This is a genomic window from Microbulbifer sp. THAF38, from assembly GCF_009363535.1.
In the GTDB taxonomy this organism is placed as follows: domain Bacteria; phylum Pseudomonadota; class Gammaproteobacteria; order Pseudomonadales; family Cellvibrionaceae; genus Microbulbifer.
Genome location: NZ_CP045369.1, coordinates 4,455,001 through 4,570,343 on the forward strand (window position 1 = coordinate 4,455,001; position 115,343 = coordinate 4,570,343).

Below are 115,343 nucleotides of genomic sequence, written 5' to 3' on the forward strand. Positions count from 1 at the left end.
CGCTCGTAGATTCCTCTAGTGGAGCCCACAAACCACGACGATTTAAAAGAGAAAAAACCATTGCGATTACAAGCATTGAAAGTATAAGAATGATGCGTAAGCTGCTGTCCGGAAAGCCTTCCACTAAAAAGACATTGAAAGCATAAACTGCTACGAAAATTGCAAAGAGCCATTCAAAAGTTACTACCATCCACATTCGCCGCTCTTGACGACGTACCCACTTCAATATGGCAGCAGGCACTTTTGTGCTAACCCGTTGCTGCTTCCACAAAGTTTCCAGTTCAGACCACTGTTCTTCGCTGCTCGCTTTATTCATTACTCACCTCCTGACAAGCAGATGTTCAGCCGTTCTTTTGCTCTGTTCAAGCGCACAGCAATATTGCTTTCACTGATACCAAGCACTTCGGAAATTTCCGTATAGCTTAACCCCTCTAAACGCAGAGTCAGGGTTTGACGCAGGCCCAATGGTAATTTTTTAACCGCAACTAGCAGACGCTCTGATTTACGCTCTTCCGCCAGGCGCTCATCAGGACCCGCTTGACTATCTGGCAGCGTCATCAATTCCTCCTCACCAACATGTTGAGGCTTTCTTCTGGCTATTTCGGTTACACAACGGTTGTGCGCAATGCGGTAGACAAAGGTTTTTAAGCTGGCATCCCCTCGAAAGGAAGGCAGCGCTCGCCATAGCCCCAACCATATCTCCTGAAGAAGATCCTCATGCTCTGCAGTAGTGCGCACATAGCTGCGTGCTATTCGGGAGATACCCTCGGCATACTCGGTTATCGCCTGCTGAAATAATTGATCCCGTAAATCCACCGGTTACTCCACTTTTTTGTAATGGGTACTGTACCGACGACGCCAAAAACCTTACAAAAAATTTCATTAACCTCCTCAATAATTGTCGATACCTTCGTCTGACACGGATAACCCAGGTTCGCCTCAGGCTTTACACACCGACACAAGCCGAGACAACTACACTTCGTCTGCATAATTTCTGAGGACACACTTATGAAGGCTCTCTATACAGCAGTCGCCACGGCCACTGGTGGCCGTGATGGACAGGCGGCATCGTCGGATGGTGCCCTGGATGTAAAGCTCAGCATCCCCAAAGAGCTGGGCGGGGATGGCGGAAGTGGCACCAATCCCGAGCAATTATTTGCGGCAGGCTATTCAGCTTGTTTTATCGGTGCGATGAAATTTGTTGCGGACAAGGAAAAGGTCGCCACACCGAACGATACCAGCGTGCGAGCTGAAGTTGGTATAGGGCCCAGCGGAAAGGGCTTTGGCTTGGAGGTGGACCTCTATATTGAACTACCAGGGATGGATAAGGTGGTGGCAGAAAGAGTGGCATTAAAGGCACACGAAGAGGTCTGCCCCTATTCCAATGCGACTCGCAATAACATTACCGTAAAGTTGCATATTACCGTTTAACTATAAAGGGCTGCCAGTCACTGGCAGCCCTTCTTGCAAACCTCTTTCCCCTCTTACCCCTGATGCGAGGCGCGTGCGGCCTTATTGGCCATCTGAAAAGCCAGCCGTGCGGCGGTGCGCGCGCCATGATCCTCAATATCGAAATAGGGGTTAAATTCGGCCATATCCGCCAAGCAAACCTTATTTGAATCCAAAGCGGTATCCAGAAGCTCTTCGAGCAACTCCAGTGCTACCCCACGCCCAGAGGGCGCACTGACCGCGGGCATTACTGCCGCTGGCAATACATCCAAGCAAACGGTGAGATAAACAAAGTCCACCTTATCGATAAAATCCTGGATTTGCTGCTTAACCTTATCCAGGTTCCAGCTACTGATTTCTCGATCGCGAATGACTTCGGCACCCAGCTCATCGGCGCGGTTGTAGAGTGCCGGGGTGTTAGCATTATCGGCAGCACCGACACAGAGATAGTTAAAGGGACGACCATTGATCTGGCACTGTTCCGCAATTTGATAGAAAGGTGTGCCTGAAGATCCTTTAGGAGAGGGTATACGGAGATCCAGGTGAGCATCGAAGTTGATAATGCCCAACGTCTTTTCCCGGTGCAGCTCGCGCATCCAACGCGCTATACCCAGATAGCTGCCATACGCAATTTCATGTCCTCCCCCCAGAACCAGGGGAAAGTGACCATTGTCGAGCAATTCATTGATACGCGCACCGAGCAAAGCCTGTGCGGATTCCAGATCCTCGCGGTCAACGCGCACATTACCGGCATCATAAAGAGGTAAGTCAAAAGTAGCGGGCAGATTGGCCATGGCCAAGCGCAGGATTCGCGGCCCTTTCGTCGCACCGATACGCCCTTTATTGCGTCGCACCCCTTCATCTGAGGCAAAACCGAGAATGGCGATCCCGGGAGGGTTATCCAGTTGCAGCGGAGAAATACGCTGGTGCCAGCGCTCTCCGGCGCGACCGTCCTCGCTGTCGGTGCGGCCACTCCATAGGCGCATATCAGCCAGCTGTAACATCTTTACCTCCCAGGAAAATCTGTGCAGGTTTCAGCGCGCCAAACTCATAAGCCAGCTGGTCCGGGGTATCCATTGGCCAGAGCACCATATCCGCGCGCAACCCAGGGCGCAGCACACCGCGAGAACAACAGAGCCCCAAAGCGCGTGCGGCAGCGCGGGTCACGCCGGCCAACGCCTCAGCCGGGGTCAGGCCAAACAGGTTGCAGCCCATATTCATCATTAACCGCAACGAACCAATGGGACAGCTGCCGGGATTCAGGTCGGTGGACAGGGCCATGCAAACCCCCGCCTCGCGAAGCTTTTCTACCGGCGGCACCTGGGTCTCGCGCAATGTATAAAAGGCTCCGGGGAGTAATACCGCCACGGTGCCGCTTTCGGCCATGGCCAACACATCGGCATCGCTGATGTATTCAATATGATCCACGGAGAGGGCGCTGGACTTAGCTGCCATCCTCGTAGCACCGGTGCGCGCCAGCTGTTCAGCGTGCACTTTTATTGGCATATCCAGTTGCTTGGCGGCATCGATCACCCGCTGGCACTGCTCTACGGTAAAGCCAATGGTTTCGCAGAACATGTCCACTGCATCGGCCAGTTGCTCGCGCGCAACTGCCGGCAATATCTGCTCGCAAATCAGATCGATATATTCATCGGCACGACCATCGTATTCCGGCGGCAGGGCGTGCGCGGCCAGGCAGCTAGTGACGATTTCCACAGGATTGTGCTGTCCCAGTCGACGCGCTGTGCGCAGCTGTTTCAGCTCCGTATCCAAGTCCAGGCCGTATCCGGATTTAATTTCGACAGTGGTAACCCCCTCAGACATCAGGGCGCGCAGGCGCGGCTCCGACAGGCGATACAACTCCTCGGCACTGGCGGCACGAGTGGCGCGCACGGTGGAAATAATGCCACCGCCAGCACGAGCCACTTCTTCGTAGCTCTCGCCCCCCAGGCGGCGGGCAAACTCCCCGGCGCGATGACCGCCGTAGACCAGATGGGTGTGGCAGTCGATCAGGCCCGGGGTCAACCATTGGCCCTCGCCATCGATCACCTCGTCTGGAGCGCAGTCCGGCAACTCGCGGCGCGGCCCCAGCCATACAATCTTGCCACCGGTTACCGCCACAGCGGCATCCTCTACAGCACCGTAGCCCCCGACAATAGAAGGGTCCATAGTGGCGGCATTCACATTAGTAATCAGTAGGTCACAGCGTTCTGTCATAAGCTTCTAGCGGCGCGCTTTTCCTTCTTTAACCATAGATGCCCAGTCCAATACCGAGCGGGATTTAGGGCGGTCAGGATACAGACCATCGCCCCGGCTTGACAGTCATCTTTAAGACAACCATAGTAGCTATTATTATTTCTTGTATATACAACCATATACAAGCCTAAAAGGCATCTAACTCAAGCCTATGAATACTGCAAGCGAGCCACGCTACGCGGCCATCAAGCGCCATATCCGGCAACAAATCGAGAAAGGCGCCTGGCCTGTGCATTTCCAGGTACCCTCGGAAAACCAGCTGGCACAGGAATTCGGTGTCAGCCGTATGACCGCCAGACGCGCATTGAGTGAATTAACCGATGAGCGAGTACTGATGCGCGCTCAGGGACTCGGTACTTTTGTGGCCGAACCGGTGCCGGCAGGCTCCCTCTTAGAAGTGCGCAATATTGCCGATGAGATTTCCGCACGCGGTCATAGCTACAGCAACCGAATTTTGCTGGCACAGCAGTGTATGGCCAACGCCGAAGTGGCCCGTGCATTAAAAGTACCGGAGCAGGCCAAAGTTTTTCATACCATTATTGTGCACTGCGATAACGGCGTACCCATTCAGTGGGAGGAGCGCTTCACTAACCCGACCCTGGCCCCGGAATATCTACAGCAAGATTTCGCCCACACCACACCCAACGCCTATCTTTCCAGGGTCGCGCCATTGACCGAGGCCGACACCACGGTGGAGGCGATTGCCGCAGAGGCCTCTATTGCCTACGCGCTGGAGATCGCCACCGGCGACGCCTGCCTACAGGTGTGGCGGCGTACCAAGAGTAGCGCCGGCACTGTGAGCTTTGCCCGCCTGGTGCACCCGGGTAACCGCTACCGCCTGGGCGCGCAACTAAGATTCTAATTTTGAATGTATCCCCTACGCCCCAACAATATGTGATTGATAACTACAGGGCGTAAGAATTTTTACCAAATATATTGAGAGGAATTTATGTCCGCTGATAAACGTCACGATCCCAGTCGCAAAATCCGCGCGCCTCGCGGCAGTTCGCTCAATGCCAAGAGCTGGCTGACCGAAGCCCCACTGCGCATGTTGATGAACAACCTGGATGCGGAAGTGGCTGAACGCCCGGAAGACCTGGTGGTTTATGGTGGTATTGGCCGCGCCGCGCGCGACTGGGAGTGTTACGACAAAATTGTCGAGGTACTGAAACGCCTCGAGGACGACGAAACCCTGCTGGTACAGTCTGGAAAACCGGTGGGCGTATTTAAAACCCACGCCGATGCGCCTCGTGTATTAATTGCCAACTCCAACCTGGTACCGCACTGGGCCAACTGGGAACACTTCAACGAGCTGGATAAAAAAGGCTTGGCCATGTACGGCCAGATGACTGCAGGCTCCTGGATTTATATTGGCTCCCAGGGCATCGTCCAGGGCACCTATGAGACCTTTGCCGCTGTTGCTCGCAAACACTTTAATGGCGAAGCGAAAGGCAAGTGGATTCTCACCGGAGGCCTCGGCGGCATGGGCGGCGCGCAGCCACTGGCGGCTACGATGGCCGGATTCTGCATGATTGCAGTGGAATGCGATGAAACGCGCATCGATTTCCGCTTGCGCACCGGCTATGTAGACAAAAAAGCCACCAGCCTCGATGAAGCGCTGCAAATGATTGAAGAGGCCATGGAAAAAGGTGAAGCTATTTCCGTTGGCCTGCTGGGCAACGCAGCAGATATTTTCCCGGAAATTGTGCAGCGCAATATTCTGCCAGATTCCGTTACCGACCAAACCTCAGCACACGATCCTTTAAATGGTTATCTGCCTAAGGGCTGGACCATGGAATACGCCGCAGAAATGCGTAAAAAAGACGAGGCCGCAGTGGTAAAGGCAGCCAAGCAATCTATGGCGATTCAGGTCGAGGCCATGCTGGAGCTACAAAAGCGCGGTGCCGCCACTCTCGATTACGGCAACAATATTCGCCAGATGGCTCTCGAAGAAGGTGTGGAAAATGCCTTCGATTTCCCCGGTTTTGTGCCCGCCTATATTCGCCCGCTGTTCTGTGAAGGTGTCGGTCCTTTCCGCTGGGCGGCCCTTTCCGGCAACCCGGAAGATATCTATAAGACCGATGCCAAAGTTAAAGAACTGATCCCCGATAACCCGCAGCTGCACAACTGGCTCGATATGGCCCGCGAACGCATTCACTTCCAGGGACTGCCCGCACGTATCTGTTGGGTGGGATTGAAAGATCGTGCGCGCCTGGCATTGGCCTTTAATGAGATGGTTGCCAATGGTGAGTTAGAAGCACCGGTTGTGATCGGCCGCGATCACCTCGACAGCGGCTCTGTAGCCAGCCCCAACCGCGAGACCGAATCCATGATAGACGGCTCCGATGCTGTCTCCGATTGGCCACTGCTAAACGCCCTGCTAAACACTGCCTCTGGTGCGACCTGGGTATCCCTGCATCACGGCGGTGGCGTAGGCATGGGCTTCTCCCAGCACTCAGGTGTGGTGATTGTCTGCGATGGCACCGAAGCGGCACGCAAGCGCATCGAGCGCGTTCTCTGGAATGACCCAGCCACCGGCGTAATGCGCCACGCCGACGCCGGCTACGAGATCGCTAAAAAATGTGCGAAAGAGCAGGGCCTAGACCTGCCCATGCTAAAAGACTGATTTTTTACCGCAATAAAAATACCGTCGGAAAATTAATGCGCGGCCCTATATTTTTCTGCCGCGCACTGCCGACACCAAAGCTGTAAATTTTTTTGGTGAAATAATTTATGTATCAATTGGAAATCGATCCCGGCCAGCTAAGCCTTGCGCAACTGCGCCGCGTTGCCCGCGAACCAGTACAGCTATCCCTGGCAAAAAGCGCTTATCCGGCCATCGAAGCCTCCGCCCACACGGTTGCCCAGGTAATTACCGAGGGCCGCACGGTTTACGGTATCAATACCGGTTTTGGCTTATTGGCCAACACCCGTATCGAAAAGCACGATCTGGAAAACCTGCAACGCGCTATCGTGCTGAGCCACGCCGCCGGTACCGGTAACTTTATGAGTGAAGCTACCGTACGCCTGTTGATGGTGCTGAAAATCAACTCCCTCGCACGGGGTTTTTCCGGGGTGCGCCCGCAGGTTATTGAAGCTTTAATGCAGCTGGTCAATGCTGGGGTTTACCCTGCAATTCCAGAGAAAGGTTCTGTGGGCGCTTCTGGGGATTTGGCGCCGCTGGCTCATATGAGCGTAGTGCTTCTCGGTGAAGGGGAAGTCTTTATAAACGGCGAACGCAAAAGCGCTCACGAAGGCCTCAAAGCCGCGGGGCTAGAGCCAATTACCCTGGCCCCCAAGGAGGGCCTTGCCCTGCTCAACGGCACCCAGGCCTCCACCGCCTTTGCCCTGCTCGGCCTGTTCGCCAGTGAAGATTTGTTCGCCGGTGCTCTGGTTACCGGTGCCATGACATTGGAAGCCGCCAAAGGATCGCGCCGCCCCTTCGACGATCGCATCCACAACGCCCGTGGCCAACGAGCACAGCGCGACGTAGCGGCGATTTACCGGGACCTGCTCGGCGAAACCAGCCAGATCGGTGACTCCCACCAATTCTGTGAAAAAGTGCAGGACCCCTACTCGCTACGCTGCCAACCCCAAGTGATGGGTGCTTGTCTGCAGCAGATGCGTTTCGCTGCCGAAGTACTGCTGGCCGAAGCCAATGGTGTTTCCGATAACCCGCTCGTCTTTACCGACGAGGAGAATCCGGAGAATTCGGACATTATTTCCGGCGGTAACTTCCATGCGGAACCAGTAGCTATGGTCGCCGACAACCTGGCACTGGCACTGGCGGAAATCGGCTCTTTATCCGAACGACGCATGGCGCTGTTGATCGACAATAACCTATCCGGCCTGCCGCCCTTCCTGGTGGAAAACGGCGGGGTGAACTCCGGTTTTATGATCGCTCAGGTTACTTCCGCTGCATTGGCCAGTGAAAATAAATCCATAGCGCATCCCGCCAGCGTGGACTCCCTGCCCACTTCCGCCAACCAGGAAGACCATGTATCCATGGCCACCTTTGCCGGCCGCCGCTTGCGGGATATGGCCGATAACACCTGCGGCATTCTGGCCGTAGAATTGCTCGCGGCCTGTCAGGGACTGGATTTCCGCACACCATTAAAATCCACAGAAAAACTGGAAGCGGCCAAGGAAAAACTGCGCGCGCGCGTCTCCTTCTACGACAAAGACCGCTATTTTGCCCCGGATATTGAAGAGGCTAAACAGCTCCTCAGTAGCGGCACCTATCTGGAATCTATTGATCCGACCCTGCTGCCGAGCACCCATTGATTTCCAGAAATTTCTATAAATAGGTTTTTATAGAAGATCAAGTTACAAAAGACCGGGGCAGGAGTTCCCGGTCTTTTTTTATCGTTTTGGTCCGGCAACAACAGCGACCTTAAAGTAGCCAATTATCCACTGACAGAAGTTGCAACGTGGACAACTCCCATCAGTTTCCCGACACATCTATTAAAACCTACTAGAACAATTTTTTTTCTTTGTGAGGAAATTTACGCCAAAAGTGCTAGGCTGAGAATTAGACGTTTTACCCGCCAATAGGTGTGGAGGTCTAGATGAAACCGCTGTCGCTTCGGCTGCTTCGTCACTCGGGCTATGCACTGGCCATTGCCGCAGGGTTCTCCCTGTCAGCCTGCAATGGCACAGGCTACCCCTGTGGAGGTTATGACTGCTCAGCTAGCTATTACGGATATAGCCCTTATTACAGCAAGTCATATTACAACCTACGGGGCCGCTACGCCCACTGCCACCCCGATGGGGTCTGCCACAACATGCAGCACTGCAACTTTTATTGGGATGGGAATTTTTACCGCCTGAGACCGCCTGCGGTAGTGAACAGAGGCTACCAGGTTATCGATCCGCCCGACCCGCCCTATCAAGCCAGGCCCTACTAAGACCGGAATTCTGTGTGCGCCCATTTGGCACACATAAAGGGGCTTGGCCCCTGCCGGGCCTCTCCGGGGGGAAATTCCGCTTACCGGAGATTGCACTATGAATAGAGCTGTTAAGGCGGCTTTCATTGCCGTCACGGTATGCACGGCGCTAACACTGGGTGCCTGTGCAACCGATAGTTACTATAACGGTGGCTACTATGGCGGTTACTATAGAGGGGGAGGAGTGGCCTATACCTCTTCTTTTGTTTACCCCTATGCAACCCCCAACTACTACCCTTCCAGTAATATCTATGTCTCTTACCGTACGCCGGTTTACCAGTATTACCGGGTAACCCCGCGCTATGGGTACTACTATGGTGGCTATGGCGGTGCCTATTCCTATTACCGCGCACCTGGCTTCCGCGGCAATGCCCGTTACCGGGCCAGGTATTATTATCGCGGGCTTCCCTACTACAACCGCTTTAATTCTCCCGGTGCTGCCCAAATGCGCTATCGCGCCCAACACCGTGGTTATCGCGGAGGCCATCGGGGATATCGCAGCCACCGTGGTTATCATCGCATTCGCGGTGGGCACCATCACAGAAGACGTTAAGGCGTAGCTGCCATTAACTTAACCGTGAAATAGCTGAGAATTCTGATGTTTCACAGCACCCGCGAAATGCCTGTGCAAATTAATAAATGCACTGGTATTTCGCGGGTTATTCTGGCGATAACTCTGCGACCATAAAGTTTGCTCTCTCCTAGCCCATCAACTTCATTGAAAAATTTACTGAAAAAATTCAAACCTGTAATTTTGTAATTAACTGCGGATCACTGATTAATTTTTGCGGTTACGCCTACCGATAACCCGCAGAAAATGCACAGGAAAACCCTTGATCACTTATCAAAAGCGGGGGAATCTAGTTTGTTTTAGTAATCTCTGCCTTACTGTCGCCACATTTCACAAAATGACGCCTTATTCCTCATAATGACAGCTATTCCCTCTACTCTGAGATAAGACAAACGAAAAACCCAGCCAACCCGGCTCAATCTGTGAGGTAACCGCAGTGCAAAAACTCCTGCCGACGCTGCTTGCCGTAGCACTGGTAACAGGTATTGCCGGTTGCTCCACAACTGCACCACAGGGAAGTCCAAAGTCGCTATCGCTAAACGGAAAAAAATTTCACTGTGTTGAACAAGAGCTGGAAACCAAAACCCTGGTGCGCTGTGCCCGATCAGGTTAAAAATTCAAGTTGTTGTAAAAACATTAAAAACTAAATATTTTAAGTAGTCTCGGGTATGAAAAATTATTCAAAGTACACAAGTTTTAATTCACAGAATATCGTACGGGCGCTGCCCTTGCCTTTCGAGAAAAATATCTAGTTTTCAGTTTTGTCAGAAGTGATTGGCCCGGGGCGAAAGAAAATTTTATTCAACCCTGACGACCCGAAGGGTATCGGTCTGACCACCGGTATCTTGTCGATAACCCCGGGAAACCAGCACAAAGTCGCCCGCCTTCAAAAGATTGCGCTGCTTTAAATGACTGATTGCTTTATTGTCCCTCGATGGTCCATCCATACCCGCCACCGCCATCAAAACCGGATCGACTCCGCGATAGAGGGCAACCCGATTGCAAATTCTGCGGTGCCGGCAAAAGGCATAAATCGGGATCACCGCACGCACCCTGGACATCAAAAGGGCGGTATTACCAGTCTCTGTCTGGCAGATGATAGCCTTGATATCCTGACAGTGATTGGCAATGGTGATCGCGGCCATGGCGATACAAGCATCGCCGGCCGGATAATCGCCGCGCAGACTATCCGAAGGTCTCTGTGTTGCACGGTGTTTTTCCGCCCCAATGATGACCTCGGCCATATGGCGTACTGTCTCAACCGGATAGTCCCCACTGGCGGTTTCCGCCGATAGCATGACCGCATCGGTACCATCCAGCACCGCATTGGCGACATCGCACACCTCCGCCCGTGTGGGCACAGGGCTGGAAATCATCGACTCCATCATCTGGGTTGCGGTGATCACTGTGCGATTCAGGTAGCGAGCAAAGCGGATTAAATGTTTTTGCACCCCCATCAATTCCGCATCGCCAATTTCCACAGCCAGATCGCCGCGCGCCACCATGATCACATCACTCGCCAAAATCAGATCCTGCAGGTGCTCATCGGTCGAGATCGCCTCTGCCCGCTCAATCTTGGCGACAATCTGGCTGTTGCCTCCCGCCTGCTGCAGAAGCTCCCGTGCCCGGTGAATATCTTGCGCATCGCGGGGAAAAGACACCGCCAGATAATCCAACTGTAGATCGGCAACAACCTGAATATCGCGCAGATCCTTATCCGTTAGTGCGGGCGCGGTGAGGCCGCCCCCGCGCTTGTTAATTCCTTTTCGATCGGAAAGCCAGCCCCCGTCCTGTACTTCAGTGGTAACCACATGGCCGTCAATTTTCTTTATAAGCAGGCTGAGGCGCCCATCATCCAGAAGCAGCGTATCCCCCGGGCGACAATCCCCGGCCAGCTCGACATAGTCCACCGATACCCCGGCGCTGCTGCCCCGCTCCCTGGGCCAAGAGGGGTCCAAAATAAACTCAGTACCAGCGGTGAGCTGCACACCCCCATCGGTGAATTTTCCCACGCGGATTTTCGGCCCCTGCAGGTCACCCAGTATGGCGATATGGCAGCCCTGACGGGCGGCCTCTGCCCGCACCTGTTCGGCGCGGCGACGATGCTCCTCAATTTCGCCATGAGAAAAATTCAAGCGCACGATATTCACACCGGCGGCGATCAACTGATGCAGGGTGTCCCCCTTATCGGTCGAGGGGCCGAGTGTAGCGACTATTTTTGTCCGTCGGATCATGCCGCACCTAGCCTTACTTTGCGCCTGGGTAGCGCCTTCTTTCACAGGGGAAGCATAGCTTGTCATGCCTGACGTCTCTTAACAGAGGGCAGCGACTAAGCTTTGCGTAGACCGGGTTTCAGGTTATGTCGACAGGCCCGTTCGAGTTTGTAGATGCAAGGGTCAGGGAGTAACTCGCCGATGAGCAGGTTGGTGCAACTGTGGCTAATGGGAGCTCTGCTGGTCATCGGCGGATGCCTATCGAACAGTGTGGAAGAAGCCAGAGTTGTACAGAATGCGGGAACGGCAAGTTCCGTATGTAATAAGAAATGGCAGTTGGTGCGTTTGCGCATTAATGGCGGCGCCGTGTCGATCCATAAGCCCGCAGACTTTACCTTCGTGTGTAACCTCGATGGCAATGTGATGGGGCGCAGTGGCATCAACACTTACCGCGGTGAGCTGCAGGTTACCGACAATGGCCTGATGCTGTGGGACAGCTCCAGCTTCGCTTCCACCAAGATGGGTGGTCCAGAGGACCTGCTTCAACAGGAGAACACCTACCTGCGCGCCCTTGCTGGAACTCGCCAGGCATTTACTAAGTCCCGCGGGAAGCGTTTAATCCTGCGCGATGCCTCCGGCGATATTTATATCGAATATGTCAGGGCAGGATCTTGAACACCACCACAGACCACTGATAGCTTTTACGATTAAATGTCGCAAAAACAATGAGAACGACATCATGCCGCGATCTCACCTTCGCTTGCAGCTTGTAGTCCCAACCCTATTGAGCCTGTTTTTTTCCGGGTGCATGTCCTTCAATGAGCCGGCCCCCCAACCACTCAGACAGCCGGCCTGGTCCGCTTGTGAGCACGACTGGATACTGTCGAACCTGCAGGATGGCGAGAACAACTACGAGTACACGCTACTGTGGAAAAAGTTCTGGCGCGAACGTCCGTTCTTCACCTGTGATCGGTTCGGCTACGTTCGTGGCAATGGCGGCATCAATCCCTATTTGGGGCGCTTCTCCCTCGAGAACAGCGGAGAACTTTCCTGGCCCAGGTCACCGGTCATTTCCAGGGTGGGAAACGGACGCCCCAGTGATGAACTGGAAGCCGATTATCTGAGAGCCCTGCGCAAAACCCGCTTTCTCGAAGTGGTGGGTGACAAGCTGATCCTAAGCAGTAACGACAGAGCCACACGGCTCGAATTTAACCGGGTCCATGACATTATGCGCTGAGTCGCTGGTATCGCTACCACTGGAACAGCCATAAAAAAGGCGACCCAATGGGTCGCCAATATCACAATCAAGAAGAATCAAAAAGATGAGTCAGATGCGCATTCGCATTGGAAAGCCTCGGCGCGCATCATAGTTCTCACAGATGACAGAAAAATGACATAGCGGACCTCAAAAACGCCGCTGATGCCTCTCCAGATTCTCCTGACGCTTGCGTTCACTCTTGCGCAGCAATAGGTAAGTAGCCCCCATGCCGCCGTGCTGTTTCTGCGCACTGTGAAATGCCAATACTTCATGCAACTGCGGCAGCCAGTGATTAATACAGCTTTTCAAAAGGGCGGGCTGCTTGCGACCCTCACCTTTGCCGTGGGTAATTAGCGCACAGCGCACATCCGCCTCGACACAGTCGCGCACAAACTCCACAACGGCACTGCGCGCCATTTCCACCGAGTGACGATGCAGATCGAGGCGTGCATCCACCGTGTACTTGCCCAGACGCAAATTGCGATAGACCCCGTTCTGCACCCCGTCGCGCTTGAACTCGATGGGGTCCCAGGGCGCCACCAGCTCGATATATTCACCGGAGAGGGGGTTCATTTCGCGCTCGCTTAAACGCGTCGCAGCGGCGCGACGCTCACGCAAGATACCCTCGGAAGGCTCGTTTTCCTTTCGCAGGGTTACACGGCGCTCCTGCACTAGCGGTTTGACGTCTCCCAATTCACCGAGAGCGTCTTTAAATAACTTGCTGTCGCTGCTCATGAAATACCCCCCGCCAGCGTCAGTCCAAAAATAAATCCTTGGTCAGATTCCCCGCATTATCGGGGTTATGGGCATAGTCGGTAAAATCTTTTACCCCGCGTTCCACCAGAAGTTCCTCATCGATCAGCTGGCACCCGCTCAGAGCGGCCCCTTTTGTGACCAGTACTTCGTAGGCGGCATCGGCCATAATCGCCGGTTTGCGACTCTGCTCGAACATCTCGCGGTTACCCACCGCAAACTCAATGGCGGCAGTAGCCACCAGAGTGCGCGGCCACAGAGTATTGACGGCGATCCCCGCCTCGCGCAACTCCTCCGCCAATCCCAGGCTTAGGATGGTCATGCCAAATTTGGACAGCGCGTAAGGCGCGAAGGGCCCCAACCATTTGGGCTGCAGATTGAGCGGGGGGCACAGGCTGAGGATATGGGCGTTATCCGACTTTTTCAGGTAGGGAATCGCCAGGTGCGCAGTCAGATACACAGCGCGGCTATTGATGTTCAGCATCAGGTCATAGCGCTTGGGCGGGGTGGACTCCACGTTAGTCAGATTAATCGCGCCGGCGTTGTTGATCACCATGTCGATACCGCCGAACTTGTCCGCCGCCTGAGCCATCGCTTCTTCGACCCGCTGCTCATCGCGCACATCCACTTGCAGGGCCAGGGCCTTACCGCCAGCGCTCTCCACTTCCTGTGCCACAGAAAAAATGGTTCCGGGTAACTTCGGGTGGGGCTCTGCGGACTTGGCGGCGATCACAATATTAGCGCCGTCCGCCGCGCATTTGAGCGCTATGGCACGGCCGATACCGCGGCTGGCGCCGGTGATAAAGATGGTCTTGTCCTTAAGCGCCCCTGTGTTTTCTGTCAGGGTTACAAACTCTTCACTCATTGTATTCAGCCTCCGGGGCAGTCACTGCCGGACTGTAGATTTCCTTGAAGATCGCCGGCATGCGCTTCGGTCTACCACTGGAAAGCTCGATGCATACCAACCGCCACTGGGCCCGCAATACCAATGCTCCATCGGCGGCGCGAAAGACTTGAAAGTGGCGGGTCATATTCAGGCGCCCGTCCACCTCTGTGAGCCAGGTACCGAATATCAGTTCATCCCCCTCTTTCGCCGCCAGTATATAGTCATACTGCCCGTGACGAATGGCCATTCCCCGATCGAGATCCTGGTAATTTATGACATCCAGGCCCAGTGCCGCACTGTGGGCCCAGGCGGCAGCTTCGCACCAGCGCACATACTCGGCGTTATTGGCGTGGTGTAAACCATCCACATGCTCAACCCCTACCCTTACCTTGTGGGTAAACGGATTGGGTAAATCCCATTGCATAGGCAGCCCCCGGCTAAGTTTCGAAACCATCGGATTTTATTTCTACTGAGTCCCCAAGGTGCACAAATAACAGATATAAAAAAAGGCCCCTGATGGGACCTTTTTCACAAGCTGGCGGGATTATGCGTCCGCTTTAGCCTGGGCGCCTTCGGCTTGCTGCTGCGCCTGATTCAGGGCTTGAGCAAACAGGGCGTCGAAGTTGACCGGCGGCAGCATCAGTGCTGGGAAGGAACCTTTAACAACGGCATTGTCGATCACTTCGCGAGCATAGGGGAACAGAATCTGCGGGCAGGCAGTGTTCAAAGCCTGAGCCAGCTGCTGACCTTCCAGACCCTTGATGCCGAACAGGCCGGCCTGCTTCACTTCCACCAGGAAAGCGGTGTCTTCTTCCAGCTTCACGGTGATGGTGAGCGTCAGCGCCACTTCGTACAGGTCTTCATCAACCTTGGCGGTCTTGGTGTTCAGCTCCTGGTTTACCTGGGGCTTCCACTGTTTTTTGAAAACCTCGACACCCATGGGGGTCTCGAAGGAGAGGTCCTTCAGGTAGATACGCTGCATCGCGAATTGTACTTGTGGAGCCTCTGCGTTTGCCGCGCCGTTTAATTCTTCAGCCATGTTACTGCCTGTTTTTATAAAAAGTTTATTGATGCCTTCCGTGAGAAAGACTCCTTGTATGAGCCTTCAGATGGGGGCCTGCAAATACCGTTTCAAGGCCCGGACCGGATTAATAGCAAATATCCAAAGCCGCGTGAGGCACGCGGCGTCAACCTTTATCAGCCAGTCGCTTTCAGCAATTTATCGAGCTTGCCTGCACGCTCATGGGCCATCAGCTCATCACAGCCACCTACGTGGTACTCACCCACCCAGATCTGTGGCACCGTGCGACGACCGGCTTTTTCCGCCATCTGCGCACGCAGTTCAGGATCGTTATCCACCGCGATCTCGCAATATTCCACACCCTTGTTATCGAGCAGCAACTTAGCGCGAATACAAAAGGGGCAAAAGCGCGTGGTATAGATGACTACTTCCTGCATTACAAAACTCCGCCTGAGGCCGTCAATTGAAAGGTTTAGCTAGCCCTTGCCCTTTACTAGAGGCAGGTTCTGGTTGCTCCACTCACTCATACCGCCCTGCAGGCGGCGCACCTGGAAGCCCTTCTGCTTAAGCAGGCGACCCGCAGGCCCGGCGTGCTGCCCCATTTTATCGGCGACAATCACCACCTTATCTTTGAAAGGTTCCAGCTCGGCGATGCGCTCGGCCACTTCCCCGTGGGGAATATGCAAGGCATCGACGATATGCCCAGCGGTAAACTCGCTGCGGTCGCGCACATCCAATACCTTGGCCCCATCGCTGTTGATCAGCCGGGTCACTTCGTGCAGGGAAACCGGCACACCCGCCTTGTAGCGCTCGCTCAGGACCAGCGCATAAAGCAGTGCCACGAGCAGGCCGACAAGCAGCCACTGCTCACTCAAAAAGACGAAAAAATCCACTCCGCCCCCAAAATCCATAGTGGTTATCGTTACGGCGCAGCTGCGCCAAAGCTGGCGGGAGTATACACGATTGTGGCGAATTTCTAACCAGCAAAATCATACCCCGGCGGCACCCTTATAGATGCTAATGGACTCACATAGCGCTATTCGACATGGTTAAACGATGGCCGAACGGGTTAAAATCCGCGTCCGCAACCCAAACCACCCGATAGAGGAAACCCGTCGCTATGGCCGCTTCGCAAGCCCCGCACAAACGCCCCTTGGTCCTGCTGATTCTGGACGGCTTCGGCCACAGCGACAATGCCGAGTACAACGCGATTCGCGCCGCAAAGTCCCCAGTGTGGGACAACATCTGGGCTACGCGCCCCAAGACCCTGATTCAGACCTCCGGCATGGCGGTGGGCCTGCCCGAAGGGCAGATGGGCAACTCTGAGGTGGGACACATGACCCTGGGAGCCGGGCGTGTGGTTTACCAGAACTTCACCCGTATCAATAAGGCCATCAAGGACGGCGACTTCTTCCGCAATCCCGCCTACACCGCTGCGGTGGATAAGGCCATCACCAAGAACGGTGCGGTTCATATTATGGGACTGCTGTCCGAGGGCGGCGTACACAGCCACGAAGATCATATCGTCGCCATGGTGACCCTTGCGGCACAGCGCGGTGCCCGCGCCATTTACGTACACGCCTTCCTCGATGGCCGCGACACACCGCCGCGCAGCGCCGAGCCCTCTATCGCTCGCCTGATGCAAGTCTGTGATTCCGTCGGCAATGCCCATATGGCCACTTTGGCTGGCCGCTACTTCGCCATGGACCGCGACCAGCGCTGGGATCGCACTGAATCTGTCTACGATATGCTGACCCTCGGAACCGCGGAGCACAAAGCCAGTGACGCCCTGGCGGGCTTGGCTGCCGCCTACGAGCGCGGAGAAAACGATGAATTTGTCGCGCCGACCGTGATCGGCGAACCCGCTCCCATCAAAGATGGCGATGCACTGATCTTTATGAACTTCCGCCCGGATCGCGCGCGCCAGCTGACCCGCGCCTTTACCGAAGCAGACTTCAGCGGCTTCGAACGCAAGGCCCAGCCCAAGCTGGCAGACTTTGTCATGACTACCGAATACGCCGCCGATATCCACGCCAGTTGCGCCTTCCCCCCGGAAAACCTGGTGAATTCCCTCGGTGAATACCTGTCTGCCCAGGGTAAGACCCAGCTGCGCATCGCCGAAACCGAAAAATATGCCCACGTGACTTTCTTCTTCAGCGGCGGCCGCGAAGAGCCCTATCAAGGGGAAACCCGCGAGCTGATCAAATCCCCAGACGTAGCCACCTACGACCTGCAACCGGAAATGAACGCGCCGGAAGTGACCGACAAGCTGGTCGCGGCGATTGAAGGCGGCGAGTACGACGCCATTATTTGTAACTACGCCAACGGCGATATGGTCGGCCACACCGGTGTCTTCGAAGCCGCGGTAAAAGCCGTGGAAGCCCTGGACCAGTGTGTAGAGCGCGTCGTGGACGCAGCCCTGGCTGCCGGTGGCGAAGTGCTAATCACCGCCGACCACGGCAATGTGGAAGAGATGTTCGATACCAGTTCCGGCCAGGTCAGCACCCAGCACTCCACCCTGCCGGTACCTTTTGTGTACATCGGCGAGCGCAATGTGCAAATGTGTGACGGAGGCAGTCTGGCGGATGTGGCGCCAACCATGTTAGCGTTGATGGATCTGCCACAGCCGGCGGAAATGACCGGCCATAGCTTGGTAAAAATGGACTGATGAAAACTCTCGTACTCTTCCTGATCGCCCTGCTGTCACTGCCCGCCTGGAGTCAGGCGGAAGCGGACCAGCAGGCGCGCCTCACAGAAATCAAGCAACGCATTGAGTCCCTGCAACAGGAACTCAATCAGGTGCGCGGCCAGCGCGACCAGCTGCTCAAGGATCTGGAAGAGAACGAGAAAGACATCTCCGGGCTACACCGGCGCATAGACCAGATCAGACGGGATATGCGCAGCCGCACAGATAAACTGCGAGAACTGCAAGAGGAGCAGAAGCAGCTGCAAGAGGCGCGACGAAGTATGCAGCGGCGGGTCGAACAGGAGATCGCCGCCGCTTACCGACTGGGCCGACAAGAACAGATCAAGCTCCTTCTCAACCAACAAAATCCACAGAACATCGCCCGCCAACTTCGCTACCACGATTACTTCCTCCAAGAACGCAGCCGCGTTATCGACAACTACCTGCAAACCCTCGCCTCGCTGGAAACGGTTTCCACCTCTATCGAGCGCGAGCGCAACAGTCTGCAGGCGGAGCGGGCCCAACTGCAGGAGCGCCAGGACAAACTGCGCAGCGCGCAGCAGGTGCGCAAGCGCACCCTGGAGAAACTGGCAGCGCGGCTCGCCAATGGCGGCGGCGAACTCAAGCAGCTGCAGGGTGACCGCAAACGCCTGCAGACTCTGATTGACGAGGTGGGTCGGGCTATTGCCACACTGGTCAACCCGGACCAACACAAGCCCTTCGCGAAGCAGCGGGGCAGATTGCAGTGGCCAGTTCAGGGCCGCCGCGCCAATGCCTATGGGCAGCGCCGCGCCAATGGGATTACCTGGAAGGGAGTGACTATCCGCGCCAACGAGGGAGAGCCCGTGCGCGCGATACACCGCGGGCGCGTCGTTTTTTCCGATTATCTGCGCGGTCACGGCATGCTGGTGATTCTCGATCACGGCGACGGCTATATGAGCCTTTACGCCCACAACCAATCCCTCACCCGCGATATTGGCGAATGGGTGGAGAGCGGCGATACCATCGCACGGGTCGGCAACAGCGGTGGCATCGCGCACAGCGGCCTCTATTTTGAAATACGCCACCGCGGCCAAGCCCAGGACCCCACGGCCTGGTGCCGGGGCTAACCGAACCCCGCCTTTTCCAACTGCTTTTTACCGGTTTTTCTAATCTGGCGCCGTACCCGTGCGCCAGTACTCATAGCCGCTGTAAGGGAGTTCGGTTTTTCGCGACTAAGCTTCTGGCACAGTAGAATTTGGCGGCGCATTAGAATCCCTGCCAATCTCTGCGGTCTACACTTTCGCAAAGCAGCGAAGAAATAAGGCAGAGGTCACAACAATATGTCCATCTCTAAGGCGCTCACCACATTTCTCGGAGCCGCCGCCCTCACAACCCTGCCATTGATGGGTTTCAGCGAAGGTGGCCAGCAACCCGATGCCGCCACCGTAAATAGCGGGCGCCTCCCCCTCGAAGATCTGCGTAGCTTCGCCAAAGTGTTCGAGCAGATTCGCCAGGGTTACGTGGAAGAAGTGGACGACCGCACCCTGCTGGAATACGCCATCAAAGGCATGCTGCAGGGCCTCGATCCCCACTCCTCCTACCTAGACCGCCGCTCCTTCGACGACCTGCAGGCCAACACCACCGGTGAGTTTGCCGGCCTCGGGATTGAAGTGGGTATCGAAGACAACCGCATCACCGTCATCACCCCCATGGATGACACCCCAGCCTCCCGCGCGGGCCTCAAGGCGGGCGATGTGATACTGCGACTGTCGGGCAAATCAACGAAAGGGGTCGGCCTCGATGAGGCGGTGGAGTGGATGCGTGGGCCCAAGGGCAGCAGCGTCACCCTCACCATCGCCCGCAAGGGCCACAAGACCCCCTTCGACGTCACCCTCAAGCGAGACACCGTGCGCGTGCGCAGTGTGCGCAGCAAAGTGCTCGACGAAGGCTACGGCTATCTACGCATCAGCCAGTTTCAGTTGGATACCGGCGCCGATGTGGCGGAAGAGCTGATCAAACTTCAGAAGAAAGGCTCTCTCAAGGGTTTGATTATCGACCTGCGTAACAATCCCGGCGGTGTGCTGCAGTCCTCGGTGGAAGTGGCTGACGCCTTTCTTGAAGAAGGGTTGGTGGTCTACACCGAAGGCCGCAATGAGGCCGCCAATCTGAGCTATTCCGCCGAGCCCGGCGACCTGACCGAGGGCGCCCCACTGGTGGTACTAATCAATGCCGGCTCCGCCTCGGCGGCGGAAATTGTCGCCGGCGCCCTGCAGGATCACCGCCGCGCCGTGGTGATGGGGACCGACAGTTTCGGTAAGGGCTCGGTACAGACGGTCATCCCCATCAATAACGAGCGCGCCATCAAGCTCACCACCGCGCTCTACTTCACCCCCAACGGCCGCTCCATCCAGGCCCAGGGCATCACGCCGGACATCGTTGTAGAACGCGCCAAGGTCACCCGCCTGAAAGACATGCAGCGCCCCACCGAGGCAGATCTGGCCGGACATTTGAACAATGGTAACGGTGGTGCCGATCGCACCTCGGAAGACCGCGCTCGAGAACGGGAAGAGGGGGAGCGCGACAACTGGATGGATCGCGACAACCAGATCTTCGAAGCACTCAATGTACTTAAAGGGCTGAATCTCTACGCTCACAGGGACCGGGGTCTGCACGAACGCTTTGCGCGCGCAGATGAACAGTAGTAACGGCGCGCGGCGGGCTCCGGCCCGCCGCCAGCGCAGCCACTCTGGCTGCAACTACCCCGGCTAAAACACCCCGGCTAAAACACCCCACCCTTCTTCCAGCGTCAGTCCATTTCGAGCGTCAGTCCATGGGACTAGAGCCGCATCTCTATTCCCGCTTCCTGCATAAATGTCTTGGCTTCGGCGATGCTGTACTCGCCGAAGTGGAAGATACTGGCCGCCAGCACCGCATCGGCGCCCCCCTGTAAAACCCCTTCGGCCAGGTGTTGCAGGTTACCGACGCCACCGGAGGCAATCACCGGCACCGGCACCGCCTCGCTTACTGCGCGGGTCAGGGCCAGGTCAAAACCATTTTTGGTGCCATCCCGGTCCATACTGGTGAGCAGTATTTCTCCGGCTCCGTACTCCGCCATCTGTCTCGCCCAGGCTACAGCATCTATGCCGGTGGGCTGACGCCCGCCGTGGGTAAAGATTTCCCAGCGGTTCTCCCCCACCTGCTTGGCGTCAATCGCCACTACGATGCACTGGCTGCCGAAGCGCTCGGCAGCCTCGCGCACAAACTCGGGGTTTTTCACCGCTGCGGAGTTGATCGCGGTCTTGTCGGCACCGGCATTCAATAGGTTGCGAATATCCATCAGGGTGCGTACACCACCGCCCACGGTGAGAGGAATAAACACTTCGTGGGCCATCTTTTCCACGGTGTGCAGTATGGTGTCGCGCTGCTCGTGGGTGGCGGTGATATCCAGGAATGTGACTTCATCCGCACCCGCCTCGTTATAGCGGCGGGCGACTTCTACCGGGTCTCCGGCATCGCGGATATCGACAAAATTGACACCCTTCACCACGCGTCCGGCATCGACATCAAGGCAGGGAATAATACGTTTCGCCAGTGCCATTACTTGCTCCGTTGATCGCAGAGCTGCTGCGCCGCGCGCAGGTCCAGCTTGTCCTCGTAAATAGCCCGGCCGGTAATCGCACCGTAAATTTCACCGGTTTCCAGCAGCTGCTCGATATCCTCAATGCTGCTGACACCACCGGAGGCGATTATCGGCACCTGTACCGCTCGGGCTAATTCCAGGGTGGCTTCGATATTCACGCCCTGCATCATGCCGTCGCGGGCGATATCCGTATACACAATGGAGCTGACGCCGCAATCTGCAAAACGCTTGGCCAACTCGGTAGCTTTCAGCTCAGACACTTCGGCCCAGCCCTCGGTAGCGACCAGCCCATCTTTGGCGTCGAGTCCAACGATGATATGCCCCTCGAATTCGCGACAGGCCTCCTCGACCAGCTTCGGCTGCTTCACCGCGGCGGTGCCGATAATGGCCCATTGCACCCCGGCATCCAGATAGCGCTCGATGGTGTGCAAATCGCGGATGCCGCCGCCGATCTGCACCGGTAAACTGGGAAATTGTTTGGCGATGGCCGTGACCGCTTCACCGTTGACCGGGTTGCCGGCGAAGGCACCATTCAGATCTACCAGGTGCAGGCGCTTGGCCCCCTCATTCACCCAGTGCTGGGCGGTGGCCAGTGGGTCGTCGGAGAATACGGTGGCGTCGTCCATTTCGCCCTGGCGCAGGCGCACGCACTGGCCGTCTTTCAAGTCGATAGCGGGAATTACAATCATGCTCTGCCTTTCGTCGGCGGTGGTTATCGAAGTCAGGAATCGTTGGCGGGGCTCAGGCCCGGCCATTCCAACTGACAAAGTTCTTTAAAAGTTGCAGGCCGGTATCGGCGCTCTTCTCCGGGTGGAACTGGGTGGCGAAGATATTCTCCCGTGCCACCGCAGCGGCCAGAGGCACACCGTATTCGGTGCGCCCAGCCAGATCCCCGTTGTCTTCAGCCGGTACATAGTAACTGTGCACAAAGTAAAAACGGCTGCCATCGGCAATGCCGGCCCACAGCGGGTGCTCACGGGTTTGTTGTACTTGGTTCCAGCCCATATGCGGCACTTTTAAGCGCTCGCCGGTGGCTGCCAGCGGCAGGTCGTTGCCAAAAAACTTCACCGGCTGCGGAAAGATATCCAGGCAGTCGATGCCGTTGTTCTCCTCGCTGTGGCGCATCATGATCTGCATACCCACGCAAATACCCAACACCGGTGTACCCGCCGCAATAGCGTCCTTCAATAGCGGTGCAAAACCCGCCTCAACAAAGCCCGCCATACAGTCGCGAATAGCGCCCACACCCGGCACTAATAAGCGCTCGGCCCCCTGGGCCTGCTGCGGAGTTTGTGCCAGCACCACCTCGGCTTCCGGCGCCACCTTATCCAGGGCACTGGCAACCGAGTGTAAGTTGCCCATGCCGTAATCGAGAACCGCGATCCGGCCCATCACAACACCCCCTTAGTAGAGGGCATGGTGCCGGCCATACGCGGGTCCAGGGTAAGCGCCATACGCAGGGCGCGGCCGAAGGCCTTGAATACGGTCTCCACCTGATGGTGGGCGTTGTGGCCGCGCAGGCAATCTATGTGCACGGTCACCAGGGCGTGGTTGACGAAGCCCTGGAAGAATTCATAGAACAGCTCGGTATCGAAATTGCCGATGCGTTTCTGGGTAAAGGGCACATCCATCACCAGACCGGGGCGACCGGAGAAATCGATCACCACGCGGGAGAGCGCCTCGTCTAGGGGTACATAACTGTGGCCGTAACGGGTCATGCCCTTCTTGTCCCCCAGAGCCTGGGTAATGGCCTTGCCGAGGGTAATACCGATATCTTCCACCGTATGGTGGTCGTCAATATGAATATCGCCATCGCAGCGAATATCCATGTCGATCATGCCATGACGGGCAATTTGATCGAGCATATGCTCGAGAAAAGGAACGCCGGTAGCAAACTGGCCGTGCCCCTGGCCGTCCAGATTGACGCTGACTTGAATCTTGGTTTCCAGTGTGTCGCGGGTGACGCTAGCCTTGCGCATCGAAAGCGTTCCTTTTATGAGCAATAAGACAGAGGGCGCAGATTATAAGATGAATGATGCCTTCTGTGGTTCGCTAGTGTCAGATGAAACTTGATTCGTAACCACAAGCACATATCATGCGCGGTATGGTTACCTTAAAGCGCCGAAAATCCCATTACTGGGCCAGCCTGTTCCTGCTACTCGCATTAGTAGCAGCTCAGCCGCTGTGGGCGGAGCACTTCCATCTCGGTAACAGCCAGGTGGAACTGTGTGACCTGTGCTGCATGCATTCGCCTGCAGCACTCGGCAGCGAGCCACCCCTCGTTCAGGCTGAGCCCCAAAGTCACTACAACCGGCCCTCTGCGCTAGCAGCGCGCGATCGCCAGCCGGAGCGCCAGAGCGCGCGCGCCCCTCCCCTGTCCCTGTCTCTCAGCTAACCCTAAAAAAACCAACAATTTATTTTGTGGATGCCCGCGCCTGTGCGCGTAAGGCAGCATCCGCCTGTGACAGGACATACAAAACAAATGACCAAGTTCAATACCTTGGCCCTGGCCATTGCCAGCCTGGCTGCGCCCGCTATTTACGCTGCTGAAAACAACCCGGCACTGGAAGAGGTGAATGTCACCGTTTCGCCGCTGGATAAACCCGCCGATGCCGTGGCAGCACCGGTTTCTATTCTCTCCGGCGACGCACTGCGAAAATCCGCAGCCGCTACCCTGGGCCAGACTCTGCAGGACCAGCCCGGTGTGGCCAATGCCTCCTTCGGCAGTGGCGTGGGCCTGCCGGTTATCCGCGGCCAAAGTGCCAACCGGGTAAAAATCCTCAGTGACAACCTGGATGTATCCGACGCTTCCAACACCAGCGCCGATCACGCCGCCAGCATCGAACCCCTGCTGGCCGAGCGCATTGAGATACTGCGCGGCCCCGCCGCCCTGCGTTACGGCAGCGGTGCCGTGGGCGGTGTGGTGAATATTACCGACGGACGCATTCCCACCGCCGTGCCCGAGAAAGTGGAAGGCGCGGTAGAGCTGCGCCACAACAGCGCCGACAACCAGGATGCCTCGGTATTTCGCTTCACCGGCGGCGCCGGGCAGCTGGCCTGGTATGTGGACGGTGTCTACCGGGAAAATGACGATACCGAAATCCCGGGCCTCGCTATCGTTGAGCATGGCGAGCATGAAGAACACCATGAACACGAAGAGCACGCCGGCGAAGAAGGCGAGCACGAGGAGGCGTTCAACACCGATGGCTTCGTGGGCAACATTAATGCCCGCGCCCACAGCTATAGCGGTGGGGTTTCCTGGATCACCGAACGCGGCTTTATCGGCTTCTCCGTAAACCGGCTGGAAAACAATTACGGCATCCCCCTGGGCACCCATGAGCATCACCATGATGAGGAGGAGCATGCGGGTGAAGACCACGACGATCACGATGAACATGACCATGATGAACACGAAGAGCACGCCGAGGCCGGTGAGATCGATGCGATACGTATCGACCTGGTGCAAACCCGCTATGACCTGAAAGGTGAGCACCGCTTCGACGGCGATTACTGGGACAAATTGAGCCTGCGCATCGGCTACAACGATTACGAGCATGTGGAGCTGGATGCCGGCAATCCGGGCACCCGCTTCACCAACGAGGCCTGGGAGAGCCGAATCGAAATAACCCACGATGCCGGCAACGGCTGGCGCGGTGCCTATGGCCTGCAATTGACCGACAAAGACTTTGCCGCAGTGGGTGGCCACGCCTTTATCCAACCCTCGCACACCCGCAGCGCCGGCTTTTTCACCATGAAAGAGCGCGAGTGGGGCGACTGGCACCTGGACCTGGGCGCACGCCTGGAGCGAGTAGAAATAGACCCGGAAATCGACAAAGACCGCGATTTCAATCTGGTCGGCGCCAGCGCCACACTGCAGTACTTCCTTGCCGAGCACCAGCATATCAGCTTCGGCGCTACCCACTCCGAGCGTGCTCCTGTGGCCGAGGAGCTGTTTGCCGACGGAGCGCACCTGGCGGAATCCCGCTACCTCTTGGGCAACAACCAGCTGGATAAAGAGAACGGCGTTAACCTGGAACTGGGTTATCACCACCACAATGAAGCCGCCAACGGCTGGCACGCTGCGCGTATTGAGGCCAGTGTGTTCTACAACCAGATCAGTGACTATATCTACGCGCAAAACACCGACGGTGAGGAAGAGGAGCTGCCGGTCTATGCCTACGCCAACCGCGATGCGACTTTCTACGGTGCCGAGGCCTCAGTGACCTTCCCTTTACAGGGAGGCCACTATGTCACCTTGTTTGGCGATATGGTGCGCGCCAGCTTCGATGATGCCATCGCCGGCGAAAGCTCCGATGTACCGCGCATGCCGCCGCTGCGTATGGGCCTGGCCCTGGGAGCCGAGTACGACCAGTGGGGCTGGGAATGGCGCACTGTAAAGGCGGCGGACCAGGATCGCGCCGGCGCCTATGAAGAACCCACCGATGGTTACACCCGCATGGACCTGAGCGCCGAGTACAACCTCAAGATCGGCAGCAGCGACGCCGTGCTCTTCGCCAGCGCCCGCAACCTGCTCGACGAAGAAATTCGCAACTCCACCTCCCTACTGCGCGACTATGCCCCGGCCCCAGGCCGCAGTATCGAAGCCGGCGTGCGGTTTATTTTCTAAGTCACAACTGCTTCAATGGCCCCGCGGCGCGCCCAGCTCCGCGGGGCTGCATCTCCTACACTTGCCGGATAGGCTCTCGGTGACAACCTGTGGGAACATCAACCCCCACCGCGGCGTCTGAAGTATTGAAACACGCTCGACGTACCTTCTAAAAAACACAGGGACAATCCTCTCCATGGCCTGGATCAAGCGCACACTTATCGCTCTATTGGTCGTTTTCCTGCTGCTCGCCGGCGCTGTCGCCTGGCTATTGGCCGGCCTCGACATCAATCAATACAAGCCGCAACTGGAAAAACTCGCCGCCAAGCAGGGCATTTCCCTGCAACTCCAGGGCGATATCGGTTGGCAACTGTGGCCACAGGTAGGGCTGCAATTAAACGATGTCACCATGGCGCCATTACAGCTGCCCAAAGAAACCCTGGTGCGCGCCGATAAAATTGCCGTGGGTGTCGCCCTCAAGCCGCTGCTGCAACGCCGGGTGGAAGCCGAGGAAATCGTGCTGGTGGCACCGCAGATCGAACTCACGGTGGACAAAGAGGGGCGCGGCAACTGGGAATTGATCAGTGAGGCACTGGAAGCGCAGAAAAAACAGCCGCCCAAGCTGGAGATCCCCAAGGAAACAGAGACACCCGCCGAGCAACAGGTTGAGCTCAGCCTGAACAAGTTGCGCATTGAAAAGGGCTTGCTCTCCTACAGCGACGCCCGCACGGGCAAAGCCTATAAAGTGGAAAACCTGAACATCAGCGCCGACAACCTGGTGCCCGGCGGCGAACCGGGTCAGCTCAGCGCCGATGCCAGTGTGACGGGCAGCGACTTACGCTACCCACTGAAACTTAAAATGGACAGCACCCTGGCTTTGGATGAAGGCCTCAACGGCCTGCGCCTGCAACCTCTGCAGCTGGTGCTCACTTCCGATAACAACGCCAAGGCCACCATGCACCTGCGCGGCTACGTGCGCCGCGACAACGGCAACCAACCCTGGCGCGTGCAGATGAACTTGAACGCCAGCGCCGATCCCCTACGCCCCTGGCTGGAACTGACCGGCAGCGAAGTCGTGACTCGCGACAGCGCCGCACTGCAAAAGCTGAATATCGAAGCCAGCATCGAAGGCACCGAACAAAAACTCAACCTGACACCACTGCAATTAAAGCTCGACGGCACCACCTTTAACGGTAATGCCCAAGTGCGCAATGCAGAGATGCCGGGGCTCGACCTGAGCCTGCGCGGCGGCGCCTTTAACCTGGATAACTATCTGCCACCGGCAGAAGAGAAGAGCGAGAAGACTGGCGAACAAACAAGCGGGGCACCAGCAACGAAGGCCCCCTCTACCGAAGCCACCGCACAGAGTGAGGAGTCTACCCAGACCCCAACTTCCGCGGAGACCCTAAGCGCCCAGCAGACGGAAAAGAAATCCAAGCCCAAAGCCGGTGAGCAGCTACCCGCCGAACCCCTGCCTCTCAGCGACCTGCGTGGTTTTAACGCCAATATTAGCCTGGCCCTGGACCAGCTACAGGCTGCCGGCCTGCAACTGGACAGCCCGGAAATCCAACTCACCGTAGATAACGGCCTCTACCAGCTGCAAAAACTTAGTGCCGACCTCTACGGCGGCCAGCTCAATAGCAATGGTCAGTTCAACGCCCGCGCCCAAACCGCAGAGGGCCAGGTGCGCGGCGGCCTGGTCGGTGTGGATATCGGCAAGGTACAGAAAGCGTTGTTCCCCAGTGAAAAAGTGCAGATAGCCGGCGAAGCCAGCGTCAACTGGGACGGACAGACCAAAGGCAAGACCTCTACGGACCTGCAACAAAACCTGCGCGCCGCCGTCAATGTCTCTAGCAAGGAGCTATCCATAGCGCCCTTCAATCTGGAGAAGAGCATGTGCCAGCTGTTCAGTTACGCCGAGAATACTCCGCTACCGGAGAGAAACTGGCCCGCCCAGACCGATCTACAAGATGTGCGCGCCACCATCGCAGTGAAAGGCGACGAAGTAAAAGTGACCGAAATTCTCGCTGGCATCGAGAATATCGCCATGACCGGCGATGGCGAGGTGGACCTGAAGAAACAGGACTTCGACTTCGCCCTCGGCCTCGCTCTAGTGGGCGAGAGCACCTCCGCCGATGGCTGCACTGTCAAGAACAAGCGCTGGCGTAACCGCACGTTGCCGCTGCGCTGCAAAGCCGACTTCGACGATGTGGGCCCAACAACCTGTAAACCCGACAGCCGCCGCCTCGACGACCTGTTGCGCGAGGAGCTGAAATACAAAGCTAAGAAAAAATATGGCGATAAGGTAGAAGAAAAAGTCGACGAGCTGAAAGACAAACTGAAAAATCTTTTCGGCCGTTAATGTAAGCCGCACCGGGTTCCGCCCGGTGCGCAATTCCCCCCCAGTCACCCACGCTATTCAGTTGCACAATCCTTCCCCCAAGCACAAGAGCGAAAAATAACCAGGCAAAGAGAATTCGAATAAGCCACTCAAAAGGCGGTGTTATTGCGAATGACTTAATGCAGTCTTTAGCCTATGCATGGGGGTGGCCATCAAGTGTGCCGAGATCACCCAAGCTATTTTTTACATCGGTTGAGTTTTTTCTCATCGCACGACAATTTCCTTATTACCTACACTTTCTTTTCCCAAAATTCGTTCAAACTCTATGGGGTTAATTGGTCAAATAACAGGAATAACAAATGCCATTACTGGAACGGAATCGAGACAATCAATCCAAGCAGGTGATCACCAAGCTGGTGACTAGCGCTGCGAAAAACACACCTGCAGAGGAGGCCTGGGGTAACCACCACGTGAACTGCTATGCCTGGGCCGCAAACTGCGAGGAGCCCCACAGGGGCAAGCCAGACCCAGGCTCCTACTCCGGCTATGACGCGGGCTTGGACAATGACCGTCTGATTGAGGGTGCCAAGCGCGATGGTATGGCCTATGTTGCCAACGCCCCAGCAAACGATCCCCCGCCTTTCACCCAGGGTTATTACTGTGTTGCGCTGTATAAGTCCACAACCGATCACCACTGGTACCGGCGGGACCCGGAAACCGGCTACTGGACTCACAAACCCGGCGCTCACGGGGTGAAAAACTACGGGCCCGGCTTTGTAATTCTGCCCAAGCAGCTGGAGACGGCTAACCATAACTATGGTATGGCAGCCACCAATTATCGCTTTGTCGGCTATTTCTATGTCCCGGAAGAGGGCATTCAGGTCTGATCGCTAAGCGGAGATCGTCACGGTACTGCTCAGCCTGAGCTAGACCTGAGCAAGATAAGATGGGCGGCAAGGCCTGCGCTCACCGAAAAAATATGGCGATTAGGCTGAAGAAAAGGTCGACGAATTGAGAGAAACCATGAAAAATCTCTTCCGTCGCTAAGGCCCAGGCAAAGTGCACCGAGGTTAACTCGTGCACGGCCCCAAGGTTTCCATCACAAACTCCAGCCCGCAGTATCTCCATGACCCCAAAGCAGTTCCAAAACGCCGTTCTCAAATGGTTCGACAAACACGGGCGCAAGGACCTGCCCTGGCAGCAGAAGATCAATCCCTATCGCGTGTGGGTTTCCGAGATCATGCTGCAGCAGACCCAGGTCAGCGCAGTGATTCCCTACTTCGAACGCTTTATGCAGAGCTTTCCCACCCTGGAGAGCCTCGCCACCGCGCCGTTGGATAAGGTGCTGGCTCACTGGAGTGGCCTCGGTTATTACGCCCGCGCGCGCAATCTGCACAAATGTGCACAGACGGTGTTGCAGGAACACGGTGGGGAATTTCCACGGGATGCAGAAGCGCTCACCGAGCTGAGCGGCATTGGCCGCTCCACCGCCGGCGCCATTGCTAGTATCAGCATGGGACTCCGAGCGCCGATTCTGGATGGCAACGTAAAACGGGTACTGGCGCGCTTCCACGCCGTGGAAGGCTGGCCGGGGCAGAGCGCCGTGGCCAATCAATTGTGGGAGCTGGCCGAGACCTACACTCCGGACAAACGCGTTAACGATTACACCCAGGTGATGATGGATCTGGGTGCCACCCTGTGCACCCGCAGCAAACCCCGCTGTGAAGAGTGCCCGTTAAAGAAATCCTGTGTGGCCCACGCCCAAGGCAATCCGCAGGATTACCCCGGCAAAAAACCGCGTAAGGAAAAACCGGTGCGCAGCGCCACCCTGTTACTACTGGAATACCAGGGCAAAATTTATCTAGAGCAGCGCCCCGCCAGCGGTATCTGGGGTGGCCTCTGGTGTCCTCCCCAAGCAGAAGATGCCAAGGCCTGGCTCAAACAACAGCGCTGGCGCGCCAGTGAAATACACACGCTACCGCTGCTGCGCCACACCTTTACCCACTTCCACCTGGATATTACCCCGCTGTGGGTACAGCTCGACAAAGTCTCCACCCAGGTGGCGGAGAGCGGCGCCGGCTGGTATAAACTGCGACAACTAAACCGCGCCCGCGCGGCCCAGGAACTGGGGCTACCCGCCCCAATCGTGAAGCTGGCAAAACAACTATTGGCGCTGCAGGCACCCCTGCTCGCCCCAACTACGGCCGACTAGAACCAGGAGGAGTCCATGTCCAGAACCGTATTCTGCCGCAAGTACCAAGAGGAATTGGAAGGCCTGGACGCACCGCCCTTCCCCGGCCCCAAAGGCGTTGATATCTTCGAGCACGTTTCCAAAAAAGCCTGGCAGGAGTGGATGTCACACCAGACCATGCTGATCAATGAAAAGCACCTCAATATGATGGAACCCTCCAGCCGCGCCTACCTGAGCGAGCAGATGATGAAGTTCCTGAGCGGTGAAGAGTACGACGCAGCCGACGGCTACGTGCCCCCGGAACAGCAGTAAACGGGCCCCGCAAAGCCTCCCCGCAAAAGAAAAAAAACTTTTTACAATCAAGGGGTTGACTCAGCCCCGCGATAAGGCTTTAATACGCGCCTCGCGACGCAGGGGAAGCCCAGCAAGATCGCAAAGCCCGGATAGCTCAGTCGGTAGAGCAGGGGATTGAAAATCCCCGTGTCGGTGGTTCGATTCCGCCTCCGGGCACCATATTTAAAAAGCCTCATCCGCAAGGATGGGGCTTTTTTTATGCTCGGACACCTAGATGATAGTCGCCGTTATAGCTTGGGGAGATGTGCCAGGCTGAGGCAGAACAACTAAATGGCTATTTTAATTGCTTTATCTCCCAGCTCTTAAAAAGAAGACTCCACTCAAGATTGACTTTTTAATTTCTAAGTAAGTTCACTTACTTCTTTCAAGCCACGCCAACAGCGAGCCCCCCCACGCATGGTCTTAATGGCTATAAGGCCGAAACTAGACTTAAGGACACATAAATAATTTCTTGATTTCCCGTCTTTTCAGTGCAATTCAAGGTCAATCAATAGCTTTAATGGAATGCGTATATCTCCAAACGCTCTAAAATTTTAGATGATGAAGGACCAGAAGGCAGCAATAAACATAAATCTAAGGTGATTTGCAGCAGACCTTGCCTACTTAAAGATCTCCTGTATCTAGGTTTCTCACCAAGAAATGGGCTTGTAGACTAAAAAGCCCACTAAGCAAAGCACTAAAATGCCATTCTACCCTTACCTGAAAATTGTTCATCTAGCTGCCAAAGTAGCCCGGAGCATAAACGCAAAATCAAAGAGTGCTAAATGCTAAATGCTAAATGCTAAATGCTAAATGCTAAATGCTAAATGCTAAATGCTAAATGCTAAATGCTAAATGCTAAATGCTAAATGCTAAATGCTAAATGCTAAATGCTAAATGCTAAATGCTAAATGCTAAATGCTAAATGCTAAATGCTAAATGCTAAATGCTAAATGCTAAATGCTAAATGCTAAATGCTAAATGCTAAATGCTAAATGCTAAATGCTGATAAGTATTTTAAGTCGTAGATTATAGAAGCCAGAATCAGCAATCTGAAAAAAATTACTAAATAAAATTCTTGTATAATTGCCAGCTAAACTACACTGGTATACCGAAGGTATAAAAATTTTGATCCATCTATTGTTAAACACGATTCTACCTTAAAAGTGGTTTCTCAGGTACAACAGGAAGGAATTATTAAGGAATTTGTTCCATCAAATGCTGGCGGAAGTTCTGGCGCCCAATTTGGTTTAGTCGGCGCTCTAATCGGAGCTGCAGTAAATACTTCGATTAATAATTCTAGAGCAAAAGAGGCAGAAACAACTGCAGAACCATTTAGAAACGCTCTCTTAGATATAAATACCAGAGAGACTTTGAAATTAGCTTACACAGATGCTCTAAAAGATATTGACTGGGCAACCCATCAAGAAGTATTGAGCGAACAATTACCAGAGAACTCTAAAACATCTGATTATACAGATAATATTAATGATGATTTACTGTTATTAATATCAACAAGATATAGTTTAAAACCGAATGCCGAAGTTATTGAGTTTAAAGCCGACTATTCCACATTTGAAAAAAAAGAAGAAGGTAACGATAAGAGTAAGGAAAAACTCATTTATCAGAATTCGGCTATTTTTCAGTCATTCCCTTACAATGGATCAGTACGCAGATTAAATGAAGAAGAAAATAAAAAAGAAATCGAAAATTTACACAAGAAATATCCGACGGATTCAACTACACCCAAGACCCTAATTAGCAGGAATCAGAAAAAAATAAACAGGGCTCTAGCAAAATTACAGAAAAAAACCATTCATATAGTTGGCCATAATCCTAATGGCTCAATATGGTTAGCAAATGATGCTGAACTTCTCCATCAAGAATTCGCACTAGCTCCAAAAATTATCGCAAGGATGATTTCTTATGATCTGTCTGGAAAGTACCCCCTAGATATAGAGTCAGAAAATGCGAAAAACATACCTGATGTTCAAATCCTTGAAGAATTCGACAATGGAATGCTAATCACTAGAGAAAAGAATGGGCATCTACTTTACAAGCATAAAGAAGCGCCCTTATATCTTACTTACGGCGAAAATTTTGAAGAAGGTAATAATAATATTTATTCTTGGCCAGCTCATGCTGGCCTCTTGCACAACCCAGATTTACCATAGAAAGCTATCAGTTAAAGATACCAACTTGGAACCTCCAGCAGAAACAACACAACTTTACTGCCCGAAAACTATATCTATAGTAGATAAAAGTGAAAAAACAGCGCCAATCCATGGAATTGGAGATTCCTTAATCATCTCCACTGTCAAGGAAATACTTAAAGATAAAAATTTATTTTACTTATCTGAAGATTCAAAATCAGACATCAACATCACTATAAGAAAAGCTTATATAAATAGGCTCACTACATCAAAATCTGCCATGGTAGTTGTTAGTATTTCTGAGAGAGAAACTGGAACCTAGATTTCCAACATAAGTGACACACGTTTACCCACCAAAAATTCCAGTGGGCTCAAGTAATTTAACACCTTCCTTGGGCGAGTATTGATTCGAAACACTGCATCATCAATACGGCTTTTTGGTATCTTGCCAATTTCCACTCCTTTCGGGAAAAAGCGTCTCAAGAGACCATTAGTGTTTTCGTTCAGCCCACGCTCCCAGGAATGGTAAGGTTTCGCAAAATATATTCTGCATCCTAGCTTCTGCGCAATCGATTGATGACCTGCGAATTCTCCGCCATTATCGAAGGTGATGGTTTTACAGATGGCCTGATATGGCTTCAGCATCTGCTTTATTGCCCGACCTACTGTTTTCTTGCTCTTATTTGGGACTCTGCGAGTGAGCAATAATTTGGAGACTCGCTCAACCAGTGTCACCAGATAGCCATCTTGACCATAAACTGTATCGCCTTCCCAGTGACCAATCTCAGTGTTTTCATCGACAATCGCAGGCCTTTCATCAATATCTATGCGCTCTGGAATAAGCTTTACGCCTGCCTCAGAACTTGCTCGTTTACGATAAGGTTTGGCTTTTCTTGGCAGACGTGATCTCCAGTTAAGCCGATAAATCCAGCGGTAAATTGTTGAACAGCTAACCGCTTTCGTACACCGTTCAAGCCGCATTCGGCCAGCGATTTGTTCAGGGCTTGCATTTTTTAGCTGAAGGTCGATTTGTACCTGCATGGCAAAGTCGAGCTTGGTGTACTTAAGAGCTCCGTGCCGCCGTTGCAGTGCCTGACGATGGGCACTCTCGGCACAGTAGGGGCTGCAACGACCTAGCTCGCGAGAGATGGTCTTATTGGATCTATGGAGGCGTTGTGCAATGGCTCTGCCCATTAAGGGCCTCAATCTGGTATCGTTCTTTTAAGGACAGCTGACTGGTACGGGTTCCCATGAGGTTCCTGGCTTGTTTGTGTGGAAGCTTACTAGCCTACAGCCAGCTGACCTCTCTCGCTATTGCCAAGTGTGTCGGTTGTTTTGGGAATCTAGGGAAAAATTACAACTTCCCGGGGAAGCTCCGTAAGTGTCAATTGGTGGGAAACACAAAATGAGTATGTAGCAGCCCTTGAGAATGCTTTGCAGACTTTGTTAGATCCATTTAAAGAGGGGCTTAGTAAGTACTGCAGTGATCGGCTCCATATTTAAAGAGTAGATTATTGAGTATAAAAATAATATTTTTATGGGCGGAAAAAATTGATTATTCGGAAAGAAATCCCTAGATAGAAAATGTAAATAATCCCGGATAATCACCTCATCAGTCGCACTTGGTTTCGGATAATAAGTGCAATTGGTAAAGAAGGGCTCAGCTGGTAGAGTCAGCACCTCTCCCGACCAAGAGAAAAGCACTGATGAGCTACTACCAACAGAGCGAGAACGAACGATATCAGATTTACAGCCTAAGGAAAGCCGGGCACTCTCAGAAAGCAATAGCAAAACTGTTAGAGAGACATCCCTCGACGATCAGCCGATAGCTACGACGCAATATAGGCTTGCAAGGATATCGTCCAGGACAAGCACATAAGCTTGTAGAACTAAGTCCCCAGCAAACTTCAAGCTATTTAAAGAGACATACAGATGCATTGTTGCACCATGAGACGATCTACCAACTAATTTATTTTGAGGTGGAGACTTAAATAGGCAACTTAGGATTACATCAAAACCCTATCGCAAACGGTATGGTAAGTATGATCGGCGTGGAAAGATCAAAAACGGAGTGTGCATAGATTATCGGCCAGCTTTTGTAGACCGAATGAATCGGATTGGCAACTGGGAAGGGAATACTTTTATAGGCAAGAGGCATGGCGGAGTTTTGCTGACTATGGTTGAGCACAAAACATTATTTACTGTTATTGTTAAATTGACTGGCAAACGATCAGACTTACTGGCTGAAGCAGCAATTAGCCATATGGTGCATTTCAAAGATAAAATCAAAATAATTACCTTCGACGATGGTCTTGAATTCGCTGGGGATGGAACGATTGCGGAAGGATTGGGCGCTGATATTTATTTTGCTCACCCATATTCATCTTGGGGGAAGGGAATTAATGAAAATACTAACGGTCTCAGTCGGCAGTATTTCTCAAAGGACACAGACTTCAATAATGTAACAGGTCAGCAGGTTCAATTTGTAATGAATCGCCTAACGAGCCGGGGTGGAAGGTCACCGAATGAGCTATTTATGGGCTGCAAGTATTGCGATTATTACTTGAAACCAGAAAGTATTACAACTAGCTTAGTTATTGATTTATAAGCAATATACATTTAACTGGTACGTAACCAACACAAAAAAATTTTACTTTTGATAATATTTAGGCTTATATAGCCTTTCAATCATTATGAAAGTTATTTATATTGGAGGCGTTCTTGAAAAAGAAAATAGTTTCTAAAGTTTTATGTCCTTTAATTCTTTCCTTTTGCTCTTCATTGAGTACTGCAGAAGAAATGCAAGATACAGCAAAAATATCGGATGATTATTTAAACATAACGCCCTATGATTTAGAGAGTGGCATGCAGCAAGCATTCATTTGCAAATGGTGGATACCATTATTCTGCCAACAAAAAGAAATGTAATAAAACTTACAACAAGTAGGACACTAAAATATCCATGCTTATAAAAGATGGATATTAATCATCAAGCTAGCATTCAATTTTTGAGAAATTTCAAGGGAAACTTACAACTAAATTTTTGTTTTAAATAATAAATTCAATGAACACCTACAAACATTTGAGGCTTAGAAACTAACAGGTATTAGTTGGTAAAGAATAAATAATATTATAATTTGAAAAGGGTTAAACTTTCAGCGGGCATTGAGTTATTTAAAGGTGCATTCAGGCGTGCTGTTACACCAAAAATCTTTCTGCCATCCTGTTTAGAAGTTTTTCTTCTATTCCAAGGTTGAGGGTAAATCAGGTCAGTTTTCAAGGGTCAAGCTATAGCGTAACGGGTCAGAATTTGCAGCTTTGCTGTACACTAGTAGGCATAGATTTTTTGTATTTTCATAGGTAGTATCGAGTAGTAGATGTACTAAATTTACTTCTGCAGGTAAGGCCGAGGCAAAGGTGCCTCCCACCTTTATCATCGACCACCACCATCTACTTTGTACCTTCGCCCCGCTTGATTTTCCCGATTTCTAAGCACCCTTTTTGCTGGTGCCAAGCTGCCATCAGAAAAGACCTCCTCCCAGTTACGCAAAGACTGGTGATCCAACAGTTCCAGGAATCTTCTCCATGCCTATTACCAAGCTCCTTGCTCTTCCCAAAATTGAAGCCTTCTCCAGCATGTATTCGGTGATGGATAGTGTGAAGCAAGATCTTTCCATCGCGCTCCAGAGCGCAAAACCCACAGTCTGCCTTTAATCAGACTCGATTATCATTGGGTTTGTGGCCTCCCTTTCCTCGCTTTAACTCAGGAGGACAAAATTCGATTAAGCTCCATTGATCATCGGTTAACTCTGATTTGAATCGGCTCATTATTGCTGGAATTTTTTCTATACAGTTGTGTGAGAATAGCCGATTTCAAGTTATGAAACTGCTTTTAGTAGGCTGAATAATAAGGTAAATTTTAAAGACAAAATAATGATTATTACCATTTAAATGGTCTTAGTTTCGTATAATAAGTGCCATTGGTAAAGGAGGGCTCAGCTGGTAGAGTCGGCACCTCTCCCGACCAAGAGAAAGGCACTGATGAGCTACTACCAACTGAGCGAGAACGAACGATACCAGATTTACAGCCTAAGGAAAGCCGGGCACTCTCAGAAAGCAATAGCAAAATTGTTAGAGAGACATCCCTCGACGATCAGCCGAGAGCTACGACGCAATATAGGCTTGCGAGGATATCGTCCAGGGCAAGTACATAAGCTTGCAGAACTAAGACGCCAGCAAGCGTACAAGACACAAAAAGTAACTAATTGTGTTTGGCAACAAATAGACACCCTAACCCGGAAAGAACTAAGTCCCCAGCAAACTGCAAGCTATTTAAAGAGACATACAGGTATATCTTTACATCATGAGTCGATCTACCAACTAATTTATTTAGATCAGGCAAATGGTGGAGATTTATACAAGCGCCTTAGGATTGCATCAAAACCCTATCGCAAGCGATACGGTAAAGTATGATCGACGCGGAAAGATCAAAAATAGGGTGTGCATAGATGATCGACCAGCTGTTGTAGACCGAATGAACCGGATAGGCGACTGGGAAGGTGATACCGTTATAGGTAAGGGGCATGATGGAGCTTTGCTGACTATGATTGAGCGCAAAACGTTATTTACTGTTATTGTTAGATTGATTTGCAAACGATCAGACTTGCTGGCTGAAGCAGCAGTTAGCCATATAGTGGGTTTCAAAGATAAAATCAAAACAATTACCTTCGACAGTGGTCTTGAATTTGCTTGCCATGAAAAAATTGCGGAAGGCTTGGAGGCTGATATTTATTTTGCTCACCCATATTCATCTTGGGATGAGAGGGATTAATGAAAATACTAACGGTCTCATTCGGCAATATTTCCCAAAGGATACAGACTTCAATAAAGTAACAGACCAGTAGATTCAATTTGTAATGGATCGCCTAAACAGTAGATCAAGAGTGAGTCGGGGTGGAAGGTCACCGAATGAGCTATTTATGGGGCCGCCAGATAATCTTCTTGCAGCATGAAAGTACTGCAGTTATTACTTGAAATCAAGGCCGATATTTATTTAGACCGTCCATATTTATCCTGGAAGAGAGGGACCAATGCAAACACTAACGAACCCCATTAGACGGTACTCCCTAGTGGATGCCAACTTTAATAAATAATAAACGATTAGGTTAAATTGGAAAGGGGGCTGACTGAATGGTATGCATAGAGTGAGCTGCGGAGGAAGATCACCGAATGAGTTATTTATGGGGATGTAGATGATCTACTTTCTATATAACATGGTTGTAGCTATTCCTTGAAAATTAGAGCTGAAAAGCATTATAGATAGCAAATATTTTTATTTAGATGTTCTATTCATTTGGTTAGTACGTGCATACCACTAAAAAATCTTTACATCTGGTTTTATTTAAGTTCCTATACTCTTTCATTCATTCTGAAAATATTAGATTGGAGGCATTCATGAAAACTAAAATAATTCATACGGTTCTATACTCTGCAATTTTTGCTATTTCCTCTCCATTATCTGCTGCAAGCGAAATACAGACTGCTGAAAAAATACCGAATAGTTATCTAGGTGAGGTACCCTTCGAATTAGGAAGTGACATACAACAGGGATTCATTTGTGAATGGTGGATCCCCTTGTTCTGTCGACAAGATAACTAATAAAACCTACATAAAGCCGAAAGTTTAAATAGCTATGCTTTTAAAGCATAGCTATTAATAAGAAAGTAAACTTTGTTTCAAGTCTTGGTTTCAAGTAATAACTGTAACCTCTGAATATGATAAGCAGATTATCTACACTCCCATAAATAACTCATTCGGTGATCTTCCTCTACAGCTCACTCAGAGGCTGTTTCATAACTTGAAATTGGCTATTCTCACGCAATTACATAGAAAATAATTCCAGCGATAGTGAGCTGATTCAAGTTATGAAACAGACTCTAGTCATGGAATTGATCTTATCTATCCAAAAGGAAAAAAGTAAAGAAGCCTCAAGACAGGATAATGGCCAGATCAAGAGCTTTAGCCGAACGTTGTAAAAATTGGGCATAATTTTAGATAACTGGAAATTATTGCTATTAGTAGTTAAGTGAGGGTTTTGCCTACCCTCTTAACGTGCTTGCCTCTATATTACATAAATGCTAATTAAGATAACTAAATTGTGAAATGATTTCTGGAAATTACTACTACAGCTTGATTCCGGCGATGATGTTGAGGTTATGTGGGGAGATTGTGGCATGCTTTATATCTGGGTTAGGGAAAGTGACGCAAAGCAATGTAACTTTGATGATTCTTGGATGATTATGCAGTGCAGCTGAACCTAAGCCGCTCACGATAAAAAGGCGGTTAACTCCGCCTTCTATTTCGTTCATCTTGAAAAATTTCACTATCTCACAAGACGTAATTTACAGGGTGGTTATTTCCACGGTTTCAATAAGCGCTGCTCAAAAGCAGCTGCTTAGAGGGTAAGTGCCACCTCTTTACTATTCCAGCCAGAACATGGCCCCTATAATCTAGCCTATAAACATTCATGCTACGCTTTTCTTTCTGTAAAACATCTATGACCTTTTACGGAAAAATGTTTATGAGTGATTATTTTGATCTGGAGCGGTTCTGCCAGGCACAAAACGACTCTTATGCACAGGCCCTGCAGGAGTTGCGACAGGGGCACAAACGCAACCATTGGATTTGGTATGTTTTTCCGCAGCTAAAAGGGCTGGGGCACAGCGCGACATCACAACGATATGGAGTGACAGGCCTGAAGGAGGCGCAGGCTTACCTGAAGCATCCACAGCTAGGGCCGCGATTGCGGGAGTGTTGCCAGGAGTTATTACACCTGCAAGATCTCAGCGCCCTGGAAATATTCGGTAGCCTTGATGCGATCAAGGTCAGATCTAGTATGACCCTGTTCGCCCTTGCTGCGGGTGGCACTGATAATCTATTTATGCGGGTTTTAGAGAAATACTATGAGGGCAAACAGGACCCCCGCACCCTGGAGATCCTGCAAAACTCTGATTAATCTCTAGCCCCCAAACCTCCCGAAAAGGCACTCAAGCGGTTTGGGTTTCAGGTTCCTCCAGGCTGTCGCTGCCCAGTAATTTATCCATCACCAGACAGGCGGTGAGATCGCCCGTGACGTTTACGGCGGTCCTGCACATATCGAGTATGCGGTCCACACCGAGAATCAGTGCAATCCCCTCTGGTGGGACACCTATTCCAGCCAGGATACTGGCGAGAATCACAATCCCCACACCCGGTGTACTCGGGGAGCCGATTGAGGCGCCCACGGTGGTCACGGTAAGCCCCACCAGCTGTGCTGTGCTGAGGTCAATGCCATAAACCTGGGTGAGGAAGATCGCCGCGATTACCTGATAGAGCGCGGTGCCGTCCATATTCACCGTAGCACCAAGGGGCACAATAAATTTGGCGATGGCGGGCTTGACCTCAAGCGGGTGCTCGGCAGTGCGCATTGAAAGCGGCATTACGGCTGCGGAGCTGGAGGTGGAAAAGGCCAGTAGCTGTACGCCACTTATGCGCTGCAGGAAGCTCAGAGGCCGCATTGGCGTGGCCAGTGCGACAATCAACAGATAAAACAGCAGTAGGATCAGTAGCCCCAGAATAACCGTGCCCACATAGACAGACATCCCCACGATTGCGGTTAAGCCCACGCGAATGGCGATATCCGCCAGTAATCCGAAAACCGCCAATGGTGCGAACAGCATGGCCCAACCGACTATTTTCAGGGCAATCTCCTGCACTATGCCGAAGGCGTAGACCGCGGTATCACGCTGCTTTTGCGGCAGCAACATCACTGCCACTCCGGTGAAAATCGCGTAGACCACCAGCTGCAGCATATTGCGCATAGCGATACTCTGATTCAGATTGGCTGGTATCAGTTCGGCGATGCGCTCCGGTAACGGCTTGGATTCCAGCATCTGTGGCGCTGCGCTACTGGGTAGTTCAGTAGCCGCGGTGAGCAGGGCCTCATCGATATAGTTACCGGGTTGAATAAATTGGGCCAGGACTATGCCAATAATCACCGCTACCGTGGTGGTGGCAATAAAATAGGGCGCTATGCGCAGCCCAACCCGCTTGAGCTGGGATACATTCCCACTGCCACAGAGCCCGAGGATGATGGAGGAGACCACCAGTGGAATCACCACCATCTGAATCATATTCAGGAATAGGGCACCTGGCAGCTTGAACCAACTGGCCAATATTACGCTGAGATTCTCATCGACCAGCCCAGCTCCTTCCGGCGACAGCAGCAGGCCAATCCCAAGCCCCAGTACCATAGCGAACAGGATTTGCATCCACAGGCGCGTGCGCATCAATAGGCCCAGGGATTCCACCATCCTGAACAGGTAAACATTAGAACCATTATTCATGTGTGAATAACCAAATCCGAATTCATTAATACAGCCATTCCATAGGAAAGCCGCGATTATTCCGCAAGCCTACAGCAAAACCCTTTAGTCAGATCAAGTACGGGCCAGCAAATCCTGTACCAAGGTAGGCGAACATTGGGCCCAAACAATCATTGGCAAGACCTGTTGCAGAAAGATTACGTCTTGGTCCCTGCATTAGAGAGCGCTGTTCAGAGCAGTTCGATTTGTTACAAGATCGAGAAAACACCGCTCTAAACCAACACCGACCCGATGCACTCAAAACTGCCAATGATGATTTCTGTAATACCGGAAGCAATAAAAACGCCTTTCCGAGCATTTATTGATGAGCGGGCGCTGGAGCAAACTGCTGCGCCAATAAATCCCTGATCCATTTGTGCAACGGGTCCTGCCCACTGCGGCTGTGCCAGGCGGCGATCACATCGAAACCGGGGGGCTGGTCGGCAATCGGCAGGGTACTCAGGCGCTCATCGGGCAACAGGCGCGAGGGCAGGAAAGCCACGGTATTGGTGGAGGCAATACATTCGGCTGCAGCGGCAAAAGAGGGAACCGACAACACCACATTGCGCTGCAGGCCAAACTCCTCGAACCAGGTATCGGCCATGCCACGCAGTTCCCCACGGGAGGGAGACACCACCAATTGCGGTAGCGCCGCCAACTGTGCCAATGCCAGAGTCTTCCCTTTTAACAGGCCGGGTATTTTTGCATGGCGGCAGCACACGCAAACATAGTGCTCCCGATACAGCAGCATTGTCGGGCAGTTGTCCGGCACAAAACCAGGTGTACTGAAGACCAAGTCTACCTCGCCGGTTTGCAACTGCTGCACCATGCGGTCGATTTCCAGCTTGAGCACAACCACTTTGAGACCCGGGGCCTGTTCGCGCAGTTTTTTCAGCAGCCCCGGCAATACCACTCGCTGTTCAAAGTCGGTGGCACTGATAGTAAAAATACCAGTGTACTCGGCCGGCCGGAATTCGTGCCCACGCAACAGTGAGGCGATATCGTTTAATACGCTATCGATCCTCGGTGCCAGCCGTTCTGCCAGGGGAGTGGGCACCACCCCGTTGCTGGTCCGAATAAATAAACGGTCGCCAAAGATCTCCCGCAGTCGCTTCAACTGCTCACTCACGGTCTGCTGAGTCACACCGAGCTGATCCGCCACCCGGGATAAATTTAATTCCCACAGAATTGCCTGCAGAAGCCGCAGTTGCTTTAGTTCCAGCCGGTCCAGGCGATCGGCCCTGTTACCCCTAGTCAAACCTGTATCACTCACAATCGTTACTTGGTTTTCATTGTATCTGCTGCAGCCTAGCATTGCCGATATATAGACCCCCCATGTGTGAGGAACCCACTATGCCAGGCGCGACTCTGCACCCATCGACACCGGGCTCAATGCGGACAAATATTAACTACGCGGACCCCAGCGCAGAGCTGGTCTACGACCAGCGCCATACAGGCCCCGGCCCCGCTAGCCTGATTGATCAGGTAATCCCCCACTGGGTGACAGTTTATGACGGCAGGCAACTGCAGGCTGCGGGGGAGACCTTTCGTTTGGACGAACAGGGGTTTGAGCTGGTAGAGCCGAGCCTCGATATCGACCTGCACCAGCTGGATGACACTTTAAATGCGCTGGATAGCGGCAAGCCTTCAGCCAATAGCACAGTGCTTTCGCCAGAATCCCGAGACACCTTGATCCGTACTCAGTGGTATCCGGCGATTGAGCGATGGCTGGCTGCTTATTTGGGCGCGGACCAGGTTGTGACCTTCGATCACACGTTACGTGCTCAGACTAAAGCAGACGCCCTCGCTGAGCAGAGTCGCAGCCGCCGCGCCCCGGTAAAAATTGCGCACAACGATTACACCCCCTGGTCGGCCCAGCGCCAGCTCAAGCAGACACTACCGGAATACGGCTTAAATCCGGACGATTATTCCCGGTTTAAGTTTGTGAACTTGTGGCTGCCGCTGCTGCATCGGGTTGAGGAGTCTCCACTGGCTATGGCGGATCTGCGCAGCGTGGAAGCAGCGGATTTCCACAAAATGCGCCTGATTTACCCAGAACGGGAAGGGCAGATTTCTGTCATCAGCGCCAACCCTCGTCACCGCTGGATTTGGTTTAGTGATATGCGCCCCGGCGAAGGGTTGCTACTGCGGGTTTTTGATAGCGAGCACAGCCATATGATTACCGGCAGCCCCCACAGTGCCTTCGACTTACCGGAAAGTGAAAATGCTCCCCGGCGTACCAGCCTGGAAATTCGCACTATCGCGTTGTTTAAACATTAATTAAATTAAAATATCGATCAATACATCATGAGTAAAACCCTGAACTCAATAGATCCTTTAAATAACGAAGTTATCGGCAGTGTCGATATTTGTTATGAAGACGATTTAAAAAAATTGCTGCAACAGGCCAAGCAGGCACAGGTTGAGTGGGGCAAAAAATCCCTTCAGCAGCGTGTACAGCTTGTACAACAAGCCTATAAGCAGCTTGAACCCATACAGGCGAAATTGGCAAAACTGGTTAGCCGTGAGATGGGCAAAGATGCGCGGCGGGCCAGCTACGAGGCGGGTGGCGCCATTCACAGTGGCCCCTGGTTGGCCGGAGATTCCGGTGAGGCCCTACGCGGCCAGCGCCAGGGTAACAGTGAAATTCAATATCGTCCGTTAGGCGTGGTCGCGGTTATTTCCCCCTGGAATTATCCCCTGGCGATGGCCAATAACCTGATCGTACCGGCACTGATTGCCGGCAACAGCGTGGTTTTAAAACCCTCCGAAGAAACCCCGCTGGTTGCAGACCTACTGGTAAAAACCCTGAACCAGTCGCTGCCCAACGGGGTATTACAGATTGCCCATGGAGATGGAAAAACTGGAGAAGCCCTGGTCAAAGCGGATATCAATATGGTCGCTTTTACCGGCTCCCGTGCAACCGGCCAGGCCATCATGGCCAATGCCGCTCCCAAGTTAAAACGCCTGATCATGGAGTTAGGCGGTAATGATCCCATGCTGGTTTTGGCCAGCGCCGATATTCACCGCGCCGCACAATTTGCCGTAGCTTCCAGTTTTGAAAATGCCGGACAAATGTGCACTTCAACCGAGCGTGTATATGTAGACGAGCGTATCGCGGATCAGTTTGAACAAGCGGTAGTTGCCATTGCAAAAAATTATCGCACCGGTGGTTGGCCAGAAGGGGATGTCGATATAGGTCCACTGGTCAATTCCCGTCAGCATCAAAAAGTGGTTCGGCATATTCATGACGCCATAGAGAAGGGCGCAACGCTTTTGCTAGGCGAAAAATCCCCCAAACTTCCTTTTATTCCTCCCACGGTCATCAGTGGTATCAAACCGGGTATGCAACTTGAGGACGAAGAAACTTTTGGCCCGGTAGTCGCAATAGACCGCTTCAGCACTATTGAAGAGGGGATTTACAGGGCCAACGACTCTGTATACGGCTTGGGCGCCGTGGTATTTGGCAAGTCAGATGCCAAGGAAGTCGCAAATCAACTGCAGGCGGGCATGATCGGTATTAACCAGAGTGCCGGTGGAACACCATGGGTAGGCGCCAAACAGAGTGGTTTTGGCTACCACGGTGGGGCTGAGGGACACCGACAATTTGCCCAGCTCACCCTTATTAATCATTAATTAAAAAACCGAGTGCAGATATTTTGGACGAAGTCATTATGCCAAACTCTCCAGACATCGCGATGAATCCAGCAACTGAGGCCAACAGCAGCCTTGAGCAGGATTTCTTTATTATCGCCAGGGAACCCGGTGCGGAACATCCTGCTCTGCCCACCTGGGCCGCACGACTGGAAAACCCAGCCTCACTCAAAAATAGCGCCCCGTCTTTGGTTCAGCGCAGAGAGATTGCCGAGGTGCCCGGTGCTTTTCAATTACTCAATGTATTTTCCAGTGAGGAATGCCAGCGTCTCATCGATATCACTGCAAATATCGGTTATCTGCCAGATGCCGCCGTTTCTTTGCCCAGGGAGGTACGCCATAACGACAGCCTTACCTGGGTGGTAGATGAAACTACCGAACGGCTAATCTGGCAGCGGTGCAGCGCATTTATGCAGGACCCCAATGGCTACTTTGAAGGGCGGGAGCCAGTGGGTCTCAATCAGCGCTTTCGCTTTTATCGTTATGGCGAAGGTGATTACTTTCAATTTCACACCGATGGAGCCTGGCCGGGCAGCCGAATCATAGATGGCCAGTTGGTCGCTAATGGTTTTCCAGACCGTTTTAGCGAAATGACTTTTCTAGTGTTACTCAGTGAAGATTTTGATGGCGGCGCCACACGTTTTCGTGTCAATGCAGATAACCCCTACCAACAGCCCAGCCGGCACTCCATGGAGGATATTGATGTAAGAACCCCCGCAGGATCTGTGCTATGTTTCCCCCATGGTATGCACCCCTTGCATAGGATCCACAGCTCAACGCCAATTACTCGTGGAATAAAATATATTATTCGTACAGATATATTATTTCTTCAGGATTGATTAAGAGGTTATCAATTTTTGATTTTATAAAAACCTGTATAGAACATTCAGCCACAGGGAAGTGGCTCCAACTAAATAACAATAAATCGCACTTAGAGCTTCCCTAAAGCCGCTGTAAATAATCTAAAGCCCGACTTATATACTACGCCCTCCATCGAAGTGTTACCTTAATGTTTATGTCAAGCTGCACTGCCAATCTGATCGCAACGGCATATTCGGGTGTGTACTTATGGAATTGATAGAATATTTACAGAGTCATTTTTATAGCAAAGAGAGGCTGCTATCGCTAAGCGGTTTAAGGCAAGAAGAGTTTGCAAACTACCAGAATGCCCTTGTTATGCCTAAAGCTTCCTACACGCTGGCACTGGGTCTGCAATGCCATTCATTCTTCGGCACTCATAATGAATCCCATAACCGAGAGTTCTATGCCAAAGGTTATGTATCCTGGTTAAAAGACCTTCGTCTACAAAATAATCCAAAACAGATTTTTGATCTATTTAAAACAAGGTACACGGATACAATCTATCAATTAAAATCTATTGGCCATAACTGTTCCGATATAAGAATGGACAAGGGGCCTGCCACGCATATCGAAAACGAGTGGAAACACTTTATCGATGGAACTTATGGGCTATGCACCAAAAGCGGACTCCCCGAGGATATAGCCCGTAAAGAGCTGGCCTCTCTAGAGATCAAGGAGCTAGCGAAAGAGAGAAACCTCAGCAGAATAGGCCTACAAAAATTACAGAGGGCTATTGACCTACTAGAGAGCGCCAGCAGCCTTTTCGCACCCCATGAGCGCCACAAGAGTTCGAGGCAAATACTGATTAATGATATTCGCCAACAATTTAACTTAAAATAAATATACTTAGTGAGCCTATCTCACAGACCTGCACAAACACTGTCACACCAGGCCAAATAGAGGTTGTAGGTTAAAGCAAATCCTTATGACTATTTGGTCTTGCATATACTAAACATATATACCTCTATAAAATCCCGCCCCTTTAATCGGCTCAAGCCTCTCCGCACTTATATTAGAGATATTCCATGAAAAGCAGAGTTTACTGCCTTATATCCTTTCTATTGCTATCCGTCTTGACGGTATCAGCCTACGCTAGAGATTGGCGGGAATATAAAAGCACTAACTTTACCGTCTACTCTGATGTTTCACCGAAAAAAGCCGAGGCCTTATTGCGCGAGCTGGAAAAATTTCGCCGTGCCTCACTTATGGTAACAGGCATGGAAGATCGCCCAGAAAATTCTAGACTTAGGGTATATCACTTTAATAGCTCTAAAGAGTTTGAAAAATTCTCCGGAAAAAGAAGTATCGGAGGCTTTTATACCAACACTATTAATGGCCCCTTAATTTTCTCTCAGGAAAACAAACGTGGCATATTTAGTGGCCAAGCAATCATGTTTCATGAATATGTTCACCATCTTATGCGTGAGCGCGGTTCCATGCGTTACCCTAGGTGGTATTCAGAGGGATTCGCAGAGTTACTAGCCAGCGCGACTATTGACAAGGATTCCATCACCATCGGCAACGTTCCTGAGTGGAGAGCTTACTCTCTGGAAGAAGGTCCTTTGAAAGCAAGAGAAATTCTTCAGCCGGATTACAGTAGAAAAGGTTGGAAACATGCTAACCAGTATTACGCCAGTGCATGGTTATTATTACACTATTTATTTTTCAGCGAAGATGCCAGAGAAAATTCATACCATGAAAAAACTAAAAATTACCTTATGGACATCAATAATGGAGGAGATCCACTAGATCTCTTTACACAACATTATGATATCCGAGAGGAAGATTTGGATATCGCATTAACTCTCTACCTAAAAGAACGGCGTCGGTCGGGATACAAGGTTAATCTAACCCAAAATGCCTTTAAAATCGAAAAGCGCAAACTGAACCATAATGAAAAATCCCTATTACTGGCGGAACGAGCGGTTGATCTAGAAAGATACGATCAGGCGTTAAGATATCTGAATAAAGTAAAAAAAGATGCTGCCAAATTACCTGGAGTTATCGCTCTGAAAGCGAATCTATTGATGCACAATCAGCAGGAGGCTGCGGCACAGACTTTATTTCAGGAATTATCAGAAATATCTGATTTAAATCATACAGCGGCTACGAATCTATCTGTTTACCATTTATATAGCTTACAGAATACGCTTGAATCCCGACAATGGGATGAGGGGAACTATACCAAAACGGTGCATTATGCAGATATGGCTATAGCGCTAAATCCGGCTTCCCTATCGGCTTACCAGTACAAATGGATGGCTCAGCAGTACAAAGGCGAAAGTGTTGCCGCACTGAAAACCATGATGGCGGCCTATCAGAAGAATCCAAATAGTATTGAAATAAATAGCGCTATTGGCTTTCACCTCGCAAAACTTAAAAAGCCAAAACTCGCAAAGCCGTTTCTGGAAAGAACTCTGGCCTGGTCCCACAATCACAAAGTTCGATCACGCGCTAAAAAATTACTCGATTGGGTCGCAAAAGAAACTTCCACAGGCAGTGAAACAAGTTCAGGACAGGCATCCTGAGTCCGAGCGCTAGATCAAGTCTACAAGCACGTAGAGAATTGCTCTCTACGTGCTATGAAAGCGAAGAAATTAGTCTCTCCCCTAACTCTTCTTTTCCTCTTCCCGCAAAGTCAGCACTTCATATCCATCCGCCGTAACCAGCACTGTGTGCTCCCACTGCGCGGAGAGCCTGCCATCTTTGGTCACCACGGTCCAACCGTCTTTTTTGAGTTTGGTTTTGCGATTGCCCTGATTGATCATGGGCTCAATCGTAAATGTCATCCCCTCGCGTAAAACAGCTCCGCTGCCCGCCCGGCCAAAGTGCATTACCTGGGGTTCTTCATGCATTTCACGGCCAATACCATGGCCACAGTATTCACGCACCACACTGAACCCGCGCTTTTCAACATACTGTTGGATCGAATGGCCCACATCACCAAAAGTCGCGCCGGGTTTTACGGTGTGAATACCGGCCCACATGGCATCGTAACAACACTGCACCAGTTTTTTGGCAATGGGCGTTACGCTGCCAATCATATACATCTTGCTGGAGTCGGCGATATAACCGGACTTTTCCAGGGTAATATCCACGTTGACGATATCGCCATCACGCAACGCCTGTCCCTCGCGAGGCATGCCGTGGCATACCACCTCATTAATGGAGGTATTAAGAGAGTAGGGATAGTCGTATTGCCCCTTGCTGGCCGGGCGCGCCTGCAACTCCCGGGTAATAAACGTTTCCACCCGGTCGTTAATTTCCATGGTGGTAATACCCGGCTTCACAATACCATCGAGCATAGCGAACACGCGGCTCAATAATTCACCGGAGTTACGCATCAACGCCTGTTCCCTGGCGGTCTTGATTTTTATGTTATTCACGAGTGAGCTCTTCCAGAGTAAATGATTCGGTGCGTAGTAGCTTCTTGCACAACTGGCTGTAACTGAGCTCCGGGTTCAGCTCGGCCAACATGCCGATCTTTATCCAGTACTCGGCCTGCGCGTTAATAGAACGCGCCAGCGTGGTACTCGCTTTACGGATTTCATCGTGCAATTCATCCGAGATCTTAACGATACCCATTTTATACACCGTATATATAATTTATATATAAAGTGTATATCGCCTTATACTAGATGCGCAAGGCGGTATGAAAGGTTGAAATTATGCAACTTGTTGCATAGTCAATATTTGAGCGATATGGTTGAGACATAAAAATAAAAGTGATGAGGCCACCATGTTCGAAACTACTGAAAAGAAACGCAGCGCCCCCAAGCCCAGCCGCCTGCGTATTGGCCAGCGTTACCGTGCCAGTCGCTTGAACGGCCCCTACGATGCCCTGGTAATCGGCTCTGGAATCGGCGGCCTGACTACCGCCGCCATGCTGAGTGCCACCGGTAAGAAGGTACTGGTCCTGGAGCAGCACTACACCGCCGGCGGCTATACCCATGCCTACGATCGCAATGGCTACGAGTGGGATGTCGGCGTGCACTACATTGGCGATGTGGGCGAACACCCCACCATGACTGGCAGGATTTTCGACTTTATCACCGGTGGTAAGTTGCACTGGGCGCCGATGGACGACACCTACGATCGCATTTGTATCGGCGAGGAGCAGTTTGATCTGCGCGCCGGTCGCCAGGCGTTTATTGATGAATTGGTCAAACATTTCCCCGCCGAACGGGAGAATATTGAACGTTACCTGGCCCGTCTCAACGAGGTGGCCAAGTCCATGCAGCGCATGGCAATGGAGAAACTGTTTCCCAGCTGGTGCGGCCCCTTTATGCGCCTGTGGCGCAAGCTGCGCGATCCTTCCTGGTTGAACAAAACCACCCGCGAAGTGCTGGGCGAGATCACCGGTAATGAAAAACTGATTTCGGTGCTCACCGGCCAGTGGGGCGACAACGGCATGGCGCCGGCACAGAGCAGTTTTATTATTCACGCCCTGATCGCCAAGCATTATTTGTATGGCGGCTACTACCCGGTAGGCGGTGCCAGTAAGATTTCCGAGACCATTATTCCGCAGATTCAGGCCAGTGGCGGCGATGTTTTTACCTATGCCAAGGTGGAAACCATTCTGTTAGATGGCAATAAAGTTCGCGGCCTGCGTATGAGCGATGGCACCGAAATCGAGGCGCCCGTAGTGATTTCCGGAGCCGGTGTATTTAATACCTTCGAGAGACTGCTGCCCCAGAGTGCCAGTGAGCGCCTTGGCTACCTGCACGACCTGAAAACTGTCACTCCCTCCATGTCTCATCTGTGCCTGTATATCGGCCTGGAAAAAACCGCCGAAGAACTACAGCTGCCGAAAACCAATTACTGGCTCTATACCAGTGAGAACTACGAGGAGGATATGCAGGCCTTCCTGCAGGATAGCGACAAAGATATTCCGCTAGCCTATATCTCTTTCCCCTCGGCCAAGGACCCCACCTTTACCCAGCGCTATCCTGGGCGCGCCACTATCGAAATCGTTGCCCCGGCCAATTACGATTGGTTCGCCCAGTGGAGCGACAAACCCTGGGGCAAGCGCGGTGATGACTACGAGACCCTAAAAGAGGCCTTCAGCCAGCGTTTATTGGAGCACTTGTATAAGCATTTCCCCCATCTGCGTGGGCAAATCGATTACTACGAGTTATCCACACCGCTGTCGACGGATTATTTCTGCTTCTATCCACGCGGTGAAATCTATGGCCTCGACCACGATCCCAAGCGCTTTGAGCAGCGCTGGCTGAGACCCAAGACGCGACTCAATGGGCTCTATCTCACCGGCCAAGATGTAATGAGCTGTGGCGTGGCTGGGGCGATGATCTCGGGGGTACTAACGGCCCAGAGCATTCTCGGCTTGCGCCAGGGTGGGAAGTTGATGCGTCAGGTTATTAGTGGCCAGCCTTTCCAGGCTCCGGCAAGCGGCGGTGAGGAGTTGGGCAAAGCATCCACCTGATAAGCCGACAATAAAGATGGTTCGACAACCGCAATAATAAAAAACCCGGCATTCATTGCCGGGTTTTTTATTTGAATTTATGGGCTCGGAGATGTCTTCAATCGAGGCAATCGACTGGGCATTCGATCAAAATTGAGCACCCGGATAACCAGGCGTCGGTTTTCCCTTTGCCCCGCCTTGCTCTCGTTATCGGCGATAGGATCTGTATCGCCATAACCCTGGGCGCGCATGCGCTCGCCGTCAATACCGCGCTCTATCAAAAAATTGCGCACCCAGTCAGCACGCCACTGAGAAAGATGCAGATTTTTCTTTGGGTCACCGTCATTATCTGTGTGCCCCTCAATCGTAATTCGCATCTCGGGGAAATCGCGCATGATCACCAGCAGTGCTTCCAGGTCGGCGATGCTATCCATGCGCGGTGCGAAACCACCGGGGTCAAACTCTAAACGCAACCGGAAAGTATCGCCTCCTTTGCGGGAATTTCCGCGCAGGAAGCGTACCAAATCATCGGCAAAAGGAGCCGCCTGTCGTGCCTGCTTCTCACTCTCACCGGACTGCACCACAGACTGAGGCTCAAGGGCGTATTTCCTGTTGGGATCGGGGTTGGGGCAGCCGGCAAGTAGCAATACCAGCAGGGCGAGATAGCAGACGAATAAAGGCTTGCCCGCCATAGACAAAACTTCCGGTTTGCAGACGTCAAATTCAGTGTAGAACAAGCTGCCGGAGGGAGGAGATGTCTAGCCGTTAGAGGAAGTTCAACACCGCCATCATATCGCTAACTACCCTGGCACCGCGCTGCTCCAGCTGTGGCGCTCTCTGACTATGGGTGCTGTAGCCAACCACGCGCATGCCGGCGGCTACCGCGGCTTCCACACCGGCGTTGGAGTCCTCCACGACCAGACAGCGCTCCGGCTTCACCCCCATGCTAGTAGCCGCATGCAGGAATAGCTCCGGCCAGGGTTTACCCCTGGAGACATCCTCAGCACTGAAGATCCTGCCGTCGAAGTAGTCGTAGAGACCGGTTTTATTCAGGGTCAGCTGCATTTTCTGGTGCGAGCCCGATGAGGCCACACAGCTGCGCATGCCGATCTGCTGTAAGTGATCGAGCAAGCCCTCAATGCCGGCTATGGGCTCCAGCTCCGCGTGGAATGCCTCGCGGATGCGGCGCTCGGTATTACCAAAATAATTGTCCGGCAGGGGGCCGCCGAAACGCTTCTCGATTTCCAGTAGGCAATCCCTGGCAGGCCGGCCGCTGAATTGCTCATCCAGCTCCTCCGCAGTGGTGGCCATACCCAACTTATTCATTTCTTCAGCCAGGATGCGGCAGACGATACTCTCGCTATCTACCAGCACACCGTCGCAATCAAAAATGATCAAATCTGTGGAAGACATGGGACCCCATAAAATCAGCGTGCGGAGAGCAGCATAATACCGATGATCAACCCGAGTATGCCGCTGATACGCAGGAAGTTTTCATTGCCCTGGGAGATTTTGATGGCCAGCGCTTTGCCGCGCTCAAAACCAATCTGCAGCATATAGGCGCCACTCAGCAGCACCAATACACCCAGGGCGTTGAAGAGGATATACCAGTTGCGAGTGTCGGCGACCAAAAGCAGAAAAAGACCGACAAGAATGCGCAGCCAGGCTGAAAAGAAATAGCCTGTTTCGCTGAGTCTCTCACTGATGGTTTGCGCCAACTTAGGCTTGGCAATAACTGCCAGTGAAAACAAGACAATGGCAATACCCAATAACCCTACAATCACTCGAATCATAGTTTCCCTTCCTGGTTTTCATCCTATCCAATTTTGGATTGCGCCAGCTCCTACAGGTCACCCCATTGGAACTGCAACACCGACAGTGCGGCGATAGGCGCGGTTTCGGTGCGCATAACCCTAGGCCCCAGGCGCAGTGGCATAAAGCCGTGGCCCAAGGCCAGATCAATCTCCGCCTGGGACAATCCACCCTCTGGCCCCACCATCAACAGGGCCGAATCCGGCTTGCCATTGTCCGCTTCCCAGCGGCGCAGATCCAGCTCGGTGCGGTGGTGTAATACCAGTTTGGTTTGCGGCTCGCCCTGCTGGGTTGAGGTTTGTAAATACTGAGGGAGTTTTACCGGTTCGGCAATTTCCGGCAACAGATTGCGCTCACACTGCTCACAAGCGCTGATAGCAATCTGGCGCCAGTGGCCGAGTTTTTTTTGCAGGCGCTCACCGGATAGTTTGACCTCGCAGCGCTCGCTGAACAGCGGTTGGATAGCCGCCACCCCCAGCTCGGTGGCCTTCTGTATCACCCAGTCGAATCGGTCACCACGGGAGATGCCAATTGCCAGGGTTAACGCCAGAGGCGACTGGCGATTGTCTTCGCGAAACGCACCAACACCCACCTGCGCGCGCTTACCCGTAGCCAGCAATTCCGCACTGTACTCGCCACCCAGACCATCAAACAGAGTAATAGGGTGGCCGGCGCCGAGGCGTAGGACTTTTACCAGATGCCGGGAGGCGCCCTCATCCAACTCGATTTGAGAAACACCGGCCAGGGCCTGCTGGGAGTAAATACGCGGGATGCGCATGAGTGAAGATCCTGTAAAACACTATAAAAAAGCCGACTGGAATGTCGGCATTTTGCAGGCGGGTAGTTTAGGCATTAATACGCAGGCCAAGCAATGACGGAAAACCCCCGCCATTGCCTAAAACGCAAATGACGATCAGGCCGTTTCCAGAGACACCGGGGTGTCAATTTGGCCCTGGCGCTTGCTTTTCGGGCGCAGCACTTCGATCACCTTGTACAGGTTTGGCACCAATACCAGAGTCACTGCGGTGGCAAACAGGACGCCGAAGGCCAGGCTGATCACCATGGGAATCAGGAACTGCGCCTGGATAGAGCGCTCGAACATGATCGGCACCAACCCTATAAAGGTGGTGATAGAGGTGAGGATAATCGGGCGGAAACGGTCGCGACCCGCCTGCACCACCGCATCCATAACAGCTACGCCCTGGGCGCGAAGCTGGTTGATACGATCCATCAATACCAGGTTATCGTTCACCACAACCCCTGCTGCGGCGAGGAAGCCGAGCATGGACATAATGCTGATATCGTGGCCCATCAATAGGTGACCCACTACCGCGCCAAAGAAGCCAAACGGCACTGCGGTGAGAATCAACAGCGGCTGCGAGTAGGAGCGGAAGGCGATGGCCAGCAGCGCGTAAATAGCGAACAGGGACAGTACGAAGAACGCCAGGATCGCACCGTTGAACTCTTCCTCCTCCTGCATTTCACCGGCGGTTCTCAGGGAGAAACCGGGGAACTGGCGCTCCAGCTCAGGCACCAGGGTCTCGCGCATATCCTTGAGAATTTCCTGCGCAGTGGAGGTGTTCGGCGTTAGCTCGGCAAACACTCGCACGGTGCGCTCGCGGTTGTTGCGGCGGATGGTGGTGTAACCGGGCACATAGACCGCTTCGGCTACCGCAGAGAAGGGCACCTCACCTTGCGCCGTGCGAATACGCACACGATCCATCTGCTCTTCGCTGGCACGCTCTTCCTGCGGGTAGCGCACCATCACCCTAACGTCCTCGCGACCACGGGGAATACGCTGTACTTCCTCGCCATAGAAACCCTGGCGCACCTGCCTGGCCACATCCACCAGGTTGATACCCATGGTGGTGGCATGGGGCTTCAGCTGGATTTCGATATCGCGACGCGCACTGGTGAGATTGTCACGCACATCGTAAACACCGGCGTAACTGTTCATCTTCTTCTTGACCGCATCGGCGGCAGCGCGCAATTCGTCCATGTCCCCGGAAGCGGTGCTCAGGTTCAGACTCATACCGTTGCCACCATCGTTGATGGTGGCATCAATATTCAGGTCTTCAACACTGGCCGGCATTTCACCGATCAGCTCGCGCCAGCGCAGCGACAGGGTTTTGGAAGTCACATCGCGCATCTCACCGTCGGTGAGCTGCAAAATCACAAAGATGTTGCCGCGCCAGTTGAACACCATGGAGTTCATTACGAAGGGCTCACCGTCGTTGAGCTTCAACATCTCCTCATCGGTGGAGAGCTTGTCTGCCGCCACTAATACCTGGTTCATCACCCGCTCGGCCTCAACAAACGGTTCACCATCGGCCATGCTCGCCCTTAGACGCAGCAAATCGGAAGGAACCTGCGGCGAGAAGGAGGAGCCCACATAGCCACTGGTAAAGACACTGATGGCAAGCCCCAACGCCAGCAGGAAAACCATCACAGTGGTACGGCTGTTACTGAGGGACTTTTGCAATAGCGGCAGGTAGTACTTGTCACCAGCGGCTTTCATGGCCCCGGCGAAACGCCCACGCAGCTTCTGCAGCTTGATGCCCAGGTTCGATTTAGCCGGCTGTTCCGGTTTCATACCCACCAGGTGCGCGGGAAGGATCAGCAGGGACTCCACCAGGGAGAAACCCAGGCATAGCAACACCACCACTGGCAGGGCCAGCATCATCTGTGCGGTATAGCCGGGCAGGAATAGCATGGGAATAAAGAACACCATGGTGGAGGTCACGGCGAAAATCACCGGTGCAGAGACCTGCTTCACGCCCTCTTCCGCGGCGGCCAGACCGGTCACACCGCGATCGTGGGCCGCATGCACGGCTTCCCCCACAATAATCGCATCGTCCACCACAATGCCGAGAATCAGCAGGAAGGCGAACAGCGACAACATATTCAGGCTGACCCCGGTGATCGGCAGCAACCAGAAGGCGCCGAGGAAGGCCACAATAATGCCCACGGTTACCCACATCGCCAACGCCGGGCGCAGAAACAGCATCAGCATGATAAAGACCATGGCGAAGCCGCTTAAGGCGTTGGTGGTCAACAGGTTCATACGGCCCTCAAAGGCCTTGGAGAAATCAAACCAGACGTCGAACTCCATACCCGGCGGCAACTGGGTGCGCGCTTCCGCCATAAATGCCTTGATGCGCTCGGCGGTGGCCACTACATCCAGCGGCTCCCCCTGAATCACACGCAGGTTCATAGCCGGGTTGCCGTTAAAGAGGATAACGTTGTTGTACTCCTCGAAGCCGTCACGCACGGTGGCCACATCACGCAGCAGCAGTACCGAACCATCGGCGCGGCTGACAACGGGAATGCGCTCAAAGTCCTCAGCGGTGTAGGCCTGGCCACGGGTCTGTACCTGGATATCACCGCGATCCGAACGCACCATACCCGCGGGCAGATCGAGGGAGGAGCGACGCACCGCGTTGGCCACATCGTTAAAGCTCAGGTTGTAACGGCGCAGATTCAGCTCGGAAACCTCGATGGACAGTTCATCCGGGCGCTCGCCCCAGATATCCACACGGCGCACGCCGGGGATCAGGGTGAGTTTGTCGCGCAGGTCCAGCGCGGTCTCCTTGAGCTGGCGCTCGGAAACCGGACCGCCAATGGCGATCATCATCAGCTCCGTATCCCACTCCTGCAGGCGAATCACCGGGCGCTCGATACCCTCGGGGAAGGTGTTAATACTATCCACCTGCACCTTGATATCGTTGAGCAGACGCAGCTCGTCGTAACCATCCACCGCTTGAATTTCGATGGAGGAATGGCTGCGGCGGGAGGCGGAGTTCACCTCCTTGATGCCCTTCACCTCAGAGATAGCCTCCTCCACACGCACGGTCACCTGCTGCTCGACTTCCGCCGGACCGGCACCGGGATAGGAGATTTCCACCTCGACAATGCCGGGCTGAATCGCCGGAAATACCTCGCGATCAATCCCACTGATTCCGAAACAACCGCCGATGATGATCATAATCATCAGCAGGTTTGCGGCCTTACTGTTGCGCGCAAACCAGGAAATAATGCCGTTCATCAGTGGCCTCCGTGGGCAGCACTATTTGTTGCTGCGGTCTCGCCGGTGGTGTTTGAATCGGCTTCGGCATCGCTCTTAACACTATCGATCAGACCGGCTGGCTTCTCGTTGAGTGGATTAGCAGTAAGTGCCATGCCCTCGCGGGAGTAGCCCAGGCTGGACACCACAACGCGGTCACCAACGGCGATATCTCCGCGCAACCATACCTGGTCACCGATGCTCTGCAGCAGCTCTACAGTTTTAAAAACCAGCTCGCTCTCTTCATCCAACACCAGCAGGTGGTCGCCCTCGTGCAGGGCCTGGCGCGGCAAAACCACAATGCCGTCCAGAGTGCGACCGGCAATATCGGCCTCCACAAACAGGCCGTTCATCAAGGGAACATCGCCTTCATAGGGGTTCTGTACCTGAGCCACGGCATAAATAAAGCGGCTATTGGTATCGATGCTGGCCTCGGTGCGCACCAGCTGGGCACGCCACTCGCGCTCAAGCCCAGCCACCATCGCCCGCAGGCGTACCTCGGGGCCATGTTCGAAGGATTTACCCAGAGGTAGATCGAGCAGTGCCAACTGTTGATCGGTCAGAGGCAGGCGCACTTCGGCGATGCCAGTGCTGTGGATTTTTGCCAGGGGCGTGCCGGGGGTGATGTATTGACCCAGATCGACATAGGTCTCCACTACGCGTCCAGCAAACGGCGTTTTCACTGCAGTTCGCGCCAGGTCCAGCTTGGCCTGGTCGCGATCCGCGCGCGCGGCGGCCACTGCGGCTTCGGCGGCCTGTAAGTGCGGCTTGCGCAGGAACAGTGCGTTGGCGGCCTCGCTGCCCAGGTCGCGCCACTCGCGCTTGGCCTGCTTGGCTCGGCCCTGCTCTTGTGCCAGGGCGGACTTGGCATCGGCCAGCTGCGATTCGGCGCGGGTCACTTTGTGGATGTAGTCCGCTTGTTCAAGCAGAAGCAGCGATGCCCCTTCGGCAAAAAAACCACCCGGCACAAAGGCCTCACCCACACTTTCAATCACACCGCCGACACGAGCCACCACTTCAATTTCATGGCGGGCGTGCACTGTGCCCTGGCTCGGTACCAACAGGGTCTGGCGCCCCGGTTCCGCATATAGGACATCCGCCACCGGCGGTACCACCGCTTCCGGTGGTTTTTCTTCCGGCTTCGGCTTCAATAACACCACCGTAGTAATGGCGGCCACCCCAATAGCCAAAACGGTAAATAAAAGCTTGTTCTTGCTCGACACTTTCACAGGCACCCTCTACCCCATTCTGTGACCGAAACTGGTCAAATTTTAATTAGCGCGCATTCTACTGGAGTTCGACGCAGATAAGAGTCGATTTGGATGCAGGTCGCCGCAGGAGTTTGTGCCTTATCGCAAACCTTCCTCGCCGGGCTCGGGTAACGCATAATGCCCGCCCCAATTTACCGTTGCAGGAGAGACAGCGGGCCGCGCAAAGCCAAGGAAACCGACGGGCTATTTCCCGGTCAAACGCCGCTCCTTAAGGTACGAACCCCCGGAAAACGGATATAGACATCACATGCTGGATATCAACGCTCGCATCGCCGAAGAACTCAACGTACGTCCCCAACAGGTTACCGCCGCAGTATCCCTGCTGGATGAAGGCGCCACGGTGCCTTTTATTGCCCGCTACCGGAAAGAAGTCACGGGGGCCCTGGACGACACCCAATTACGTACCCTGGAGGAGCGCCTGCGCTACCTGCGTGAGCTGGAAGAGCGCCGCGCAGCCATCATCAAGAGTATTGATGAGCAGGGCAAACTCACTGCGGAATTGGCGCAACAAATCAATGGCGCCGACACCAAGAACCGCCTCGAAGACCTTTACCTGCCCTACAAACCCAAGCGTCGCACCAAGGGGCAGATCGCTATCGAAGCGGGGCTCGAACCCCTCGCCGACGCCCTGATTAACAACCCATCCTTAGACCCCGCCGCAGAAGCACAGCAATACCTCAACACCGATCACGAAGACACCTCCTTACAGGTAAAAGACATTAAGGCCGCCCTCGACGGAGCCAAATTTATCCTGATGGAGCGCTTCGCCGAGGATGCAGAGCTGCTGGGCAAGCTGCGGGACTTCCTCAAGCGCGATGGTCAGGTCAAATCCAAGCTGCTCGACGGCAAAGAGGAAGAGGGAGCCAAATTCCGCGACTATTTCGAATACGCCGAGGACTGGTCCAAGGTGCCATCCCACCGCGCCCTGGCAATTTTCCGCGGCCGCAACGAGGGCATCCTCGCCATCAGTGTTGGATTGCCCGAAGAGGAGGGCACTCCAGCCACCGCCAGCCACCCCTGCGAAACCATGATCGCCAGGCACTTTGATATTACCGACGAAGGCCGCCCGGCGGACAAGTGGCTCGGCGAAGTGGTGCGCTGGACCTGGCGTATCAAATTGCTTACCGCGCTGGAAACTGACCTATTGGGTGAACTGCGCGAGAAAGCGGAAGAGGAAGCCATCAAGGTCTTCTCCCGCAATCTCAAAGATCTACTATTGGCCGCACCTGCCGGACACAAGGCCACTATCGGCCTGGACCCGGGCCTGCGCACCGGTGTGAAAGTTGCGGTAGTGGATGCCACCGGCAAGATACTGGACCACATCGCCATCTTCCCCAACCCGCCGCAAAACCGCCATCAGGAATCCGCCGCGGTTATTGCCGCCCTGTGCAATAAATACAATGTCGGCTTGATCGCCATCGGCAACGGCACAGCCAGTCGCGAGACTGATAAATTTGTCGGCGAGACCATTAAGCAATACAAATTAAATGCGCAAAAGGTGGTGGTAAACGAGGCAGGCGCCTCCGTGTACTCCGCTTCCGAATTCGCCGCGCGGGAATTTCCCGATCTGGATGTCACCATCCGTGGCGCCATCTCTATCGCCCGTCGCCTGCAAGACCCGCTGGCTGAACTGGTGAAGATCGAACCCAAATCCATTGGTGTTGGCCAATACCAGCATGACGTTTCACAGACCCAGCTGGCGCGCTCCCTCGACGCCGTGGTGGAAGATTGTGTAAACGGTGTCGGCGCCGAACTGAACTCTGCCTCGGCACCACTGCTGGCCAAGGTTTCCGGCCTGACCGCCTCCATCGCCAGCAACATCGTCAGCTACCGCGATCAAAACGGCGCCTTTAAAAACCGCAAACAGTTGCTGGAAGTACCGCGCCTGGGGCCCAAAGCCTTTGAGCAAGCCGCCGGCTTCCTGCGTATTAATAACGGCGAAAACCCGCTGGATAAATCTGGCGTACACCCCGAATCCTATATCGTGGTGAAACGCATCGCCGAGAAAAACGGCCGCGAGATTAACAGCCTGATCGGCGACTCCGCCTTCCTGCGCCGCCTCAATCCGGCGGATTACACCGATGAGAAATTCGGATTACCCACCGTTACCGATATCATCGCCGAACTGGAAAAACCCGGCCGCGACCCGCGCCCGGAATTCCGCACTGCGCGCTTCGAAGAGGGCGTTGAGGAAATCAAAGACCTGCGCCCCGCCATGGTGTTGGAGGGTACGGTTACCAACGTCACCAACTTCGGTGCGTTTGTGGATATCGGCGTACACCAGGATGGACTGGTCCATATCTCCGCACTTTCAGAAAAGTTTGTCAAAGACCCTCACGAGGTGGTTAAAGCTGGCGATATCGTCAAAGTCAAAGTGATGGAAGTGGATGTCGCACGCAAGCGCATAGGCCTTTCCATGCGCCTCTCCGACGAGCCCGGTGAACAGGGCAGTGGTGGTATCAACAAAGGCGACCAGCGCGAAAACCGCCAGGCCCAGCGCTATAACAAGCAGCAGGGCAATCGGCAGCAGAAGGGCGGCCAAGGGAATAGCCGTGGCAGCATGGGCGATCTGTTAATGGCGGCAATGAAGAATAAAAAATAATACTGCGGACCAACAAAAAAGGGCGATCACCAGATCGCCCTTTTTTGTTTAATGAAAAATCAAAGCCGGTTGTAAAACTAGCATTAACGATTATTCAGCTGAGAATGCCTCTGGTAATTCACTGGTAACGCTCAGGCGCTCTTGCGTCTCTGGATGCAAAAATTCCAGAGCACTCGCATGCAACAATAACCTCGGGGCCGCAGCTAAGGCTTCTGAGTGTGCATAGAATGGATCACCCAATATCGGGTGTCCCATCGCCTGCATATGCACCCGCAGCTGATGAGAACGGCCTGTAACAGGCAAGAGGCGCAGTAAGCTGCTGTCTGCTGTACTAGATATTTTTTCCCAACGCGTGAGAGAGGGCTTGCCCACCTCATGATCTACTTTTTGTTTTGGCCTGTTTGGCCAGTCACAAATCAGTGGCAGATCCACTTCACCTGAATCGGTAGCGGGTACACCCCACACTCTGGCAATATAGGTTTTATCCACTTCGCGATTTTGAAAGAGTGTACTGAGCTTGCGGTGAACCTCCGGGCTCCGCGCCATTACCATTAGGCCCGAGGTATCCATATCCAAGCGGTGCACTATTAATGCTTCCGGGTAGTTTTTTGTACCCTGCTTGCCAGACTATCTTTGTGGGCCGGATCTCTGCCGGGCACACTGAGGAGACCGCTGGGTTTATTTAAAATTAGAAGGGAAGAATCCTGATAAATGACCGATAAAAAAGGCTCTGTTGGTGGGCAATATTTACGCATTAATTAACTCTTACAACCTGCTAAATGCTATTGCCCACACTCGGCGACAATATAAAATTATTATGGATGACTATCGGGCCTTAAGGCCCAGGTCCTTTAAAATACTCTCTGAGGCACCAACCTGATTCATCGTATAAAAGTGCAATCCCGGTGCCCCCCCCTCCAATAAAGTTTCACACAGGTCGGTAACCACTTCGAGCCCCAATTTACGTATATCATCCGGATTTCGATAACTCTCCATACGCTTTTTCAGCCAACGCGGAATTTCAGCACCGCAATTGCGAGAAAAACGCACTAAATTATCGAAGTTAATAATTGGCATAATCCCCGGATAGATTGGTGCGTCGATACCGGCTTTCTCACACTGATCTATAAAATAAAAATACGAATCCGGGTTATAGAAGTATTGGGTCATGGCACTATTCGCTCCCGCCTCAAACTTTCCTTTTAAATAACGTATTTCATCATCATAACTGTTGGATTCCGGATGAATTTCCGGGTAGGCGGCGACTTCCAGGTGGAAGTGATCGCCCGTATGGCGGCGAATAAAGGCCACCAACTCATTCGCATAGACCAGTTGCGCTACCGCACCCATCCCAGAGGGCATATCTCCACGCAGGGCGACGATCCGATTTACGTCGGCCTCTTTATAAGTATTTAACAATCCGAGAATCGTTTCTTCGTTGTCACCACCAAATGACAGGTGCGGCGCGATGGAAATACCATCTTTGCGCATACTGGTGACAATATTGGCGGTAGTTTCGCGGGTGGTACCGCCGGCGCCATAGGTGACGGAGAAAAATTCGGGATTAAACGCCTGTAAAGCCTCGCGGGTTTTATACAGCTTGGCGCGGCCTTCGGGGGTTTTGGGTGGGAAAAATTCGAAACTGATGCGAATGGGATTTTTCATTATATTTTCCAGGCCCTCCGAAATTCAGGTGCCGACACAGCCGGCACCTTCTATGAGGGTATTAGTATTTATAGCTTTCAGGCTTGAATGGACCGTCGACAGAAACACCGATGTATTTGGCCTGCTCCTCGGTCATACGGGTGATCACACCATCGAAACCTTCCACCATATAGCGGGCCACTTCCTCGTCGAGATGCTTCGGCAGTACCTTGACGTAGAGTGCAGACACTTTTTGGTCGGAGGGCAGGTCGGCAAATTTCTCTTCAAACAGGTGAATTTGCGCGAGAACCTGGTTGGCAAATGAACCATCCATAATACGGCTGGGGTGGCCAGTGGCATTGCCAAGGTTTACCAGACGTCCTTCGGACAACAACAGCAAGTGGTCATTGGTTTCGCTATTGCGCACTATCTTGTGCACCTGGGGCTTCACTTCCTGCCACTCCCAGTTCTCGCGCATAAAGGCGGTATCGATTTCATTATCGAAGTGGCCGATATTGGAAACTACTGCGCCGCTCTTCAGTGCTGCAAGCATGTGCTTGTCACAGACATTGGCATTGCCAGTGGTGGTGACAATCAGGTCGGTATTGGCCAGCAGCGCTTTATTGATGCCTTCGGCAGTGCCGGTGTTGATACCGTCAATATAGGGAGAGACCAGCTCGAAACCATCCATACAGGCCTGCATGGCACAGATGGGGTCCACTTCAGAAACCTTTACGATCATACCTTCCTGGCGCAGGGAAGCAGCGGAGCCTTTACCCACGTCACCGTAACCGATAACCAACGCTTTCTTGCCCGCCAGCAGGTGGTCAGTGGCACGCTTGATGGCGTCATTCAGGCTGTGACGACAACCGTATTTATTGTCGTTTTTACTCTTGGTAACCGCATCGTTGACGTTGATCGCCGGAACCTTGAGGGTGCCATCGCGCAGCATTTCCTGCAGGCGGTGTACACCAGTAGTGGTTTCTTCGCTGATACCGTGGCAGTTGTTCAGAATACCGGGGTATTTGCGGTGCAAAAGCTCGGTCAGATCGCCACCGTCGTCCAGAATCATATTCGGGCGCCAGCCGGCAACATCGGCACCCACGGTGCGCTCCAGACACCACTCATATTCTTCCTCGGTTTCACCTTTCCAGGCAAACACAGGAATACCGCTGGCGGCGATAGCTGCAGCGGCGTGATCCTGAGTAGAGAAAATATTGCAGGAAGACCAGCGCACTTCCGCGCCCAGGGCGACCAGGGTTTCAATCAGCACCGCGGTCTGAATGGTCATGTGGATACAGCCCATAATATGCGCGCCGGCGAGGGGCTGCTGCGCACGGTATTTCTCCCGCAGAGTCATCAGTGCCGGCATTTCACCTTCGGCAATCTCAATTTCACGGCGGCCCCAATCGGCCAGAGAGATATCCGCGATCTTAAAATCTTTAAATTCAGTGCTCATTTGATTCATTCTTTTTCAGTTCCAATCACATTCTTCTTACGCTAAGAGACGTCGTAACGCCTCCTCACAACGGTCCCAGTGCGGAGCCGCAATTAACAAGGGAATTACAGACCCGCCTGGGCACGCAGGGCATCAACCTTATCGGTCTTCTCCCAGGGGAAGGCGGTGAAGGTTTCACTGCGTGCCTGGCCGTTGCCATCCACCCAGTCATAGGTGTGGGTAAACGGGTCGCGACCAAAGTGGCCGTAAGCCGCAGTCAGCTGATACATGGGGTGCAGCAGGTCGAGGGATTTTGAAATGGCATAGGGCCGCAAATCGAAATTCTCGCGCACCAGCTCCACCAGTTTCTCTTCGGAAACCACGCCTGTGCCAAAGGTATTGATGGCAACCGAGGTGGGCTCGGCAACGCCGATGGCATAGGACACCTGAATCTCACAGCGCTTGGCCAGGCCTGCGGCGACAATATTCTTGGCCACATAGCGACCGGCATAGGCCGCAGAACGGTCCACTTTGGACGGGTCCTTACCGGAGAAGGCACCACCACCATGACGCGCGGAACCGCCGTAGGTATCCACAATAATTTTGCGCCCGGTCAGACCACAGTCACCGACGGGACCGCCAATCACAAAGTTACCGGTGGGGTTAATATGGAATTTGGTGTCCTTGTGTAGCCACTCTGTCGGCAGGGTGTGATGTACGATCAACTCCATCACCGCATCGCGCAGATCCGCCTGGCTTACATCGGGATTGTGCTGGGTGGAGAGTACCACCGCATCGATAGCGCAGGGGCGACCCTGCTCGTCGTAGCGGAAAGTGAGCTGGCTCTTGGCATCCGGGCGCAACCAGGGCAGCAGGCCGGACTTACGCGCCTCAGCCTGACGCTCCACCAAGCGGTGGGAATAATAGATGGGCGCCGGCATAAAAGTCGGCGTTTCATTAGTGGCATAACCAAACATCAGGCCCTGGTCGCCGGCACCCTGGTCTTCCGGCTTGGCGCGATCGACACCCTGGGCAATATCCAGGGACTGCTTGCCGATAACGTTGATCACACCACAGGTCTCCCCGTCGTAACCCACGTCGGAGGAGGTGTAGCCGATATCGGTAATCACCTTGCGCACCAGTTCCTCCAGGTCGACCCAGGCGGAGGTGGAGATTTCCCCGGCAATAATCGCGATACCGGTCTTTACCAGAGTTTCACAGGCAACGCGCGCCTGCTTGTCACGAGCCAACAGAGCATCCAATACCGCGTCGGAAATCTGGTCGGCGATTTTATCCGGGTGCCCTTCAGACACGGATTCCGAGGTAAACAGTTTGTATTCACTCATGTGAGAGTCTCCATGTGTTCCGCCGCGGGCGGTTAGCAAAATTCTGGGCCTGACAGTCGACTGCAGTCGTCAGGGTTTTACAAATTCTCTGATCTGAATCTGAAAGCCATTGCGCAGCGCACTGTAGACACTGCGGCCATCACTTAAACCGGCAGCTTGCGCCCACTGGCTCAGCTGTTCGGGGGCAAATCCCAGCCATAGATCACCGCAGGCTTCCCGCGCCCAGTCCTGACCGTGCTCCTGTAACTCTGCCACCAGTAACTGGCCACCGCTTTTCAGGGCTCCCTGCAAGTCCTGGAAAATCTGCGCGGGATCAGGGGTATGGTGCAGCACCATATTCACCACGATGCTGTCGGCGCTGACTGGGCGTGCAGCAGCCGCACGGGTATCACCACAGACAAATTCGATATTGGCCAGATCCTGCTCATCGGCAAATGCCTGGGCACGCTCCAACATAGCCGAGGACAGATCTAACGCAGTGACTGTGGCAAAGCGCAGGGACAACTCCTGTAGGAACTCCCCCTCGCCTGGCCCCACTTCCAGGGCGTGGCGGCCAGAATTGAGCAGCTGCGCCACCTGGGGGCCATACACGCTGTAACTGGCGATCAGCTCCTGCTGCTCGCGGAAGCGATTGCCATAATCTGCAAAGAAGCGGCGTGAGGCTTCGGCGCGCTCCTCCGAGATACGCGCCACCGATTGAGCCCGCGCGTCTGATAGCGGCAACTGGTCCAGGTTGGCGAACAGCTGAGCAAGCAGCGCTGTGCTACCTGTGCGCCGGTAAAAGAGGTTGTTGCCCTCGCGGCGCTTGCTCACCAACCCCGCTTGGGCAAGCACCTTTAGGTGGTGACTCAGGGCCGGTTGGCGCAGATCAAAAATTCGGCAGAGCTCCAGCACGCTGTAGGAGTCCTGGCTGAGCAGACGCAATATCTCCAGGCGCAGGGGATCGCCCGCCGCTTTTAGGGTCGCCGCCAGTTGGGTAATTTCCGCGCTGGTGCCGGATTGAGAAATGGGCTGGATTTCAGACATGCGGACGAGTCTATCAGGCACATCACCCTATATCAAAGAACTTTGATATAGCTTTATAAAATTATTTTGATGTAGCTGCTTGTGACCACCATCTGCACATAAACCTGGGCAATTGTTGCTTCACTTAATAGCAATTTCCCCTGCAAGCCTTTGCGTGAGGCACGCCTTTACGGGAAAATACGCCCCCATTTTGTTGCTGTGGGAAAAGCTTGTAGAGCGCCCTGCAGCCATCCGAAAATCAGAGAGTTCTTCCTATGTCTTCTACTCCCTCTCGCACAGACAAGGCCAACGCTATCCGCGCCCTGTCTATGGACGCCGTCCAGAAAGCCAACAGCGGCCACCCCGGTGCGCCTATGGGTATGGCGGATATCGCCGAAGTGCTGTGGAATGACTACCTGAAGCACAACCCGGCCAACCCCGAGTGGGCCGACCGCGACCGCTTTGTGCTTTCCAACGGCCACGGCTCCATGCTGCTGTACTCGCTGCTGCACTTGTCCGGCTACGACCTGCCGATCGAAGAGCTGAAAAATTTCCGCCAGATGCACTCCAAGACTCCGGGCCACCCGGAGTATGGTTACGCGCCGGGCGTTGAAACCACTACCGGGCCTCTCGGCCAGGGTATTACCAATGCCGTCGGTATGGCATTGGCCGAAAAAGTACTAGCCGCACAATTCAACCGTCCGGGTTACGAGCTGGTCGACCACCACACCTATGTATTTATGGGTGACGGCTGTTTGATGGAAGGTGTTTCCCACGAGGCCTGCTCCCTGGCCGGCACCCTGGGTCTTGGCAAACTGATCGCTTTCTACGATGACAACGGCATCTCCATCGACGGAGAAGTGGAAGGCTGGTTTACCGACGACACGCCCAAGCGCTTCGAATCCTATGGCTGGCACGTAATCCCCAATGTGGATGGCCACGACGCCACCGCTATTAAAGCCGCCATCGAAGAAGCTCGCACCAATAGCGACAAGCCCACCATTATCTGCTGTAAAACCGTGATCGGCTTCGGCTCCCCCAACAAACAGGGTCGCGAGGAATGTCACGGCGCACCTCTGGGTGATGACGAAATTGCCCTGGTCCGCGAAACCCTCGGCTGGGCGCACGCCCCCTTCGAAATCCCCGCGGAGATTTATGCCGACTGGGACGCCAAACCCAAAGGTGAAGCGCAAGAAGACGAATGGAAAGACATTTTTGCCGACTACCGTGAAGAGTTCCCCGAGCTGGCCGCCGAGTTTGAACGCCGTATGAGTGGCGAACTGCCCGCAGACTTCCTCGCAAAAGCCGATGACTACATCCAACAGTGCCAGGATGATGCGCAGAAAATCGCCTCGCGTAAGGCGAGCCAGAATGCACTGAACGCCTACGGCCCGCTGCTGCCGGAATTCCTCGGTGGTTCCGCCGATCTGGCGGGCTCCAACCTCACCATCTGGTCCGGCTCCAAGGGCGTCAGCGCCGAAGACGCCTCTGGTAACTATGTTTACTACGGCGTGCGTGAATTCGGCATGAGCGCCATGATGAACGGCATCGCCCTACACGGCGGTTTCGTCCCCTATGGCGCCACTTTCCTGATGTTTATGGAATACGCCCGCAACGCCGTGCGCATGGCCGCACTGATGAAGCAACGCGTGATCTTTGTCTACACCCACGACTCCATCGGCCTCGGTGAAGATGGACCCACCCACCAGCCGGTTGAGCAGCTGAGCGCTTTGCGTTCTACCCCCAATCTGCACACCTGGCGCCCCTGTGATGCCACCGAATCCGCAGTAAGTTGGAAAATGGCTATCTCACGTAAAAATGGCCCCAGCACCCTGGTATTCAGCCGCCAGGGCCTGGCGCCGCAACCGCGCAATGCCGCACAGCTGGCCCAGGTAGAGAAGGGCGGGTATGTACTGTCCGACTGTGACGGCACCCCGGAAGCGATCATTATCGCCACCGGCTCCGAGGTGGAACTGGCCATGGCCGCCCAAGAGAAGCTCGCGGGCAAGAAGGTGCGTGTGGTATCCATGCCCTGCGCCGAAGCCTTTATGGAGCAGGACGAGTCCTACCGCGAATCGGTACTGCCCTCCGCCGTGCGCGCACGCGTGGCCGTAGAGGCCAGCCACCAGGATTACTGGTATAAGTTCGTCGGCTTTGACGGCGCCATTATCGGCATGAGCAGCTTCGGTGAGTCCGCCCCCGGCGGCGAGCTGATGCGCCACTTCGGTTTCACCGTGGAAAATGTGGTGGAAACCGTCGAGAAAGTGCTGAACTAATTTCAGCACTCTAGCCGGGCGCCCCTTGCATACAACATCGCGAGGGGCGTCTCGGCTACGCCTTCAATTCCTATCCGGCATGTACCGCTATGACCACCCGACTCGCCATTAATGGCTATGGCCGCATCGGCCGCTCCGTTCTACGCGCTCTGTACGAATCCGGCGCCCGCGATAAACTGCAGATTGTCGCCATCAACGAGCTGGCAGACTGCGCCACTATCGGCCACCTTACCAAGTACGATTCGGTACACGGTCGCTTCGCCGGTGATGTCTCTGTGGAAAATGACACGCTAACGGTTAATGGCGATTCCATCGCAGTCACACATTTCGAGCGGTTGGAAGACCTAAATTGGCGTGAAGAGAATGTCGATATCGTGCTTGAATGCACCGGTAGTTTTAAAGAGCGGCGCTGTGCCGAACTTCACCTGGCCGCGGGGGCAAAGAAAGTTTTATTCTCCCAGCCCGCCAGCCGCGATGTGGATGCCACCATTGTTTATGGGGTTAACGATCACACCCTGAACGGCAATGAAACTATTATTTCTGCCGCCTCCTGCACCACCAATTGCAGCGTGCCGGTAATCGCAGCGCTCGACAAGGCGTTTGGTATAGAAGCGGGCGTGCTGACCACTATCCACTCCGCCATGAACGATCAGCCGGTAAGCGATGCCTATCACCACACCGATTTAAGAAAAACACGCTCCGCCGTTACCTCAATTATTCCCGTCGACACCGCACTCGCCCGCGGCATCGAGCGCATATTGCCGCACTTATTTGGAAAGTTCGAAGCCCAGGCTATGCGCGTACCCACGGTCAATGTCTCCGCTATTGATCTATCGGTTCAATTACAAAAAGACGTAAGTCAAAGTGAGATCAACGCTTTACTAAAATCCACAGCCGCGACAGAGTTTAAAGGCGTACTCGGCTTCACCGAAGAACCCCTCGCCTCCTGCGATTTTAATCACGACCCGCGCTCGGGAATTATTGATGCCAGCCAGACTCGGGTTGCCGGCGGAAAATTAGTGAAGATATTGATTTGGTTTGATAATGAATGGGGGTTTGCGAATCGGATGTTGGATGTGGCTTCGAAATTAACAAACAAGAAAAACTATCACTTAGACTAAAAATCTTCAGATGCTTCAACATCAAAAAAGGGCATCGATTTTCTTAGCATTTAAAAAAAATCGATGCCCAATCAACATAAAATCTGATCTACTACCTAATCAATTTAGTTTTCAGTATTAAATTTTCTATAAGAATGAAAAAACCAAGCATCACGAAGTAAGTGACCACCAGGATCAGAAAAATCAATCAACTGATCTCTATATTTATCGGCAAAAAAGGTTTGATGATAGTTAAACCAATAATGCCCTGCCTCATCAATCTGATATAGCTCCCAGTCTCTTTCAAGATATAAAGCACAATCTGCATTATCTAGAGTATCCCAAGAGTCTGGAACACAAAACTCAGAGTCATTGCGATAAGTTCGGATCAATAGCCTTCCATTATCTGCTACCTTCCAAAGTCCTATTTGTACAAGTGGCTCTTCATCTTCTATAACACCATCACTGTCATTATCCCTTAAAGATCTAATTTCCACTGTACCATCTGATTTATATTCTTCACTATATTCATCTAAGGGCCCAAAAAAGTTAGGCTCAAAATAATGCTTGCCTATTATTTCATCTTTATTCCACCCGGATATTTCTTTAAGGAGAATTGAGCCTCTAGATCCCACTACCGTTCTATTAGCAGATTTCTCCATTACAGACGCGTATAGGATTTCATCCTTAGAATGATCGGTAAGTGCATAAACATAGGACAAATCTTCAGAGATATTAATAACTAATCGGTTATTATCATCTACGCTCCAGCTTCCAGAAATATCGCTCTCAGTTATCTCGCCACTTCCTGAAACAATAGGCATTATTATTGAGGTACGTCCACCACTATCAAAGTCACCCAGCAAGCCTAGCTTTATTGAACCAACAGTAGAACCTTGCCACAAACCCTCGATTGGATCCCTAATTTCCCCTTCTTTTTCAGGTATTGAAAAACTATATTCACGACCAATCAGTAATACATCTTTAGGATCCAGCACCCCTGCTGAGCGTACAGCCGAGCCTAAAATATAGCCAGCTTTTGTTTCCTCTGATTTATCTTGAACGGAATCAGGATAACCTAAAGTATCAAGTGTTTCGAATACGACAGTGCTGTGATTCTTGTCATCTGTCACCCACAATAATCGTTTAAGCTCTCTTTTTCTATCTACCCAAATATTCCTATCATCAATATTCTCTATGACTCCATCAGTTATGGTTTGAGCGGCCTCTAGCCTGATGCCATCAATTTCTTGAGTCCAGCTTAGGTCAATAATTCCACTTGAGTATATATATGTACCCGACCCATCCTCATTTAACGTAAGTTGTATATCTGGGTATTGTATATAATAAGTATCAGCGATAGGTTGCAATCTATTTGGAGATATATTAACTAAATTTAAATCTAGAGCTATATCCGCCTTAATATCTTCAAATAAATCAGTAAACTGAGTTTCCATCAGATTTACATACTTAGAAGATTGCTCGAAATCTTTCGCATATTGATAAGTATCCTGTACTTCCGAAGGAAGAGCTATACCCTTATCTGAGTATTCTATAAAGAATTTAAGTGAGGCTGCTACGGCAAGAGCTCTTTCGCTATTAATTCTTTTTAGTGCTTGCTGTAATTCCAGCTGAGTACTTACCTCAGTATCCTCTTCTATTTCCAAAAGTGCAGAAATTGAAGTTGAAAGACTACTAATATTGACTGAATGATGTTCAGATTTTTCTAATACGCCGTCTTCACCTGCATATTCAATTAATGAGCTTAGAGACCCCAGCACCGTGGCAAACTGGACTCTCCTATTATCTGATGAGTAAGCTACGGCTTTCACTATGCTTTCGGCTTCTGTTTCAGGCACTTCAATATCAATTGAATAGTTACCCTTACTATCAGATTCAGTTGAGACTTGAGTATCGCCGATGGCGAAATCTATCTTTGCGTTGGATACAGGTCCATCTACTATCTTCCCCTCAATTGTGAGGCCAATAGTATTTTCGGTTGTTCCTCCGCTGCCTCCACTGCCTCCGCTGCCTCCGCTGCCTCCGCTGCCTCCGCTGCATGCGGCCAGTAGGCTAAGAGCACAAATTCCTATTGACCTAAAAAGTCCATGTCGATACATCTTATTAAATCTCTCCTTAACAAAAATTTACATAAAGTTTCCCTAACTATAAATTTTTCGGATAAAAAGAGCTATTAATCTTGCGTTAAAAAAGTTCACTTATGCTAAAAAGTCAAGTTTCTGACTATTAAGTAGGTGCCTTAGCACTAAAGCCAGAAATTTGATTGCAACCTCAATCAACAAGCACCCCAAATCATGTAGCAAATAGATGATCTTGGTGCGCCCTTTGTATCTGTGGTTACGGTGTTTCCTTCCCTACTAAATTCTCTGAAGAACCTTTGGGAACTCATCTTCTGGCTCAACCTTCATGGCGATCATCAAATGGCCACTCACTGCCCAGTAGTTACATGGTGTTTTTTTAATCTTTACAATAAATAAAGTTGATTGTGCATATATGACTACTAAAAATATCCCTGTTAACTCTATTATTCAAAAATCTAATGCATGATGTGTATTAAATCAGCTAATATTTTTAGAGTTTTTATTACGATCATTAATGCAATAACATGAAGCTACATATAGTATTATGCCAAATGTAAATGATTTTTATTGGGAACATATTGACAGGCTGAATCTTTGACAGCCCCATAAAGACAGCGGCACACTTGTGCCGCCCTTAATAGGTCATATCATCATAAAGTACAAATATATCTTTTAATCTAACAAATAAATTAATTTTTTTGTACACTAGGCAAAACAATGGGCCTTTCACTAACTTTATACATAAATGAGTTATATATATGCCCACCACCGAATATATTATTCGTTAAATCAGATAAACCAGGAATTTCATCACGTTTTTCATTTGAGAAAAATTTCAACTCCTTTCTAATCCAGAACAACTGCTCCTCTTTTGATACCTGAGAGAGGTTCCACTCTCGCTCACTAACCAGTGAGCAATCTGTATTAGATAGGGGATCCCAGTCACTAGGCATACAGCTGTCGCCATTCATTCTCCGGTAAAATCTAATAATCAAATTCCCATCATCAGATAGCTTCCAAAGCCCCGAATAAACATCAAGTTCATCACTAACTAACTCTCCATCAGAATCCCAATCAAAAATAGTTATTCTTTTTACTGTACCGTCAGAATTCACCTCAAACCAAGCGTAATCTAATGGTTGAGCAAAGTATGAGCTAAATTGATAAATACCCTCTACTGTATTCTCTTTCCATGAATCCAGATCTTTAGCTAGTACAGTATCAAAATCTATTAGCCGTCCTTTCTCTGACTCTTCTAGAACAAACGTTAAATTTTTTCCCTTATACATATAGTCTAGAAAAACATAAGTGAATTTACTTCCTGCAGAAGTATCTATAATGATTTTTTTATCGTCTTCCAAGCGCCAAACCCCTGACATATTAGTGCTTGTCTTTCTTCCATCTCCCTCCACACCAGGAATAGATATATTGACCATCCCACCAGTTTCAAACTCTCCGCTAAAGCTCATATCAAGAACTCTAACTGAAAGCCTGGGAGAAATTCCATCTACAGGATTTATAACTTCTCCAGGCATAACTGGTATCGGCATGCTATATTCTTGTTCCAACTTAACTGAGTCAGGAACTTTTATTATGCTTGAGGAGCGAATCGCAGTTTCTGCATAAATATTGCTCTTTATATCTAGATCAGAATTAATAGGCTCAGAACTAACATCATACTCTTCCACTTGCAGAATAACTGATAAAATAGCATCACTGTCTATCATCCATACGAGATCTTTGATTACGATATGACTTTCTTCAGAGTAGGGTCCAAAAAAACTAACGTGTCTTATCAAATCTGCATCTTTAAATGTAATTCCATTATCATTTTTTGACCATGTAAAACTAGTATTATCAACTTCTCCATTAATTTCACCGGTTCCATCTGGTCGTAGAGTTAGCCTCATCTTCAAATATGGCAGATAATAGGTATCTGCTATTTGCAAATCACTATTAGATAAATAGCCAAATAATTTTATACTCTCAATTAGACTTGACTGTGCCTTATCGAACAAATCAGCAAGACTTTCTTTTGCGTTATATATAGAAATAGATACTGCGGATTTATTAGCTGCCAACTCATATATATCACGATAAGTATTAGGGATAGAAAGACCGGAACCTTCCATTAAACTTTCATTACTACTATATAAACTAATGAAAGCAGCCATATCAAAAACTACGGAAGAATCAAGACTCTTTAAGGATAAAGTTAACTCTGAGTCTGTCTTTATCTCCCCTGCATTTATGCTTTTAAGATGCGCGGAAAAGGCTGTAGAAATACTGGTAATATTTACCTCATTCTTTTCCTCCTGCACTAAGACTCCGTCTTCACCAGATTTCTCTAGCAAAGTTCTTACAGAGCCAAGCAGACTCACAAATCTTATACTACTTTCGGCAGGAAAAATGGCTTCAGCTCTTACAAAGCTATCAATCTGAGATTCAGGGATTTCTATATCGATAGAGTAATTCCCTAACGTATCTACCTCCCCATAGAATTCAGTATCAGCTACCTGTAACCTCACCTCAGCATTAGTAAAGCTAGTAGTTTCCACATATCCTTTAATCGTTAAGCTAACCGTTTTCTCGGGGAGCTCATTATTCTTGTCTTTATCATCGCTGCTACAAGCTGATAGAAGTAATAAGCAACCAATTATTAGAAAATTGGATAAGAATTTAGGGTACATCACTCTACTCAATCTTAATGGATGGAATTCTGATGGACGGGACTATAAAGAAACAAGCAGAGCCAGGCCAGAAAAATTAAGAGATGAAGTTTTGAAATTACATTAACCAGCTGTCACAAAATGCCAATAAATATCTGAGCATGGCTTGCTGATAATGATAGGATCAGGTTTGATCCTTCTTATGGTTAGAAAAAATTCCCAATAAAAATCCTTTGTTAAGAAAGGGGCGTCTACGAGATTTTTATATTAATCACGTAAAATGCAACTCATTTCATCTAGCCCTCCTTGCTTTATCTCTGAGTTTGACCGGCGATATTCATCCCCCAACTGGCGTAAACGTTCTTCGCGATTAACCTTACTTAAATCCCCCAACCTTTGCGCAGCATTATAAAAAGCCTCCCAGCTACCACTATCCAAATAAAGCTGCTTAAAGGCTGGCACTTGAGATTCATATTCAGCAGCCAGGGCCAGGGTGGCATTGTTGGTTTTTTCTATATAGTTTTGATAGCGCGCAGGATTGGGCCAGCTTGCAGATAGCTTTCTATAGCATTGACGTAATCGAGATAAAACCCGGGCTTTTTGTTCGCGCTTTAAATTATCTGGCTGTGAAGATTGATAGACTGTTTGTAATTGGCTGCGTGCGGCTGCCATCAATTGACGCACAGACAAGGTTTCTGCGCGTGCCTGAGCTGCGGAGCTGACCAGGCCCTGACTGCTGAGCCAGCCGGGTAGGGCAATTTCTGAGACGGCGGTGGCAAAGCTCTCGTTGAACTGGGTATCACCGGAGATATAAACCCTTCTATGGGCCAGCTCATGAAATAAAAGTCCGGCTAGGCGTTCCTGAGGCCAATTAACAAAACTGGATAATATTGGGTCGTTAAACCAACCGAGGGTGCTGTAAGCGGGCACCGCGCCCAGATATACATCATAGCCCTGTGCATGCAGCTGATTCGCCTTTGCCTCTGCCGCAGACTTGCGAAAATAACCACGGTAGCTGGCGCAGCCGGCGATAGGGTAGCACCAGCGCTTAGGCTCAAGGGAAAACTCCGGCGCTGCTAGGACATTCCAAATCGGGTAGGTGTCATCTAACTGTACATAAGCGCTATAGGCATCACCTACCGGCAGTTGCAAAACTTCAGCTGCATAGGCCCGAATCTGCAATACCAGTTGTAGCTGCTGTTGTAATTGCTCACTGGTACCCGGTTCATTAATGATTTTTTCAATCGGCTGACGCCCAGATAAAATGCGCCACTGGCCGGCAGCTGCTTGAGCGTAATAACCGACGGTTTCACAGCCCGCCAAATACAGTGATATGAGGAGCAGCCATATGCGTAAACTAAGCCGTTTTTTTGACAGGCCCGTGATAGGCAATCTGCTATACACTTCCTTTCCTATTGTCATTTTATTGTGATCTGGCCAGGGCCTTTTCTTTCCCTTCAATAGCCTCTAAGGGTTATAGCATGATGCCAGTTAGCGCGGTTCTGACAGTATTTGCCCTGGCTTTTGCCGCCATTGCCTGGCTGCGATTAGTGAAAGTGTGCTTTGACGACAGCACTATAGCCGGATTCCTCGCTCTGTTTATTCCTCCCTTGGCACTCATGCTGCTTTTACCTCGCTGGCGCCAGGAGCAGGAGTTATATCTACTATGGGGCGCAGCACTTGCCTGCCTGCTTTTAAGTTTTGTGCTGCACTGATGAAGAAATTCCCTACGCTCTAAAGCGCATATATGAACCTAGCTAATTCTATCAAGTAAAAAACCGGTCAGTCGCAGTACTACACCTTCTCCTTTAGGTAAAGTAGCCCCCTAAGAACACCAGCACTTGGTATCAGCTTATATACGCCCAGCCAGAGACCAACGATCCACCTCTTCTCCAGTAACTTAAGCCCAGTTGATTTAGGTCAAGAGATTTGTAGCACAACTCCATACACTGCATAACTGAAGCATTGGCGTACTGGAGAGAAAGATGGATGCCTTAATTGATCTATTTACCAGCTTTTCCGGCTTGCTCAGTCTGGCCGTAATCGGGTTTATATTCCTGATGGCATACTATTTTTATCGACTGGTTAGCAACAATGTGGAAAAAGCAGTAGCGGAGCAGGAAAAGAAAGAGCGCGCTGCAGCCTCCCGTGTCAATAAAGCGGCGGCTGCATCTCGCTAATACCTGGGGGCTCAGGGTAGTACCATTGCCGCAAGTTTTTTTCGGCGCAGGCGGTTATTTTAAGAAACAGGAGTTTCTGATTTTAATCGCTACTTTCCTCAGCTGACCGTTTGGTTTTTGTTACGATGGGGGCTTGCCAGTAGTGGCGCAAAAACCAATATCGTTCGGCTTTTTATTGCATGGAACGCAGACTGTCTATCCACAACCAGCTCTGTTTGAGAGCACGGCGTTGGATTTTGGTTAGGGCAGGTAAAACAACAGGGCGACTGCCCCGGCTGCGAAAGCAGTCGGGGCATTTTATTGCGCAAGTAAAATGTTGATTTGAAAAACTACTTCGAGCCGTTTAAGTAGTGGCGGAAATGTAATTTTTAAAAATCGGTAAATTAAGACTGTTCGGCTTGCTCTTTCGACCGGCGTGATGTAATCCAGCGACCAAATAAGATTCCCACCTCAAACAGCAACCACATGGGTAGGGCCAATAGGGACTGGGAAATAACATCCGGTGGAGTGAGCAGCATACCGATCAGGAAGCAGCCCACAATCACATAGGGACGTTTACTCCCCAGGGTTTTGGCATCCACTGCGCCACTCCAAATCAATAACACCGTAGCGATAGGGATCTCGAAAGCGAAGCCGAAGGCAAAAAACAACTTCAATACCAAATCCAGATAGCTGCGCATATCCGGCATAACTTTGATATCTGCGTGGGCCGAGCCAACAAAGAAATCAAATAAAATAGGAAACACTACGAAATAGGCAAAGGCCACACCGGCGTAAAACAAAAATACGCTGGTGACCAAGATTGGGATCGCAATACGCTTTTCATTTTTATACAGACCGGGAGCTATAAAAGCCCAGGCCTGATAGAGCACGAAGGGAATGGCGATGAAAAACGATACAATGAATGTGGTCTTAAATGGCGTAAGGAAGGTGGAAGTTACCTCTGTGGCAATCATCCCCGCATCGCCGACCAAGCGCTCCTGCAGTGGATTGGCAATAAAGTTGTAGATATCCGAGGCAAAGGGCACAAGGCAAGCAAAGAGAACCACCACAACCAGTAAAGTGCGCAGCAGCCGATCCCTTAGCTCGATCAGGTGATCGATAAAGGGCTGATGGCTGTCTTGTGATTGATCGCTCATGGTTGTTTGTCTTTTTCCTGTTGCGATTCTTTTTCTGTATCTTTGGGTATATTTTCCGGGTGATCTGGATTCAGTTCCGGATCGCCGTAATCGTGCCAGTGCTCTGGGTATTCGGGATCTTGCAACTCCTCAACCGTCTCATCCTGCTCCGGTAAATAATCCTCTTTTTCCGCGCGTGGGTGCTCGGGTTCCGGTAGGGTTTTAGCCGGAGTTTTTTCCTCAGTTTCAGTCGATTCGCCGAGTTGAGGTTTATCCTCTTGCTGTTGCTGTTGCTGTTGCTGTTGCTGAAGAGATTCACTCACCTCGCGGTTGGCCTCATTGAAGGTGCGCTCCATCTCCCGGCGGCTTTCTTCTATCTCCCGCAGGATGCGCTCATTGTGCAGCTCTCGGCGGATATCATCCGCACCCACCTCCCGCTCCAACTCCTCACGCGCACCCTGTAAAGTGCGCTTCAGGCCAGACCACCAGCGCGCCGTTGTGCGGATAGCATCGGGCAGGCGCTCCGGGCCCACCACAAGCAGTGCCACTACCGCGACCAGTAGCAGTTCAAAAAAGCCAATATCAAACACGGGGCATTACTCGCGTTAACAGTGCCGAATTATTTGTCCTGGGACTGCTTGTCTTTTTCCTTGGAGGCGCTGCCCTGTTTTGGCTTTTCTTCCTCATCGTGCTGAAGACGCTCAGGGTCTTTATCTTTGTCCTCATCCTTATCATCATCCTTCACTGCTTTACGGAAGCCTTTCAGTGCACCGCCCAGGTCACCACCGAGGTTTTTCAAACGCTTGGTTCCGAACAGCAGCAGGACAATGACCAAGATAATCAACAGCTGCCAGATGCTAATTCCACCGAATCCCATAATCGTCTCCATGTCATTTAATACGGCAGCCACTTTGCATTGCCATTGGCCGCCATGGGTAAAACCACAACTTATCAGAGGACTGTTACGCCAGTCCTTCCAACTGAATTCTTATCCCTCGTTACTGCGGGATGCCTTTTCTTCCAGGCCAGAGAGGCCAAAACGCCGGCCCAGTTCACGCACTACATCTTGGGAGTCCGCTCCCAGGTGCGAAAGCATTACTAATGAGTGAAACCAGAGATCCGCCGTTTCGGCGATCATATCCCGGTTGTCGCCACTGGTCTGCGCATCCTTAGCGGCGAGAATTGTTTCGGTGGCTTCTTCGCCCACCTTTTCCAGTATTTTGTTGAGCCCCTTCCTATGCAGGCTGGCCACATAGGATTTATCGGCATCATCTGCGCACTTTCGGCTCTCTAGTACCGCGTCGAGTTGTTGCAGCAGATCACTCATTTCCTGGCTCACTTGTAGATAACTTTGGGGTCTTGCAATACCGGTTGGCTAACCCGCCATTCGCCGTCCTGCAAGAGGTTGTAAAAACAGCTGCTGCGGCCAGTATGGCAGGCAATTCCACCCTCTTGCTCAACCATTAACAGCACAGTGTCACCGTCGCAGTCGAGGCGTATCTCACGCACTTTTTGCAGGAAGCCGGACGACTCCCCTTTGCGCCACAGGCCTTTGCGCGAACGCGACCAGTAGACCGCATAGCCCTCACTAGCGGTCAGTGCTAGAGACTCACGATTCATCCACGCCATCATCAGCACGCGACCGCTTTTAAAATCCTGGGCAATGGCGGGCACCAGGCCGTCGCTGTTCCAGCTGACCTGATCGATAAAGCCGCTTGTCGGCACAGCTTGAGTCAATGTTTCTTCCATCAGAATTCCAAGTGTAGGCCGGCGCGACACCGGCAAAATACTGCCGCCAGTGTCATTAGGGCCAGAGCAGTAAAATCAGGGCGGCGATACCCAATACCCAGCCAGAGGGTGGCAACTGCTCCAGCCACTGCGGCCGGCTTAAGGCCAGGGCCCCTACAGCGAGCACTACCCCGCAGAGCCGGCGCAAATACTGCCAGCGCCCACGGCGCTGACTACTCGCCAGCTTTTCACCGATATTCTCTAATTGTGGTGCCAATTCCCGCGACTGCTCCAAAGCTGAATAGACCAGTTGCGGCATCTGCGGAAACTTCTCCAGCCACTCGGGGCCGTAGCGCTTGATCTCGCCCACCAGCGTTTTGGGGTGGATACGCTCACGCATCCACCGCTCCAAAAATGGATGAGCAGTCTTCCACAGATCCAATTCCGGATAAAGCTGGCGTCCCAAACCCTCGATATTCAACAGGGTCTTCTGCAATAACACCAACTGAGGCTGCACTGCCATATCGAAGCGTCGTGCGGTCTGGAACAAGCTGATCAAAACCCGCGCAAAGGAAATCTCCCCCAGGGGTTTCTCAAAAATCGGCTCGCACACGGCGCGGATTGCCGCCTCGAAGGCATTCACAGGAGTATCGGCGCGAACCCAGCCACTCTGTACGTGCAGCTCCGCCACCATGCGGTAATCGCGCCGGAACATGGCGAGCAGATTGCGCGCCAGATAGTACTGATCTTCTCGCGATAAGCTGCCGACAATGGCGGTGTCGATAGCAATATACTGCGGGCGCTGCGGGTGCTCCCGGGAGACAAAAATATTGCCCGGGTGCATATCCGCGTGGAAAAAGTTGTATTCAAAAACCTGCTTGAAGAAGATTTCCACGCCACGCTCGGCCAGCAGCGGCATATTGGTATCCTGCTCGCGCAGCTGCGCTAAATCAGTCACAGGAATACCATTGATTCGCTCCAGCACCAGCACGTTTTCGCGGGTGTAATCCCAGTAAACCTGGGGGATATATAGCAGTGGAGAATCAGTGAAATTACGCCGCAACTGGGTGCCGTTGGCCGCCTCGCGGGTCAAATCCAACTCGCCCTCGATGGTATGGCGATAGTCTTCTACCACTTCCACCGGGCGCAGGCGCCGGCCCTCTGGCACGAAGCGTTCGATAGCCCGGGCAATCACCCGCAGCAGGCGCAAATCTTCCTGGATCACGTCACCGATACCCGGGCGCAGCACCTTGACCACGACTGACTCGCCGCTCTTGAGCACGGCAGCGTGAACCTGCGCCACTGAAGCTGCCGCTAGGGGCTCGTGCTCAAAGCTGGCAAAGACTTCATCGACACTCGCGCCAAGGGCTTCCTCAATCAACGCGCGACACTGATCGCTGGGGAAGGGCGGCACCTTGTCCTGTAGGTAGTCGAGTTGCTCGACAACATCCGGCGGCAACAAATCCGGGCGGGTGGAAAGCAGCTGGCCAAATTTAACGAAGATCGGTCCCAGCTCTTCCAGGGCGCGGCGCAGTCGCTCGCCGCGCTCCATCTTTGGTTGCGGCAACAGTTTGAGAGGAGCCAATAAGCCGCGCAGCCACAGGGGGCGGCGTTCGGCCGGTAATAAAAGATCTAAGCGATGGCGCAGGAAAACCCGCGCGATGGTAACAGTACGGGATATAGGCAAGACTACTCGGCCTCCCCTCGGGAAAACTGCTCCTGCAGCAGGCGCACCCGCGCCTCCAGGCGCTCGGTGGCCAGGGACAACTCGGCGAGATCATCCGCGAAAGCTTCAAATTGTGCCTGTGGTGGCGTCAGCTGCCATTCCTCACTGATTGTCTCTGCCGCCGCAACCGGCGCGCGACTGAGACTGGCACTTAACCAGCTACCGGCACTGCGTAACACATTGCCGATGGAGTGGGCGGGAATATCGCCAATCACTTGCGCAAGCGGCGCCTCCCAGTCGATATCCAGATCGCTCATGATCCACTGCAACTCCGCCAGCAGGGCACTGGAACCACTAATGGAGACGCCCAGCGCCGCAGGCGTGGCATCGGGGTCCTTTAGTAGTCGCACCAGAGAAATAGCCGAGCCACTGATGGTGGTCGTTACATCTCCCTCCCAGTGCTGGCGCACGCGCACCTGATCGCCCTCGATACATAGACAGCATTGCAATTTCGGAGCCGTCAGGTCGAGCGCCATGGTTTTGCCATCCAATTCCTGCAGGCGCGCTCGAGTCGCCGGATCGTATTGCAGGGCAGTATTAATAGCGGTTTCCAGCGCGGCGTCAAAACCCGCGCGATAGGTGGGATCGCTCATGGTGGTTATTGGCCTCGTGCCATCACTTGGGAGTCAATCACGCCGGGCACCTCTCAGGGCTTGATGCCACGGTGCAACGCCACAATACCACCGGTCATATTGTGAAATTCACAATCGACAAATCCGGCATCCACCATCATCTGCTTGAGCGTTTCCTGATCCGGGTGCATGCGGATGCTCTCCGCCAAGTAGCGGTAACTCTCCGCGTCGTCGGCCACCAATTTCCCCATAAATGGCAGCAGGCGGAACGAGTATTGATCGTAGACTTTTTCCAGCAATTTCGATTCCGGCTTGGAGAATTCCAGTACCAGTAAACGCCCACCGGGTTTCAGTACCCGCAACATGGAGCGCAGCGCCAGGTCTTTATCGGTGACATTGCGCAGGCCAAAGGCGATGGTGATACAGTCGAAGGTATTGTCCGGAAAGGGCAGGTACTGGGCGTCCGCCTGTACCGGCACTACGTTGCCGGCGATGCCGCGATCGAGCAGGCGGTCGCGGCCAACCCGCAACATCGATTCATTAATATCCGCCAACACCACCTGACCACTGGCGCCCACAATACGCGAGAAACGCGCGGTGAGATCGCCAGTGCCCCCGGCGATATCCAGGATTTTCTGTCCCGGTCGCGCACCGGACAATTCAATAGTGAAACGCTTCCAGAGGCGGTGGATACCCCCGGACATCAGGTCGTTCATTACGTCGTAACGCGCCGCCACTGAGTGGAACACTTCCGCCACACGACCGGCCTTTTCCTCCACCGGGACCTCTTGGTAGCCGAAGTGGGTGGTCTTGCGATCCTTCATACTGTGCTGCCTGCTGAGCCAAATTCAGTGCGCCATTGTACATCGACCAAGCCGGCGGAACAGCGCCCATGATTCCCCCAGCGGCAACTCACTAAAATTAATTCACACAAGAGTAACAACGGGACCCAGGGTTCTCTCATGGATTACCGGCTCGATAGCGACACGCCCGTTGTAGTGAGTCTGCGCCGTGCAGCACGCACAGAAATACACGCCGCCAACCGTAATGCCCAGTTGTTGCCAGATGAGCAAGCCGTGCACGAACTGCGCAAACACTGCAAGAAACTGCGCGCCCTGCTGCGCCTGATTTATCCAAATAAAAATCCACTGTTCCGACGCGAGAACGATCGCTACCGGAAATTGGCACGATGCCTGTCAGCTGGGCGCGATTTGGTCTCCATGCGCACCGCGCTTCTCACCCTGGCTCCCCCCAGCCACTTTGAAAAAATGCATAGGGTACTGCGTCAGATACAGCAGTCACTGCGAGACGAAGAGAATCTTATTCGGGTCGAAGGGTTGCTGGAAGAAGCGCGGGAGAGCATTGAAGAATGGCCCCTGCACAATATTCGCTGGGGTGATATCGATACCGGATATTTACGTGGCTACCAGCGCGCGCGCAAAGCCTGGCTGGAGGCACGGGAAGGGGACAACGCCCATAAACTGCACCAATTGCGCAAAAGAGTAAAAGATCACTGGTACCACTGTCGCCTACTCAGAGAGAGACACCCTCAATCTATTGCGCTGCGCTGTGAACCGCTCAAACAACTCGCGCAACTATTGGGAGACTGGCGCGATCTCTACCTGCTCTGCCATTTTGCCATCACGGTTGGAGAGCCATTAGGGGAAGAGTTAATTAAGCTGTTGGAAATGTGCGACTGGCACAAGGTGCGATTGCGCTTGGAAATAGAAAAAGGCTGCGCTGAGTTCTTCGCCCACAAAAAACTTGTGATCTAAGTTGAGCAGGCATGCAGGCATAAAGGGATTCAAGATTATTCGTTATAAAAACGAAAAAGGCGCGGGAATATTTCCCGCGCCTAAAGATCGCCGATTTATTTGGCGCTCTGCTCCAGCAGGCCGCCGGCGCGAGCCATCACATGGAACAGGTAGTTCTGCTCATTGGTGCCGCTCATCAGGTGCGCACCGGGTCCGCGGGCCCAGACACCCACATCTTCACCGCCGTGGGTTTCCCCAGAAAGAGGAACAAGGACTTCCTGGTGGAAGCCGGGGGCGGTGGTGTCTACATCGGTAAGATCCTGACGCCCTTGAACAATATCGTGATCGTAACGATCATCGGCATCGGTATTGTCACCGTAATGTGCAAAGCCGCGACCATTGGCATAATTCAGGGTAGTGTAAGGCAATCCGGTTTTATCCAGCTTGGGCATCTCTTCAGCCACACCAGTCTTATCATTTTTAACTACCTTACCGAGGATTGGGTTGCCACGGGTAGTCCCACCGGCAATGGTCATCACATGGCTGTGGTCCGCGGTAACAACGATTAGAGTATCCTCGGCACTGGTATTATCCAGGGCTACCTGGACGGCTTTGGCAAACTCTTCCGCATCGCTGAGGGCATTGTAGGCATTGTTGGCGTGGTGACCGTGGTCGATACGACCGGACTCCACCATCAGGAAGTAACCCTTATCGTTTTGCTGGAGCATCTCGATGCCCTTGGCAGTCATCTCACTCAGGGAAGGCTCGCCGCCAACATCGTTGCCACGATCGGCCTCATATCGCATATGAGAGGAGTTAAACAACGCCAATAGCTTGTCGGTGTTATTCACATCCAGCTGGTCAAATCCGGCTTTGTCTTCCGCGTAGTGCGCGGTGGTTACGCCATCGTTGTAACGAGTTTTCCAAGCCTCAATCAGGTTGCGGCCATCGGTACGCAAGCCAGCCTTGCCTTCCGTATCGGTGAAGTCCTCTGGCAGGAAGTTGCGACGGCCACCGCCCATTACCACGTCGATACCATCGCCGGCCTCCAATTCAACCAGGTGGGTAGCGATATCGCGACAGCCGTCCGGAGCGGTGTATTCCCAATTGCGTTCGGGCACCTTGGCATATGTGGCAGCGGGCGTGGCGTGGGTGATGCGCGCGGTGCTGATAATACCGGTGCTCTTGCCCAGTTCCTCGGCCAGTTCCAGGGAGGTGGTCAGGGGGCGTTCGAGGCTGGCGGCGCAGTCGCCGCGTGCCACATCTTCGGCCACGCTCAGGATACCCGCCTTGGTTTTCACTCCGGTAACCAGAGCGGTCATGGTGCCAGCGGAATCCGGGGTCTGCTGGTTGGTGTTGTAAGTTTTTACCAAGCCGGCAAAGGGCATCTTTTCGAAGCTAAGCTGATATTCCTCGCCATCGAGGCCCAGTTTTTGGCCTGCGAAGATGCGCGCAGCGGTGACGGTGGATATACCCATGCCATCACCTACAAACAAGATAATGTTTTTCGCGGCACCCGGCGTATTGTTAATTTTCTCTGCGCTCGCCGCAGCTACCGCTTTCTGGCCATCTTCGAACCAGCTACTTTCACTTTGGGTTGAGGAAAGGCCCAAGTAATTCTGCTGCTGCGGTGTTTCAGTAGCATCCGGCACTTCGGCAACATTGTCGGAGCTGGATTTGTCGTCGCTACAGGCGCTGGCCAGTACGGCAACGGAAAAGGCCAGCAGGGTCTTTTTAAACTGTTTCATGGTCAATACCCCCAATTATTCTTCTGACAGCGACAGGTCGGTCGCGGCAGTCATTATGTGGAAAACCGCATTCTGTTCCAGATGTCCCTGCACTTTTTCAGCACCGGCGCCGATCGCGTGCAGGCTGATATCCTCTCCTCCGTGGCTCTCGCCACCCAGGGCAACCAGGGATTCCTGGTGGAAGCCGGGCATCTCGGTATCCACATGCGTCAAATCATGGCGGCCGGCGGCGATATCATAGTCATCGCGCTTGTCAGCGTCGGTTTCAGTACCCAAATCGGCAAAGCCACGGCCATTGGTGTAGGTCAGGGTGGTGTAGGGCTTATCGTCCTTGGCCAGGGAAACGGCCTCATTCGGCGCGCCGCTGTCATCGTTGCCGATCACCTTGCCCAGGATAGGGTTACCCCTGGTTGGATAGCCCGCCATATTCATTACGTGACTGTGGTCAGCAGTCACCAGGATCAGAGTTTCTTCCAGGTTCACTTTCTGTAGCGCTGCCTTGACCGCATCAGATAACTCGATCGCTTCATTCAGCGCGTTATAGGCGTTACCGGAATGGTGAGCGTGATCGACTCGGCCGGATTCCACCATCAGGAAGAAGCCGTCTTCATCTTTTTGCAGCATATCGATAGCGGTAGTGGTCATCTCGACGATGCTGGGCTCTTCGCTGTTCTTGGCGACGCGGTCGGCATCGTAGCTCATGTGATCTTCGGTAAAGAGACCCAACAGCTTATCTGTTTTAGCGATATCCACTGCCGACAATTCGAAACCATTTTCGACGTAGACCGCATTCTGCTCACCGTCATAGCGCAGCAGCCATTCACCCGTTAGATTGCGCTCGTCTTCGCGCAGGCCACCCTCGGCCACCGGTGTAAAGTAGTTGCGCCCACCACCGAGCATGACTTCCATGCCATCGCCGATATTCATTTCCACCATTTGTGTGGCGATATCGGTACAGCCCTCATCGGCCGCGTGTTCCCACTTGCGGCTGGCGCTGTGGGCATAAGTCGCTGCCGGAGTCGCGTGGGTCAGGCGTGCAGTAGAGACAATGCCGGTAGCCTTGCCGCGGCTTTCCATCATTTCTAGGAAGCTGTTCAAACCCAGCTCCTTACTCGCAGCACAGTCAGCCACCAGGCCCTTGCCATCCACATTGATCATGCCGGCGCGAGTTTTTACACCCGTCATCATCGCAGTCATGGTGCCGGCAGAGTCTGGGGTCTGCTGGTTAGTGTTGTAGGTTTTGATCAGGGCACTGTGAGGAAACTCCTCAAAAGTAAGGCTGTTCTCTTCACCGGGTTCACCGCGGCGCTGGCCCTCGAAGATACGGGCTGCGGTCAGGGTGGAAATCCCCATGCCATCGCCAACAAACAGGATGACGTTTTTTGCAGTTTTGGCTTCACGGGAGAGAGAAGTGCGTTCTTCCAGGCGATCGGATGCCTCAGTGAACCAGTCGCTATTGGTTTGGTAATCGGGCAGGCTCGCGGCAGAAACTGCAGAAGCGAGAGGGATCAAACAAAAGGCGCTGAGTGCGCGGGCAAGTTTTTTTGCCACGGTGGGCCTCCGGAACTCGTGAATTTGGCGAGCATTAGAGTCCGGAAATATGACAAAAGAATTACGCGCCGATTAACATCTTGTTTTCTTTGTCAAAAATATTGTGCGCTTGTCACAACAATAAAAAGCAGCCGCGCAATTGTTACAGTATTGCGAAAAAATGCAGAGAATTATTGTTTTTTCTCGCTTTTTAATGCTTTGTAGGGAAAGTAAAGTGCGCCACTGAAGGGCGCACTTGGCAACTAACCGATAAATTTCACCACACTTTCATCCGGGTCACGCCCTTTACCCGCCGCGCACAAGCGCTCCAGATAGGCCTCCCAATTGATGGTGTATTTTTCAGCCAGTTCACGCAGATATTCCCAGGTGTAAATGCCGGTGTCATGGCCGTCATCGAAATCGATTTTCAGGCCGTAACGACCGGCGGCTTCGACCCTGTCGATACCCACATGGATTTTTCCATCCACCAGCAGGGCGGGGCTATTGCCGTGGCCGCGCACCTCGGCGCTGGGGGAGTAGACACGCAGATACTCTGCCGACAGGCTGAATTCGCCATCGGCAAACAGCAATTGCAGGGTTTTCTCTGCGCGATTTAATCGTATTTTTTGCGGTTTCATTTACAGGATAAAACGCGAAAGGTCCTCGTTTTGGCTCAGCTCACCCAGGTGGCTGTCCACATAAGCCGCATCGACATTGAGTGACTTGTCGGCGTCGCCGGCATCGAAGGAAACTTCCTCCAGCAGGCGCTCCAGCACCGTGTGCAACCGACGCGCGCCGATATTCTCGGTGCGCTCATTCACTTCGTAAGCCACTTCGGCGATACGGCGAATCCCATCCTCGGTGAATTGCAGTTCCAGACCCTCTGTCGCCAGCAAAGCCTTCTGCTGTTCGGTCAGTGATGCTGAGGGTTCGGTGAGAATACGCTCAAAGTCCGCGGAAGTCAGCGAGCTCAGCTCCACGCGAATCGGCATACGCCCCTGCAACTCGGGAATCAGGTCCGAGGGCTTGGACAGGTGGAAGGCACCGGAGGCGATAAACAGAATATGGTCTGTCTTGATCATGCCGTACTTGGTGTTGACAGTGCTGCCTTCGATCAGTGGCAACAGGTCGCGCTGCACCCCTTCACGGGAGACATCGGCACCGCCGCTCTCCTGACGCTTGGCCACCTTGTCAATTTCGTCGATAAAGACAATGCCGTTTTGTTCGGCAGCGCGAATTGCACGGGTTTTGATATCTTCATCGTTCACCAGCTTGGCAGCTTCCTCATCGGTAAGCTGTTTCATCGCCTGCTTGACCGGCAGCTTGCGCTTGCGGGTCTTGCCCTGGGACATATTCGAGAACATACCCTGCAGCTGGTTGGTCATTTCCTCCATACCCGGAGGGGCCATAATCTCTACGCCCATGGGCGCGGCGGCCATATCGATTTCCACTTCTTTGTCGTCCAGCTCGCCCTCGCGCAGCTTCTTGCGGAATAACTGGCGGGTGCTGGAATCCTTGTCGTTCGGCTCGGTCGAGCGCGCCGGTGGCAGTAGGGCGTCGAGGATACGCTCCTCGGCCGCATCCATAGCGCGCTGCTGTACACCACCCATGGCCAGCTCACGCTCCTGCTTCACTGCCATCTCGACAAGATCGCGTACGATAGACTCTACATCGCGACCCACATAGCCCACTTCGGTGAACTTAGTCGCTTCGACCTTGATAAAAGGCGCATTGGCGAGCTTTGCCAGGCGGCGCGCTATTTCAGTTTTACCCACACCGGTGGGGCCGATCATCAGGATATTCTTCGGGGTGATTTCTGCGCGCAGATCCTCACTCAACTGCATACGGCGCCAGCGGTTGCGCAGCGCAATCGCTACGGCGCGTTTGGCGTCCTGCTGGCCAACGATGTGGCGATCGAGTTCATGGACGATTTCACGGGGGGTCATCTGGGACATACAAATTCCTGCAAAACGGTTGTGCGGACCAGGCTGCGGCCCGCTGGACTCAGGCGCTTCTTGTGAGAGCGTCCGGTCAGTAGGTCAATTCTTCGATGGTGTTGTTGTGGTTGGTGTAGACGCAGATATCGCCGGCAATTTTCAAGCCCTGCTCGACGATGGAGCGCGCGTCCATATCGGTATTGTCGAGTAGCGCGCGCGCTGCCGACTGGGCGAAGGGTCCACCAGAGCCGATAGCAATCAGGTCATCTTCCGGCTGAATCACATCGCCGTTGCCGGTCACAATCAAACTGGCGCTGTCATCTGCCACTGCCAGCAAGGCTTCCAGGCGGCGCAGGGCGCGGTCGGTTCGCCAGTCTTTGGCCAGTTCCACCGCGGCGCGGGTCAACTGGCCACCGTGGGCTTCCAGCTTGGCTTCAAAACGCTCAAACAGGGTGAAGGCATCGGCGGTACCACCGGCAAAACCGGCGATAACCTTGTCTCTGTAAAGACGGCGCACCTTGCGCGCATTGCCTTTCATAATGGTGTTGCCCAGGGATACCTGGCCGTCGCCGCCAATCACAACTTTGCCGTTGCGGCGACAGGATAAAATGGTGGTGCCGCGATACTGTTCCAATGGAGACCTCTCGGATTACGCGTGTGCTCTAGCTGCGCAAGGCCTGTTGCCTTGCGCGCCGGGAAATTTAATCAGATTAGATAAGTGAGGACGGGACGCACCGTTTTCAATAAGAGAAGGGCCAATTGCTATAATGAGAACCCATCGTCCATCGCGGATTAGCCTCTTGGCTCTCCTTCCCTCCCGCTACTTCCAACCACTTTTCACCGTCGTTATGACCTGCTTGATGTCTGGAGTGATTTCCGGGGCGATCACTTATTCCCACCAGGGTTTCAGCGGAGGATTTCTGCCAATATGGGGCCGGGCCTGGCTGCTGGCCTGGATCATCTCACTGGGATTGCCGCCGCTGATCAGGCCCGCAATCAAAAGCCTGCTGGGCAAGCTGGCAGCGCCGGACGGGGAATCCAACGATTGATTTAATTAGCGGGGCGCTTCAATACCAGCGGCATCAGGCGATGCTCAGCCAGGACCTGGCGGGCTTTGGCCATGCGCGAACGGTTGTCGAAGGGACCGACCAAGACCCGGTGCCAGGTACCGCGGCTATCACTGGCGGACTCCACTTTGACATCCAGGTTGGCCAGGGTGAGCTGAGCGCGAAGACGCTCGGCTTCTGCCGCCTCACGGAAGGAGGCGGCCTGCAGGATATACACCTGAGCTTTGGCCTTCTCGGCAGCGCCCTGTTGATTAGATGAAGAATCCCCGCGAATGGCAGGCTTGACCACCTTGGGTGGCGGTACCGAGACTTCGTTTTCCTTGAGCATGGTGTAGAAATCAAAGCGCGGTTCAGACGGCGCCTGCGCCGCCGGCTTGGCTGACGCTGTTCTGTCGCCAGCGGCGCCTTTGCTGCCGGACACACCAAACTGCAGCAACAAGAACACCGTAAAACCGCCCACGGCATTGCCCAGTACAAACCACACCCATGCGGGTTTGCCCGAGGAACTCTTGCTGCGGCGTTTGGTGTTGCGACGGCTCATTGCGGAATTCTTCCTTGGATAGTCTGCTCAGCGGGCGAATTGTACCGCCAATTTCCTCGCGGGCATTGTTCTCCCGCAAAATTCACGATAATTCCTGCGCATCCATATCCACCGCCCAGCGCAAGCGGCGATTCTTATTGCTCTCGGCCCAGGCGCATACCCGAGCTAAAAGAGGTTGTAACTGGGCGCGATTTTGTGCGGTCACCTGAACATAAAAACGGTAGCGCCCGGATTTGCGCTCAAGCAGCGCCGGTACCGGCCCCAAATATTGTAACTGTGGCGAGGGTGGCGCCAGCGACTGCATAAACAGGCGCGCGTTGTGCAGAAACTCCTCGGCCCAGGAGGGCTCTTCACACTCGGCCCGCACCAGTGCCATGGCATGAGTGGGAGGCAGCTGTGCCACCGCGCGATCGCGCAATAGCTGGCGCGCAAAAGTCCCGTAGCCTTTTTCCAATAACATTTGCAGCAACGGATGCTCTGGAAAGCGGCTCTGCACCAATACTCGGCCACTCAGGCTGCCGCGCCCGGCGCGCCCTGCCACCTGCTCAAGCAACTGGCCTGTGCGCTCGGGCGCGCGAAAATCGGCACTGAACAGACCCCCATCGGCATCCTGGATCACCACCAGAGTCACCCTCGGCAAATGGTGCCCCTTAGCCAGCATCTGGGTGCCCAGCAAAAGGCAGGGCTCGCCATCGCGGGCCGGCGCCAGCAAGCGATCGAGGGCCTGCTTGCTAGTGGTGGTATCCCGGTCGACGCGGATTACCGGGTAATCGGCAAATCGCCGCGCCAGCAACTCTTCGCTGCGCTCGGTACCCCCGCCCAGAGCGGAAATAGAGCGACTGTGGCACTGCGGGCAGCTGTCTACCAGGGGGCGGCGATAGTCGCAGTGGTGACAGCGCAACTGGCGCTGGCGCCTATGCATAGTGAGCTTGCTGGAACAGTGCGGGCAGTCGGCAATCCAACCGCAGTCATCGCAATTGAGCGCCGGCGCAAACCCGCGCCGATTAATAAACACCAGCACCTGCTCCCCGCGAGCCAAAGTCTCACCGATATGCCGCAGCACCTGTGGCGAAAAACCTTCTTCTAAGGGCTCGCGCAGGGTCGGCACTACATGGATCTGCGGCGGGCGCGCGTCGCCCGCGCGCTGGCGCATGCGCAAGTGTTGATAGCGGCCATTAAGGGCGTTGTGCAAGGTCTCCAGGGAGGGAGTCGCGGAGCCCAGCAATACCGGTACATTGCTGTTGCGCGCCAGTACCACCGCCAGGTCGCGCGCCGAGTAGCGCACGCCATCCTGCTGCTTAAAAGAAGCATCATGCTCTTCGTCCACCAACACCACACCGAGTCTCGGCAGTGGCGTCATAATTGCCGAGCGGGTGCCAATAACAATATCTGCCTGTCCCCCAGAGGCAGCGAGCCACGATTGGGCGCGCTCGCCCTCGGCCAACCCCGAGTGCAAAGCGGCGATACTCTGTTCGGGAAAGCGCGCGGCGATGCGTCGCAAAGTCTGCGGAGTAAGACCGATTTCCGGCACCAACAACAAGGCCTGGCGCCCCTCGGCCAAAACCCGCTCCATTAAACGCAGGTAGATCTCGGTCTTGCCGCTGCCTGTGGTGCCTTCCAACAGGGTGGCGGAAAAGCGACTGCAATCCACCGCTTCGAGCACCTGCTGCTGCTCACTGTTTAGCTGCGGTGGCGGAGTGGCCTCCGCTGCCGGCATGGGCGGCGGCACCGTAGGACCCGAGACCCACTCCACCAGATGGCGTTCCTGCAGGGCGCGAATCACCGCCGGGGTATGCCCCTGGGCCTTCAGGTGGGTGCGGCTCTGCTGACCGGCGCGCAGCAACTGTTGCAAAAGAGCCTGCTGCTTGGGCGCCCGCGCCAGTGCAGATTCCGGTAAGCCCTTGCCCTCGGTAGTCAGCTGCAACCACTGCTCGGCCCAGTGATCGGCAGGCTTGCCCTTGCGCAGTGCGGCGGGTAGGGCAGCGGCGTAGACCTCTCCAACCGGGGCCTGGTAATAATCGGCGATCCAGTTGAGGAATTTGCGCGCACCACTATCAAACAGGGCAGCATTATCGATCAGTTCCTGCGCCGGCTTTAACTGTGACTGCGGCGACTCCCGCACAATATCCACCAACACGGCTACCAATTTTCGTCCAGCAAAAGGTACCCACAAACGCTGACCGGGTTTCAATTCGGCGGGATCAAAGCCCTCCGGGGGCAGATAATCGAAGAGACGCCGCAGTGGCACGGGCACCGCCAACCTTAAGATGATCCCCTGTTGTACTGTCTGTGGTACCGTCTGTTGCACCCCGCCCCCAATGCGCTCTTGAAAAGGCGCTAGTGTACTGGCTGCCACAGTAAGGTACAGAGACAGCAAAATTTACTTGCATACTCTGAAATTCAGAGTACTCTACAAGCCAGCTCTAAAATTTAGAGTTCTCTATTTAAACAAGGAAGACAACCATGACCGATGTTGAAAAACTCAAAGACAGCCTGGATTTTGTCAGCGATGCCGTGCGCGGCAACGAAGCCGAGGGCGGTATTCCATCACTCTATTTCTTGTGGGGCCTTTTGATTTTTATCGGATTTGCCTCGGCGGACCTGGCCCCGCAAATCACCGTGTATTACTTCCTGGTGGCAAGTACCGCCGGCGGCCTGTTCAGTTGGTGGCTGGGTGAGCGCACGGCACGTCGTGAAGGTATCAACAACAGTAGCTTTGGCCGCAAGTTTGGCTGGCACTGGTTAGTGACCGGAATAGGCTTTCTGCTGATATTGGCCACAATGATCGCCAAGCCCGGCGTTGCGGGTCCTGAGCTATTCCTGCTTTTAGGTGGGGTATCCTATAGCCTCGCCGGCATTCACCTGATCCGCCCTCTTATCTATAGCGGCATGCTGATGTTGGCTTGTTACTTACTGATGATTTTACTGACACCGCCCTACGCCTGGGCACTGACTGGCCTGGTGATCGGCCTTGGACTCCTTTGGACCGGCCTGGTGCAGCGAGCCAGGCAAACTAGTGGAGCGGCATGATGAAAGCCCTTACGGAGCTGGACCCGGTACTCGAACACCGGGTGCGCCTCGCGATCAGTGTGATGCTGGCGAAGTATGAGGAAATCAGTTTCTCCCGCTTCAAGGAACAGCTACAGGTGACCGATGGAAACCTCGGCGCACAGCTGCGTCGCCTGGAAGAGCAGGGCTATATCGCCTTGCGCAAAGACTTCGTAGAGCGCAAGCCCGTCACCTGGTACCGCCTCACTGAGAGCGGGCGAGAGGCACTAGATAAGCATCTGCAAGCCCTGCGACAACTTATCGCCTCTGCAGACTAAGGCGACCACTGGGGCCCGGTATTTAAGCTTGAACCCCGGCGCTAATCTGATAGTATGCGCCGACTTTTTAATCAGCCTGGAACCAATCCGGTTCCTGCTCCAACGACGATGCCGTGCCCGGCAACAGATCAGGTGGCGGTTTCGGAAAGAGGCAATCATGAAAGCAGATATCCATCCTAACTACACCGACATCACTGCCACTTGTTCCTGCGGCAATGTTGTTAAGACTCGCTCCACTTTGGGCAAAGACCTGCAGATCGATGTCTGCTCCCAGTGCCACCCCTTCTACACCGGCAAGCAGAAGCAGGCTACTACCGGTGGACGCGTGGACCGCTTCAAGAAGCGTTTCGGCAGCCGCATCGGCAAGTAATCCGAATAGCGAGGCACTGCGGTGCCTCGGAAAGGGCGCCCTGGAATTTTCCTCGGCGCCTTTTTTTATGCCCGTTTTATGCCCGAATTTCGCCTATCTGCACAGCTCTGGGGCACTGGGGCAAAATCGATTTGTATCGCTTAATATATTCGTTATAGGCAGTAAAATTATCCTTCAAAATAGATTTTTGGCGGCTGATCATCCTGAAATCGGCCAGATGTTAAGGGCAAAATAGTAATAAATGGCTGTTTCTTTGCCCCTATAAGCTTGTGACTGCAAGTGCCCCTCGGTTATTCTCTGAGGCCCGCAGTAACCGGGATGACGCCACAGGTGTTGCCCCCCGTTTTCGAGAGAACAGCCCCCAAATGACGGATTCATTGCGCCAGGCAGCGCTGGATTACCACGCGCTCCCCAGCCCCGGCAAACTTTCGGTCGAGCTGACCACCCCTGCCGAAACTCAGGAAGACCTGTCGCTGGCCTACAGTCCCGGCGTAGCGGAACCGGTGCGCGAAATTGCCAAAGACCCCGAGGCCGCCTATCGCTATACCGGCAAGGGCAACCTGGTAGCGGTCATTTCCAACGGCAGCGCCATCCTCGGCCTCGGTAACCTGGGTCCGCTGGCCTCCAAGCCAGTGATGGAGGGCAAGTCACTACTGTTCAAGCGTTTCGCCGATATCAACTCGGTGGATATCGAGGTGGACGTCAACAGCCCGGAGCAGTTTATTCAGACCGTCGCCGCCATCGCCAATACCTTCGGCGGCATCAATCTCGAAGATATCAAGGCGCCTGAGTGCTTTCATATTGAAGAGGCATTGATCGAGCGCTGTCCGGTACCGGTATTTCACGACGACCAGCACGGCACCGCGATTGTGACGGTCGCCGGTATGCTCAATGCCCTGGAGATCCAGGGTAAGAAAATCAGCGACGTGCGCATGGTGTGCCTGGGGGCAGGTGCCGCCGCCACCGCCTGCTGTAAACTGCTGCTGGCCGCCGGCGCGCGCAAAGACCAAATCACCATGGTCGACAGCCGCGGGGTGATTCACTCAGGTCGCACCGATATCAATGCCTATAAGGGTGAGTGGGCGCGGGATACCGATATGCGCACCCTCGATGACGCCATCACCGGTGCCGATGTATTCCTCGGGGTATCCGGCCCAGACCTGCTCTCCGCCGAACAGTTACAGCGTATGGCGCCGAATCCCGTAGTATTTGCCTGCTCGAATCCAAACCCGGAGATTAAACCGGAGTTGGCCCACAGTGTGCGCGACGATTTGATCATGGCCACCGGGCGCTCGGATTACCCCAACCAGGTCAACAATGTGCTGTGCTTCCCCTTTATTTTCCGCGGCGCGCTGGATGTGCGCGCGGCGCGTATCAATGAAGAGATGAAGCTGGCCGCAATTGAAGCCATCCGCAAGATCGCCCACCTGCCGGTGCCTGACTCGGTGCGCGAGGGCTACGGCGGGGTGGAGCTGAGTTTTGGGCCCAGTTATATCCTGCCCAAACCCACAGACCCGCGCCTGCTGCCGGAAGTCGCCGCTGCGGTGGCGCGCGCAGCCGTGGACAGTGGCTGTGCACGCCTGCCTTACCCCGAAAATTACCCGCTGCAAACACTCTAGGGCCTGTTAATAGGCCCGGAACAGCCCGCCTTATCCTCCCGGGGCGGGCGTTTGCCGCTTTCGCCCCCACAGACTTCTTGAGCCCAAAAGCACCCGTCGCTAAACTGCCTTTCTGTCACAGCATCAAAGTTGCCCAACACAATGAGTCACGTGTATGTGCTGACCAACCAGCACCAGCAGTTCCTGAGCAAAAGCGGCGAATGGCTCGATGGCCGCGAGCCCAACAAACTGTTTCGCAGCGAACATAAAGATGTCGCCATCAACCAGATGTTCGAGGCCAATACTCGTGATGTCAGCCTGCGCATCGAACTGCTGCAGTGCGCGTTGAATATCAAGGCCCAGCCATCGATACCGGAGGAAGCCCTGGGTGAGCAATCTGCACCGCCCGGAGATCCAGAAGTCGAGCCAGGCGCACCAGAGGAGATGCCGCCTGAGGAGCCCCCAGAGCTGGAACCGCAGCCACAACCGGAAGTAACCCCGGAACAGGCACCTGAGGTCCCGCCAACACAAGCCCCGGATGAAACGCCCGCACAACCCGGCGAGCACAAATCGGAATCGGAATCTGCCGCTTAGGCGGAGATTCTTTTAGCACCGGCACAAGTTGCCCCAACGGCGACAACAAGAAAGAGTTCCGGTAGTACCAAGGAGATTCGAGTGCCCATTCCCCATCTGGCCGCCCTGTCCCAGGCCAAACCCGTGCAACTGCTAAAGGGCATACGCCGCGGTCTTGAAAAAGAGAGCCTGCGGGTCGGCAACGACGGCACCCTGGCGCAAACACCCCACGCGCAAACACTGGGCTCAGCACTGACCCACGAGAGCATCACTACCGACTTTTCCGAAGCGCTGCTGGAATTTATTACCCCACCGGTAAACACTCCTGAAGAGGCCCTGCGGATTCTCGACCGCATCCATCGCTTTACCTACAGCCAGATCGGGGACGAACGCCTGTGGGTCAACAGCATGCCCTGCGTTATCGGCGCCGACAGCGATATCCCGGTGGCCCGCTATGGAAACTCCCACAGCGGCACAATGAAAACCATTTATCGGCTGGGACTCGGCCTGCGCTACGGCCGCGCCATGCAAACCATCGCCGGTATCCACTATAACTTTTCCCTGCCGGATGAGTTCTGGCTGTGGCTGCACGAGTTCGAGGGCAGTAGTGAAGCCCTGTGCGAATTCAAAACCCGCCGCTACTTCGACCTGATCCGCAATTTCCGCCGCAACTACTGGCTGCTGATCTACCTGTTCGGAGCCGCGCCTGCGGTGTGCTCCTCTTTTGTAGAGGGGCGCCAACACAAGCTCGAGGCCTTTAACGGCGACGGCCACACGCTGCACGCTCCCTACGCCACTTCTCTGCGTATGGGCGACCTGGGTTATAACAGCGAAGTGCAAAAGTCCCTGGTGGTTTGCTACAACAACTTGCGCAGCTATCTGTCCACACTCTGCTCCGCTATCAGCCGGCCCTACGGGCCCTATAGCGAACTCGGGGTAAAGGATAGCGATGGGCAGTATCAGCAGCTCTCCGCCGGCGTGCTGCAAATCGAAAATGAATTCTATTCGCCGATCCGGCCGAAAAATCCCGCCAAGCGCGGCGAGACCGCCCTGGCGGCCCTAAACAACCGCGGGGTCGAATATATCGAGGTGCGCTGCCTTGACCTGAACCCCTTTATGCCGCTGGGTATCGATGCGCAACAGATGCGTTTTATCGATAGTTTCCTGCTGCACTGCCTGCTGACAGAGAGCCCCGAAACCGACGAAGTCGATTACCGTTCAACCCAGGAAAACCAACAGCGCATCGTGTATCGCGGCCACGAGCCCGGCCTCAAGCTGCTCTGTAATGGCGGCGAACGGGAACTCGGTGAGTGGGCTTTCCAACTGCTCGGGGAGGTGGACGCGATGGCAGAACTGCTGGACAGTGCCTGGGGCGGAGACCAGTACCGCGGTGCAGTTGGCGTACAGCGGGCCAAGGTCAAAGGGGAGATCGCCACCCCGGCCCAACAGATCCTGGCAGAAATGCAGGAGCAAAACCTGAACTTCTACCATTGGGCTATGCAAAAGGCCGAGCAGCACCGCCGCTATTTTCTCGAACGCCCTCTCGACAGCGATTCGGTTCGAGATTTCTCGCGCGAGGCGGAGGAGTCTTTGCTCAAGCAACGGCGTGTGGAGGCGGAAGACAAAGGCTCTTTCGAGGAATTTCTCAGCCACTATTACGCGCAGTATATGTGCTGCCAGGGCTAGCCCCGGCGGAATAGATCACCGCGCAGGGTCCGGATTTCCGGCCCCCAGGGATTGAGCATATGAATTATCTGGCCCACCTGCTGCTTTCAGGCCCCGACGTCCGCTGGCGCCTGGGTGGGCTACTCGGTGACTTCGTGAAAGGTCCCCTTAAAGGTGAGCGGCCTGAGGCCATCGAGGCCGGTATCAGGCTGCATCGCCGCATTGATGCCAGTACCGACACCAATGCGGCCTACCGCGAGTCCCTGTCGCAACTGGACCCCGGCTGGCGCCGCTATGCCGGTATAGCACTGGATATCTGGTTCGACCACTTACTGGCCCAGCGCTGGCAGGAGTGGCACCCACAGAGCCTGGAAGATTTTTGTGACCAATGCTGGAGAGACTTTCGCAGCCACAGTCGGTATATTCCGCCGCATGCGAGAGCGTTTATGGCGCGCGCCGAGCAATTTAAGTTACTGCAGAGTTACCGCGAAGAGCGAACCATTGGTCTCACCCTGGAGAGAGTTGGCCAACGCCTGCGCCACCCGGTTGCGCTGCAGGACATACTGCCCGAGCTCAGTAGCGGGCGGGCAAAACTGGAATACAACTTCAATAAACTATTAACCGACTTGAATCTCGAAGCCCAAAGGTTTCGGCAGCACTATTCAGGATCCGATAAACCATGACCTTACCCAACCCGCGTATTACCTTTTTGTTGGTTTTTCTAATTGTCGCCTTTTTGCTCGGCTCTGCCTTTTATCTGGAGTATGCGCGAGGCCTTGAACCCTGCAAGCTGTGCATTACCCAGCGGGTTATGCTGCTCGGTATCGGGGTAGTCTCACTGATCGCCTTCCTGCACAACCCGGCAACTATCGGCCGACGCGTATACGGGCTACTAGTTTCTATCTGGGCTCTGGGTGGCCTCTATTTTGCCGGGCGCCAGCTGTGGTTACAGAGCCTGCCAGAAGGGCAGGTACCCGCCTGTGGACCCAGTGTCAGCTATATGCTGGAGGTCTTTCCCATGGCGGATGTACTCAAGGCACTGCTCACCGGTGACGGCAACTGCGCCGAAGTGCAATGGACCATGATGGGCATCAGTATCCCCGGCTGGTCTGCTATCGGTTTTGCTGGACTGATCCTATTCGGAGGCTGGCAGGCATTTCGCAGAGCCTGATTAAAAACCGAAAACCAGGTCGCGGCTCTGTGGAGCCGCCCTTTGCCAATGACACCACCATCCCCGCGTGAAATAGCCCATTGGGTGCTCGGTATTGCAATCCTATTTGGCTGCGAACGACTCGGCAGCCTGATCGGGGCGGCTCTTGCCCTGCCGGTACCCGGCGCCGTGGTGGGTATGCTACTGCTACTGATCGGCCTGATGGTCTACGGCAGCGTGCCCCGCGGCCTGGCCAAGGTCAGCGCACAACTGCTCTTTTTGTTGCCCCTACTATTTTTGCCCGCCGCCACCGGGGTCTTTTTCCTGCGCGATCTCACCTTGTCCGATTGGCTGGCCCTGCTTGCCGCCATTCTTTTTGGCACCCTGATCAGCCTCACCCTTTGCACTCTGCTGCTGCGCCGCCTGCTCAGGAAGACCGACACGGCGCACAGCCATGATCAGTGAATTCCTGCACAGCCCCTTATTTGCCCTGCCACTGAGCATCTGCGCTTTCTGGCTCGGTGTACTGTTGTATCGGCGCACAGGAACGGTTTTGCTACACCCGATAGTCACCGCAAGCCTGTTAGTATTTGCGGCGCTCCATACTCTGGAGATTCCTTACAGTGACTATCAGAGTTCCAGCGGGCTGCTCTACGCCCTGCTGGGACCAGCCGTTGTCGCCCTTGCCGTGCCGCTGAAACAAAATCTGACGATTATCCGCCGCGCCGGCTGGCCACTGCTGGTGACCATTGCTGTTGGGGCCCTGTTAGCCCCGGCAATTGCCGTAGTACTCGCGCTTCTGCTCGGGGCGGGAAAATCGGTATTGCTCGCCCTTAGTGGAAAATCCATTACCACGCCTATCGCACTGGCACTGGCCGAAAAGATACACGCAACCTTGAGTCTGACCGCGGCTATCGTGGTGCTCACCGGAGTAGTCGGGGCCCTGGCAGGGCCACCACTGGTGCGCGGTTTGGGTATTCGCGACGAGCGCATTCTCGGAGTGGTGCTCGGTATCAATGCCCATGCCGTAGGCACTGCGCGCGCACTGGAAATCAGTGCACTTTGTGGCGCCTGCGCCGCCCTTGCCATGGGACTCTGTGGCGCCTTGAGCGCAGTGTTGTTGCCGCTGATTATTGGAACCTGAACCGCCTGTCGGTGCAGGCTTTTAAATTCACACTGCCATCACAGTATTTTGACGTAGTTTGCGCCTCCCTCCTTGCTGCAGGCGGGGGAATCTCCTATCTTCCTAAGGGCCTTCGAGATCGGCAATAGGCTGCCACTGGGGCAACAGTAACAAAAGGACATCTTGGCGATGCTGGAAAATTGCAAGTCGGCGCGGGAGCGCTGGGGTGGTGTTAGCGAGATTATTGATCGCTGGCTTCAATCACGACAAAACCTGCTGGTGAGTTTCTACCACCTCTCCGAAAAAAAGGAATTCAGTGAAGACGATCCAGAAACTGAAGACCGGGTACGCCAACTGTGCCAATTACTGGTGGATTACGTTTCGGCAGGTCACTTCGAGGTTTATGAGCAGCTTATGCGCGAGGGCCAGGCTTTCGACGATAAGCAGGGTCTGCAAAAAGCCTGTGAACTCTACGATGATATCGATTCGACTACAGATGTCGCCGTAGACTTCAACGATAAATATTTAGAAACAGACGACCTCTCCAGCCTGGCACCAGATCTCTCCGAACTGGGCGAGGCGCTGGAAACTCGTTTTAGCTCCGAAGATAAAATGATCGCTCTGCTACACACAGCTCACAGAAGCTGAATCGCTTAGCGGGCCCCACCTTCGTTATATACGGTTTTGCCTTTGCTCAGGGGCTCTTTGCTATTGCGATTCTTCTGCTGCGAGCAATCAACTACTGACTGACAAATCGGTTAGCTAGTTCACTTCTGTGAGCCCCTTCTACTCGGCTAATCAAAACCGGTTTACCAAGCGCAATTATTTATTGGTAAAAAGAAAAAGGGCGCCTAGAGGCGCCCTTTTTCAGTAAAGTTCGAAAAGTCAGATTATTCAGATGGAGCTTCTTCTTTCTTTTCTTCTTTTTTCTCGGAACCTTCATCACCAGCAACATTTGCTTTGTGCAGTTCCACCTCAAAAATCAGAGTCGCATTGGGGCCAATTTTGCCGCCTGCGCCACCGGGACCGTAAGCGAGCTCAGAGGGAATATAAAGCTCCCACTTGGAACCTTCTTTCATCAGCTGCAGAGCTTCTGTCCAGCCCTTGATCACACCGTTCACCGGGAACTGAACCGGCTCACCGCGCGCGTAAGAGCTGTCGAATTCCTCACCGTTAATCAGAGTGCCTTTGTAATCAACTTCAACGGTGCTGGTAGCGCTGGGCTTGCTGCCGCTACCTTCTTTAATCACTTTGTACTGCAGGCCTGAATCGGTGGTAACTACACCATCTTTCTTGGCATTCTCTTCGAGGAACGCCTTGCCTTCCTGCATATTTTTATCGGCACTCTCTTTAAAATCTTTCTCCTGCTGGGCCAGCATCTCCTGCTGTTTCTTCTGCATCTGCTCCTGGAAAGCGGCGATAGTCTGCTGCTTTTCTTCCTCGGTCAAGCGATCCTCGCGGCCGCTGGCAACATCATTCAATGCCATCGCAACCACCTTGGGATCCAGCTGCACATCCTGAGCCTTGAGGCGCTTGGCCATGTCTTCGGCAATGATGTAGCTGACCTTCTTCTCCTGAGTGTCCAGGGCAACTTCTTTATCTTGCTTCTGTCCTTGTTCGTTACAGCCGGTCAGCGCCAGGCCAAGGGCAATTGCTGCAGCCAAAGGATATTTATTCATGGGTGTTGTCTCTTTGTCCGTATTGCGTTTATAGATTCGCGCTTGACCTTGGTCCAACGCCAACAGCGGTAGTTTAAGCAACTCTGTTCCGGCCCTAAGCCACCAGGCGCACAGTTTCCGCCAGTGCGCTCAAGTCTAACTCAAGGCGACTCTCAGTGCATACTGATGACGCGCACACTGTGCAGGACACCACATTCCCCCCACTGGTTCCGGCCGCTCAACAAAAAAACTGCAGACAACACTTTTTTCACAGCACACGGCATACATTTTTTATAAAAACAGCGCTATTATCGGCCAGTAACCGGTTATTGTTCTGGACTGTTTGAAGTGCTTTTCAGTTTGGGGCAGTGCGCAGTGCGCATATCTCTTGCTAGAGCGGTACCCATCGTATTAAAGGAAGATGAGCGCACTACCCGGAAGTGCCAATCGATAATAAACGTCAGGACATTTACTCATGGCTGCCAAACAAAAAGCTGTCAATCCGGTTGCAGAGCTGGAAGCACAAATTTCCAAACTCTCTGCAAAATTGGACAAAGCCCGCGATAAGAAAATCACCGATGCCGGCAAAGCGGTGCTCAAGGCCGGAAAAAGCCTGACCTCGGCTAAAGACAAGCTCAGTAAGGCAAAAGACAAGCTGAGTGAAGCTCGCGCTAAGGCTAAAACCACCAAAACCGCCGCAGCCTTAAAACGCGTGGAAACTGCCAAAAACAATGTAGATAAGTTCAACGAAGTATTTCAGCAAGCTAAGCAGGCTGTTGCCGACGCCAAGTATCTGCAAGCCAGGGCCAAAGCAGAGCTCAAAGCGGCAGAAGCTGTGCGCAAAGCCGCAGCTAAAGTGGAAAAAGAGCTGCTTAAGGCTCAACCTAAAGCGAGAAAAGCCACTACCGCTAAGAAAAGCACCACGACTAAAAGCACCGGTAAGTCCCTAAAGGCGACTGCGACAAAGTCTGCAAGAAAAACCACTACTCCAAAAGCCCCTGAAAAGAAGGCCGCAGAGAAAAAGACCAGCGCAGCTAAATCCCCGAAGAAAACAGCGGCCAAGACCGCAAAGAAAGCAACAACAAAGCCAGTAAAAGCTGCTACTGACAGCAAGCAAAAAGTGGCAAAACCCGCCGGCAAGAAACCTGTTCAAGCCAAACCCACTAAAGCGGTAAAAGCTTCTGAACCGGCCAAACCCGAGCAGGTAAAAACCAAAGAAGAAAAACCACAGGAAGACAAGCCCAAACAGGCCGCCCCCGCTGAGGCTAAGGCACAGGAAAAGCCCGCAGAGGAAGTAAAGAGCAGTGCGCCTGAAGAACAGCAAAAATCGCTGGAGCAATCTCCGCAGGCACCCACTATCACGCCTGCCACGCCAGCTAACAGCCTGTTTTCCACTGAAGGGCGCCGTGGAGAGTAAGCATTCGTAACATTACCATTGTTCAGTTGGCGCCGGACAGCCAACTAAATTGCAGTCGCACTTTGTTGGAGCAATAAAATACATGCAACGCATAAACCTTATTGCCAGACAGAGTGTCCACTGAAACCTCTCGCGAGAAGCTCAGAGAGTATCCGGGTTTTCCGCCGAAGCCATGAAACTTTCGATCAGGCCTGCCCAGCAGGCCTGTTCTTTTTGCAAAAGCCCATATTGCTGGCCCGCGAGCTGCAGAGCCGGCCTGTCCCCCGGCCACTCCTCCTGACAGATCTTCCACAGCGCCGCCAACTGCAAGCGCTCCAAATTCAATTCATAGCGTTTGCACATTTCATATGCACGCATGGTATGAGGCCGAAAGCGCCCCAATAAGCGACGCAGGTGGCGCACACTGATAATCATGCGTCTACGCGGTGCCAGACCCCGATCGGCCACTCTCCAGCCCTCTTCACTCAGCTGGTGTCCACACACCGCCGCGTAGCTGGCCCAAAGTAGCAGGCATACATCAGCCCCTTTTGTGTCCTGACAGTCGAGCAGGAAGGCCTCCACCCCTTGATGGCGATAGAAGTCCAGGCTGAATTGCCACAGTAGGTTTTCCTGGGAAGAAGATGGAGGTGCGCTATCTGTCACGTTAGAATCCAGACCTTTTGTGATTCCGCACGCTCAAGCGGCGGCGATCGCGTGCAAATACGTCGAATAGCCTAGCATTCATCGGCCTGTTCATAAGAGGTTTTTCCAGTGATCAATCTGCAAGGTGTCTCCCTGCATCGGGGCGAGCGCGACCTGTTAAACGGTGCTGACTGCCGTATCTTTCCCGGCCACAAGGTGGGAATCATCGGCGCCAATGGCTGTGGTAAGTCAACACTGTTCAAGCTGCTACTCGGTCAATTGGAAAGCGACGCCGGTCAGGTGGATATCCCCAGCGGCTGGCGGATTGCCCATATGGCTCAGGAGGTGGAAGCCAGCGATCAATCCGCCCTCGACTATGTGCTCGACGGCGATAGGGAGTTACGCAACCTTCAAGACCAGCTGGCACAGTTAGAGGACAGCGGGGAATCCGATGGCCACAAACTGGCCGAGCTACACGAGCGGATGGCCAACATCGACGGCTACAGTGGACCCGCACGCGCCGCACAGTTACTCGACGGTCTGGGCTTTGCTCACGCAGAACAACAGCGCCCGGTGCGCAGCTTTTCCGGTGGCTGGCGCATTCGCCTCAATCTGGCCCGAGCACTGATGTGTCCCGCGGATTTGATGTTGTTGGATGAACCCACCAACCACCTGGACCTCGACGCTACCCTTTGGCTGGAGCAGTGGCTACAGCGTTTCCCCGGCACCCTGCTCATTATTTCCCACGATCGCGATTTCCTCGATGCGGTGGTCGATGGCATCGTCAGCTTCGAACAGCAAAAACTGGTGCTTTATAGCGGCAACTATAGCGCCTTCGAGCGCACGCGCGGCGAGCGCCTGGCCCAGCAACAAATACAATATGAAAAACAGCAGGCTGAACGCGCACATATGGAAGACTTTGTGCGGCGCTTTCGCGCAAAGGCCAGCAAGGCCAAGCAGGCACAGAGCCGCTTAAAGGCGCTGGACCGCATGGCGCAAATCGCCCCGGCCCATGTGGATTCGCCTTTTCATTTCACCCTGCCATCCGCAGAGAAAACCTCCAATCCGCTGATCGACCTGCGCGAAACCGACATCGGTTATGCCGATAAAGTAGTCGTGAGAAAAGTACAACTGGGTATTCAGCCCGGCCGCCGCATCGGCCTGCTCGGTCCCAATGGCGCTGGTAAATCATCGCTCATAAAAACGCTGGCCGGCGAGCTAGCCCCCAAGAGCGGTGAGCGTCAATGCGGTGAACATCTGGCCATTGGCTATTTTGCCCAGCACCAGTTGGAGGCCCTCGATGGCAAAGCCTCTCCGTTGCTGCACCTGCAACGACTGAGCCCCGAGGCCAGTGAGCAATCCCTGCGGGATTTCCTCGGCGGCTACGGCTTTATCGGGGATCGGGTCTTTGAAACCGTAGCCGGCTTTTCTGGAGGAGAGAAAGCACGCTTGGCACTGGCCATCCTCGCCTGGCAAAAACCCAACTTGCTACTGCTCGATGAGCCCACCAACCACCTCGACCTGGAAATGCGCCACGCTTTGACAATGGCCCTGGCCGAGTTTCCCGGCGCGGTAATTTTGGTATCCCACGATCGCTACCTACTCGCCAACACCGCCGATGAATTTATTCTTGTCGCCAATGGTCGCGCCGAACCCTACAGCGGTGATCTCGATGACTACAAGCAATGGCTATTGGGGTTTAACCGGGAAAAGCGACGCGAAGAAAAATCGGTAGGCAGCGGCGACAATCAGGAAAAACCTGGCGAGGACAAAAAGGCACAACGTCGTGCCGCTGCAGCCCTGCGTGAGCAGCTTAAGCCGCTGACCAATAAGTTAAAAAGTGTCGAACGACAGATGGCCGCGGCAGAGGAGAAACTCCAAAAGGTTCAAGACAAGTTGGCCGATGAGCAGCTTTACAGCGGAGGCCAGCAGGAAGAAATTGCACGTCTCAATAAAGAGCAGACAGAGCATCGTGAAGCTCTCGATCTTCTGGAAATGGAGTGGTTGGAAATTTCCGAGCAACTGGAGCAGCTGCGCGGGGAATAATTCGACACTTTGTCTCTCAAGATCACACCTGGAGGGCGCCTTCACCGCCCTCCAAGCTAACATCCGCAAACCTTTAAAAAGTCTTTAGTTACCTGCGAATACAGCCATATTCATCCACGGCGATACCGATCGGAGTATTTGGACATTGGTCTATATAGGCCGGTACGCCATCAAAATCGATATCCATAGGGCAACCATCGGGTCCTACATCCACACCCACCGGCGTCTGAGGACACTGATCGGTTGCATCGATAATTCCGTCCGCATCTTCGTCGTACCAAAAGTCCGGGTACTCAATCCACTGGTAACCAATCGCGACGCTGGCAAAACCATCCAAGCCACCGTGATCCACCCCCTGGAAAAGTCGCACATCCGCACGGGCCTGCCAGCGGGGACCGAGGCTGTATTTTATCCCCAGACCGAGATTGACCATGGTTTGGCGATCATGCCAGTTGCACGGATATTTCCGGTAGGGGTGCCAGTCAGGATATTTATAATCGTGTTTATACCGATATTTACAGTCGTAACGCTCTATCCCATCCTCGTCCTTGTAATATCTCCTGTAACGTTTTTTCGGCGCTTTATTATAATTAATGCGCATCTCGCCAACGCCAAAAGCCACATATGGCTGCCAGCAAAAATCACCGCAGAACTGCCCACCAAATTGGTAGAGGAGGTCCAGGTGATAATTGTAAATCTCAAGCTTTTCGGGAAAGTCATCCACTCCCACAATAAAATAATCAACCACCCCCTCCATCGCCCAGTAATTGGTCATATTGAATCCCAGGCCACCGCCACCACCGGTAGTGTCCTGCAAGGCCAACCCTTGAAAAGGGGTGCCGTTTAAGCGATCACTGTTGAACCAGTATTTACCGCCGTTGGCATAGAGATTTAGGGTGCCGACAAAATCAGCCGACACATTGTTCATAAAGAGGAAAAATACAAAACCGCAGAAGGTTGGCAGGGAAGAAAGGCGTTTACCCATTACTGACACCGGAATCTTTTTAAACCTATCCCCCTTTGAATTTTTATTAACTTGGTTGACTGCTTAAAACTCAAATTAATTCGATTATATTTGTGTTATTTGTTCTGCATTTTCAATAAAACTGCTATTTAATGCCGCGCCCAATATGAAAATCATAGACGGGAAATAAAAAATATACCTATAAATACCGGAGAGATAACCGATGCTGGCGCCAAACATAGATAACTACGTAAGAAATCTGGTTAGGCCAGAGTTGATACAAACCACCTGCCGACCAGCGAGAACTATTCGGGAATACGCCACCGACTTTCAACAGAATTCTCGCTGCAGCTGGAAATACAGTCGTAGTAAAGATGGGCTGACGCGAATCGATCAGTTAGTAACTCAAGCCGCATTGATCCAGACCCTGGATTACACTCGCATCGCCAATACATCCCAAAGTCTGGTCGAGACAATGTACACATGGCTGACCGGCTTCAACCCCTCCAATCCTGTACAACAGCTCACCTCAGATGGAATACAGCGGCGCCAAAACGCGATTACCACGTTACTGGGTGGCGCCTATTGCTGGTATCGCCAGGCCAGTGAAGCCGCGCTGTCAGAACCTTTGGCCCTGGGCAATATACAGAATCACAATGACATCCCTTTCAATCTGTATCGCTATCGTTTCAGCCGCTCAGGTTTTAACCTGCACATGACACCGGGACGTCTGTACCGGGGCGATACCCGGCCCCCGCAAATGCTGTGGCAGTCAGGGGGATTTTTCCCAAAAATGGACAACAGCAATCGTCACGATCCCCACCTCGGGAGTGGTGCCTCCTGCCAGGTAATATCCAGTACCGACGATCCGAACGTGGTAGCACGCTTTGCCTGGCACAATAAAACCTACTGTCCGGTGCGTTACTACTACCTACACCATACCGACAGGGTGGATAAAGCGATCGCGGGGTTTGTCTATGAATTCGACAAGAATGGACATGAATGTGTAGAAGTCGCCAATGTTACCCCCGGTCGTGAAGTGGCATTCCTGGCAATTCCCAACCAATATATTCGCCGTTTCCGCATGCGCTACTACGCCGGCAGCCAAAGCAATATCGTGCTGTCAGATTGGATGTACTACAACGAAAATTCTGTAAGAAATATCCGCATCACCGCAGACAAGCAGCGCTGGGAGTCCTTCAAGAGAAACTGGCAACAATACGTTTAAAAGGGCAGGGTCCCGTCACAAAACGGGAGCACGCCGGCCTTTGGCCGGCGGTTTTCATAGTGCGGTTATCAGGGAATCACTCTGGCTCTGGGCTGGAAGATGTTTCAGCCGTTTCTTCACTCGGTTCCAGGGCAACGGCTTCGCCCGGAAGACGACGGTACACCAGATCCCAAACGCCGTGCCCAAGGCGCTGGCCGCGGCGCTCAAACTTGGTTTCCGGGCGCCACTCTGGGCGCTCTACATAGTCATTGCTTGAAGAGGTATTTTCCAGCAGCGGCTCCTCCTGCAACACTTCCAGCATATGCTCGGCATAATTCTGCCAGTCCGTAGCCATATGCATCACGCCACCAGTTTTCAGCTTGCTGCAAATCAAGCGCACAAACTGCGGCTGCACAATACGGCGCTTATGGTGCTTCTTCTTATGCCAGGGATCGGGAAAATACAATTGGAACCTGTCCAGAATGCCATCCCCAATGCAGTCATTCAAAACATCCACCGCATCGGCCATATAAATTTTAAGATTCTCAACTCCCGCTTTACCGGCGCTGTTAATCAGTCGGCCCACACCAGGGGGATGTACTTCGATGCCAATAAAGTTTTTGTCCGGCTCGGCCTGGGCCATGGCCAGCAGGGAATCTCCCATACCAAAACCAATCTCCAACACTAGCGGGGCCTCACGGCCAAAAGCCTCAACCGGATTCAGGGGGCCGTCAAAGAGCGACAGGCCATACTGGCCCCAATAAGTATCGAAGGCGCGGCGCTGTCCCTCAGTCATCCGCCCTGCGCGAATCACGTAGCTGCGGATAGATTTTTTCTTGTACTCGGTGCGGTAGGGAAACTCTTCCGCGGATTCGTCTTGCATTGTTCGCGACCTCTTATGCGAAACGGTTTTCTCTTGATCAGATTAGAGTGAGCTCGGCCCTGCTATTTGGGGGTACTCGCGGCGGCAATAAACAACGCCAGCCAACCGGCGATCATCAGGGACCCACCAATCGGTGTAATCGGCCCCAGCCAGCGCGGCCCTCCAAGAGCGAGGGCGTAGAGACTACCGGAAAAAAACACCATTCCAAATACAAAGAAAGCGCCGCTCAGGGTGAGAGACAAGCGATCTCCCCAATTTTGTATCAGCAGCGCCACAGCCAATAGCGCCAAGGCGTGAATCATCTGGTACTGCACACCGGTCTTATAGGCTTCCAATAGCGGCTCGGCGACCTTGCCACGCAGGCCGTGTGCGCCAAAAGCCCCGAGGGCGACGCCGCTGGCACCGAACAATGCGGCGAGCAAAAGGTAAACTTTGACCATGGTTTATCTCACTTCCAGTGCCAATAGAACGGGGCTGTTCATTTCATTACGGAAATAAAAAAACCGCGCTGTTGCGCGGTTTTTTCCAAACTGCCAGGGCGCGCTATCAGGCTTCCATAGCCGCACGCACTTTTTTCATGGCGTTCTTTTCCAGCTGGCGGATACGCTCGGCAGAGACTCCGTATTTATCTGCCAGCTCGTGTAGAGTGGATTTCTCCTCGCTCAGCCAGCGTGCCTGGATAATGTCGCGGCTGCGCTCGTCGAGCTGCTCCATGGCACTGGCCAGGCTGTTGAAGCTGGTTTCCTGCCAGTTGTCACGCTCGAGCTGAGCTGCGGGATCAAAACTGCGGTCTTCCAGGTAGTGCGCCGGCGCCTGCCAGGCGGTGTCGTCATCGTCATCCACCCCCGCATCGAATGCGGCGTCGTGAGCGGCGAGACGGCCCTCCATCTCATGGACCTGGGCGACATCCACGTTCAAATCTTTTGCCACCGCCTTGGCTTCATCGTTGCTCAGCCAAGCCAGTTTCTTCTTCTGCCCACGCAGGTTAAAGAACAGCTTGCGCTGTGCCTTGGTGGTGGCAATCTTCACGATACGCCAGTTGCGCAGAATAAATTCGTGGATCTCCGCTTTGATCCAGTGCACGGCAAAGGAGACCAAGCGCACCCCTTTCTCGGGGTTAAAGCGCTTCACCGCCTTCATCAGGCCGACATTGCCTTCCTGCACCAGATCTGACTGGTTGAGGCCATAGCCAGAGTAGGACTTGGCGATATGCACAACAAAGCGCAGGTGGGACATGACCAGTTGGCGGGCCGCGTTAATATCTTCGCGATAATAGAGGTCTTCTGCCAGGCGCTTTTCCTCCTCTGCGGACAGCACGTCGAAGCTGCTGACCGTTTGGATGTAAGCTCCCAGGTTGGCGCCCGGAGACAGCGTATGCACTGGCTGTAGGCTGGTTCCCATTCAGGTTTCTCCTCTCATTATTAGTCGACCGGTTCCCGCGGCCGCTGTCGTCGGACACTTTATCTGGCGACAAGCTGGACTCAGTGTAGCACTTGCACGAGCGGTTAAGAAAGTCCGCCGCCAACTGCCGTATTCCCTTGTATTGCAGCCGATTAGAGGGCCTCGATACCCCCGAGGTTCCCCACTTTATAACGGCTTTACGTTTCTTGGCGAAACCAGGTCCGCTGACACCAGTCGGTCAGCTGGGCTCTATCTCGCGCAGGTGACGGCTTGTCGCCAGCCAGGCACCCAGCAACCCGAGCAAAGCAGCGCCACCAATAAGGCCGGCAAAGTAGCTGAGACCAGGCCCCGCCAAGGTATAGCTACTGCCATAACTGGAGGAGAGGCCGGAAATCGGCCCGGACAGTAACAGCACTGCCCCCAGCAGCAAACACCAGGCCAACAGTCCGCCAAAAGCCCCGTAGCAGAGGCCACTGTAAAGGAAAGGCCTGCGCACGAAGGCATTGGTGCCACCCACAAGTTTCACCACCAGAATCTCCTCCCGACGGCTCTCGATATGCAAGCGGATCGTATTGACCACTACCAGGATCACCCCCAGTGCCAGCAGTAGGGCGAGCCCTGCGGACATCCGTTGCCCCAGTTCCGTCAGCTGGGTGAGGCGCTGCACCCAGGCCAGATCGAGCACCACTGAGTCACTGAGGGCATGCCCACGCAGGTTTTCCACGATGCGCTGCAACTTGTCACTGTCCCGCGTATCCCGCGGGCGCAGAAGCAATACTGCCGGCAGCGGATTGGCATCGAGCCCCGCCAGTAGGTCGCCGAGACCGGATGCCTGCTCGAATTCCGTCAGCGCCGCTTCCGGGGAGATATAAGTTACCTCGGCGATGGCCGGGTCGCTGCGCAGTTTAGCGGCGAAAGAGTCTACTGCTGCTTTCTGTGCTCTCTTATTTAGAAATACTGAAATCTGCGGCTGTCCATCCCAGCCGGCCACTGCGCGCTGGAAATTTGCCAGCCCGAGTTGCAAAGCCGCAGGCAGGGCCAGGGCGATAGCGATAACCAGGGCGGTCATGGCACTGGCCATGGGCGTAGCGAAAAAGCGTCGCAGGGATTCCCGCGCTACCTGGCGGTGGTGATCGAGCCAGGACTGCCAGCGATCCGTAATACCGGTGCGGGCAGCCACGGCACCGCTGCTGCGCGGGCGCTTTTCAGTGGCGCTGCTCGCCGGGCGCTGGGCCCTAGACTGGGTGTGCTTCACGGCTCGGAACTCCGTCGTAGATCAACTGGCCGGCTTGCAGGGTCAAAACCCGCCGGCGCATGCGCGCTATCAATTCCAGGTCGTGGCTGGCCACCAGTACAGTGACACCCACGGCATTAAAGTCGGAAAACAATCGCATGATTTCCTGGGAAAGCTGCGGGTCCAGGTTCCCGGTGGGCTCATCTGCCACCAGGATCGCCGGCTTGTTCACCACCGCACGGGCAATACCCACCCGCTGTTGCTCACCACCGGACAGGGTGATGGGGTTGTGCTTCTCCTTGTCCAGGAGACCCACCTTATCCAGCGCGGCGCGCACCCGGCGGCCCACTTCGCGCTTGCTGCAGCCGGCTACCGCCAGTGGCAGAGCGATATTGTCGAAGACACTGCGATCAAACAGCAGCTGGTGGTTTTGAAAAACGATACCCAGGTTGCGTCGGTAATAGGGGATCTGGCTATTGCGCAGGCGGTTGAGGTTCTGCCCGGCGACCAGAATAGAGCCTTTGGTGGGGCGTTCGATGGCGGTAAGCAGCCGCAAAAGTGTGCTCTTACCCGCTCCCGAATGACCGGTGAGAAACACCATATCGCCGCGGGGGACTTCCAAGCTGATACGCACCAGGGCGTCCTGCCCCGATGCGTAGCGCTTATTCACATTATCAAAGGTGATCACGATTTTGTTCTTGTTATTCCCTAAGAGGGTTTAGTAGCGATCAGGCGGTATCGCGGCCAAACAGCGCCGAGACAAATTCGCGCGCGCGAAACGGCTGCAGGTCCTCAGCCTGTTCACCCACACCGATAAAGCGCACGGGAATACCGAAGCGCCGCGCCAGAGCGAAAATCACCCCACCCTTGGCGGTGCCGTCGAGCTTGGTGAGCACCAGGCCGGTAACACCGGCCGCCTCGCGAAACTGTGCGGCTTGGTTAATCGCATTCTGGCCGGTGCCGGCATCCAATACCAACAGCACCTCGTGGGGGGCGCTGGGGTCCAGCTTGCCCATTACGCGGCGCACCTTGGTCAGTTCTTCCATCAGGTTGGACTTGGTGTGCAAGCGGCCGGCTGTATCGGCAATCACCACATCGATACCTCGAGCCTGGGCCGACTGCACGGCATCGAAAATCACCGAGGCGCTGTCCGCACCGGTATGCTGGGCCACTACTGGCACATCGTGTCGCTGCCCCCAAACCTGTAACTGCTCCACCGCAGCGGCACGGAAAGTATCGCCGGCGGCGAGCATCACCGATTTGCCCTCGCCGAGGAAGCGGTGTGCCAACTTGCCGATAGTGGTGGTCTTGCCGACGCCGTTAACGCCGACCACCAGAATTACATAGGGCTTTTTGCTGGTGTCCAGCACCAGGGGCGCATCGACACTGTTGAGCAGCTCTGCCAACTCCTGCTGCAGCGCTTTATAGAGCGCATCGCCATCGGCGAGTTCGCGGCGTGAAACGCGCTCGGTGAGGCGATCGACAATTTCACTGGTGGCCTCGACGCCCACATCCGCCATCAGCAACTGGGTTTCCAGCTCTTCCAACAGATCTTCATCGATCTCTTTGGCTCCGAGGAACAGGTTGCCCATCCCCTCGACAAACTGATTGCTGGTGCGGCTGAGCCCGCGGCGAATACGCGCAAAGAAACCCTCTTTCTTCTTCTCTGCAGGTTTTTCCTGCACAGGAGTGGGCTTGGGCGCGGGCTCCTGTACCTGAGGAGCCGGTTCCAACACCGGTGGTGCCGTGGCGGCGGGCGGTTCAGGTTCAGGCTGAGTTTCGGGCTGAGTTTCGGGCTGTGTAGTCGTCACACTGGCAGACGTAGGCTCAGGCAATTCTGCAGGTAACTTCTGCACACCAGCCGCAGGTTCTTCCTTTATCAGCGCTTCCTTTGTGGGTTCTTCCTTCAGCGCAGCGGGCGCCTCTGCCGGCTCCGCTGTGGACGCCTGCGGTTCAGCGGGTTCGCTATCAGTGACAGACGGCTCCTGCCACTCTTCCGCCGGCGCCTCCTCGGGTGCGGCGACAGCTTCCGCCTGCTCCTTTTGGGGCTCGCTTTGTTCGGGCTTGCGCTTTTTCTTTTTGCGCAGGAAATCAAAGATCATTCGTTTATCCGGGTGTACCGCTTGCAGAAAGACGCTAATCTTAGCATCGCTAAGCCCCCAGTAGAGATTTACCTTGGCCAGAAGTTCATCGCGCAAGCAAAGCCCACAACCCCTTTCCCAGTTGCGTATCATCGGAGGGCAGTGGCGCGGACGGAAATTGCAATTTGCCCCGGTAGAGGGTTTGAGGCCCACCGGTGACCGCTTGCGCGAAACCCTGTTCAACTGGCTCCAGTTCTATCTACCTGGCGCGCACTGCCTCGATCTCTTCGCCGGCTCCGGCGCGCTGGGCCTCGAGGCTCTATCGCGCGGTGCCGCCTCGGTGGATTTCGTCGAACTGAATCCCCTGGCGGCGCGCACCCTGAAGCAGCAGCTCCAACTGCTCGAAACGATGGATGGCCAGGTGCATAACTGTCGGGCGGTGAATTTCCTGGGCAGCGGAAACAAGCGCTACGATATTATCTTTATCGACCCGCCCTTCGCGGACGATCTGTGGCAGGAAAGCCTTAGCGCTCTTACTGACAGGCTCTCGCAGGGCGCACTCATTTATATCGAGACCCCTCGGGATACGGTTTTGTCCACTGCGCCCGACTGGTCGTTAATCAAGGAAAAGCGTGCGGGTCAGGTTTGCATGCGACTGTATCGCAGTGACTCCGCCGCATCCGCTGATTACTGACCGGTCAGCAAGTCCGGTTAACGCATTCGGTTTTGAGCCTTAGCCGTAAATTGTTTACCATTCGCATCCCTTTCAGCCCGCATTAATCCTTGGCGTATGAAAAAAGTTGTCTACCCCGGAACTTTCGACCCCATCACCAATGGTCACCTGGATTTGGTGGAGCGGGCCTGTCGCCTGTTTGACCACGTCATAGTGGCCGTAGCCGCCAGCAATCGGAAGAATCCCCTGTTTACCCTCGATGAGCGGGTGGAGCTCTCCCAGCGCGTACTCGGCCACCTGCCCAATGTGGAAGTGATCGGCTTCGACATCCTGCTGGCTGACCTGGTACGCCAGGTGGATGCCTATGGCGTTCTGCGCGGCCTGCGCGCCGTATCTGACTTCGAATACGAGTTCCAGCTGGCCAATATGAACCGTCAGTTGGCGCCGAATATGGAAAGCCTGTTCCTGACCCCGGCGGAACATTTATCCTACATTTCCTC

The 115,343-nt window shown here is 53.4% G+C and carries 110 protein-coding genes, 1 tRNA gene and 3 pseudogenes (2 of these 114 only partly in view); 55 read left to right on the forward strand and 59 right to left on the reverse strand.

Going from position 1 to position 115,343, the window contains the following annotated elements; all coding sequences use genetic code 11:
* Positions 1 to 316 carry the 5' portion of a hypothetical protein gene (locus FIU95_RS19320; RefSeq protein WP_152455645.1) on the reverse strand. It extends 278 nt beyond the left edge of the window, so only the first 316 of its 594 coding nucleotides appear in the window; the start codon lies at positions 314 to 316; its stop codon lies beyond the left edge, outside the window.
* Positions 316 to 816 (reverse strand): RNA polymerase sigma factor, encoded by a 501-nt coding sequence (locus FIU95_RS19325; protein WP_152455647.1) that lies wholly within the window; start codon positions 814 to 816, stop codon positions 316 to 318. The genes FIU95_RS19320 and FIU95_RS19325 overlap by 1 nt, the downstream gene beginning before the upstream one ends.
* Positions 817 to 1,008: 192 nt before the next feature.
* On the opposite strand from FIU95_RS19325, the gene FIU95_RS19330 reads away from it, so the two are divergent.
* Entirely contained in the window at positions 1,009 to 1,431 is a 423-nt protein-coding gene (locus FIU95_RS19330; protein WP_152455649.1) for an organic hydroperoxide resistance protein, read from the forward strand.
* Positions 1,432 to 1,484: 53 nt separating this feature from the next.
* On the opposite strand, the gene hutG is transcribed toward FIU95_RS19330, so the two are convergent.
* A complete protein-coding gene (gene hutG / locus FIU95_RS19335; protein WP_152455651.1) occupies positions 1,485 to 2,453 on the reverse strand; it encodes a formimidoylglutamase in 969 nt (322 codons plus the stop codon).
* A complete protein-coding gene (gene hutI, locus FIU95_RS19340; protein WP_152455653.1) occupies positions 2,437 to 3,666 on the reverse strand; it encodes an imidazolonepropionase in 1,230 nt (409 codons plus the stop codon). Before hutI ends, hutG begins: the two co-directional genes overlap by 17 nt.
* Positions 3,667 to 3,856: 190 nt before the next feature.
* Here hutI and hutC point away from each other — a divergent pair, with 190 nt between their 5' ends.
* The 6 genes from hutC (at position 3,857) to FIU95_RS21255 (ending at position 9,835) form a co-directional block, all read left to right on the forward strand.
* Positions 3,857 to 4,567 carry a histidine utilization repressor gene (hutC, locus tag FIU95_RS19345; RefSeq protein WP_152455655.1) on the forward strand — a complete coding sequence of 237 codons (711 nt, stop codon included), beginning with the start codon at positions 3,857 to 3,859 and terminating at the stop codon, positions 4,565 to 4,567.
* An 87-nt stretch (positions 4,568 to 4,654) separates the two neighbouring features.
* On the forward strand, positions 4,655 to 6,331 hold the full coding sequence (gene hutU, locus FIU95_RS19350; protein ID WP_152455657.1) for a urocanate hydratase: 1,677 nt from the start codon (positions 4,655 to 4,657) through the stop codon (positions 6,329 to 6,331).
* Positions 6,332 to 6,438: 107 nt separating this feature from the next.
* Positions 6,439 to 7,989 carry a histidine ammonia-lyase gene (gene hutH, locus FIU95_RS19355; RefSeq protein ID WP_152455659.1) on the forward strand — a complete coding sequence of 517 codons (1,551 nt, stop codon included), beginning with the start codon at positions 6,439 to 6,441 and terminating at the stop codon, positions 7,987 to 7,989.
* Between the two features lie 284 nt (positions 7,990 to 8,273).
* Positions 8,274 to 8,612, forward strand: coding sequence for a hypothetical protein (locus FIU95_RS19360; protein WP_152455661.1), 339 nt, complete (start codon positions 8,274 to 8,276; stop codon positions 8,610 to 8,612).
* A gap of 97 nt (positions 8,613 to 8,709) precedes the next feature.
* Complete coding sequence (locus FIU95_RS19365) at positions 8,710 to 9,204, forward strand: hypothetical protein (protein ID WP_152455663.1); 495 nt, start codon at positions 8,710 to 8,712, stop codon at positions 9,202 to 9,204.
* A 454-nt stretch (positions 9,205 to 9,658) separates the two neighbouring features.
* On the forward strand, positions 9,659 to 9,835 hold the full coding sequence (locus FIU95_RS21255; protein ID WP_172975463.1) for a hypothetical protein: 177 nt from the start codon (positions 9,659 to 9,661) through the stop codon (positions 9,833 to 9,835).
* A gap of 184 nt (positions 9,836 to 10,019) precedes the next feature.
* On the opposite strand, the gene pyk is transcribed toward FIU95_RS21255, so the two are convergent.
* Complete coding sequence (gene pyk / locus FIU95_RS19370; protein WP_152456472.1) at positions 10,020 to 11,456, reverse strand: pyruvate kinase; 1,437 nt, start codon at positions 11,454 to 11,456, stop codon at positions 10,020 to 10,022.
* Between the two features lie 180 nt (positions 11,457 to 11,636).
* On the opposite strand from pyk, the gene FIU95_RS19375 reads away from it, so the two are divergent.
* Together FIU95_RS19375 and FIU95_RS19380 are read left to right on the forward strand one after the other, a co-directional pair.
* The gene (locus tag FIU95_RS19375; protein WP_152455665.1) at positions 11,637 to 12,110 is read left to right on the forward strand and encodes an META domain-containing protein; all 474 of its coding nucleotides are present in this window, start codon (positions 11,637 to 11,639) and stop codon (positions 12,108 to 12,110) included.
* A gap of 64 nt (positions 12,111 to 12,174) precedes the next feature.
* Complete coding sequence (locus FIU95_RS19380) at positions 12,175 to 12,672, forward strand: META domain-containing protein (RefSeq protein WP_172975464.1); 498 nt, start codon at positions 12,175 to 12,177, stop codon at positions 12,670 to 12,672.
* Between the two features lie 168 nt (positions 12,673 to 12,840).
* Here FIU95_RS19380 and smrA read toward each other — a convergent pair whose 3' ends face one another.
* The 6 genes from smrA to FIU95_RS19410 form a co-directional block, all read right to left on the reverse strand.
* The gene (gene smrA, locus FIU95_RS19385; RefSeq protein WP_152455669.1) at positions 12,841 to 13,428 is read right to left on the reverse strand and encodes a DNA endonuclease SmrA; all 588 of its coding nucleotides are present in this window, start codon (positions 13,426 to 13,428) and stop codon (positions 12,841 to 12,843) included.
* A 19-nt stretch (positions 13,429 to 13,447) separates the two neighbouring features.
* Entirely contained in the window at positions 13,448 to 14,311 is an 864-nt protein-coding gene (locus tag FIU95_RS19390) for an NAD(P)-dependent oxidoreductase (protein WP_152455671.1), read from the reverse strand.
* On the reverse strand, positions 14,304 to 14,756 hold the full coding sequence (locus FIU95_RS19395) for a thioesterase family protein (protein WP_152455673.1): 453 nt from the start codon (positions 14,754 to 14,756) through the stop codon (positions 14,304 to 14,306). Before FIU95_RS19395 ends, FIU95_RS19390 begins: the two co-directional genes overlap by 8 nt.
* A gap of 120 nt (positions 14,757 to 14,876) precedes the next feature.
* Positions 14,877 to 15,371, reverse strand: a complete 495-nt coding sequence (secB, locus tag FIU95_RS19400; protein ID WP_152455675.1) for a protein-export chaperone SecB — start codon at positions 15,369 to 15,371, stop codon at positions 14,877 to 14,879.
* 158 nt (positions 15,372 to 15,529) lie between these two features.
* The gene (gene grxC / locus FIU95_RS19405) at positions 15,530 to 15,790 is read right to left on the reverse strand and encodes a glutaredoxin 3 (protein WP_152455677.1); all 261 of its coding nucleotides are present in this window, start codon (positions 15,788 to 15,790) and stop codon (positions 15,530 to 15,532) included.
* Positions 15,791 to 15,829: 39 nt separating this feature from the next.
* Positions 15,830 to 16,246: a rhodanese-like domain-containing protein gene (locus FIU95_RS19410; protein WP_253868751.1), complete on the reverse strand. Its 417-nt coding sequence runs from the start codon at positions 16,244 to 16,246 to the stop codon at positions 15,830 to 15,832.
* Between the two features lie 227 nt (positions 16,247 to 16,473).
* Here FIU95_RS19410 and gpmI point away from each other — a divergent pair, with 227 nt between their 5' ends.
* The 3 genes from gpmI to FIU95_RS19425 all read left to right on the forward strand — a co-directional run bounded on the left by gpmI (position 16,474) and on the right by FIU95_RS19425 (position 20,723).
* On the forward strand, positions 16,474 to 18,021 hold the full coding sequence (gene gpmI, locus FIU95_RS19415; protein ID WP_152455681.1) for a 2,3-bisphosphoglycerate-independent phosphoglycerate mutase: 1,548 nt from the start codon (positions 16,474 to 16,476) through the stop codon (positions 18,019 to 18,021).
* Positions 18,021 to 19,148 carry a murein hydrolase activator EnvC gene (locus tag FIU95_RS19420; protein WP_152455683.1) on the forward strand — a complete coding sequence of 376 codons (1,128 nt, stop codon included), beginning with the start codon at positions 18,021 to 18,023 and terminating at the stop codon, positions 19,146 to 19,148. The genes gpmI and FIU95_RS19420 overlap by 1 nt, the downstream gene beginning before the upstream one ends.
* Before the next feature lie 213 nt (positions 19,149 to 19,361).
* On the forward strand, positions 19,362 to 20,723 hold the full coding sequence (locus FIU95_RS19425; protein ID WP_152455685.1) for a S41 family peptidase: 1,362 nt from the start codon (positions 19,362 to 19,364) through the stop codon (positions 20,721 to 20,723).
* Between the two features lie 134 nt (positions 20,724 to 20,857).
* Here FIU95_RS19425 and hisF read toward each other — a convergent pair whose 3' ends face one another.
* Genes hisF through hisB form a run of 4 tightly spaced genes read right to left on the reverse strand, consistent with a single transcriptional unit; the run spans position 20,858 to position 23,640 of the window.
* Positions 20,858 to 21,619, reverse strand: coding sequence for an imidazole glycerol phosphate synthase subunit HisF (hisF, locus tag FIU95_RS19430; protein WP_152455687.1), 762 nt, complete (start codon positions 21,617 to 21,619; stop codon positions 20,858 to 20,860).
* On the reverse strand, positions 21,619 to 22,350 hold the full coding sequence (hisA, locus tag FIU95_RS19435) for a 1-(5-phosphoribosyl)-5-[(5-phosphoribosylamino)methylideneamino]imidazole-4-carboxamide isomerase (RefSeq protein WP_152455689.1): 732 nt from the start codon (positions 22,348 to 22,350) through the stop codon (positions 21,619 to 21,621). The genes hisF and hisA overlap by 1 nt, the downstream gene beginning before the upstream one ends.
* Positions 22,351 to 22,402: 52 nt before the next feature.
* Positions 22,403 to 23,053 carry an imidazole glycerol phosphate synthase subunit HisH gene (hisH, locus tag FIU95_RS19440; RefSeq protein ID WP_152456473.1) on the reverse strand — a complete coding sequence of 217 codons (651 nt, stop codon included), beginning with the start codon at positions 23,051 to 23,053 and terminating at the stop codon, positions 22,403 to 22,405.
* Complete coding sequence (hisB, locus tag FIU95_RS19445) at positions 23,053 to 23,640, reverse strand: imidazoleglycerol-phosphate dehydratase HisB (protein WP_152455691.1); 588 nt, start codon at positions 23,638 to 23,640, stop codon at positions 23,053 to 23,055. The genes hisH and hisB overlap by 1 nt, the downstream gene beginning before the upstream one ends.
* 116 nt (positions 23,641 to 23,756) lie before the next feature.
* Between hisB and FIU95_RS19450 the strand changes: the two genes are divergently transcribed.
* From FIU95_RS19450 to FIU95_RS19490, 9 genes are all read left to right on the forward strand, one after another.
* Entirely contained in the window at positions 23,757 to 24,056 is a 300-nt protein-coding gene (locus tag FIU95_RS19450; RefSeq protein WP_152455693.1) for a hypothetical protein, read from the forward strand.
* An 87-nt stretch (positions 24,057 to 24,143) separates the two neighbouring features.
* Positions 24,144 to 26,288, forward strand: a complete 2,145-nt coding sequence (locus tag FIU95_RS19455) for a TonB-dependent receptor (protein WP_152455695.1) — start codon at positions 24,144 to 24,146, stop codon at positions 26,286 to 26,288.
* A gap of 175 nt (positions 26,289 to 26,463) precedes the next feature.
* A complete protein-coding gene (locus tag FIU95_RS19460) occupies positions 26,464 to 28,629 on the forward strand; it encodes an AsmA family protein (RefSeq protein WP_152455697.1) in 2,166 nt (721 codons plus the stop codon).
* Between the two features lie 338 nt (positions 28,630 to 28,967).
* Positions 28,968 to 29,495: a hypothetical protein gene (locus FIU95_RS19465; protein ID WP_152455699.1), complete on the forward strand. Its 528-nt coding sequence runs from the start codon at positions 28,968 to 28,970 to the stop codon at positions 29,493 to 29,495.
* A 239-nt stretch (positions 29,496 to 29,734) separates the two neighbouring features.
* A complete protein-coding gene (mutY, locus tag FIU95_RS19470; RefSeq protein ID WP_152455701.1) occupies positions 29,735 to 30,820 on the forward strand; it encodes an A/G-specific adenine glycosylase in 1,086 nt (361 codons plus the stop codon).
* A gap of 15 nt (positions 30,821 to 30,835) precedes the next feature.
* Positions 30,836 to 31,111 (forward strand): oxidative damage protection protein, encoded by a 276-nt coding sequence (locus FIU95_RS19475; protein ID WP_152455703.1) that lies wholly within the window; start codon positions 30,836 to 30,838, stop codon positions 31,109 to 31,111.
* A gap of 125 nt (positions 31,112 to 31,236) precedes the next feature.
* A tRNA-Phe gene (locus FIU95_RS19480) sits at positions 31,237 to 31,312 on the forward strand.
* A 986-nt stretch (positions 31,313 to 32,298) separates the two neighbouring features.
* A complete protein-coding gene (locus FIU95_RS19485; protein WP_152455705.1) occupies positions 32,299 to 33,306 on the forward strand; it encodes a hypothetical protein in 1,008 nt (335 codons plus the stop codon).
* Between the two features lie 25 nt (positions 33,307 to 33,331).
* Positions 33,332 to 33,607, forward strand: coding sequence for a hypothetical protein (locus FIU95_RS19490; protein WP_152455707.1), 276 nt, complete (start codon positions 33,332 to 33,334; stop codon positions 33,605 to 33,607).
* On the opposite strand, the pseudogene FIU95_RS19495 reads toward FIU95_RS19490, so the two are convergent.
* Positions 33,604 to 34,537, reverse strand: a pseudogene (locus FIU95_RS19495) (IS30 family transposase). The gene FIU95_RS19490 and the pseudogene FIU95_RS19495 sit on opposite strands and share 4 nt — an antisense overlap.
* Before the next feature lie 454 nt (positions 34,538 to 34,991).
* Here FIU95_RS19495 and FIU95_RS19500 point away from each other — a divergent pair.
* Together FIU95_RS19500 and FIU95_RS19505 are read left to right on the forward strand one after the other, a co-directional pair.
* A pseudogene (locus tag FIU95_RS19500) lies at positions 34,992 to 35,893 on the forward strand (IS30 family transposase).
* Positions 35,894 to 36,006: 113 nt separating this feature from the next.
* Positions 36,007 to 36,213 carry a hypothetical protein gene (locus FIU95_RS19505; protein WP_152455709.1) on the forward strand — a complete coding sequence of 69 codons (207 nt, stop codon included), beginning with the start codon at positions 36,007 to 36,009 and terminating at the stop codon, positions 36,211 to 36,213.
* Between the two features lie 664 nt (positions 36,214 to 36,877).
* Here FIU95_RS19505 and FIU95_RS21850 read toward each other — a convergent pair.
* The gene (locus FIU95_RS21850; RefSeq protein ID WP_172975465.1) at positions 36,878 to 36,979 is read right to left on the reverse strand and encodes a hypothetical protein; all 102 of its coding nucleotides are present in this window, start codon (positions 36,977 to 36,979) and stop codon (positions 36,878 to 36,880) included.
* A gap of 347 nt (positions 36,980 to 37,326) precedes the next feature.
* Between FIU95_RS21850 and FIU95_RS19515 the strand changes: the two are divergent.
* The 3 genes and pseudogenes from FIU95_RS19515 (at position 37,327) to FIU95_RS19525 (ending at position 40,300) form a co-directional block, all read left to right on the forward strand.
* Positions 37,327 to 38,297: pseudogene (locus FIU95_RS19515) on the forward strand (IS30 family transposase).
* Positions 38,298 to 39,500: 1,203 nt separating this feature from the next.
* Positions 39,501 to 39,599 carry a DUF1963 domain-containing protein gene (locus FIU95_RS21855; protein ID WP_371416950.1) on the forward strand — a complete coding sequence of 33 codons (99 nt, stop codon included), beginning with the start codon at positions 39,501 to 39,503 and terminating at the stop codon, positions 39,597 to 39,599.
* Positions 39,600 to 39,865: 266 nt separating this feature from the next.
* Complete coding sequence (locus FIU95_RS19525) at positions 39,866 to 40,300, forward strand: DUF1810 domain-containing protein (RefSeq protein WP_152455711.1); 435 nt, start codon at positions 39,866 to 39,868, stop codon at positions 40,298 to 40,300.
* A gap of 31 nt (positions 40,301 to 40,331) precedes the next feature.
* On the opposite strand, the gene FIU95_RS19530 is transcribed toward FIU95_RS19525, so the two are convergent.
* Positions 40,332 to 41,669: a dicarboxylate/amino acid:cation symporter gene (locus tag FIU95_RS19530; RefSeq protein ID WP_152455713.1), complete on the reverse strand. Its 1,338-nt coding sequence runs from the start codon at positions 41,667 to 41,669 to the stop codon at positions 40,332 to 40,334.
* Positions 41,670 to 42,006: 337 nt separating this feature from the next.
* Positions 42,007 to 42,960: a LysR family transcriptional regulator gene (locus tag FIU95_RS19535; protein ID WP_253868755.1), complete on the reverse strand. Its 954-nt coding sequence runs from the start codon at positions 42,958 to 42,960 to the stop codon at positions 42,007 to 42,009.
* 80 nt (positions 42,961 to 43,040) lie between these two features.
* Between FIU95_RS19535 and FIU95_RS19540 the strand changes: the two genes are divergently transcribed.
* From FIU95_RS19540 to FIU95_RS19560, 5 genes are all read left to right on the forward strand, one after another.
* Positions 43,041 to 43,967 (forward strand): CmcJ/NvfI family oxidoreductase, encoded by a 927-nt coding sequence (locus FIU95_RS19540; RefSeq protein ID WP_152455718.1) that lies wholly within the window; start codon positions 43,041 to 43,043, stop codon positions 43,965 to 43,967.
* A gap of 27 nt (positions 43,968 to 43,994) precedes the next feature.
* Positions 43,995 to 45,323, forward strand: a complete 1,329-nt coding sequence (locus tag FIU95_RS19545) for an aldehyde dehydrogenase (RefSeq protein ID WP_152455720.1) — start codon at positions 43,995 to 43,997, stop codon at positions 45,321 to 45,323.
* 38 nt (positions 45,324 to 45,361) lie between these two features.
* Positions 45,362 to 46,180, forward strand: coding sequence for a 2OG-Fe(II) oxygenase (locus FIU95_RS19550; RefSeq protein ID WP_216646285.1), 819 nt, complete (start codon positions 45,362 to 45,364; stop codon positions 46,178 to 46,180).
* A gap of 229 nt (positions 46,181 to 46,409) precedes the next feature.
* Positions 46,410 to 47,042, forward strand: coding sequence for a DUF6058 family natural product biosynthesis protein (locus FIU95_RS19555; RefSeq protein ID WP_152455722.1), 633 nt, complete (start codon positions 46,410 to 46,412; stop codon positions 47,040 to 47,042).
* 185 nt (positions 47,043 to 47,227) lie between these two features.
* Positions 47,228 to 48,730: a lipopolysaccharide assembly protein LapB gene (locus FIU95_RS19560; protein ID WP_152455724.1), complete on the forward strand. Its 1,503-nt coding sequence runs from the start codon at positions 47,228 to 47,230 to the stop codon at positions 48,728 to 48,730.
* A gap of 81 nt (positions 48,731 to 48,811) precedes the next feature.
* Here the strand turns inward: FIU95_RS19560 and map are convergent, their stop codons facing one another.
* The gene (gene map, locus FIU95_RS19565; protein ID WP_152455726.1) at positions 48,812 to 49,588 is read right to left on the reverse strand and encodes a type I methionyl aminopeptidase; all 777 of its coding nucleotides are present in this window, start codon (positions 49,586 to 49,588) and stop codon (positions 48,812 to 48,814) included.
* Positions 49,581 to 49,787, reverse strand: coding sequence for a ParD-like family protein (locus tag FIU95_RS19570; RefSeq protein WP_152455728.1), 207 nt, complete (start codon positions 49,785 to 49,787; stop codon positions 49,581 to 49,583). Before FIU95_RS19570 ends, map begins: the two co-directional genes overlap by 8 nt.
* Before the next feature lie 154 nt (positions 49,788 to 49,941).
* On the opposite strand from FIU95_RS19570, the gene FIU95_RS19575 reads away from it, so the two are divergent.
* Positions 49,942 to 51,645 (forward strand): NAD(P)/FAD-dependent oxidoreductase, encoded by a 1,704-nt coding sequence (locus tag FIU95_RS19575; protein WP_152455730.1) that lies wholly within the window; start codon positions 49,942 to 49,944, stop codon positions 51,643 to 51,645.
* 77 nt (positions 51,646 to 51,722) lie between these two features.
* Here FIU95_RS19575 and FIU95_RS19580 read toward each other — a convergent pair whose 3' ends face one another.
* From FIU95_RS19580 to FIU95_RS19605, 6 genes are all read right to left on the reverse strand, one after another.
* A complete protein-coding gene (locus tag FIU95_RS19580; protein WP_152455732.1) occupies positions 51,723 to 52,316 on the reverse strand; it encodes an OmpA family protein in 594 nt (197 codons plus the stop codon).
* Positions 52,317 to 52,389: 73 nt separating this feature from the next.
* Positions 52,390 to 53,037, reverse strand: coding sequence for an HAD family phosphatase (locus FIU95_RS19585; protein WP_152455734.1), 648 nt, complete (start codon positions 53,035 to 53,037; stop codon positions 52,390 to 52,392).
* 14 nt (positions 53,038 to 53,051) lie between these two features.
* A complete protein-coding gene (locus FIU95_RS19590; protein WP_152455736.1) occupies positions 53,052 to 53,417 on the reverse strand; it encodes a hypothetical protein in 366 nt (121 codons plus the stop codon).
* 50 nt (positions 53,418 to 53,467) lie between these two features.
* Positions 53,468 to 54,214: a 16S rRNA (uracil(1498)-N(3))-methyltransferase gene (locus FIU95_RS19595; protein WP_152455738.1), complete on the reverse strand. Its 747-nt coding sequence runs from the start codon at positions 54,212 to 54,214 to the stop codon at positions 53,468 to 53,470.
* A 135-nt stretch (positions 54,215 to 54,349) separates the two neighbouring features.
* Complete coding sequence (locus FIU95_RS19600; RefSeq protein WP_152455740.1) at positions 54,350 to 57,481, reverse strand: efflux RND transporter permease subunit; 3,132 nt, start codon at positions 57,479 to 57,481, stop codon at positions 54,350 to 54,352.
* Positions 57,481 to 58,728 (reverse strand): efflux RND transporter periplasmic adaptor subunit, encoded by a 1,248-nt coding sequence (locus tag FIU95_RS19605; RefSeq protein ID WP_152455742.1) that lies wholly within the window; start codon positions 58,726 to 58,728, stop codon positions 57,481 to 57,483. The genes FIU95_RS19600 and FIU95_RS19605 overlap by 1 nt, the downstream gene beginning before the upstream one ends.
* Positions 58,729 to 59,017: 289 nt before the next feature.
* Here FIU95_RS19605 and FIU95_RS19610 point away from each other — a divergent pair, with 289 nt between their 5' ends.
* Positions 59,018 to 61,372 carry a Tex family protein gene (locus tag FIU95_RS19610; RefSeq protein WP_152455744.1) on the forward strand — a complete coding sequence of 785 codons (2,355 nt, stop codon included), beginning with the start codon at positions 59,018 to 59,020 and terminating at the stop codon, positions 61,370 to 61,372.
* Positions 61,373 to 61,462: 90 nt separating this feature from the next.
* On the opposite strand, the gene FIU95_RS19615 is transcribed toward FIU95_RS19610, so the two are convergent.
* The 5 genes from FIU95_RS19615 to FIU95_RS19635 form a co-directional block, all read right to left on the reverse strand.
* Positions 61,463 to 61,957: an RluA family pseudouridine synthase gene (locus FIU95_RS19615; RefSeq protein ID WP_371416951.1), complete on the reverse strand. Its 495-nt coding sequence runs from the start codon at positions 61,955 to 61,957 to the stop codon at positions 61,463 to 61,465.
* Positions 61,958 to 62,197: 240 nt separating this feature from the next.
* Positions 62,198 to 63,037 (reverse strand): methylenetetrahydrofolate reductase [NAD(P)H], encoded by an 840-nt coding sequence (metF, locus tag FIU95_RS19620; RefSeq protein WP_152455746.1) that lies wholly within the window; start codon positions 63,035 to 63,037, stop codon positions 62,198 to 62,200.
* Between the two features lie 61 nt (positions 63,038 to 63,098).
* Positions 63,099 to 64,484 carry an adenosylhomocysteinase gene (ahcY, locus tag FIU95_RS19625; RefSeq protein ID WP_152455748.1) on the reverse strand — a complete coding sequence of 462 codons (1,386 nt, stop codon included), beginning with the start codon at positions 64,482 to 64,484 and terminating at the stop codon, positions 63,099 to 63,101.
* Between the two features lie 95 nt (positions 64,485 to 64,579).
* Positions 64,580 to 65,800, reverse strand: coding sequence for a methionine adenosyltransferase (metK, locus tag FIU95_RS19630; protein ID WP_152455750.1), 1,221 nt, complete (start codon positions 65,798 to 65,800; stop codon positions 64,580 to 64,582).
* Between the two features lie 69 nt (positions 65,801 to 65,869).
* Positions 65,870 to 66,826, reverse strand: a complete 957-nt coding sequence (locus FIU95_RS19635; RefSeq protein ID WP_152455752.1) for a metalloregulator ArsR/SmtB family transcription factor — start codon at positions 66,824 to 66,826, stop codon at positions 65,870 to 65,872.
* Positions 66,827 to 67,080: 254 nt separating this feature from the next.
* Between FIU95_RS19635 and tkt the strand changes: the two genes are divergently transcribed.
* Together tkt and gap are read left to right on the forward strand one after the other, a co-directional pair.
* Complete coding sequence (tkt, locus tag FIU95_RS19640) at positions 67,081 to 69,081, forward strand: transketolase (protein WP_152455754.1); 2,001 nt, start codon at positions 67,081 to 67,083, stop codon at positions 69,079 to 69,081.
* Positions 69,082 to 69,170: 89 nt separating this feature from the next.
* The gene (gene gap, locus FIU95_RS19645) at positions 69,171 to 70,202 is read left to right on the forward strand and encodes a type I glyceraldehyde-3-phosphate dehydrogenase (RefSeq protein WP_152455757.1); all 1,032 of its coding nucleotides are present in this window, start codon (positions 69,171 to 69,173) and stop codon (positions 70,200 to 70,202) included.
* A 104-nt stretch (positions 70,203 to 70,306) separates the two neighbouring features.
* Here gap and FIU95_RS19650 read toward each other — a convergent pair whose 3' ends face one another.
* The 3 genes from FIU95_RS19650 to FIU95_RS19660 all read right to left on the reverse strand — a co-directional run bounded on the left by FIU95_RS19650 (position 70,307) and on the right by FIU95_RS19660 (position 76,356).
* Positions 70,307 to 72,301: a hypothetical protein gene (locus FIU95_RS19650; protein ID WP_152455759.1), complete on the reverse strand. Its 1,995-nt coding sequence runs from the start codon at positions 72,299 to 72,301 to the stop codon at positions 70,307 to 70,309.
* Between the two features lie 671 nt (positions 72,302 to 72,972).
* Entirely contained in the window at positions 72,973 to 74,973 is a 2,001-nt protein-coding gene (locus FIU95_RS19655; protein ID WP_152455761.1) for a hypothetical protein, read from the reverse strand.
* 246 nt (positions 74,974 to 75,219) lie between these two features.
* A complete protein-coding gene (locus tag FIU95_RS19660) occupies positions 75,220 to 76,356 on the reverse strand; it encodes an aminopeptidase (protein ID WP_253868758.1) in 1,137 nt (378 codons plus the stop codon).
* A gap of 77 nt (positions 76,357 to 76,433) precedes the next feature.
* Here FIU95_RS19660 and FIU95_RS19665 point away from each other — a divergent pair, with 77 nt between their 5' ends.
* Together FIU95_RS19665 and FIU95_RS19670 are read left to right on the forward strand one after the other, a co-directional pair.
* Positions 76,434 to 76,667 (forward strand): hypothetical protein, encoded by a 234-nt coding sequence (locus FIU95_RS19665; RefSeq protein ID WP_152455765.1) that lies wholly within the window; start codon positions 76,434 to 76,436, stop codon positions 76,665 to 76,667.
* A gap of 270 nt (positions 76,668 to 76,937) precedes the next feature.
* Positions 76,938 to 77,132, forward strand: coding sequence for a DUF3149 domain-containing protein (locus FIU95_RS19670; protein WP_152455767.1), 195 nt, complete (start codon positions 76,938 to 76,940; stop codon positions 77,130 to 77,132).
* A gap of 383 nt (positions 77,133 to 77,515) precedes the next feature.
* On the opposite strand, the gene tatC is transcribed toward FIU95_RS19670, so the two are convergent.
* From tatC to ubiE, 8 genes are all read right to left on the reverse strand, one after another.
* The gene (tatC, locus tag FIU95_RS19675; RefSeq protein WP_152455769.1) at positions 77,516 to 78,271 is read right to left on the reverse strand and encodes a twin-arginine translocase subunit TatC; all 756 of its coding nucleotides are present in this window, start codon (positions 78,269 to 78,271) and stop codon (positions 77,516 to 77,518) included.
* On the reverse strand, positions 78,268 to 78,840 hold the full coding sequence (gene tatB / locus FIU95_RS19680; RefSeq protein ID WP_152455771.1) for a Sec-independent protein translocase protein TatB: 573 nt from the start codon (positions 78,838 to 78,840) through the stop codon (positions 78,268 to 78,270). The genes tatC and tatB overlap by 4 nt, the downstream gene beginning before the upstream one ends.
* Positions 78,841 to 78,869: 29 nt before the next feature.
* On the reverse strand, positions 78,870 to 79,127 hold the full coding sequence (gene tatA / locus FIU95_RS19685; protein WP_152456476.1) for a twin-arginine translocase TatA/TatE family subunit: 258 nt from the start codon (positions 79,125 to 79,127) through the stop codon (positions 78,870 to 78,872).
* Between the two features lie 111 nt (positions 79,128 to 79,238).
* Positions 79,239 to 79,577, reverse strand: coding sequence for a phosphoribosyl-ATP diphosphatase (locus tag FIU95_RS19690; protein WP_152455773.1), 339 nt, complete (start codon positions 79,575 to 79,577; stop codon positions 79,239 to 79,241).
* Positions 79,578 to 79,585: 8 nt separating this feature from the next.
* Entirely contained in the window at positions 79,586 to 79,999 is a 414-nt protein-coding gene (gene hisI, locus FIU95_RS19695) for a phosphoribosyl-AMP cyclohydrolase (RefSeq protein WP_152455775.1), read from the reverse strand.
* A 55-nt stretch (positions 80,000 to 80,054) separates the two neighbouring features.
* The gene (ubiB, locus tag FIU95_RS19700) at positions 80,055 to 81,665 is read right to left on the reverse strand and encodes a ubiquinone biosynthesis regulatory protein kinase UbiB (protein WP_152455777.1); all 1,611 of its coding nucleotides are present in this window, start codon (positions 81,663 to 81,665) and stop codon (positions 80,055 to 80,057) included.
* Positions 81,666 to 81,667: 2 nt separating this feature from the next.
* A complete protein-coding gene (locus FIU95_RS19705) occupies positions 81,668 to 82,297 on the reverse strand; it encodes an SCP2 domain-containing protein (protein WP_152455779.1) in 630 nt (209 codons plus the stop codon).
* A 53-nt stretch (positions 82,298 to 82,350) separates the two neighbouring features.
* Entirely contained in the window at positions 82,351 to 83,100 is a 750-nt protein-coding gene (gene ubiE / locus FIU95_RS19710) for a bifunctional demethylmenaquinone methyltransferase/2-methoxy-6-polyprenyl-1,4-benzoquinol methylase UbiE (RefSeq protein ID WP_152455781.1), read from the reverse strand.
* Positions 83,101 to 83,238: 138 nt separating this feature from the next.
* Here ubiE and FIU95_RS19715 point away from each other — a divergent pair, with 138 nt between their 5' ends.
* Positions 83,239 to 84,051, forward strand: coding sequence for a CHAD domain-containing protein (locus FIU95_RS19715; protein ID WP_152455783.1), 813 nt, complete (start codon positions 83,239 to 83,241; stop codon positions 84,049 to 84,051).
* A gap of 95 nt (positions 84,052 to 84,146) precedes the next feature.
* On the opposite strand, the gene FIU95_RS19720 is transcribed toward FIU95_RS19715, so the two are convergent.
* From FIU95_RS19720 to hslV, 5 genes are all read right to left on the reverse strand, one after another.
* Positions 84,147 to 85,778 carry an alkaline phosphatase gene (locus FIU95_RS19720; RefSeq protein ID WP_152455785.1) on the reverse strand — a complete coding sequence of 544 codons (1,632 nt, stop codon included), beginning with the start codon at positions 85,776 to 85,778 and terminating at the stop codon, positions 84,147 to 84,149.
* A 15-nt stretch (positions 85,779 to 85,793) separates the two neighbouring features.
* Positions 85,794 to 87,329 (reverse strand): alkaline phosphatase, encoded by a 1,536-nt coding sequence (locus FIU95_RS19725; RefSeq protein WP_152455787.1) that lies wholly within the window; start codon positions 87,327 to 87,329, stop codon positions 85,794 to 85,796.
* A gap of 242 nt (positions 87,330 to 87,571) precedes the next feature.
* A complete protein-coding gene (locus tag FIU95_RS19730; RefSeq protein ID WP_152455790.1) occupies positions 87,572 to 87,946 on the reverse strand; it encodes a gamma-butyrobetaine hydroxylase-like domain-containing protein in 375 nt (124 codons plus the stop codon).
* Positions 87,947 to 89,263 carry an ATP-dependent protease ATPase subunit HslU gene (hslU, locus tag FIU95_RS19735; protein ID WP_152455792.1) on the reverse strand — a complete coding sequence of 439 codons (1,317 nt, stop codon included), beginning with the start codon at positions 89,261 to 89,263 and terminating at the stop codon, positions 87,947 to 87,949.
* Between the two features lie 76 nt (positions 89,264 to 89,339).
* Positions 89,340 to 89,879, reverse strand: a complete 540-nt coding sequence (gene hslV, locus FIU95_RS19740; RefSeq protein ID WP_152455794.1) for an ATP-dependent protease subunit HslV — start codon at positions 89,877 to 89,879, stop codon at positions 89,340 to 89,342.
* Between the two features lie 166 nt (positions 89,880 to 90,045).
* On the opposite strand from hslV, the gene FIU95_RS19745 reads away from it, so the two are divergent.
* A complete protein-coding gene (locus tag FIU95_RS19745) occupies positions 90,046 to 90,294 on the forward strand; it encodes a DUF2798 domain-containing protein (RefSeq protein WP_172975466.1) in 249 nt (82 codons plus the stop codon).
* 1 nt (position 90,295) lies between these two features.
* Here the strand turns inward: FIU95_RS19745 and FIU95_RS19750 are convergent, their stop codons facing one another.
* Positions 90,296 to 90,853, reverse strand: coding sequence for an SPOR domain-containing protein (locus tag FIU95_RS19750; protein WP_152455798.1), 558 nt, complete (start codon positions 90,851 to 90,853; stop codon positions 90,296 to 90,298).
* A gap of 82 nt (positions 90,854 to 90,935) precedes the next feature.
* A complete protein-coding gene (locus tag FIU95_RS19755; protein ID WP_253868760.1) occupies positions 90,936 to 93,161 on the reverse strand; it encodes a primosomal protein N' in 2,226 nt (741 codons plus the stop codon).
* 155 nt (positions 93,162 to 93,316) lie between these two features.
* On the opposite strand from FIU95_RS19755, the gene FIU95_RS19760 reads away from it, so the two are divergent.
* The 11 genes from FIU95_RS19760 to rsd all read left to right on the forward strand — a co-directional run bounded on the left by FIU95_RS19760 (position 93,317) and on the right by rsd (position 101,306).
* A complete protein-coding gene (locus tag FIU95_RS19760) occupies positions 93,317 to 93,883 on the forward strand; it encodes a hypothetical protein (protein WP_152455800.1) in 567 nt (188 codons plus the stop codon).
* Positions 93,880 to 94,179, forward strand: coding sequence for a transcriptional regulator (locus FIU95_RS19765; protein ID WP_152455802.1), 300 nt, complete (start codon positions 93,880 to 93,882; stop codon positions 94,177 to 94,179). The genes FIU95_RS19760 and FIU95_RS19765 overlap by 4 nt, the downstream gene beginning before the upstream one ends.
* Before the next feature lie 157 nt (positions 94,180 to 94,336).
* Positions 94,337 to 94,549 (forward strand): 50S ribosomal protein L31, encoded by a 213-nt coding sequence (gene rpmE / locus FIU95_RS19770; RefSeq protein ID WP_083922744.1) that lies wholly within the window; start codon positions 94,337 to 94,339, stop codon positions 94,547 to 94,549.
* 365 nt (positions 94,550 to 94,914) lie between these two features.
* Entirely contained in the window at positions 94,915 to 96,168 is a 1,254-nt protein-coding gene (locus FIU95_RS19775) for a malic enzyme-like NAD(P)-binding protein (RefSeq protein ID WP_152455804.1), read from the forward strand.
* Positions 96,169 to 96,309: 141 nt separating this feature from the next.
* Positions 96,310 to 96,741 carry a hypothetical protein gene (locus FIU95_RS19780; RefSeq protein ID WP_152455806.1) on the forward strand — a complete coding sequence of 144 codons (432 nt, stop codon included), beginning with the start codon at positions 96,310 to 96,312 and terminating at the stop codon, positions 96,739 to 96,741.
* A gap of 81 nt (positions 96,742 to 96,822) precedes the next feature.
* Positions 96,823 to 98,406, forward strand: a complete 1,584-nt coding sequence (gene gshA, locus FIU95_RS19785; RefSeq protein ID WP_152455808.1) for a glutamate--cysteine ligase — start codon at positions 96,823 to 96,825, stop codon at positions 98,404 to 98,406.
* Positions 98,407 to 98,465: 59 nt separating this feature from the next.
* On the forward strand, positions 98,466 to 99,068 hold the full coding sequence (locus tag FIU95_RS19790; protein ID WP_152455810.1) for an ACP phosphodiesterase: 603 nt from the start codon (positions 98,466 to 98,468) through the stop codon (positions 99,066 to 99,068).
* Entirely contained in the window at positions 99,065 to 99,556 is a 492-nt protein-coding gene (locus FIU95_RS19795) for a disulfide bond formation protein B (protein WP_152455812.1), read from the forward strand. The genes FIU95_RS19790 and FIU95_RS19795 overlap by 4 nt, the downstream gene beginning before the upstream one ends.
* 48 nt (positions 99,557 to 99,604) lie before the next feature.
* Positions 99,605 to 100,000, forward strand: a complete 396-nt coding sequence (locus FIU95_RS19800) for a CidA/LrgA family protein (RefSeq protein ID WP_152455813.1) — start codon at positions 99,605 to 99,607, stop codon at positions 99,998 to 100,000.
* The gene (locus tag FIU95_RS19805) at positions 99,990 to 100,679 is read left to right on the forward strand and encodes an LrgB family protein (protein ID WP_152455815.1); all 690 of its coding nucleotides are present in this window, start codon (positions 99,990 to 99,992) and stop codon (positions 100,677 to 100,679) included. Before FIU95_RS19800 ends, FIU95_RS19805 begins: the two co-directional genes overlap by 11 nt.
* Positions 100,680 to 100,847: 168 nt before the next feature.
* Positions 100,848 to 101,306: a sigma D regulator gene (gene rsd, locus FIU95_RS19810; protein WP_152455817.1), complete on the forward strand. Its 459-nt coding sequence runs from the start codon at positions 100,848 to 100,850 to the stop codon at positions 101,304 to 101,306.
* 242 nt (positions 101,307 to 101,548) lie between these two features.
* Here rsd and FIU95_RS19815 read toward each other — a convergent pair whose 3' ends face one another.
* Positions 101,549 to 102,337 (reverse strand): FKBP-type peptidyl-prolyl cis-trans isomerase, encoded by a 789-nt coding sequence (locus FIU95_RS19815; RefSeq protein WP_152455819.1) that lies wholly within the window; start codon positions 102,335 to 102,337, stop codon positions 101,549 to 101,551.
* Positions 102,338 to 102,791: 454 nt separating this feature from the next.
* On the opposite strand from FIU95_RS19815, the gene FIU95_RS19820 reads away from it, so the two are divergent.
* Positions 102,792 to 103,733: a hypothetical protein gene (locus FIU95_RS19820; RefSeq protein ID WP_152455821.1), complete on the forward strand. Its 942-nt coding sequence runs from the start codon at positions 102,792 to 102,794 to the stop codon at positions 103,731 to 103,733.
* A 141-nt stretch (positions 103,734 to 103,874) separates the two neighbouring features.
* Here the strand turns inward: FIU95_RS19820 and FIU95_RS19825 are convergent, their stop codons facing one another.
* The gene (locus FIU95_RS19825) at positions 103,875 to 104,375 is read right to left on the reverse strand and encodes a TIGR02444 family protein (protein ID WP_152455823.1); all 501 of its coding nucleotides are present in this window, start codon (positions 104,373 to 104,375) and stop codon (positions 103,875 to 103,877) included.
* Between the two features lie 108 nt (positions 104,376 to 104,483).
* Between FIU95_RS19825 and FIU95_RS19830 the strand changes: the two genes are divergently transcribed.
* Positions 104,484 to 106,400: an ABC-F family ATP-binding cassette domain-containing protein gene (locus tag FIU95_RS19830; protein ID WP_152455825.1), complete on the forward strand. Its 1,917-nt coding sequence runs from the start codon at positions 104,484 to 104,486 to the stop codon at positions 106,398 to 106,400.
* An 88-nt stretch (positions 106,401 to 106,488) separates the two neighbouring features.
* On the opposite strand, the gene FIU95_RS19835 is transcribed toward FIU95_RS19830, so the two are convergent.
* The gene (locus FIU95_RS19835; protein WP_152455827.1) at positions 106,489 to 107,385 is read right to left on the reverse strand and encodes an outer membrane beta-barrel protein; all 897 of its coding nucleotides are present in this window, start codon (positions 107,383 to 107,385) and stop codon (positions 106,489 to 106,491) included.
* A 202-nt stretch (positions 107,386 to 107,587) separates the two neighbouring features.
* Between FIU95_RS19835 and FIU95_RS19840 the strand changes: the two genes are divergently transcribed.
* Positions 107,588 to 108,592, forward strand: coding sequence for a hypothetical protein (locus FIU95_RS19840; RefSeq protein WP_152455829.1), 1,005 nt, complete (start codon positions 107,588 to 107,590; stop codon positions 108,590 to 108,592).
* A gap of 76 nt (positions 108,593 to 108,668) precedes the next feature.
* On the opposite strand, the gene trmB is transcribed toward FIU95_RS19840, so the two are convergent.
* The 6 genes from trmB to ftsY all read right to left on the reverse strand — a co-directional run bounded on the left by trmB (position 108,669) and on the right by ftsY (position 113,825).
* Positions 108,669 to 109,454 (reverse strand): tRNA (guanosine(46)-N7)-methyltransferase TrmB, encoded by a 786-nt coding sequence (gene trmB / locus FIU95_RS19845; RefSeq protein WP_152455831.1) that lies wholly within the window; start codon positions 109,452 to 109,454, stop codon positions 108,669 to 108,671.
* Positions 109,455 to 109,516: 62 nt separating this feature from the next.
* Positions 109,517 to 109,894: a DUF423 domain-containing protein gene (locus tag FIU95_RS19850; protein WP_152455833.1), complete on the reverse strand. Its 378-nt coding sequence runs from the start codon at positions 109,892 to 109,894 to the stop codon at positions 109,517 to 109,519.
* Positions 109,895 to 110,000: 106 nt separating this feature from the next.
* Positions 110,001 to 110,855: an RNA polymerase sigma factor RpoH gene (rpoH, locus tag FIU95_RS19855; RefSeq protein ID WP_152455835.1), complete on the reverse strand. Its 855-nt coding sequence runs from the start codon at positions 110,853 to 110,855 to the stop codon at positions 110,001 to 110,003.
* Positions 110,856 to 111,093: 238 nt separating this feature from the next.
* Entirely contained in the window at positions 111,094 to 112,110 is a 1,017-nt protein-coding gene (gene ftsX, locus FIU95_RS19860) for a permease-like cell division protein FtsX (protein WP_152455837.1), read from the reverse strand.
* Positions 112,091 to 112,777, reverse strand: coding sequence for a cell division ATP-binding protein FtsE (gene ftsE / locus FIU95_RS19865; RefSeq protein WP_152455839.1), 687 nt, complete (start codon positions 112,775 to 112,777; stop codon positions 112,091 to 112,093). Before ftsE ends, ftsX begins: the two co-directional genes overlap by 20 nt.
* A 40-nt stretch (positions 112,778 to 112,817) precedes the next feature.
* The gene (gene ftsY, locus FIU95_RS19870; protein ID WP_216646373.1) at positions 112,818 to 113,825 is read right to left on the reverse strand and encodes a signal recognition particle-docking protein FtsY; all 1,008 of its coding nucleotides are present in this window, start codon (positions 113,823 to 113,825) and stop codon (positions 112,818 to 112,820) included.
* A 439-nt stretch (positions 113,826 to 114,264) separates the two neighbouring features.
* Here ftsY and rsmD point away from each other — a divergent pair, with 439 nt between their 5' ends.
* Both rsmD and coaD read left to right on the forward strand, forming a co-directional pair.
* Positions 114,265 to 114,864, forward strand: a complete 600-nt coding sequence (gene rsmD / locus FIU95_RS19875) for a 16S rRNA (guanine(966)-N(2))-methyltransferase RsmD (RefSeq protein WP_152455843.1) — start codon at positions 114,265 to 114,267, stop codon at positions 114,862 to 114,864.
* 96 nt (positions 114,865 to 114,960) lie between these two features.
* Positions 114,961 to 115,343, forward strand: partial view of a pantetheine-phosphate adenylyltransferase gene (gene coaD / locus FIU95_RS19880; RefSeq protein ID WP_152455845.1) — the 5' portion only. It continues 94 nt past the right edge of the window; the window shows 383 of its 477 coding nt (coding positions 1-383); it begins with the start codon at positions 114,961 to 114,963; its stop codon lies off the right edge, out of view.

What these genes read in the sequence shown, in the direction of transcription:
- FIU95_RS19795 (WP_152455812.1), top strand. Translation starts at nt 99,065, where the DNA reads ATGACCTTACCCAACCCGCGTATTACCTTTTTGTTGGTTTTTCTAATT.
- FIU95_RS19650 (WP_152455759.1), bottom strand. Translation starts at nt 72,301, where the DNA reads ATGTATCGACATGGACTTTTTAGGTCAATAGGAATTTGTGCTCTTAGC.
- hutU (WP_152455657.1), top strand. Translation starts at nt 4,655, where the DNA reads ATGTCCGCTGATAAACGTCACGATCCCAGTCGCAAAATCCGCGCGCCT.
- hslU (WP_152455792.1), bottom strand. Translation starts at nt 89,263, where the DNA reads ATGTCCCAGATGACCCCCCGTGAAATCGTCCATGAACTCGATCGCCAC.
- FIU95_RS19360 (WP_152455661.1), top strand. Translation starts at nt 8,274, where the DNA reads ATGAAACCGCTGTCGCTTCGGCTGCTTCGTCACTCGGGCTATGCACTG.
- FIU95_RS21855 (WP_371416950.1), top strand. Translation starts at nt 39,501, where the DNA reads ATGTGGGGAGATTGTGGCATGCTTTATATCTGGGTTAGGGAAAGTGAC.
- FIU95_RS19655 (WP_152455761.1), bottom strand. Translation starts at nt 74,973, where the DNA reads ATGTACCCTAAATTCTTATCCAATTTTCTAATAATTGGTTGCTTATTA.
- gpmI (WP_152455681.1), top strand. Translation starts at nt 16,474, where the DNA reads ATGGCCGCTTCGCAAGCCCCGCACAAACGCCCCTTGGTCCTGCTGATT.
- FIU95_RS19570 (WP_152455728.1), bottom strand. Translation starts at nt 49,787, where the DNA reads ATGGGTATCGTTAAGATCTCGGATGAATTGCACGATGAAATCCGTAAA.
- FIU95_RS19590 (WP_152455736.1), bottom strand. Translation starts at nt 53,417, where the DNA reads ATGATTCGAGTGATTGTAGGGTTATTGGGTATTGCCATTGTCTTGTTT.
- ubiE (WP_152455781.1), bottom strand. Translation starts at nt 83,100, where the DNA reads ATGAAGGATCGCAAGACCACCCACTTCGGCTACCAAGAGGTCCCGGTG.
- FIU95_RS19720 (WP_152455785.1), bottom strand. Translation starts at nt 85,778, where the DNA reads ATGAAACAGTTTAAAAAGACCCTGCTGGCCTTTTCCGTTGCCGTACTG.
- pyk (WP_152456472.1), bottom strand. Translation starts at nt 11,456, where the DNA reads ATGATCCGACGGACAAAAATAGTCGCTACACTCGGCCCCTCGACCGAT.
- ahcY (WP_152455748.1), bottom strand. Translation starts at nt 64,484, where the DNA reads ATGAATCAAATGAGCACTGAATTTAAAGATTTTAAGATCGCGGATATC.
- FIU95_RS19330 (WP_152455649.1), top strand. Translation starts at nt 1,009, where the DNA reads ATGAAGGCTCTCTATACAGCAGTCGCCACGGCCACTGGTGGCCGTGAT.
- hutG (WP_152455651.1), bottom strand. Translation starts at nt 2,453, where the DNA reads ATGTTACAGCTGGCTGATATGCGCCTATGGAGTGGCCGCACCGACAGC.
- FIU95_RS19765 (WP_152455802.1), top strand. Translation starts at nt 93,880, where the DNA reads ATGATGAAAGCCCTTACGGAGCTGGACCCGGTACTCGAACACCGGGTG.
- FIU95_RS19455 (WP_152455695.1), top strand. Translation starts at nt 24,144, where the DNA reads ATGACCAAGTTCAATACCTTGGCCCTGGCCATTGCCAGCCTGGCTGCG.
- FIU95_RS19715 (WP_152455783.1), top strand. Translation starts at nt 83,239, where the DNA reads ATGGATTACCGGCTCGATAGCGACACGCCCGTTGTAGTGAGTCTGCGC.
- FIU95_RS19420 (WP_152455683.1), top strand. Translation starts at nt 18,021, where the DNA reads ATGAAAACTCTCGTACTCTTCCTGATCGCCCTGCTGTCACTGCCCGCC.
- FIU95_RS19690 (WP_152455773.1), bottom strand. Translation starts at nt 79,577, where the DNA reads ATGAGTGATCTGCTGCAACAACTCGACGCGGTACTAGAGAGCCGAAAG.
- FIU95_RS19375 (WP_152455665.1), top strand. Translation starts at nt 11,637, where the DNA reads ATGAGCAGGTTGGTGCAACTGTGGCTAATGGGAGCTCTGCTGGTCATC.
- tatA (WP_152456476.1), bottom strand. Translation starts at nt 79,127, where the DNA reads ATGGGATTCGGTGGAATTAGCATCTGGCAGCTGTTGATTATCTTGGTC.
- trmB (WP_152455831.1), bottom strand. Translation starts at nt 109,454, where the DNA reads ATGCAAGACGAATCCGCGGAAGAGTTTCCCTACCGCACCGAGTACAAG.
- gap (WP_152455757.1), top strand. Translation starts at nt 69,171, where the DNA reads ATGACCACCCGACTCGCCATTAATGGCTATGGCCGCATCGGCCGCTCC.
- FIU95_RS19555 (WP_152455722.1), top strand. Translation starts at nt 46,410, where the DNA reads ATGGAATTGATAGAATATTTACAGAGTCATTTTTATAGCAAAGAGAGG.
- FIU95_RS19575 (WP_152455730.1), top strand. Translation starts at nt 49,942, where the DNA reads ATGTTCGAAACTACTGAAAAGAAACGCAGCGCCCCCAAGCCCAGCCGC.
- hisA (WP_152455689.1), bottom strand. Translation starts at nt 22,350, where the DNA reads ATGATTGTAATTCCCGCTATCGACTTGAAAGACGGCCAGTGCGTGCGC.
- FIU95_RS19805 (WP_152455815.1), top strand. Translation starts at nt 99,990, where the DNA reads ATGATCAGTGAATTCCTGCACAGCCCCTTATTTGCCCTGCCACTGAGC.
- grxC (WP_152455677.1), bottom strand. Translation starts at nt 15,790, where the DNA reads ATGCAGGAAGTAGTCATCTATACCACGCGCTTTTGCCCCTTTTGTATT.
- hutH (WP_152455659.1), top strand. Translation starts at nt 6,439, where the DNA reads ATGTATCAATTGGAAATCGATCCCGGCCAGCTAAGCCTTGCGCAACTG.
- tkt (WP_152455754.1), top strand. Translation starts at nt 67,081, where the DNA reads ATGTCTTCTACTCCCTCTCGCACAGACAAGGCCAACGCTATCCGCGCC.
- FIU95_RS19850 (WP_152455833.1), bottom strand. Translation starts at nt 109,894, where the DNA reads ATGGTCAAAGTTTACCTTTTGCTCGCCGCATTGTTCGGTGCCAGCGGC.
- FIU95_RS19365 (WP_152455663.1), top strand. Translation starts at nt 8,710, where the DNA reads ATGAATAGAGCTGTTAAGGCGGCTTTCATTGCCGTCACGGTATGCACG.
- FIU95_RS19525 (WP_152455711.1), top strand. Translation starts at nt 39,866, where the DNA reads ATGAGTGATTATTTTGATCTGGAGCGGTTCTGCCAGGCACAAAACGAC.
- FIU95_RS19530 (WP_152455713.1), bottom strand. Translation starts at nt 41,669, where the DNA reads ATGAATAATGGTTCTAATGTTTACCTGTTCAGGATGGTGGAATCCCTG.
- rsd (WP_152455817.1), top strand. Translation starts at nt 100,848, where the DNA reads ATGCTGGAAAATTGCAAGTCGGCGCGGGAGCGCTGGGGTGGTGTTAGC.
- FIU95_RS19840 (WP_152455829.1), top strand. Translation starts at nt 107,588, where the DNA reads ATGCTGGCGCCAAACATAGATAACTACGTAAGAAATCTGGTTAGGCCA.
- FIU95_RS19610 (WP_152455744.1), top strand. Translation starts at nt 59,018, where the DNA reads ATGCTGGATATCAACGCTCGCATCGCCGAAGAACTCAACGTACGTCCC.
- FIU95_RS19670 (WP_152455767.1), top strand. Translation starts at nt 76,938, where the DNA reads ATGGATGCCTTAATTGATCTATTTACCAGCTTTTCCGGCTTGCTCAGT.
- FIU95_RS19790 (WP_152455810.1), top strand. Translation starts at nt 98,466, where the DNA reads ATGAATTATCTGGCCCACCTGCTGCTTTCAGGCCCCGACGTCCGCTGG.
- mutY (WP_152455701.1), top strand. Translation starts at nt 29,735, where the DNA reads ATGACCCCAAAGCAGTTCCAAAACGCCGTTCTCAAATGGTTCGACAAA.
- FIU95_RS19560 (WP_152455724.1), top strand. Translation starts at nt 47,228, where the DNA reads ATGAAAAGCAGAGTTTACTGCCTTATATCCTTTCTATTGCTATCCGTC.
- FIU95_RS19460 (WP_152455697.1), top strand. Translation starts at nt 26,464, where the DNA reads ATGGCCTGGATCAAGCGCACACTTATCGCTCTATTGGTCGTTTTCCTG.
- FIU95_RS19595 (WP_152455738.1), bottom strand. Translation starts at nt 54,214, where the DNA reads ATGCGCATCCCGCGTATTTACTCCCAGCAGGCCCTGGCCGGTGTTTCT.
- FIU95_RS19820 (WP_152455821.1), top strand. Translation starts at nt 102,792, where the DNA reads ATGGCTGCCAAACAAAAAGCTGTCAATCCGGTTGCAGAGCTGGAAGCA.
- hutI (WP_152455653.1), bottom strand. Translation starts at nt 3,666, where the DNA reads ATGACAGAACGCTGTGACCTACTGATTACTAATGTGAATGCCGCCACT.
- metK (WP_152455750.1), bottom strand. Translation starts at nt 65,800, where the DNA reads ATGAGTGAATACAAACTGTTTACCTCGGAATCCGTGTCTGAAGGGCAC.
- FIU95_RS19835 (WP_152455827.1), bottom strand. Translation starts at nt 107,385, where the DNA reads ATGGGTAAACGCCTTTCTTCCCTGCCAACCTTCTGCGGTTTTGTATTT.
- rpmE (WP_083922744.1), top strand. Translation starts at nt 94,337, where the DNA reads ATGAAAGCAGATATCCATCCTAACTACACCGACATCACTGCCACTTGT.
- hutC (WP_152455655.1), top strand. Translation starts at nt 3,857, where the DNA reads ATGAATACTGCAAGCGAGCCACGCTACGCGGCCATCAAGCGCCATATC.
- FIU95_RS19545 (WP_152455720.1), top strand. Translation starts at nt 43,995, where the DNA reads ATGAGTAAAACCCTGAACTCAATAGATCCTTTAAATAACGAAGTTATC.
- metF (WP_152455746.1), bottom strand. Translation starts at nt 63,037, where the DNA reads ATGAAAAATCCCATTCGCATCAGTTTCGAATTTTTCCCACCCAAAACC.
- hisH (WP_152456473.1), bottom strand. Translation starts at nt 23,053, where the DNA reads ATGGGCCGGATCGCGGTTCTCGATTACGGCATGGGCAACTTACACTCG.
- FIU95_RS19775 (WP_152455804.1), top strand. Translation starts at nt 94,915, where the DNA reads ATGACGGATTCATTGCGCCAGGCAGCGCTGGATTACCACGCGCTCCCC.
- rpoH (WP_152455835.1), bottom strand. Translation starts at nt 110,855, where the DNA reads ATGGGAACCAGCCTACAGCCAGTGCATACGCTGTCTCCGGGCGCCAAC.
- FIU95_RS19635 (WP_152455752.1), bottom strand. Translation starts at nt 66,826, where the DNA reads ATGTCTGAAATCCAGCCCATTTCTCAATCCGGCACCAGCGCGGAAATT.
- FIU95_RS19800 (WP_152455813.1), top strand. Translation starts at nt 99,605, where the DNA reads ATGACACCACCATCCCCGCGTGAAATAGCCCATTGGGTGCTCGGTATT.
- hisI (WP_152455775.1), bottom strand. Translation starts at nt 79,999, where the DNA reads ATGGAAGAAACATTGACTCAAGCTGTGCCGACAAGCGGCTTTATCGAT.
- FIU95_RS19600 (WP_152455740.1), bottom strand. Translation starts at nt 57,481, where the DNA reads ATGAACGGCATTATTTCCTGGTTTGCGCGCAACAGTAAGGCCGCAAAC.
- FIU95_RS19550 (WP_216646285.1), top strand. Translation starts at nt 45,362, where the DNA reads ATGCCAAACTCTCCAGACATCGCGATGAATCCAGCAACTGAGGCCAAC.
- FIU95_RS19465 (WP_152455699.1), top strand. Translation starts at nt 28,968, where the DNA reads ATGCCATTACTGGAACGGAATCGAGACAATCAATCCAAGCAGGTGATC.
- FIU95_RS19665 (WP_152455765.1), top strand. Translation starts at nt 76,434, where the DNA reads ATGATGCCAGTTAGCGCGGTTCTGACAGTATTTGCCCTGGCTTTTGCC.
- FIU95_RS19475 (WP_152455703.1), top strand. Translation starts at nt 30,836, where the DNA reads ATGTCCAGAACCGTATTCTGCCGCAAGTACCAAGAGGAATTGGAAGGC.
- smrA (WP_152455669.1), bottom strand. Translation starts at nt 13,428, where the DNA reads ATGAGCAGCGACAGCAAGTTATTTAAAGACGCTCTCGGTGAATTGGGA.
- FIU95_RS19760 (WP_152455800.1), top strand. Translation starts at nt 93,317, where the DNA reads ATGACCGATGTTGAAAAACTCAAAGACAGCCTGGATTTTGTCAGCGAT.
- secB (WP_152455675.1), bottom strand. Translation starts at nt 15,371, where the DNA reads ATGGCTGAAGAATTAAACGGCGCGGCAAACGCAGAGGCTCCACAAGTA.
- FIU95_RS19750 (WP_152455798.1), bottom strand. Translation starts at nt 90,853, where the DNA reads ATGAGCCGTCGCAACACCAAACGCCGCAGCAAGAGTTCCTCGGGCAAA.
- FIU95_RS19815 (WP_152455819.1), bottom strand. Translation starts at nt 102,337, where the DNA reads ATGAATAAATATCCTTTGGCTGCAGCAATTGCCCTTGGCCTGGCGCTG.
- FIU95_RS19390 (WP_152455671.1), bottom strand. Translation starts at nt 14,311, where the DNA reads ATGAGTGAAGAGTTTGTAACCCTGACAGAAAACACAGGGGCGCTTAAG.
- FIU95_RS19585 (WP_152455734.1), bottom strand. Translation starts at nt 53,037, where the DNA reads ATGTCTTCCACAGATTTGATCATTTTTGATTGCGACGGTGTGCTGGTA.
- FIU95_RS19780 (WP_152455806.1), top strand. Translation starts at nt 96,310, where the DNA reads ATGAGTCACGTGTATGTGCTGACCAACCAGCACCAGCAGTTCCTGAGC.
- FIU95_RS19540 (WP_152455718.1), top strand. Translation starts at nt 43,041, where the DNA reads ATGCCAGGCGCGACTCTGCACCCATCGACACCGGGCTCAATGCGGACA.
- tatC (WP_152455769.1), bottom strand. Translation starts at nt 78,271, where the DNA reads ATGAGCGATCAATCACAAGACAGCCATCAGCCCTTTATCGATCACCTG.
- FIU95_RS19705 (WP_152455779.1), bottom strand. Translation starts at nt 82,297, where the DNA reads ATGAGCGATCCCACCTATCGCGCGGGTTTTGACGCCGCGCTGGAAACC.
- hisF (WP_152455687.1), bottom strand. Translation starts at nt 21,619, where the DNA reads ATGGCACTGGCGAAACGTATTATTCCCTGCCTTGATGTCGATGCCGGA.
- FIU95_RS19730 (WP_152455790.1), bottom strand. Translation starts at nt 87,946, where the DNA reads ATGAAACCGCAAAAAATACGATTAAATCGCGCAGAGAAAACCCTGCAA.
- FIU95_RS19450 (WP_152455693.1), top strand. Translation starts at nt 23,757, where the DNA reads ATGCGCGGTATGGTTACCTTAAAGCGCCGAAAATCCCATTACTGGGCC.
- FIU95_RS19380 (WP_172975464.1), top strand. Translation starts at nt 12,175, where the DNA reads ATGCCGCGATCTCACCTTCGCTTGCAGCTTGTAGTCCCAACCCTATTG.
- FIU95_RS19395 (WP_152455673.1), bottom strand. Translation starts at nt 14,756, where the DNA reads ATGCAATGGGATTTACCCAATCCGTTTACCCACAAGGTAAGGGTAGGG.
- hisB (WP_152455691.1), bottom strand. Translation starts at nt 23,640, where the DNA reads ATGCGCAAGGCTAGCGTCACCCGCGACACACTGGAAACCAAGATTCAA.
- FIU95_RS19425 (WP_152455685.1), top strand. Translation starts at nt 19,362, where the DNA reads ATGTCCATCTCTAAGGCGCTCACCACATTTCTCGGAGCCGCCGCCCTC.
- FIU95_RS19580 (WP_152455732.1), bottom strand. Translation starts at nt 52,316, where the DNA reads ATGGCGGGCAAGCCTTTATTCGTCTGCTATCTCGCCCTGCTGGTATTG.